Here is a 113,387-nt window from a genome sequence, read left to right as displayed (position 1 = left end):
CTCAAGTATGCCTTTGGTGAAATAATACTTGTTGTGATAGGTATCTTGATTGCACTTCAAATCAATAATTGGAATGAAAACCGTAAGAACAGGCTACTCGAACAACAACTTCTCAAGGCATTGCTAATCGAATTCGAAACTAATTTGGTCAACTTGGATCAAGTAATAGGGTTCAACGATTCCAATATAAAAAATAGCATTAGTCTAGGTCAATATACGGGACCATCACTTCCTGAGTTCAATGAAAAGGAATTATCCGAACTAATGGTGGGCATCTTTAAAATTGAACCCAGATTTATGCCCTCACAGGGTACAGTTATGGAAGTGATTAATTCGGGCAAACTTTCAGTATTGTCTGATGCAAAACTACGCAAAGCTTTATCAGATTGGCAGTCTACTTTGGAAAGTGTCAAACGGCAGGAAGATTATGTAGTGGAAAGAAGAGATCTGGGGCATGAATTCTTTTTAAAACAGGGGAATTTTAGAAGGCACCTCAATATCATAAACGACCCCTTGCTGGATGCCAAACCAAGTCGTTTTAAAAATAATGACTTTACATTTCTTGAAAATGAGGAATTTGAAAGCCAACTATATTTATTCATTGTGGCATCGGAAAGTTTAAAGCAGTCTTTTTATTTGCCCTTAAGATCCAAAATCACTGATATCATCAAAGAGATAGAATCCCAGATTGACTAATTGGCCATTCTTAAAGTTCAAATAAACAATTGGTATTCTCTTCAACACAACTATTCAAAAAGTTTTAGACTTCCCTTGGGTAGAACTGTATTATTTTTCTTAAACTACTTCAGGTGATGTATGTACTAAACTTTAAAATTTTCTATTTTTTCTTTTTGTAGTTCCGTCCGTACCACAATAAAATTCCGGTTACTGGCAAGCTTGCAGTCAGTAAACTAACTAAGAATGCAATAATTTTCCCAGCAATTCCTCCAATTGCTCCTATGTGAATATCGTAATTCATCCGCTGAATTTTGTCTGCTACTTTTGCATCTTTATATTTTCCATAAATAGCTGTTGTTTCTATTTCTTGTAGAGTATTTTGGTCAAAAAAACGATAGTCAGAATCATAATATACTCCTTTACTATTAGAAACTTCTACGTAAATACTTTCTTCTGCTGTTTTTGGATAATGTAATTCAAAACTTTCTGCTTCCGGGTTTTCTTTTAATAGTTTTACAATCAAAAGATCCATTGGAATTATGTCTTCATTTGTTATTTTTTCACTTATGTTTTCTGGAATGACAAAAGCAGGAACTTTTTCTCCGCCCGTAGATTTGTAAACTACATATTTAAGCCAATTGTAAGACATCATTGACCCTGTAAAAGCTAATATTAGTGCGAGTGAACAAATGTAAAAGCCAACCACAGTGTGCAAATCAAAATTTTTACGTTTCCAACGTGTTGTTTTTTTCCAATCAAATTTTAGGCGTTGCTTAAGGTTTTTACGTTTTTTTGGTAACCATAGTATAAACCCTGAAATGATGATTACTATGAAAATCAAAATAGAAACTCCAACAACTTGTTCTCCAATTGATTTGGGTAACCAAAGTCGCATATGACCTTTTAGAATAAATGCAAAAAATCCTGACAGATGATTATCAACTTGAATCACTTCGCCAGAATATGGATTTAAGAAAACACTTTGATAGAATTCTGGTTCAGCATCATAGAAAATTACTTCAATTGCATCGTTTTCTTTTTTAAATAGAGTTCCGTGAACTGTGTTGTTTGGAAATATCTCTTTTGCTAATTCCTTTGCTTTTGTTGGTGTTAATATTGATTGATCTTGTGGTGTAACTTTTTTATAGTCATCATAAAGACTTTCAATTTCATCTTTAAACGCCCAACAACAACCGGTTATGGACACGATAAAAACAACTAAACCGGTTAATAAACCTAAATACTTATGTAATTGAAATATGAATTTCTTAGCTGACATTATTTTTAGTTTAAAAAAGAGCAACCTTAATAAAAAGTTGCTCTTTCTTACTTGACTAATTAAAATTGATATGAAATTTTCGCCAATAAGGCTCTTGGCATTTGTGGATTTATGGTAGTCCAACCTTTGTAATATTCCTTGTTAAAAGCATTGTTTAACTTTAAACCAATTCTGTATTTATCAGCTTGGTAAAAAACAGAAGCATTTGCAATGGTATAACTCGGTAGTATAAATTCGCCGGTCGATACGTAGTTTATAGCAAAACGTTCACTTGCTCCATTAAATCCTAACCCAATTCCAAAACCATCTAAAGTTCCATCTTGAAATTCATAATTTGCCCAAAAATTGTAAAGCGTTTCTGGTCCAGCCTCAAGAGGTCTTCTGTTCAGAATTTCAGTGTTATCGGATTCAGTGGTTTCGCTATCATTATTACTAAAACCAGCTCTAATATTTAGTCCTTTGAATGGGTTGGCGTTGATTTCAATTTCAAAGCCTTTACTCACTACTTCGCCACCTTGAATTTTATTGAAAGGAGATGAAGGGTCAGTAATTACCCGGTCTTTCACTTTAATATCATAGTAACTAATCGTTGTATTTAAGCGATTATTAAAAAGATTTGTTTTAATACCAAATTCTAATTGGTTTGCTTGTTCTGGGTCAAAAGTTTGTAACGTTTGTGGACCTTCCTCGGGATTACCTACCAATTGAGGTGCTACATTGGTAAATCCATTTTGGTAGTTTCCAAATACAGAAAGCTTATCTTTTATTGGTTGATATAATAAGCCAAATTTTGGTGATAAAGTGGTTTGGTCATAATCATCATCAAGATTTGCTAAATCGCCTTCATTGTCAAAATGGTCTAATCGTAAACCTATCATTGCAGAAAAGTTATCCGTAAAATTGATAACGTCAGAAGCGTATAAACTGTAAATGTGATATTTCGACTTTACATTACTAACGCCTTGTGAGGCTAAAGCAGCATCAACTCCTGAAGTTGAAAGCGGATATAAGTCATCTTCCACATCTGGTGTAAAAGGATTGTCCCCATTTGAACCACCATTTGGAGTTACATTACCATAAAAAGCATATCCTGTACTGTTATTAGTTTGTGTTTCATTAAAATAATCAACACCAATGACCATTCTATTTCGTACTGAAGCAATTTTGAAATCTCCGATAAAGTTCTGTTGAATGTCCGTTGTCTGGGTATTTGCATTCTGCTTATTGATAAAACGAGAATACGTATTGCCCTCTAAAATCCCAAAATCAAATAAGTATGAATAATATCCTTTTGTAGAAGTTGTACTTTTGGAAAGTAGCGTTTGCGATTGCCAAGTATCCGATAATTTGTAATCCATTTCAATTCTGTAATTCTGCGTAGGATTTTGTAATGTTAAATCGTTACTTGTAAACGACAACTTGTTATTGTAGTTAAGTTCATCAAGATTTGATGCTACAGTTGGTGCACTTCTATTTAGGAATAAGAAAGTTGGATTTGTTTGTTCTGCTTGGGTAATTTCTCCGTAAAAAGAGAAAGAAAGTCTGTTGTTTACTTTGTAGGATAATGATGGTGCAATGAAAAATGACTTTCTAAAACCAGCGTCCTGAAAACTTTGCTCTTTAGTGTAAGCTGTATTTAATCTAAAATATAAATTGTCCTCTTTGCTTAATGCAGTATTGAAATCGCCAACAATTTGATTTAGACCATAAGTTCCAGAAGTAAAGGACAATTCGCCACCGGTACCGACGTAAGGTTTTTTTGTAACAACATTGATAAGTCCACCATAAGAACTTACTGCATTTCCGAACAAAGTTGCAGAAGGTCCTTTTAGTACTTCAATACGTTCAATGTTAGCAGGATTTATGGTTCCATTCGTCAAACCTGGAAGGCCATTGACCAATTGTGGTTGAACAGAAAATCCACGAAGCGAATAATAACCAGCGCCATCGCCACCACGACCTGTTGAAGTCCAAAGTTGTTCAACACCTGTTGCATTTTTTAACGCATCGTCAAAATTTGTAACTACTTGTGATTTTAGAATTTCGTTGGTTATTGTGCTATATACCTGTGTATTTTCAATATCTTTTAACGGAAGCTTAGAAACATAGGCGGTTTTCTTTCTTGAAAATTTGTTACGACGTTCTCCATTTACAATAACCTCGCTCAAAATTTCATTTCCCTCGTAAAGGGTAATTGTCTCTAAATTTGTGTTTTGATTATCTGAAACTGAAAGTTGTATTTCTCTTGTTTTAAAACCCAAATAGGAAATTAAAAGCGTGTAATCGCCATTTTCCAAATTTGAAATTTGAAATTCTCCATTTTCGTCGGTTTGAGTGCCTTTTGTTGTATTCTTCAAAAAAACATTGACACCGAAAAGGGGTGTTTGATTGTTATCTTTTACAGTTCCTGATACTGTACCGTTTTGAGCTAAAGCTAAGTTTGTTAGCAGAAATAAGGTTAAGATTGGTAATGGATTTTTCATTAATTTTTATTTAGACGTAATATAAATAGTAAATTTGGGCAAAAGTATATTTGTCATTTGATACAGCCAAATTATTTATAATAAATCTAAATAATAATTTTTAAGAATCTGATTTTCTGTTATTAGTAGAGTTCTTTTTTATTTCGAAGAGGATGAAGTCTTTTATTTGGTAAGACGGATTAAGAAATGAATTAATCTTGTATAATAATGGGAATCTGATTGATGAACTAATTTCTGTAGTCAGCAAACTCTATTAGGGGAAGGACCAGGATAATAATAGCCATGAATCATTTTTTCAACATTCCAACAACATAAAACAAAGTTCAAATAAGCGTTATAAGAGTTGATAGAAATTGATACGGATTAATTATTTATGATTAATTTTGAAGTCTACGAAGTCAGATTATTAGAAAAAGTTTGTGATTCGGTTAGCAGCTGAAGCATAAGCAAGGATAAACTCAATAAAAATAAGGGTTTGCAGGAATGGTTCGAATCCCTCAGCGCCCACCAAGTAAAAACCTTCGATTTTTCGAAGGTTTTTTTTTAGACCTGACCAAAAATTCTCCTATTTCTTCAAACTGCTTTTGCGAACTATGGTTTCTTCAAAACCTAAAGCACTGGTTTATTCCTTACATTTACTGTAAAAGATTTGCTAGAGGTGTGGTCTACAGAAAAAGAATGCTCTCCGAAACGCCAAGACATCAAGGATTTTAAATGACAGACCAACAATATGACGTTATTATCGTAGGAGGAGGTTTGGCCGGGTTGACCAGTGCCATTCACTTGGCAAAACATCAGTTTCGGGTACTGATTATCGAAAAAGACAGTTTTCCCAAGCACAAGGTCTGCGGGGAGTATATTTCAAATGAAGTTTTGCCCTATCTAAACTATCTTGGTTTTGATCCCTTTCAATTCGGTGCCCAGCGCATTACCGACTTTGAGCTTACTACACACAACAATAAAGTGATTAAGGCAAAATTACCGTTGGGCGGATTCGGTATCAGTAGGTACGAAATGGATTATCAGTTATATCTACTAGCGGTTCAGCATGGTGTTTCGGTGGTCCAAGACACAGTGGTCGATGTCGTTTTTACGGGTGATGGATTTCAAGTGCAAACCAAAAAGGGCAAAAGGGTAACCTCCAAAATCACCTTGGGCACCTTTGGCAAGCGGTCCAATCTGGATGTAAAGTTCCAACGTGCGTTCATCCAGAAAAAATCTCCATATTTGGCCGTGAAAACCCATGTATCAGGAGATTTTCCGAACAATAAGGTGGCGCTGCATAACTTTAAGGGAGGCTATTGTGGTGTTTCCAAGGTGGAAAGGAATCACATCAACCTTTGTTATATCACAAGTTACGAAGCTTTCAAAACGTACAAGGATATCGATGACTTCCAACATAAGGTCTTATTTCAAAACAAGACGCTCAAGGAGGTTTTTCAACGTTCAACCCCTGAGTTTGAACAACCCCTGACCATCAGCCAAATTTCCTTTGCGACCAAAAACCCCATCGAAAACCATATGATCATGTGCGGTGATTCGGCAGGTATGATTCATCCGCTATGCGGCAACGGCATGGCCATGGCCATCCGGAGTGCACAATTGGCATCTGATCTTATTATTCCCTATCTTCAAAAGAAAATTGCAACAAGGTCCGCATTGGAGCGAGCGTATGCCAAGGCATGGAAAAGAACATTCCGTTTTAGGTTAAAAGTTGGGCATTTCATTGCCTATTTGTTCAGACAGGATTGGCTCGCACCAAAAATACTCTTAGTTTTAAGAGCCGTACCTTTTTTGCTCCCGTCAATCATTAGGATGACACACGGAAAACCGATGAAAACTCAATGAGCCTGTTTGTAGATACCACTTCGAGGAGCAATGACACAGAATTAATGGACGATTTTTCCATGAAGGGCGAATTGCTCCGTGATACCTTGGATAAGCTCGGCTCCATAAATAAATGGTTGGGCGGCAATCGAGTAACCTTGAATGGTCTTCGCCAACTATTGGAACATCAACCCAAGGACAAGGTGTACACCATTGTTGACATAGGATGCGGTCATGGAGATATTTTGAGGTTGATAGGGGATTATGGGCGAAAACACGACTTTTCCTTCCAGCTTATCGGGATTGATGCCAACCAAGATGCGATTGATTATGCGGTCGAATTATCAGCGGCTTATGATGAACTGTCGTTTAAGAAGCTGGATGTTTTTTCCGAAGAGTTCCAAGCCATGGAGTACGATGTTGTGCTCTCCACCCTCTTTCTGCACCATTTGGATGAGACGGAAATTCGATCGCTGTTGCAGCTGATGTCCACCAAGGCTAAATTAGGGGTGGTCGTTAACGACCTGCATCGACATCGATTGGCGTATGGCTTGTTCAAATTATTGGGAACGGTAATATCGAACCACATGATCGTGCAGGACGGGTTGACGTCCGTTTTGCGGGCCTTCAAGCGCAAGGAAATCGAACAGATATCAAATCAACTCAATCTAAACTCACAAATTAGTTGGAAATGGGCTTTCCGCTACCAATGGCTAATTAAACCCTAAATGGCAGTAAAAATAACATCCGTTGCAAAGCAACTACCAAAATACAGCAGGGAAACCAAGGATATTTTACCATACGTAGAACTTTGGCTCGAAGGACAGGAGGAGCGTTTTAAACGGAAAGTCCTTAAGATCTTTGAGAACGCCGCGGTGGATAAGCGCTATTCCATTATGGCGCCCGAAGAGGTTTTTTTAAAGACCTCGTTCGAAGAAAAAAACGACATTTACCTGCGAGAATCCATAAAATTGGCAGAAAAGAGCTTGTTGAAGGCGTTGGACAAGGCCCATTTAAAGCCAACGGATTTAGACTACATCATCACGGTGAGCTGCACAGGCATTATGATTCCCTCTTTGGATGCCTATTTGATCAATCGTTTAAAACTGAAACAGGATATTGTTCGGCTACCAGTGACCGAAATGGGATGTGCTGCGGGAATTTCTGGGATTTTGTACGCCAAGAATTTTTTAAAGGCCAATCCCAACAAGCGGGCCGCAGTAATTGCTGTGGAATCCCCAACAGCGACCTTTCAATTGGATGATTATTCGATGGCCAATATTGTAAGCGCGGCCATCTTTGGTGATGGATGTGCCAGTGTCATTCTGTCCTCCCATGAAAATGAGGAAGGGCCAAAAATTAAGGATGAAGGGATGTACCATTTTTATGATGCAGAGCATATGATGGGATTTAAACTTCGGAACACGGGTCTACAAATGGTTTTGGACCCATCCGTTCCACAGACCATTACGGATCATTTCCCAAAGATCATTCATCCTTTTTTGGAACAAAACGGACTGACCATTGAACATATTGATCATTTGGTGTTTCACCCCGGGGGAAAAAAGATAGTCCAAACCGTAGAAGATCTGTTCGGTGCCTTGGGCAAAAATATCGATGACACCAAAGAGGTTTTGAGATTGTACGGAAATATGAGCAGCGCTACGGTGCTGTATGTATTGGAACGATTTATGGATAGAAAACTGCCCAAAGGGGACAAGGGCATCATGCTGAGTTTTGGACCTGGGTTTTCTGCGCAACGAATTTTATTGGAGTGGTAAGATGAAAGAATTTACAGATACAAATTATTGGGCTTTAATCCTTGGAGGCAGTAGCGGACTGGGTTTGGCAACGGCAAAGAAATTAGCCCAACACGGCATGAACATCTGCATTGTGTACCGTAGCCCCCGAATGCAGGAAGAAGCCATTCAAAAGGAATTTGAAACAATAGTGCAGGAAGGTGTTCAATTCAAAGCCTTTAACACGGATGCCTTCAATCCACAGAAAAGGGAGGCCTTGATCCAAGATTTAAAAACGGTTTTGGGGGCTCAACAAAAAATTCGTGTGATGGTGCACAGTGTGGCCAAGGGCAACCTCAAACCCATGGTGTCAAAAGGGGAACCGGAGCTTAAGCACGATGATTTTACCTTGACCATCCAAGCGATGGGGATAAGTTTGTACGATTGGACCAAATCGATTTTTGAGGCTGATTTGTTTGCCACTGACGCCCGAATCATCAGTTTTACCAGCGAAGGCAATTCCAAAGCCTGGCGTAGCTATGCGGCCGTTTCGGCAGCCAAGGTTACCCTCGAGGCCATTAGTAGAAATATGGCGTTGGAGTTTGCACACTTCGGTATCAAGGTCAACTGTATTCAAGCAGGGGTCACGGACACCACTTCCTTGCGCATGATCCCTGGGAGCGAACAAATCATAAAACATACCTTAAAACGAAATCCGAATAAACGGTTGACCACTCCTGAAGATGTGGCCAATGCGGTGTATTTATTAACGAAAGACGAAGCTGCTTGGATCACGGGGACGGTAATTCCTGTGGATGGTGGCGAACATTTGGTGTAACATGGAGACAGCGGAAATCCTTGCATTATTGCCCTATCAATCCCCATTTTTGTTTGTGGACGGGATTACGGCCATTTCTGAACATCACATTATAGGTCACTATACCTTTAAAAAGGATGAATTCTTCTATAAAGGCCATTTTAAGAACAACCCCATTACCCCAGGAGTGATTCTTACGGAGTGTACGGCCCAAATAGGTCTGGTTTGTTTGGGAGTGCATTTGATTAAGGATGAATTGGGCAATGAACAAAAACCACAAATTGCCTTGACCTCCCATCAAATGGATTTTTATTTGCCCGTCTTGCCTGGAGAAAAGGTTGTTGTACACTCGGAAAAGGAGGTGTTTCGATTCAACAAGCTAAAATGTAAGGTAAAAATGCTGAACGAGAAGGAGGAGCTGGTGGCGAGAGGAATAATTTCAGGAATGTTGAAGGTGAAATAAGTTTGACTGTTTGGGTAAACCGTCAAAAAAAAGTACTGTTGTCACACTGAGCTTGTCGAAGTGTACAATTTTGATATGAAATTTTATTATGTGTACATATTACTTTGTTCCGATAACTCATACTATACTGGTATGACGAATGATTTAGACCGTAGATTAAATCAACACAATGAGGGTCATAAAAACCTTAACTATACCAGTTCGCGGTTGCCTGTGGAACTTAAATGGCTCTTGCAATGCACCAATCCGTCAGAAGCTATTAAAATTGAAAAGCAAATCAAAGGCTGGTCCCGAAGAAAGAAGAAAGCATTGATTGATGGAAATTGGACTGATTTGGTGGAGTTTTCAAAGAATTATAAAGAACACGGAAACAAAATTAAATAAGGTCGTTCATCGTGGAGATTTTGTGACTAAAATGATAGTTACTCTCGCTGAGCTTGTCGATGTGTATCATGAATAGAAAATGTTAGGTTCAAAGGTGTAGTCTTCGACAGGCTCAGACTGACAAAACAAACTTTAATTGTAAAGAGTGCGATCTTATAAATGGCATCTTTTTGATGAAGTATGGATAATCGAATAACCAAATGGCAAACTGTGCTTTTCGAAGTCCAATCAATTAAAAAAAATGAAAAATAGAGTCGTCATCACAGGAATGGGAGTAGTTGCACCAAACGGTGTTGGTATTCCACAGTTCACGGAAGCGATTAAAAATGGAACTTCCGGTATCTCATTCCATCCACAATTAAAAGAACTCAACTTTTCTTGCCAAATTGGAGGCATCCCACATATCACTGAGGAATCGAAATCCGATTATTTTACGGAGTTGCAGCTAAGGGGCTTTAATAGTTCTGGTATTTTATATGGTTGCATTGCAGGTGTGGATGCATGGAAAGATGCTGGATTGGAGGTTCACCCAGAAAGCGAACTGGATTATGACTCTGGGCTCATTTTCGGAACGGGAACATCGGGTGTGGATAAATTTAGGGAGGCCATCTACCAATTGGATGAAGGAAATGTAAGACGATTGGGCAGTACCGTGGTGTTGCAGACCATGGGCAGTGGCGTTAGTGCGTATCTGGGAGGTATGCTCGGGTTGGGAAATCAGGTCACTACCAACTCGTCGGCGTGTACTACTGGAACCGAAGCAGTTTTAATGGGATACGACCGTATTGCCCACGGAAGGGCTAAGCGCATGCTGGTGGGCAGTTGCAGCGACCATGGCCCTTACGTTTGGGGAGGTTTTGATGCCATGCGGGTGATGACCTACAAGCATAATGATGAACCGGAAAAAGGTTCCAGGCCTATGAGTGGCTCGGCATCCGGTTTTGTGCCCGGAAGCGGGGCAGGGGCACTGGTGTTGGAATCTCTGGAATCTGCAATGGAACGTGGTGCAACGATTTATGCTGAAGTTCTGGGGGGTGAGGTCAACTCAGGAGGGCAACGCCAAGGTGGTACCTTAACGGCACCCAATGCAGAAGCTGTGCAACGCTGCATAAAAAACGCCCTTGCTCATTCGGAGGTAAAACCAAATGAGGTGGATGCTATCAACGGGCATCTTACCGCCACTGCGAAAGACCCTTTGGAAATTGAAAACTGGACCAAGGCATTGGGTAGAAAGGGTGAGGATTTTCCCTTTATCAATACGACCAAATCATTGATTGGGCATTGCTTGGCCGCTGCAGGTTCCATTGAATGTGTAGCCAGTATTGTTCAAATTAAGGAACAGTTTATAGCGCCTAATATCAATTGCGAGGACCTCCACGATGATATCAAGGGAATGATTGCTACTGCCAAGGTGCCGACCAAATCCATGAATCACAAAGTTGAGGTGGTGGCCAAGGCCAGTTTTGGTTTTGGCGATGTGAATGCCTGTGTTTTATTTAAGCGATTTATACCTTAACTTACCGATTAAAAAGCTATGGATAGAGAACAACTCATCACCAAATTAAAGCCCATCATTGAGCCATATGTCCAAGATGCGGAAGCTTTCAAGAACTTGTCCGAGGATACAGATTTTGTGAATGATCTTAAAATCAACTCGGCCAATTTAGTGGACATTATCTTGGATATTGAGGACGAATTTGATATCCGGTTGGAAAACGAGGATATGGAACAAATGCTGGATGTAAAGTCGGCCATGAACATTGTCACCTCCAAAATAGGGAAGTAATGGTGGGCAACGACCTCGTTGATTTAAATGAAGCTGGGCGCACTTCCAACTGGCAACGTCCTCGATACATGGACAAAATCTTTACCTCAAACGAACAGGGATACATTAAGGATGCCGAAAATTCCTTTCGAATGGTCTGGAGGTTATGGAGCATGAAAGAGGCTGCCTATAAACTATATACCCAAATATATCCCAGCCGATTCTACAATCCTTTGGGGTTCGAATGCGAGGTCACCGATCAGTCGGGATGGGTTAAATTCAAGGACTTTCTATGTTATGTTGAAACCAAGGAGACACTCCAATACATTCTCTCCGAAGCGAGGTTGAATCCACAAAGCTTAGGGTCTACCATCATAAAATTCAGATGTACGGGGCAAAGGGAGCAAAGTGAAGAACTAAAGGCAAGGCTCCTTCATGGTGTTGATGATTCCTATCAACTAAAAAGGAACAAAATGGGAGTTCCGTCATTGACCAATGGGGAACAACTACTTTCTGTAAGCCTTACCCATCATGGAAGTTATGGGGCTTTTGTTATCGACCATTGTTTCAGAAATGGCAATGAAAGCATAGGAAATGAGGCTGTCTAAAAGCAGTTTACCTGTCAGTTCGAGCGCCCGCCTGCGGCAGGCAGGCAGTCAAGGATTTAAGATGTATGTATTGATAATCAAAATCTTACACTGCAATCTGCCAAACAAAGTTCAAATATTACCGCTTTTTAGATAGCCTCATTAGTCTTTAAATTGAAATGGATTCCCCGATATCAGGCAGCATCAGTTTTTTGCCCTTCTTGTCGAAATGTTCCACGGCCTTGGTTTTGTCAATTTTGATGGGGGGAAAGGTATCGTAGTGACATCCGATAATTTGATTACATTGGATAAAATCACTGGCAATGGCTGCATCTTCGTATCCCATGGTAAAATTATCGCCAATGGGTAAAATAGCGATGTTCAGTTTGGGACAGGTCATGGGTATCAATTCCATATCCTTGGTCAAGGCCGTATCGCCCGCATGGTAGATACAATGGGAGTCATCATAGAGCACAAAACCGCCAGGATTTCCACCGTTGCTTCCGTCGGGCAGCATGCTCGAATGGATAGCGCTTACATATTTTGCCGTTCCAAAATCGAAGGTATACTTTCCGCCATGGTTCATTCCATGTCCGTCAATCCCCTTTTCGGCGAACCAGCTGACCACTTCAAAGTTGGAAACCAACTTCGCCTTTGGGTTGTTCTTTGCAATGGTCTCCACATCGAGTACATGGTCTTGGTGCCCATGGGTCACAAAAATATAATCGACCTTTAAGCTGTTGATGTCAATTTCCTTGGCCATTTCGTTGCCAGAGATAAAGGGGTCGAACAGAATTGTTTTCCCGTTCATTTCAATTAAAAAGGAAGCATGGCCCAAATAGGTGATTTTCATATGATTTTATTTTTAGATATTGTTTGATGTGTTTAAGCCTCAAAAATTTTAACGATTTGCCTAAAGTTAGGAATAACGCGTCTCAATTTCAATGCAAAATGAAACAGATTGCTACTCTTGAAGAATTTTTTGGCTCCCTAATTTGGATTGCAGAAAAAGGGTTTAACTTTGCAGCATGATTGCGACAATTTGCAGAAAAGCCCATTTTAACGCTGCCCATAGGCTCCACAATCCCAAGTGGAGCAAGGAAAAGAACATAGAAGTGTTCGGGAAATGCAACAGCCCAAACTTTCACGGTCATAATTTTGACCTTGAGGTACGAATTAAGGGTGAAGTGGACCCCGATACTGGTTTTGTTATGGATTTGGCCGACCTTGGTACTTTGATCAAGGAGGAGGTAGAGGAGCGTTTTGATCACAAAAACTTGAACGAGGATTGCCCAGAGTTTGAAAATTTGCTCCCGACCACGGAATATTTCGTTAAAGTAATCTACGATATTCTAAAACCGAAGCTTAAAAAGGGGCAATTGTTGCATATTACCCTGCATGAGACATCAAAGAACTCTGCAGAGTATGGAGATTGGGATTAATTTCCGATATTGCAGCCCGATTTTAACGGGATATTAGCTCAGTTGGTTTAGAGCGCTGCCTTGACAGGGCAGAGGTCACTGGTTCGAATCCAGTATATCCCACTTTTCTTTTCTATAGCAAATCCAATACTCGCTCCAAAGCCATTCCCCTAGAACCTTTTATCAAAACGGCTCCTTTTTCCAAAGGATTTCTTTGGAGATACTTTTTTAGATCATCAAAAGAAGGGAATGTGGGCAGCGACGTTTCGGTGGCATGAAAATTTTCGCCCACCAAATACGCTTGATCAAACTGGAATTTCTCTACCATATCCGCAATCGTCTGATGTTCTTCCTTCGCGGTATTGCCCAATTCGAACATGTCCCCCAAAATAAGGGCTTTTTTGTCCGCGGCCATCAATACAAAATTCTCCAAAGCAGCTTTCATGCTTGTGGGATTGGCGTTATAGGCATCCAACACGATATCATAACCGTTTTTGGATAGTATTTGGGAGCGATTGTTTTGAGGGGAATAGTGCTCCAGGGCCTGTTTGATAGCTTCCATGGGAACATTGAAATATTTTCCCATCAGAATGGCGGCACAGCAATTGGTAAAATTATACGTGCCGATGAGTTGGGTCTGTATGGGCATGCCCTCTACTTGGATGGATACGTAGGGGTTTGCGCCCAGATATTGAATGTTGTAATAGGTGGGGTCGCTTGTACTGAAACCAATTTTTTTGGTGTAGTGTTGTAGTTTTTCTTTCTGGATGGGGTCGTCGGCATTGAGAAAAATGAATTTATTGTCGGCCATTAAATGGTCGTAAAGCTCGCTTTTTCCCCGAATCACCCCTTCTACGCCGCCAAAACCTTCAAGATGGGCCTTGCCAAAATTGGTGATATACCCAAAATCGGGCTGTGCGATACTACTCAACAACTCGATTTCTCCTTGGTGATTGGCCCCCATTTCCACAATGGCGATTTCGGTGTCGTTTTGAATGGAAAGCAAGGTCAATGGAACCCCAATGTGATTGTTGAGGTTGCCTTTGGTGGCAACAGTTCTGTATTTTTTGGAGAGCACGGCATTGATAAGCTCCTTGGTAGTGGTCTTTCCATTACTGCCCGTCAAAGATAAAATCTTCGCCTTGGACTGTTTTCTGTGGAATTGGGCCAGTTGCTGCAATGTGTTCAATACATCATCAAAAACGATGCATCGGTCACCAGCGAAGGATTCCTCATCAATGATAGCGTAAGCGGCTCCCTTTTTAAGAGCTTCCTGCGCAAAGGCATTACCGTTAAAATTTGGGCCCTTTAAGGCAAAAAACAGACAGTTTTCGGTGATTTTCCGTGTGTCCGTACAAATTGTGGGATGCTCCAAAAATAGAGCGTGCAACTCTTCCAATGTCATAAATCGAAGATAAAAAAAAGCCCCGACCTTTTGGGCCGGGGCTTTTAAAATGATCTGATAATTTATCTTGCCTTCTTGTGGCGTACTGTCTTGTTGGATCTTGATTTTGATCCCACTCTTGACATAGCGCATCTAAAGCCAATATCGTCGGTTGCCATATACTGTGGCAAATATCTACGTTGTGCAGGATCTAACCAGTAGGCCCTGTCTCTCCAAGAACCACCTTTGTACACGCGAACCTCGTTGTTGATCAGTGAAGTCCTGTAGTTGGATTCATCATATTGACGAACCAATTCACCATCTTCGTTACGTTCTACCTTGTGTTTAGGGGCATCGTACATTCTTTGGTTGTCGTCCTCATCCGCAAAACGGCTAAAGAATCTGGAGGAACCTGGGTCACCATCCCTAAATCCACGGTTATCGCTCTTATCGAAATTGGTTCTCAAATAAGTTTCCTCCTCAGTTACCGGTACTTCCTTGATTTCTCCGGGAAGATTGATGGCTACAATTTTTCCGTTGGGCAGCGTGTCATACACAATTTTGTCTTCCAAGATTTCTACTTTTCCATCTTCACCGATTGCCTTTTTCATGAAGACGTTACCGCGGTAATAGTTGAAATCGCTGATTTCGTCATCCACAATAGGACGATAGACGTCGGCCACCCACTCGTTTACGTTTCCGGCCATGTCGTACAATCCAAAATCGTTGGGCTTGTATGATTTTACTTGCGCAGTAATGTCGGCGCCGTCATCGGACCATCCTGCAATACCGCCGTAATCTCCTTTTCCTTGTTTGAAGTTGGCCAATTGGTCTCCACGACCTACGCGTTGTCCATTACGGGTGTAGTCACCTTCCCAAGGATATTTTTTTCTACCTCTATAGTTGTTGTATTCCCTTGTTCCAACAAGTGCTTGTGCGGCATATTCCCATTCCGTTTCCGTAGGAAGTCTATATTCTGGCATAATCACACCGCTGCTTCTTTTGGCAAAGGTGTTGATGGAATCTCTTTTTTGTTTTCCTTGCAAGGAATCAATTTGACCACCATAAACAGATTCTGGATTATTCAGGTAAGCCTCTGTACTGAAGGTGCCATTGATTTCGCCGTTCAATACTTTGTATTTGGCATCTTCGGCAAGGTATCCCTCCCTTTCCAACATCACCTCGTTTACCCTATCGGTTCTCCATTCGGCATATTGGGTCGCTTGAACCCAGTTTACGCCCACCACAGGATATTCTGCATAGGCAGGGTGCCTTAGGTAGTTGTTGGTCATGGTTTCGTTAAAGCCCAATCGGTTTCTCCATACCAAAGTGTCAGGAAGAGCTCCTTCATAAATATTGGCATATGTTGGATTGTCGGGAGGATAGACTTCTTTCAAATAATCCAAGTACTCCAAATACATTACGTTGGTTACCTCGGTTTCGTCCATATAAAAAGATTGGACGTGCTGTTGCGTTGGTGTATTGTTCCAATCATGCATTACATCATCTTGGACTTTACCTTTGGTGAACGTTCCACCCTCTACAAATACGGTCCCTGGAGGCGTTTCTTGCTCCTTGAAGTCAGAATTGTATTGAAATCCGCCTTCTTTGGCATTGATTTTCCATCCAGTGGCTCTGGAAACATTCTTGGATGAAGAAGAGTTTTTACAACTGGAAAAACCTCCCATTACAACGGCGCAAGAAAGTACAACTTTGATTAAGTGTTTTTTCATAATTTGGGCTTAAGTACTTTAAAACCTGTGCTTTTCAATTCAGGTAATTTAGTCTTGTTTTGATTTTTTTAAACCTTCGATGGCATTAGAACGATGTTTTCACCATTATATTTTGTGCTCATCAAATATTTCTGGCCATGCCTCATTTCTGAACATGCCACATCTTTGTAACGGTGTTTGGTGCCAATTAGTATAGTCGCCATAGCTTTTATCCGACTTATCCATTGTTCTACCATTATTTATAAGGTAACAATTACTTAAGTTTTAAAAAATGTACGCTTGATTACAAGAATTTGTGGAATTGAACGTTTACATAACAATATATCCAATTCGATTGTTTTGGACCATGAACTTTACTAAACGCTAAATACTTACAATGAAGAAGTTACTTTTATTGGTAGTGTTGCTTGCCAGTGCCCCCTGGATAAACGCTCAACAAGAAAGAGCAATCACCACAGCTGTTCCCTTTTTGACCATTGCGGCCGATGCAAGGGCCTCTGGTATGGGAGATATGGGTGTTGCCACTTCTTTCGATGTGTATTCCCAACAATGGAACCCTGCCAAATATGCATTTGCTGACCGTAAAATGGGAATCGGGGCCAGTTATACCCCGTATTTGGAAAGTATCGTGAACGATGTTTCCTTGTTGAACGCCAACTTTTACAACAAATTGAATGATCGAAGCGCATTTGCCTTTGGCTTGCGCTATTTTGGTTTGGGTGAAATCGAACTACGACAAACCTTTGACCAAACAGCGACCATTGTTAAGCCCAACGAATTTGCGTTGGACGGTTCTTACGCCCTAAAATTGAGCCAATCCTTTTCCATGGCCGTCGCAGGACGTTTTATCAGTTCTAACTTAAGGTTTCAGGACGGTACGCAAGACTCTCAAGCTGCCAATTCTTTTGCGGTTGACGTGGCCGGTTTTTACCGTTCCCCAGAAATCGCATATCAAAACTTTGATGGCCGTTGGAGAGCAGGTTTCAATATTTCCAATTTGGGTGGTTCCATCCAATACGATGAGGGCGGACAGGAGAACTTTTTGCCCACCAACCTTAAATTTGGAGGCGGATTCGATTTTATTTTCGATCAAGACAATATATTGGCCATCAACACGGAGTTTAACAAACTATTGGTGCCAACGCCAAGGGATTTCAATGGTGACGGACAAATTACCGTTGAGGACAATGATGAATACCAACAAATCGGATTCTTTAGTGGAATCTTTGAGTCGTTTGGGGACGCTCCCGGAGGATTCAGCGAAGAATTGAAGGAAGTAACATGGGCGCTGGGAGCTGAGTACCGCTTTAGGGAAGCTTTTATGTTGCGCAGTGGTTATTTTAACGAGAGCGAGGAAAAAGGTTCAAGAAAATTCTTTACGCTTGGGGCTGGATTTAAGTACAAAACAGCCCAAATCGACCTTTCCTATCTCTTCTCCACCTCACAAGTTAGAAACCCATTGGAAAACACCTTGCGATTCTCGCTTAGGTTCGATATCGGTGAGGAGTTTTACAACGACTAAAAGCATAGCAAAATACATAACACAAAAAAACCTGTCCTCGGACAGGTTTTCTTATTTTTGGAATACACGCGACAGTACATGAAAAAAAAGAAAATTGCTTTTGATCTGCTCATCTTCGATACGCTATCAGACTTGTCACAAAACGATCAAAAATTGTTAAAGGATGCCATAACGGCTCGCTCCGACGCCTACGCACCCTATTCCAAATTCAAGGTAGGCGCGGCAGTACTTTTGGAAAATGGCGAAGTCGTTATAGGCAACAATCAGGAAAATGCTTCCTATCCATCGGGCCTTTGTGCAGAAAGGGTAGCGGTTTTTCAGGCAGGTGCCAGATATCCAGGAGTTCCAATCACTGCAATAGCAATCAGTACCTTGCCCTCGATGAAAGCCGATGCGATTCCGGCTGCGCCTTGTGGCAACTGTAGGCAATCCATTGTCGAATATGAGCAGAGGCAACAGTCGCCCATATCCCTCATTATGGGATCGGAAAAAGGCCCCATTTACAAATGTAGCTCCATGGGCGATATACTGCCCTTGGTCTTCGATGGCTCATTTTTGAATGATTCTTAATTCAAATCTTTTTCCAAAACAGATATATATGTATTTTTGCTGTCCCCGACCACAGGGGAAATTCATTTAATACTACTGTAGATGAAAAAAATCACCAAAGAAGTTTACCTTAAATGGTATGAGGACATGTTTTTCTGGAGGAAATTCGAGGATAAACTTGCCGCTGTGTATATTCAACAAAAAGTAAGAGGGTTTCTTCACCTGTACAATGGTCAGGAAGCCGTTTTGGCAGGTGCGCTTCATGCCATGGACCTTGAAAAGGACCGTATGATCACTGCTTATCGAAACCACGTCCAGCCGATAGGTATGGGAGTGGACCCAAGAAAAGTTATGGCGGAACTGTATGGAAAAGTAACAGGTACTTCCAAAGGAATGGGAGGTTCCATGCACATATTCTCCAAAGAACACCGCTTTTATGGTGGACACGGTATCGTAGGGGGACAAATCCCTCTAGGAGCCGGTTTGGCGTTTGCCGACAAATATTTTAAAAGGGATTCTGTAACCCTTTGTTATATGGGTGATGGTGCTGTAAGACAGGGTTCGCTGCACGAAGCCTTTAACTTGGCCATGTTGTGGCAATTGCCCGTAGTTTTTGTGTGTGAGAACAATGGTTATGCCATGGGAACTTCAGTGGCGCGTACATCACACTCCACCGATATCTGGAAATTGGGTCTTGGTTATGAGATGCCATGCGGCCCTGTGGATGGAATGGATCCTGCCATCGTAGCGAAAGAAATGGACAAAGCCATTGAACGTGCCAGAACAGGGGGCGGTCCAACCTTCTTGGAGATGAAAACCTACAGGTATCGCGGTCACTCCATGTCGGATGCGCAGCATTACAGAACAAAAGAAGAAGTAGAAGAGTATAAAAAGATAGACCCAATCACTCAGGTAAAAGACGTCATCCTTGAGAAAGGTTATGCCACCGAAGACGACCTTAAGAAGATTGACAAGAAGGTGAAGGATTTGGTGAAGGAGTGCGAGAAATTTGCCGAAGAGTCGGACTTTCCTCCATTGGAGCAATTGTACGACACGGTTTACGAGCAAGAGGACTATCCATTTTTACAACATAAATTATAATTAGATGGCAGAAGTAATCAACATGCCTAGATTGAGCGATACCATGGAAGAAGGAACCGTGGCGAAATGGCTCAAGAACGTAGGGGACAAAGTCGAAGAAGGGGATATTTTGGCCGAAATCGAAACCGATAAGGCCACTATGGAATTTGAATCTTTCCATCAAGGAACGTTACTCCATATCGGAATACAGGAAGGAGAAGGAGCCCCGGTTGATTCACTTTTGGCCATTATTGGAGAAGAAGGAGAAGATATCTCCGGTCTGTTGAACGGTAGTGCAGAGGGTGGTTCAAGCGCATCCGAAGAAGAAAAGGATGACGAGCCCGAAGCAGAGGAGAGTTCAGCTAACGACGATAGCAACGAGGCCGCCGAGATTCCTGATGGAGTTGAAATCGTGACCATGCCCCGTTTGAGCGACACCATGGAAGAAGGAACCGTGGCCAGCTGGTTGAAAAATGTAGGGGACAAAGTCGAAGAAGGCGATATTTTGGCCGAAATCGAAACGGATAAGGCGACCATGGAGTTCGAATCGTTCTACGCAGGAACTTTGTTGCACATTGGAATTCAAGAGGGCGAAGGAGCTCCGGTCGATTCACTTTTGGCCATAATTGGCCCAGAAGGAACCGATGTGGATGCCGTGCTGAAAGCTCAATCATCCGGTGGTGCCAAGAGCAAACCTAAAAAAGAGGCTTCCAAGGAAGAAGAAACATCAACATCCGAAGATACTTCCCAAAAAGAAGCAACGACAACTACCGCACAGGACCGTCAGCGCATATTTGCCTCACCTTTGGCCAAAAAGATTGCCGATGAGAAAGGCATCAACCTGGCCGATGTAAAAGGTACGGGCGATAATGGTAGAATTGTCAAAAAAGACATTGAAAACTTCAAGCCTTCGGCACAGCCAGCTGCACCAACTGCATCCGATAAAGCTGCAGAAGCTGCTGCACCGGTAGCTCCAGTGAACTTGCCTGTGGGAGAGGAAAGTGTGGAAGAAGTGAAAAACTCCACCATGCGCAAGGTGATAGCCAAGCGTTTGGGCGAGTCCAAATTTACTGCGCCACATTACTATCTTACCATCGAGGTGGATATGGACAATGCAAAAGCATCCCGTGCGCAAATCAATAATTTGCCCGACACCAAGGTGTCGTTCAACGATATGGTGTTGAAAGCATGCGCTATGGCCCTTAAAAAGCACCCTCAAGTAAACACGACTTGGAATGGCGACACTACCATTTACAAGCATCATGTGCACATGGGCGTAGCCGTAGCCGTGGATGAAGGTTTGGTGGTTCCCGTGATCAAGTTTGCGGACCAGATGACCTTGAGCCAATTGGGAAGTTCCGTAAAAGATTTGGCAGGTAGGGCGAGAAGCAAAAAAATCAAGCCAGAAGAAATGGAAGGAAGTACCTTCACGGTTTCTAACTTAGGTATGTTTGGCATTCAGGAGTTTACTTCCATTATCAATCAGCCTAACTCGGCCATTCTATCTGTCGGAGCCATTGTAGAGAAACCCGTTGTGAAAAATGGGGAAATCGTCGTGGGAAGTACCATGAAAGTTACTTTGGCTTGTGACCACAGAACCGTTGATGGTGCTACTGGAGCCCAGTTCCTTCAAACGTTGAGGGCATACTTGGAAAATCCAGTGACCATGTTGGCATAGACATTCCATAACTTACACATAGAAAGCATCCTTTTCGGGATGCTTTTTTTATCTTTAGAACATTCAAAAAACAACAGGAATGAAACTATTGTATTCTATTTTTGCCGCACTTATTATGGTAAGTTGCGGTTCTGGTCAAATGACCCAAACCCCTTTTGCTCCAACTACTGCTGACCGAATTGGTGAAATGATGAACTACTTGGCAAGCGACGACCTTAAGGGTAGGGAAGCGGGAAGCGAAGGCATTGAAATGGCAGCTGTTTATATCGAAAACTACTTCAAGTCGTATGGGCTTACCCCTTATTTTGAAAGTTACAGGGACACCCTTTCCAATTTTCAAAAGCCATCTTATAATCTAGTGGGTATGATAGAGGGTAACGATCCGGAGCTAAAAGATGAATTTATTTTGATTGGCGCGCACTATGACCATATTGGAGTTGTAAATCCCGAAAATGGTGACCCCATTGCCAATGGGGCCAATGACAATGCTTCGGGAACCATTAGTGTTTTGGAAATGGCCCGTTATTTTGGGACACAGCAAACCAATAAGCGCAGCCTTATTTTTGCCTTGTTCAGTGCCGAAGAAAAAGGCTTGTTGGGATCAAAGCATTTGGCCAAGAAGCTCAAAGAAGAGGGGTTGAATCTCTACACCATGCTCAATTTTGAAATGACAGGGGTACCCATGCAGGACAAAGATTATTTAATGTACATCACAGGATATGAAATGTCCAATTTGGCAGAGGTCAGTAACACCTATGCCGGAGAAAATCTAGTAGGTTTCCTGCCCACTGCAAAGGAGTTCAATCTGTATCAGCGGTCGGATAATTTTCCGTTTCATCAAGAGTTTGGTGTGCCTTCGCATACCTTCTGCACGTTTGATTTCACCAATTTCGCGTATTACCACAAACCTGGGGATGAAGCGGGGTTAATGGATTTTGAACACATGTCTACTGTGGTGAACAAAACCATTCCGGTCATAGAAAAAATAGCCAACGCAGCCAATCAAGAAATTAAGTTAAACTAAGTTTAAAGTATCACATCGAGCTTCTGGCGGATGTATGGGCAGACAGGTAAGGTGTGAAGGTTTTTACAGATTCCCGATTTCTCGGGAATCATAAATGCAATAACATATGGCCAATATCATAATAACAGGAACGAGTAGGGGAATAGGATTTGAACTGGTTAAGCTTTTTGCGCGGGAAGGACATCAAGTGTTGGCCTTGTCCCGTAATGAAGCACCGGTAAAGAAGCTCAATTTGCCCAATGTGGACTCCTTTCCCTTTGATTTGGGCAATCCAAAGGACTATCAAAAGCTATTGGGCTTTTTGGAAGATTGGCATGTGGTGGACGTACTAATTAATAATGCAGGCAGCTTGCTGAACAAGCCATTTTCTGAAACGACTACGGAAGAATTTGAAAGGGTTTACAAAGTAAATGTCTTTGGTGTGGCCGAAATGACAAGAGCCGTTTTGCCTATGATGGGTCAGCAAGGGCATGTGGTAACGGTGAGCTCCATGGGTGGCGTGCAGGGCAGCATGAAGTTTCCGGGACTATCCGCATACAGTTCCAGCAAAGGGGCCGTGATTACGCTAACCGAACTGTTGGCCGAGGAGTACAAAGAAACCGGACCCAGTTTTAATGTGTTGGCCTTGGGCGCGGTACAGACCGAAATGTTGGAGGAAGCCTTTCCAGGGTACAAAGCCCCCGTCACCGCCTTAGAGATGGCGACCTACATCAAGGATTTTGCATTGACAGGGCAAAAACTCTACAACGGCAAGTTGTTGCAGGTAAGCAATAGTACGCCGTAGGGATTGATTACTGTGCTTTTCAACAGACGGGCACCCAGAATTCATTTTCCAAAATGAATTCTTTAAATGAAACGGGTTTAGGTAAATCACCTTTAGATTTAATCTCAAACCTTCCTTTTTCCTTGTTCCATTTCATCATAACCGACATAAAATCTAATTCTGAATAAACATCGTACGCATTTTTAAGTAGGATTAGCGTTTCGGTTAGTTCATCCAATGATTTGATACGATTTGATGAAGCCTTCCCGAGAACATTTTGTTCGATGTATTTTTTGTCGTTTGGGTTGATGCTGTCATAGTTTTTGTTCAATAAATGCATTAAGGTTTTGCCATCATTGATTTTAGCCACTATATGCTTTAGATTTTGAATGAATTTCGGAGCGATGGCGTTTTTTTCCTTCCCTATATTGTATTCTGAATAATTATAAGTAATCAAGGAATTTTCCTCTGGTTTTAAAATCCCAAAGGGAATAAGTTTTAATGTGAATTTGGTGTCAGTTCCAAATCTCGGTATCTCCACATCCAAGAAAAAAAGAGCATACTTGGGTTTTATGAGTGCTTGGCTTTTGGAAAAAACACGAATATCAAAACTATCAGGAAGGATTACGGCCAAATCTTTGTTGGATGAGATTGACTTTCGCCAGTCACAAGAGGATTCTTCTTTTTGGAGGAAGGTGTATCCTCCATGGATGTCCCGGTAAGCCCCAACAGTTGAGCTGCAGGTACATCCGCAAGTAGGGTAGCTGCCCCATATTTTTAAGTATCCGTTTTTGGAGTCATCAATCTTGTTAAAATCAAGTTTTTCACCATTGTCGGTGTCATCAAGTAAGGCTTGACAATCTTTAACCCGTTCCCACAATTGATGGGATAACGATTTGCCCTGAGCGGATACCCAAGTAAAACCTAAGACCATAAGGCTGCATATCAAGAACCTCATTTTTCTTATTTTCTTCCAATCCTCCCTATCATCTTTCATAAGCTTTTTTTGATTGCTCAGTTTGTTTTGCTTAAAAAGTTCCTTCCTTTTCAAGTACAACCAAAAAATCCTCGCATACTTTTCGGTAGGGGGTGCATCAGTGTCAAGATTTTGGCAAAACTCCTCCTGTTTTTTGGTCAGTGGTGTCAAAGTGCCATCGTAAAGGGCATTCATCCATGCACCGAACTCATTTAATATTTCGTATTCTTCGGGTGTTAAAACCGGTCGCATAAAAGAGCACTCAATTTTTAACTTTCTGAAGGCCATATGATCTTTTACAGTATTCATAGGTGTACATTTTTTAAGATTTGGGTTAAAACGTTCTAAAGATGTTAAATTTGGGGCAAAGTTTAGGTGACCAATTGACGGATGCCCGTTTTCAATTGACGAATGATGGAAATGACCCTTCAAAAATATCTTCCAGAGCTTGCGGTGGCTCCTTGTTTTGAATTGATCAAAACCCATGGGGTGCATTTGAAAATTGTGAATCATCGCGTTACACGACATGGGGATTACCGCAGATTGCCCAACGGACTGCACCTGATTACCGTCAACGCTTCGCTCAACAAATATCGATTCTTGATTACGCTCGTCCACGAAATCGCGCATTTGGTGGCCTTCGAAAGCTATGGTCGTCGAATAAAACCGCACGGAATGGAGTGGAAGCGTACCTTTCAGCATTTAATGGTGCCTTTCATACGGCCGGAGGTATTTCCGTCACAATTGTTGCCCATCATAGCGAACCATTTTAAAAACCCAAAGGCGAGCAGTAGCACGGATGCGAGGTTGTCCATCGCGTTAAAAGCGTTTGACGAGGAAGAGCGGGAACATCAGTATGTGTACGAGTTGCCCGCAGGAAGTGTTTTTAGGTTGTATAATGGCAGGTTGTTCAAAAAAGGAAACAAGAAAGTAAAGCGATACGAATGCGTGGAATTGTCCACTGGCAGAGTATATTTGTTTCAGCCTAATGCCGAAGTGGAGTTGGTTGAATAAACCATCCGTAATGAAAAATCAAAATGGATTCCTGCCTGCGCAGGAATGGAAGAACATATACAAATGAACAAGAATTATTATGCCATATTGATGGCCGGGGGAGTGGGTTCCCGGTTTTGGCCCGTGAGTACATCCGCCAACCCTAAGCAGTTTCACGATATGTTGGGAACGGGAAAAACCTTGATCCAAAAGACCTTTGATCGTTTGAACCGATTTATTCCAACAGAAAACATTTTAATCCTCACCAATGAACGCTACAACGATTTGGTATTGGAGCAATTGCCTATGGTGAAACAGGATCAAGTGGTGTTGGAACCTGCCATGCGCAATACCGCACCCTGTATCTTGTATGCTTCACTCAAGATTCAGAAAATGAATCCTAATGCCGTTATCATCGTGGCGCCCAGTGACCATTGGATTGAGGATGAGGCGGCTTTTGAAAATGACGTGATTGCCTGCTTTGATAAATGCCAACAGGAAAAAGCGCTATGCACCTTGGGCATACAGCCAACCTTCCCCAATACCGGCTTTGGCTACATCGAATTTGAAAAAGGAAGTGACGACAACCTGAAAAAGGTGTCTCAGTTCCGTGAAAAACCAGATTATGAAACTGCAAAGGAATTCTTGGCGCAAGGAAACTTTTTGTGGAATGCCGGAATTTTTATGTGGAGCGTGGAAACCATCGTGAATGCTTTCAAGAAATATCAGCGCGATCAATATGCATTGTTTGAAAAAGGCATTTCTGCCTACAACACAGCAAAGGAGACGACCTTTATTCAAGAAAACTATGCCAAGGCAGAAAACATCTCCATTGATTACGCTATCTTGGAACAATCCAAATCTATTTACACTTTGCCCGCCACCTTCGATTGGAACGATCTGGGGACTTGGGGCGCATTGTATGATAAATTGGATAAGGATCCAAATGAGAATGCAGTCGTGAATGCCAAAACGCTGTTGGAAAATGCCAAGGGGAATATGATTCGTACGCCTAAGGATAAAGTGGTCGTGGTGGATGGTCTGGAAGATTATATCATTGTGGATAAAGAAGATGTACTTTTGATTTATCCAAAGGATAAACAACAGGATATAAAAAAGGTTTTGAACCAAGTAAAGGATTCGTTTGGGGACCAGTTTGCATAATACATGAGTGAAGATCAAAAACAAGTGGACACCTCTCCTGGTCAGGATAGCGGGGATGAGGTGAAAAAGGATTTTAAGGGACTGTTGGGGAGTGTACGCAAGTTCCTCTCCGATTTATTGGAAATTCGCTCCAATACGGATGCGGCAGCCACCAAGGAATCCATTATAGCGGATATCCCTTTTAAAGGGCATACCTCTTGGATTTTGGTGTGTTCGATATTTATTGCATCCATCGGGTTGAATGCCAACTCTACCGCAGTGGTAATTGGAGCAATGCTTATCTCCCCTTTGATGGGTCCCATTTTGGGGATGGGCATGTCGTTGGCCATCAATGACATCGATACGTTGCGACGATCGCTTAAAAACTTCACGGTCATGGTCACCTTGAGTGTCATTACCGCATTTTTGTTTTTCTACCTTTTTCCTTTAAGGGATGAATCTTCGGAGTTGCTCGCCCGTACCAAGCCAGATATCCGGGATGTGCTCATCGCATTTTTCGGTGGACTTGCCCTGGTGATTGCACGTGCCAAAAAAGGGACCATCGCCAGTGTTATTTTCGGTGTGGCCATCGCTACGGCCCTGATGCCACCGCTCTGTACGGTCGGTTTTGGACTGGCCATTGGGAAGCCATGGTATGCTGCAGGGGCGATGTACCTGTTTATCATCAACACCATATTTATAGGTTTGGCCACTTTTTTGGTCATCAAGTTTTTGCGATTTCCCATGGTGCGCTATGCCAATTCGCAGCGAAGAAGACTCATCGCACGTTTGGCCTCCATTACCGGTATTTTGGTGATGATTCCCGCTGGGTTCACTTTCTATAATGTGTTCCAAGAATCCCTTTTTATGAAACAGGCCCAAAGTTTTTTGCAGGAAACCGTGGAAATCTATCAATTTGAGGGTGCTGGAAGATATGTGGACAATCTGACCAAATTGGAATATGTGGATGATGGAACTTCGTTGATCGAAGTGGTATTTATGGGGGATGAGGCCGTTCCAGAGAATGTCGTCAATACTTGGCGCACACAAAAAAACCAGTACAATAGGCTCAAAGATGCGGAGTTGCACATTATTCAAGGGGGGAAGGACGATTCTGAGGAGAAGTTCAATTATGTGAGCGAACTGTACGAAAAGAACAAGGCCGAACTCTTGAACAAGGATGAACAGATCAGGTTATTGGAGGAAGAATTGGCCAGCTTGACCAAGAACACGGGCAAACAGATTCCATTTCAGAATATTAGCGCGGAGGCCAAGGCCAACTATCAAAATATTGAGTCCTTGGGATTTTCCTACCAACTACGTACCGATTTCAAAAAGGTGGATACCATTCCGGTTTTTGAAGTGGATTGGAAGAACGGCGTTAGTGCTTCCGAAAAGCAGGCCGACACTAAAAAGATGTTAGCTTGGCTAAAACTTCGTTTGCAGGATAGCACCTTGGTCATCAAAGAGGCCAACTGATTTGTTTTGATACCTTCAAACTAGTTACGCTCTTCAATGTACATCTGCCGTACCTTTTTAAACAGCTCGGAAGAGTAAACGAAGTTGGTCACGGCCTCATTATCCGTCTTGAAAATTTCCTTGTTCGTGCCTTCCCATTCCTTAAGGCCATTTTTTAGGAAAATAATCTTTTCCCCGATCTCCATCACAGAGTTCATATCGTGGGTATTGATCACGGTAGTGATGTCGTATTCTTGGGTGATTTCTTGGATAAGGTTATCAATCAGCATGGCAGTTTTGGGGTCAAGTCCAGAATTGGGCTCATCGCAGAACAGATATTTGGGGTTCATTACAATGGCACGGGCTATGGCCACCCTTTTTTGCATTCCTCCGGAAATTTCCGCAGGATATCGTTTATGGGCATCAACCAAATTGACCCGTTTGAGCACAAAATCCACACGATCTTGTTTTTCGGACTGTGATTGATTGGTGAACATATCCAAAGGGAACATCACGTTGCCCTCCACCGTCATGGAATCAAAAAGGGCACTGCCTTGGAAAACCATGCCCATTTCTTGCCTCAAATTTCTTCGTTCCTTTATGGAAAGTTCGGAATAGCAATTGCCGTTGTAGTAAATATTGCCTTCATCGGGCTCAAAAAGGCCAAGCAGACATTTGATAAAAACAGTTTTACCCGATCCACTCTGTCCAATGATCAAGTTGGTCTTCCCTTTTTCGAACTCTGTGGAAATACCTTTTAATACGTGGTTGTCCCCGAAGGATTTGTGTATGTTTTCTACCTGTATCATTAGCCCAGCAACAATTGCGTTAGTACATAATTCGCTATAATGATCACCACACTGGTCCATACGAAGGAGGTGGTACTGGCTTTTCCAACCTCAAGTGCACCACCTGTCATGTAAAATCCGTGGTATGAGGGTACCGTTGCGATCACAAAGGCAAACACGACCGATTTGATGAATGCATAGGTCACGTGGTACGAATCAAAATCCATTTGTAGTCCTTGTATAAAATCCCCACTTGGCGCAAAACCACCAAATACTGCGGCGACCCATCCGCCCAAAATACCCACAAACATGGAAATAGCAACCGCGAAGGGGTACATCATCGTGGCGATAATCTTTGGAAAAACAAGGTAGTTCAGTGAGTTGATGCCCATAACCTCTAGGGCGTCAATCTGTTCGGTAACCCGCATGGTTCCAATACTAGAGGTGATGTAGGAGCCCACTTTACCGGCCATGATGATGGAGGTAAAGGTCGGGGCAAATTCCAGAATAACCGATTGCCTGGTCGCAAATCCTATCAAACTTTTTGGAAGTAGGGGATTGTTCAGGTTGAGTGCGGTCTGTATGGTAACAACACCTCCAATAAAAAAGGAGATGAAGATGATGATGCCCATGGCCCCAAAAATCAACTCATCAATTTCCTTGAGGATCAAGGTCTTCATGATGCCCCACTTGGTAGGTTTTTTAAATACTTCCCAAACCATGATGAAGTATTTTCCAATCGCTGCTAGGTATTTCATGCGTTTAATGGACTTGAGGTGATAAAAATAAGAATATTGTGGAGCATTTAACCTTCATTTAAATTTTTAAACGGCAGAAATCAATAGTTTTGTCCTTATTTGAATAAATCCTTTTATGAGAACGACCAACCTTATCCTTTCTGTTTTGGCTTTGAGCATGATCAGTCTAACCTATGGCCAACGAAGAAAAAATGCTGCCCCTGAACCGCTACCTGCTCCAATTGCACACCAGCCTAAATTGGTGGTCGGTATTGTGGTGGACCAAATGCGCTACGATTATCTTACCCGTTTTTGGAATCAATATGGGGAGGGCGGTTTTAAACGATTGGTAAACGAAGGTTTCAATTGTAAAAACAACCATTTTAACTATGCGCCTACCAGCACGGGGCCAGGACATACCTCTGTTTACACGGGAACGACCCCTGCGGTACACGGTATTATCGGTAATGATTGGTTCGACAAGGAATTGGGAAAAGACGTCTACTGTGCAGGCGATGATGCCTATGAATCTGTGGGTACTACTTCGGATTTGGGAAAAATGTCGCCGCACCGAATGTTGACTACCACCATTACCGATCAATTGCGGTTACATACCCAAATGCGTGGGAAGGTGATAGGTGTTGCCTTGAAGGATAGAGGGGCCATACTTCCTGCAGGACATACCGCCAATGCGGCCTATTGGTTTGAAGGAGGTGAAACCGGAAATTGGATCACCAGTTCCTATTATATGGATGAATTGCCACAATGGGTAGCCGATTTTAACGCTTCCGATAAGGTTGAGGCATACAAAAAGCCTTGGACTACCCTAAAACCGATTGAAACTTATGTTGAAAGTGGACTGGATGCCAACAATTATGAAGGATTGCAGAAGGGTGAAACCAGTAATGCCTTTCCACATGATTTACCAGCCATTTGGGACCAAAACGGTCAGTTCGATTTGATCAGGAGAAGCCCCTATGGAAATAGCATCACGGCCGATTTTGCCTTGGCCGCTTTGGAAGGAGAGGATTTGGGAGCGGATACCATAACCGATTTCTTGGCCATCAGTTTTTCAAGCACGGATTACGTAGGTCACTTTTTTGGAGTGAATTCCAAAGAAATCGAGGATACCTACATTAGACTAGACCAAGATTTGGAAAGAATTTTATCCACTTTGGACGAAAAAGTGGGCAAAGGTGAATACACCGTTTTTCTGACCGCCGATCACGCGGCGATTCACGTACCCTCTTTTTTGATGGATGCAAAGATTCCCGCCGGATATTTGGATATGGGTGGCATGCGCGAAAAGTTCAATACATTTCTTCAATACACTTATGGGACCACCGATGTGGTGAGAGATCTATCCAATTATCAATTGTTTTTGGACCATACCATTCTGGCCAATTTGGATATCGATCTGGATGATGCCCAAGAGGCCATCGCCAAAGAACTACTTTCTTATGAGGGAATTGCCCAGGTATATACAGGGCATCAAATGTGGGAGAATGAGTATACCAAGGGGATTCCATACATTTTGCAAAATGGGTATAACCAAAAACGTTCCGGGGATGTTCTCTTGGTGCCCAATGTAGGCTTTATCTCTTACAGCCGAACAGGTTCCACCCATGGTTCTCCACAGATTTATGATACCCATGTCCCCCTTTTATTATATGGGAAAGGCATTCAACAGGGAAGTACGGTAAACCGCACGGAGATTTCCGATATAGCCCCTACCATTGCCACTTTATTGGGAATCGCTTTCCCAAATGGTACAACCGGGCAACCTATTGGCGAGGTGTTGAAATTTGACTAAAAACGGTAAAGCAATCCATTATTTTCTATCCACGATCAATTTTTTGACAATTCTTTCGCCCATTTCATCATAATAGATGAGGAAGTAGATGCCATTGGCAAGTGACTGGATATTTAGTTGATTCGTGTTAAACTTACGCAATACAAGTCTTTTGTTGACATCATAAATTTCGACCAAGAATTGATATTTGTCCCACTTTTCAATATAAATGAAATCATTTGCAGGGTTGGGGTAAATGTATAGGTAGTCTTTAGCGTTTCCTGCTGATACAGATGTTTCAGGTTTTGTTGGGGTAACCTCAATCAAGCCATCACAATTTTCGTCCACATCATTGTCGAAGATTTCTTCTGCATTTGGATTGATATTGGCGTTGTTGTCATCACAATCCTCTACGTTGTTGAAACCATCCCCATCGAGGTCATCATCAGGTGTCGCGGGGTTACAATCATCATCGATGCCGTTGTAGGGAATCTCCGCTACGCTTGGATTGATGTCTGGGTTTTCATCGTCACAGTCGTCCACATTATTGAAACCATCCCCATCAAGGTCATCATCTGGGGTGGCGGGATTACAGTCGTCGTCGATTCCGTTGTAAGGTATCTCGTCTGAGTTGGGGTTGACATCAGCATTTTCATCGTCACAGTCGTCCACGTTGTTGAACCCGTCCCCATCAAGGTCATCATCCAAAGTGGCGGGGTCGCAATCATCGTCAAGGCCGTTGTAAGGAACCTCTTCAGCGTTGGGATTAACGTTGGCAATGTTGTCATCACAATCCTCTACGTTATTGAAACCATCCCCATCGAGGTCATCATCAGGTGTCGCAGGGTTACAATCATCGTCGATTCCGTTGTAGGGAATCTCTTCCGCATTGGGATGAACGCTTGCATTGTTGTCGTCACAGTCATCCATGTTGTTGAAACCATCCCCATCGAGGTCATCATCTGGAGTGGCAGGATTGCAATCGTCATCGATTCCGTTATAAGGAATCTCATTGAGTCCTGGATTGACATTAGCATTGTTATCATTACAGTCCTCGGCAATGTTGAACCCGTCCCCGTCAAAATCGTCATCCAAAGTGGCGGGGTCGCAATCATCGTCAAGACCGTTGTAAGGAATCTCTTCAGCGTCGGGATTAACGTTGGCATTGTTGTCATCACAGTCCTGCGCATTGTCGAAACCGTCCCCGTCGAGGTCATCATCCAAAGTGGCCGGGTCGCAATCATCGTCAATGCCGTTGTAGGGAATCTCCGCTACGCTTGGATTGATGTATGGGTTTTCATCGTCACAGTCGTCCATGTTGTTGAAACCATCTCCATCGAGGTCATCATCGGGGGTCACGGGGTTACAATCGTCGTCGATGCCATTGTAGGGTATCTCGTCGGCATTTGGATTGATATTGGCATTGTTGTCATCACAATCCTCCACGTTGTTGAATCCGTCTCCATCCAAATCATCATCAGGTGTCGTAGGGTTACAATCGTCGTCGATTCCGTTGTAGGGGATTTCCGATACACTTGGATTGATGTCTGGGTTTTCATCATCACAGTCGTCCACGTTGTTGAACCCATCTCCATCCAGGTCATCATCAGGTGTTGCAGGATTACAGTCATCGTCGATGCCATTGTATGGAATCTCGTCTGAACCGGGGTTGATGTCAGCATTTTCATCGTCACAGTCATCCATGTTGTTGAAACCGTCACCATCCAAATCGTTATCTGGTGTGGCTGGATTACAGTCGTCGTCGATGCCGTTGTAAGGAATCTCGATTGCATTGGGGTTGATGCTAGTATCATTATCGTTGCAATCATCAACTAGGTTAAATCCATCCGCATCCAAATCGTCATCCAAAGTGGTGGGGTCGCAATCGTCATCGATGCCATTGTATGGAATCTCTTCGGCATTTGGATTGATATTGGAATTGTTGTCATCGCAATCCTCCACGTTGTTGAATCCGTCTCCATCCAAATCATCATCGGAGGTCGCGGGGTCGCAATCATCATCGATGCCGTTGTATGGAATCTCGTCGGCATTTGGACTGATATCGGCATTGTTGTCATCGCAGTCATCTACGTTATTGAAACCATCCCCATCGAGGTCATCATCAGGTGTCGCAGGGTTACAATCGTCGTCGATTCCGTTGTAAGGTATCTCGTCTGAGTTGGGGTTGACATCAGCATTTTCATCGTCACAGTCGTCCACGTTGTTGAAACCGTCCCCATCGAGATCATCATCGGGAGTGGCAGGGTCGCAATCATCGTCAAGGCCGTTGTAAGGAACTTCTTCCGCGTTGGGATTAACGTTGGAATTGTTGTCATCGCAGTCATCTACGTTATTGAAACCATCCCCATCAAGGTCATCATCGGGAGTCGCGGGGTCACAATCATCATCGATACCGTTGTATGGAATCTCGTCTGAACCGGGGTTGATGTCTGCGTTTTCATCGTCACAGTCATCCATGTTGTTGAAACCATCTCCATCGAGGTCATCATCTGGTGTTGCAGGATTACAGTCATCGTCGATGCCATTGTATGGAATCTCGTTGGTGTTAGGGTTGATGTTGGCATTAAAATCATCACAGTCCAAATTGGACAGGACACCATCACCATCAAAGTCGATAACACCAAACCCATAATGTAAGCTGAGGTATTCCATAAGGCTAGTAGCCACTGCATCAACAAAAAGAGCACTGCTTTCAGCATCAAAGCGCACATCTTGATTGATTTCAATCTGTATGCCATCAATATTTCCGGAATTTAATCGTGACCCATGTATCCATACATTATACCCACCATTAAAATAAGGTTCACCTTCTTTCGGAAAGGGGTCTGCAGCACTTGGTACGGTGGGGAAGCCTTTATCATGAAACAAATTTCCTAAACTTAGTCCTCCCCTTATGAGCTGTACATGGGTCATTTCACCGACTTTCTCATAAACCAAGGTTTTGATACTGTTGCGGTTCATAAAGGTAGTAGTGTTCAAAACCTCGTCCGCTTGACGAAGTTCATGCCCGGTTAGGGTATAACCTAGTTCAACCCTTTCAATATCGTGGGCATGTCCATGGATGTCGATAAAAAGACCTCTGCCAAAGTCTTGGATAATCTTGTTCTTGGCATCTGCAATGTATGCGTGGTAATTGTCAAAAGCTTCTTGAATGATAGGGTTGTTGTCGTTGTCATCCTCATTCTTATTGCGGTTGGCATCAAACTTTATTCGAGCTAATCGATTGATGACCACAAAAGGGTAATGCCCTGTTTTGTTAAAGTAGGCTTGAGCCATTGCCCTTCCCATTTCTTGGGTGTCAGTGTCGTTGCCATATACACAATTGGGACAAGATCTATCTGGAATTTCATCCGGTTTTAAATCACCGTCATGAGGGATGGAAAGAATTACTGGATGATTTCCATAAATATATTCTATATAATTGTTACCATTTGGGAAATAACTCTGTCCCGGTATTTGCGCATGGGAATACCAGTTTACACCGATAAGCGCTAAAGCGAACGGTAAGACCTTTGTAATGTGATGAAACCATTTCATAGCATAACCTTTTTTTAGAACTATATAGGTGTTCTATGTATTGAACAACTACTTTTTTGGGTTATGCTGAATACTGATTTAAAGATACAATGGTTTGAATATAAAATGTGCAGTGAATTGACGGATGGGCCTTTTGAATTGACGGATGAGCCCTAAAATGGGGTCGTGTAGTTGGATTTAATGACCACTGTAAAAATATTCGATGGATTTAATAGGCAATTGACTACGAATAAATAAGTTAGGGTGTTGGTTGACTATTGGATTTTGGAGCAAATTCCTTTCCAACGATATGTTCTGATGAATTTGCCTTCTTTTTTGGAAACATATTTTTCCTGTCCCTGGATTAAGGCCTTTAAAAAACCCCATATCGCTTGGAGGTATAACTTGGGACTTTTGGCCTGCCATGCCATTTTTAAGACTGCAATTTTGGTCAGTAAAAGCCCGTATCCCATCCGATACATCGCCTCTCCTTTGGATTGATAGTTTTTGCTGCTATACCCATGGCCCGTGGGTCGAAGATGTTTCACCTTGAGTTCGGGCAGGGTTACGGTATCAAAATCATGGAATCGGGCCAAAAGTGTATCGACTGTGTCCCATCCTACCCCTGGACATAAACCACCAATCTTTTGGAAACAGGCTTTGTGATACAGTTTAATGGGGCCTCGGATATGGTTTTTGTTGGCAATGTCCTCATACTTCCATTGGTCCCCATTTTGAACGAACAATAATCCCGAACACATCCCTAGTTTCCAATTAGCCTGAAACTGGTTCACCATGTTGTCAAAATAGTTGGGAGGAAGTACGATATCGGCATCAAACTTGCCAATGAGGTCATAGGCCGAAACGTGTTTCAATCCAAAGTTAAAGGTATCCACCACCTTTTTACCCGGAATGTGCTCATCCGTCGATTTGCGTTGAACGACTTTTATCCATTCGTGCTTTTTGGCATAGTCCTGTGCAATGGCAAAGGTTGCATCGGAAGAATTATCGTCCACCACAATTAATTCATTGGGCAGATAGGTCTGATTCACAAAGGAATCGAGGCACTCCTCCAAGAAAGCTGCTTCGTTGTGGGCCGGGATGATAATACTGATGCGCATGGGCTAAAATCTGAAAAGCTTAACGGGAACTCACCAATTAGGTTGTGCTTCGCTCGGCGTACACAATATAATATCGATTGGTAAAATAGCGGAGTAGGGGACGAAAGCCCAACTTTTTCGTGGGATTGGTCCATTTTGCGGAATCCTTGATCGTCCAACCCGCTTTTTCCAAAAGCCAATCAAACTGCCAATCTTCAAATTCATGGTAATGACGGTCCCACGGGTCTGTTTTACTGCGATAGGCAGGGGAAAACCATAAACGCATCGGAATACTGGCGACCAATTTGTTGGCTTTTATTTCTTTCAAAATATTGAAGGGAGCGACCAAATGCTCAAAAATTTCAAAGGCGGTTACCACATCCGCATCCGAATTCGCGGCTTTTTTAAAATCGATATCCAAATCCTCACCTTTGGTGTTGGTTACTTGATATCCGTTGGATTTCATGATTTCTGAAAAGGGGTTCTCAACCCCTAAATCCAAAATGGTTTCGGAAGGGTCGATGTGCTTTTTCAAAAAGGCTAAAGTATGTCTGTAGCGCTTATTGGGAAAGTTGTTTTCGTACATGGGCTAAAATTCCAAAAAACAAATAACAAATCCCAACTAAGTTTGCGTTTAGTGCGATGCTGTTAAGGCAATTTGGTTCAGTTTAAGCACTTGAAGCGGGATTTCAATACCTGTATACAATCGCATTTACGTTCATGCCAGCCCCAACGCTCGCAAAGATGACCACGTCTCCTTTTTCTACATGATGGTTCGGAAGTTTGTCTTTCAACACCAGGTCAAATAGTGTAGGAACCGTGGCTACGGAACTGTTTCCCAAATCCTGTATGCTCATGGGCATCACGTTTTCGGGTATTTCCTTACCATATATTTTGTAGAACCTTTTAATAATGGCCTCATCCATTTTTTCGTTGGCTTGATGGATAAAAATTTTCTTTACCTCATCGATACTTACTCCGCTGTCATCCAAACAAGCTGCCATGGCCTTGGGCACGTTAATACAGGCAAATTCGTAAATTTTCCTGCCTTGCATTTTGATGTACCGCGTGTCCGCACAGGCCTCTGGACTATTGGATTTGTCGAAATACAGATAATAGGCTTCTTCGTTGGCGTAAGTAACGGATGCGTGTGACAGGATTTCGCCGTGTGGCGGATTGGCCTCTACGATGGCAGCACCGGCGCCATCAGAAAAAATCATACTATCCCTGTCATGATGGTCCACGACCCTCGAAAGGGTTTCTCCTCCAATGACCAAACATTTTTTGGCCATGCCACTTTTAATGAAAGCATTGGCCTGAATCAGCCCCTCTATCCAACCGGGACAGCCAAAAATAAGGTCGTAGGCTACGCATTTAGGGTTTTGTATGCGCAATAAGTGTTTCACCCTTGTGGCCAAACTGGGCAAGGTGTCTCCTTGTATTTTACCATGGGTAAGGTCGCCAAAGTTGTGTGCGAAGATAATGTAGTCCAACTCCTCCTTATCCACTCCAGCGTTGGAAATAGCTTCCTCAGCGGCCAAGTAGCCAAGGTCGGATGTTTTTAGTTCGGGTTTGGCATACCTACGGTTGGCGATTCCGGTGATGGCTTGAAATTTTTCGATGATTACATTGTTCTGTTGCTCAAATGCAGTTCCATCCGTCTCCATGAATTGATGCTGCAAGAAATCTTCATTCTTGGTCACGATGGACGGGATATAACTTCCAATGCCTGTAATACCGATTTTCATGAGTTGTTGAGGTTTTAATGAATACAAGTTAATGTATGCTACAATCAATTACTATGCATGCATAGTATATTTTACAATATCCAAAAGATAACCCATATCTCGCTGGATACGAAAAAAGCCTTGGTCTATTTTTAAGATCAAGGCTTTTTATCAAGGTTTATAATGGTTTTTACGCTTCTACGTAATCTTCAATGGGTGCACAAGTGCACATTAAATTACGATCCCCAAACGCTTCATCTGTCCTTCTGATGCTCGGCCAAAATTTGTTTTCGGCCACATAAGGCAGCGGGAAAGCGGCCTTTTCGCGACTATAAGGATGGCTCCAAGAGTCGCTGGTCAGCATGGCGAGGGTATGCGGAGCGTTTTTGAGTACGTTGTCCGTCTCGTTGGCAGAAACTTCGTCAATTTCCGCTCGGATGGACAAGAGTGCATCACAAAAACGATCCAATTCGGCCAAACTTTCGCTTTCGGTCGGTTCTATCATCATGGTTCCGGCCACTGGGAAAGAAACCGTAGGAGCATGGAAACCATAATCGATAAGCCGTTTGGCGATATCCGTTACTTCGATGCCATTCGCTTTAAAAGGTCTACAGTCGATGATCATTTCGTGCCCCGCACGTCCGCGCTCACCCGTATAGAGCACATCAAACTTACCTTTTAGGCGGTCTTTGATGTAATTGGCATTCAAAATTGCGGCTTCTGTTGCTTTGGTAAGTCCTTCACTACCCAACATTTTGATATAGCCATATGAAATCAGGCATACCAAGGAACTTCCCCAAGGTGCTGCGGATATGGCTGTAATCGCTTTTTCTCCTCCTGTTTTGATCATAGGGTTGGTAGGCAAAAAGGGCTTTAACTGCTCGGCCACACAAATAGGACCTACGCCTGGGCCACCACCTCCGTGAGGAATGGCAAAGGTTTTGTGCAGGTTAAGGTGACATACATCGGCCCCAATGGTCGCTGGATTGGTGAGTCCAACCTGAGCATTCATGTTGGCGCCGTCCATATAGACTTGTCCACCATTGTCGTGGATGAGTTTGGTGATTTGCCTAATGGATGACTCAAAAACACCATGAGTGGACGGGTATGTAACCATCAAAGCAGCAAGATTATCGGCATATTTGTTGGCTTTTTCTTTCAGATCCGCCATGTCGATGTTTCCTTTCTCATCGGTTTTGGTTACCACCACTTGCATACCTGCCATTACAGCCGACGCTGGATTGGTTCCGTGGGCCGATGATGGGATCAAACAAATGTTTCGATGCCCTTCCCCTCGGGATTCATGATAAGCACGTATCACCATAAGTCCCGCATATTCGCCCTGTGCCCCTGAGTTGGGTTGCAGGGAAGTAGCCGCAAAACCAGTGATGACATTCAACTGTTCTTCCAATGATGTAAGCACTTCCTGATAGCCTTGGGCCTGATCAATCGGCGCAAAGGGATGAATATTGCCCCATTCTGGCCAACTTAATGGCAACATTTCGGAAGCAGCGTTCAGCTTCATGGTACAACTGCCCAAAGAAATCATGGAGTGGTTCAACGCCAAATCCTTTCGCTCCAATTTTTTGATGTAGCGCATCAACTCTGTTTCCGAATGATAGGAATTAAAGACTTCATGCTGCATAAATGGAGCCTGTCTTTGCAGAGATTGGGGTATCGATTTTTCGGAAGAAGTGTTATCGATTTGTGCGTGGAAATCTTTGCTTGATTCATTGCCGTTTGGTGTAGCCTCTTTATAACTCGAAAAAACCTTGATTAATTTTAGCATATCATCATTTGAGATAGCTTCATTAAAGGAGATGGACACATGATTATGGTCAATGTAGTTTAAATTGATCTCGACATGTTCCGCAATTTTTCTGAGTTTATCAACATTATCCATCTTAACTTTCAAAGTGTCAAAAAAGCCAGTATTAAGCTGATTAAGGCCCAAATGTTTTAAAACCTTATCGAAGGCCCTTGCCTTTTGGTGAACACTATTGGCAATATATTTTAAACCTTCCGGTCCATGGAATACAGCGTACATTCCAGCCATGACGGCCAAGAGTACCTGAGCAGTACAAATGTTGGAGGTTGCCTTGTCCCTTTTAATGTGCTGCTCCCTTGTTTGGAGCGCCATCCTTAGGGCTGGGTTGCCATCGGTGTCCTTTGTAATTCCGATGATCCTACCGGGAATATTTCGCTTATAGGCTTCTTTAGTGGCGAAGAAGGCTGCGTGTGGTCCACCATATCCCAATGGGATTCCGAAACGTTGTGTGGTCCCCACTACGGCATCCACCCCCCATTCCCCTGGAGGAGTGAGCATCACCAAACTCAGGATATCTGCGGCAACGGCCACTTTAATGTCCTTGGCTTTGGCTTTCTCCACGAAAGATGCATAGTCATTTACCTGACCGTGCTTCCCGGGATATTGCAAGAGCGCAGCGTAAAAATCAGATGAAAAATCGAACGCTTCGTGGTCTCCAATAACCAATTCAATGCCCAAAGGAATCGCACGTGTTTCCAATAAACTCAGGGTTTGGGGAAGTATCTCTTCAGAAACGAAGAATTTTACGGCACCATCCTTTTTCTGTTGGCGGCTACGAAGTTCGAACAACATGCTCATCGCTTCGGCAGCTGCGGTACTTTCGTCCAAAAGCGAAGCATTAGCAATTTCCATACCTGTCAGGTCGGCGACCATGGTCTGGAAGTTCAGGAGGGCCTCCAATCTACCTTGGGCAATCTCGGCCTGGTATGGCGTATAGGCGGTATACCATCCTGGATTTTCCAGAATATTTCTTTTGATGACCGAAGGTGTTAGCGACTCATGATACCCTAGACCAATGTAGCTTTTAAAAACCTTGTTCTTTTTGGCCAACGCATGCAGATGGTTCAGGAACTCGTGTTCGCTGATACCCTGGGGAAGGTCCAATGGTTTTTTAAGTTTGATGTCATCGGGAATGGTCTCGTAAATGAGCTGTTCCATACTTTCCACCCCAATGGTTTCGAGCATGTGGGGCAAGTCTCTTTCTGTGATGCCAATGTGCCTGGCAGCAAAAACCTCTGTGTTCATGTTCAATCCAATAAAGTGCACAAAATTAGGGATTAATTCGATGAAAATGGTCAATTTTGATGGTGGATGGCGCAAAGTTGTTAACCACCAATTAACCTAGGGCCAACGGATTGGGATTTTACCGCATGAGAACCTTAAAAGCACTGTTTGATTTTTATTTGGATGCCAGTATTCACGTGGCTATAGCGGTGATTTCCTTGACTGGTGTTACCTTTTATTTGTTGGACAGTTCGCTGGACTTACATTTGTTGGGATTCATTTTTTGCAGTGTGATCGTTTGCTATAATTTTATCAAGTACGGAGTAGAGGCCTATAAATACCTTATTGTGTCCAATGCTTATCACAGGATTATCCAAATCTTCAGTTTTGTGAGTTTTGTATTTGCCCTTTATTTTTTGTTCCATTTGGATAGTAACATTTGGTGGGCTACGGCCGTTTTGGGTGTCTTGTCCGCCCTTTACGCAGTACCTCTTTTGCCAAGGGCCAAGAATTTACGGAACTTGGCCGGACTAAAAATCTACATCGTGGCTTTTGTATGGGCAGGTTTCTCTGTTTTGTTGCCTGTTCTAGATGCCAATGTACCGTTGGACTGGGATTTCTCGGTCACCTTCATTCAAAGAATGATATTGGTTTTGGTATTGATTCTGCCTTTTGAAATCCGAGATCTGCAATGGGATGATCGCAGTTTGAGAACCTTGCCCCAGGTTTTGGGCGAGCGAGCCACACGACGTTTGGGAATGGGCTTTACGCTTATCTTCTTTTTGCTTACCTTTTTGAAGGATACGCTGCATCCTTTGGAGGCGGAGCTGCAATCCGTGATCTGCGTAATACTTTTGGTGATGTTGGCTTCGCATCAGCGGATGAAATCCAAGTACTTTGTAATGTTTTGGGTGGAAGCCATCCCTATTTTTTGGTTTTGCCTGTTTTGGTGGGCAGAGCGCTTTGTGGCCTAAATTTTTTCTTCGAGGTCCCTTTTCATTTTCTTTTTGTCCTCGTCAGATAGCATGGTAAGTCCGGCCTTATCGCACAATGAGGTAAGTTCACTGTTCTTTTTGGAATATAATTGGCAGGTTTTGCAATAGAGCAAATGCACGCGCAGTTTAATGATATCCCACCAACTTGCCTCTTTATATTGGGATTTGTCACAAATACTAGATGCCTCTTTACACGAAATCTTCATACCTAAAACCAGTTTTCATTTAAACAACCCATAAGTGCCGTTCTCGCCCTATGGATCATCACCCAGAGGTTGGACGGATTTATGTCCAGTTCATTACACACATCTTCGGTACTCATCCCTTGGATTGTTTTCAATTTGAAGACCAATGCCTGTTTTTGGGGCAGTTTGGTGATACAATCCTGTATGGCCAGTCCCAGTTCCTCATTCTCAAGGATATTGTCGCCATCCTTGCTAAAAGGGTCGGCTACTTGCTGCTCCAACCAATCGCCTTCGGCATCCGAATCGGAGCTGTAGTTGATGCGTACCTCGGCCTTGCCCTTTTTTGAATTTATCTTTCGGTAATGATCGATTACTTTTCGCTTAAGGATGGAAACCAACCAAGTGCGTTCCGCAGCGTCCCCTTTGAAGTTTTTGGCCGAGTTCAAACCTGCAAAAAAGGTTTCCTGTACCAAATCCTTTGCGATTTCTGCATCGCTTACGCGAGAAACCGCATAGTTGAACAGGTAATCTGCATATTGATCTACCCAATTGTCCGGTTGAAGTTTATGTTTGGCCATTATCGTATAGAGTTACCAAATGTAATGGTTTTTGGACACCTATTCTACGTTTGGCCCCTTTTAGACGTATAAAAGTAATCAGTCTAACAGCGAAGTAAAGGTTTAACATAGGTTTTTGATTTGTCCGCTACAAAAACTTCACAATTTGGCTATGATTTCCTTGATGTCCTTGGAGTTCAATGGCTTGATCAAATAATCGGAGATTTCCTCGAACCGTTTGGCCTTTTTAATGTCCTTGGGGTCCATGGAAGAGGAAACCATATACACCTTGATGGACTTTTTTAAACTGGGAAGCAGCTCCGCAAACTCCTCCATGAACTGAAAACCGTCCATAACAGGCATGTTGATGTCGAGAAAAATGATATCCGGTAGCTTATCTTCTTCATTCTGATGCACAACAATGTATTCCAACGCTTCTGCACCATCGGCAAAGGTACTCGTGGATTGGACTGCCGGAATGCTTCTCAGCGTTACTTTGATCGTAAATTGATAGATATCATCATCATCGACCACAAAGACATTGACTGGTTTCATAATCATCAACAGTTATAGATTAATAAAAAAAGAAGTGCCTTTGCCTTCTTCGCTCTTGGCCCAAATTTTACCGCCCATGGCATCCACTTGGGCCTTTGTTATAAATAACCCAACACCTTTGGCATCATCATTTCTGTGGAAAACCTTGCTGAACCCGAACAATTTGTGCCCGTTCTTTTTAAGGTTGATTCCCGAACCGTTGTCCCTAAATTCCAGTTGCACCGTTCCATCGTTCATCTTGGATTGAACAACTATTTCGGGAGCGCGGTCTTTTGCCTTGTATTTTAAGGAATTACTGATCAGGTTGATGAAAATACTTTCCAAGTAGACCTTGTTGTACATCACGGTGGGTGCTTCGGAAAAATCAGAGGTAATAACCGCTTCGGTCTTTAAAATCTCGGCCGCGAGCATTTCTTTTGTCCGTTCCAGGGTTTTATCAAAATGACATTTTTCAAGGGCTTGTTGCGAACTTTTTTTAATGAGCAAGGACTCCACAAGGGTGTCCAAGGTCCATGTGAGATGGTTGGTCACCGATTCTATTTTTTCGATGATCATCTCCTTGGTTTCGGAATCGCTTTCCGTTTTGTAAATGTCGAGCAGCGCACTAAGGTTGCTGACGGGCGACCTCAAATTGTGCGATGTGATTTGATTGAACTCTTCCAACTGCCGATTTTGTGCTTTTAGTCGCTTGGCCGATTCCTTTAGACTCTTATTGGTTTCCAAAATTCGGTGAGCGGCCTGTTTTTGAACCGTAATATCTCGGAGCGCAATGGATACCAGAAGTCCTTCGGAGGTTTCCAGAGGGCTTAGGGTAACTTGGACTGGGATTTGAAAACCTGATTTGTTGTGTACGAAAAAATCGAGATCGGCAGGAAGCCCGGTATGTTTGGGGGCTTTAAAGAAGTTTACGGCATAGTATTCCATGGTATCCCAAAGTCGGTTGGGAACGAGAATGGTGACATGCTTGTCAATAAGTTCCGATGATTTGTAGCCGAACATTTTTTCTGCCTGCTTGTTGATCAATTGGATAATACCGTTTCGATCTACAATGACCATGGTGTCCGGGGCAGAGTCCAATAACCCCCTAAACTTGATTTCCGACATGCGCTGTTCGGTAATATCTTGGGTGGTTCCGATCATTTTAATGACCTCACCTTGCGGATTCATGATAAGTTCACCAATCAGCTCTACGGTCCGTATACTGCCATCTTTGTGTACAATACGGTGCATGAATTTTCGAAACCGTTTCTCGGCGATAAACTCTTGGGCATTTTCCCGAAACTCTTTCCGGTCATCGGGGTGTATCGCTTCGATAACGCGCTCAAAATGGATAGGAGTCCCTATTTCTAACCCAAAAATACGATAAAGGTTGTCGGACCACAGGATATTGTCGGCCACGATATCCCATTCCCAATAACCAATTTGAGCCAGTTGTTCCGCTAAATTGAGTTGTTGGATTTTTTTGGTAAGCTCTATCTTGGTCTGTTTTCTTTCTGTAATATCTTGAAGAAAACCGAATAGTTTTACACAAACCCCATTTTCCATTTTTGGTTGCCCAACATTACGAACATACTTGATGTTGCCTTTGGCGGTTACCACCTCCATGTCCAAATCATAAGGCTCTCCCTTTGCGATGGCATTTTGCATGGCATCACGGGCCAAATCCCTGTAGTGCCCTTCATTAAAAAAGGAGGCAAGGTTATCCAAGGACGGGACAAAGTCGTCGGGAACTTCGGTGATGTCGCGGGTAACATCGCTCCAATAAATTTGATTGGTGGCGACGTTCAGCTCATAGATACCGATTTTGGCTAGTTTGATGGTTTCCGCAAACAAACTGTCTGTTCCAAAATCCTCAATGTCCCAATTTTTCATATACTTCGGGGTTGGTTATAACAAAGCAAGCCTTGATTATTTATGGGAACTTTCAAGCTTTATGGGTCAGGTAATGCAATTTTCTTAAAAAGATACTAAATTTCCCTCACTTTCCTAATGGTAATTCCAAATTGTGGTCCTATACCTTTTCATTTGGCTAGCAATCCTGCCCGCTCCAACAAGGCATCAATGCTTGGTTCGGCTCCCCTAAATTTTACATAAAGTTCCATCGGGTTTTCGGTTCCTCCTTTGGAAAGCACGAACTCCTTGAACTTATGGGCAACCGTTTTATTGAAAATCCCATTTTCCTTAAAGTAGGCAAAAGCGTCCGCATCCAATACCTCTGCCCACTTGTAACTGTAGTAGCCGGATGAATACCCACCTTGAAAAATATGGGCGAATGATGTGCTCATGCACGTTTCCGGTGTTTTTGGGAACAAATCGGTGCTTTCGAACGCGGCATCTTCAAAGGCTTTTACATCTGTTATGTTTGATGGGTCGCCGCCATGCCAAGCCATGTCCAGCAATCCAAAGCTCAATTGGCGAACAGTGGCCATCCCTTCTTGGAATGTGGCGGATTCCTTTATTTTCTCCACCAGTTCCATAGGAATCAATTCACCGGTTTCGTAGTGATGGGCAAACAGTTCCAAGGCTTCTTTTTCGTAGCACCAATTTTCCATCACCTGACTTGGCAACTCCACAAAGTCCCAGTACACAGACGTTCCGGATAGGCTAGGGTAGGTGGTGTTGGCCAACATGCCGTGTAGCGCATGTCCGAATTCATGGAATAGCGTGGTGACTTCGTTAAAGGTAAGCAATGATGGTTTTGAGCTGGTAGGCTTGGTAAAATTACAGACATTGGAAATATGTGGCCTGTTGTTTTTACCATCAAAAATGTATTGTGGTTTGTAACTGGTCATCCAAGCGCCACCTCGTTTTCCAGGCCTCGGGTGGAAATCGGCATAAAACAGTGAGATAAAGTTTCCATTTTCGTACACTTCAAAGGTTTTTACTTCTTGGTGATACTTGTCCACATGGTCTACTTCCTTGAAGGTGAGTCCAAAGAGATTTTCCGCAACCTTGAAAACCCCGTTGATTACATTTTCGAGCTTGAAATAGGGTTTTAGCTTTTCATCGTCCAAATTGAAGAGTTTTTGCTTCAATTTTTCGGAATAGTAGGCACTGTCCCATTTTTCCAAACGGTCGATATGGTCCAACTCCTTGGCAAAGGCTTCCAGTTCGGCAAACTCACGTTCTGCGGCAGGTTTGGCTTTTTCCAAAAGTTCGTTGAGAAATTCCTGTACTTTTTCGGGGGTTTCCGCCATACGCTCTTCAAGCACAAAGTGGGCATGGGTGGTATAGCCCAATAAATTGGCTCTTTCGTGGCGTAGGTTCACGATTCGCTTTACATTCTCCTGATTGTCCAGCTCGTCGCCGTGAAACCCTTTGCTTCCGAAGGCCATGGACAGTTTCTTTCGCAACTCCCTGTTTTTGGCATATTTCATAAAAGGGATATAGCTTGGGTAGTCCAAAGTGATCAGCCAACCCTCTTTGCCCTTGGATTCTGCAAGTTGGGCAGCCGCTTCCTTGGTGCCATCGGGAAGGCCGTCCACATCCTTTTCATCCGTAAGCAACATTTCGTATTTGTTGGTCTCCGCCAAAACATTTTCACCAAAGGTGAGTTTCAGTTTGGCAAGCTCCGTATCGATTTCCCGAAGGCGTTTTTTGTTCTCTTCGGTTAAATTGGCCCCGTTCCGGCTAAAATTCTTGTACTTCTTCTCAAGGAGGGTCCGTTGCTCTGTGGTCAGGTCCAACGAATCACGTTGCTCATAAACCGTTTTGATGCGTGCAAAAAGACCTTCGTTCAAGGTAATGTCATTGCTGAATTCGGATAGCCATGGCGATACCTCTTGCGCTATTTTCTGGATTTCTTCGTTGGTCTCTGCCGAGTTTAGGTTAAAAAAGATACTAGAAATACGGTCGAGTTGATATCCAGCAAAATCCAAAGCTTCCAAAGTATTTTCAAAAGAGGGGGCTTCTGGATTGGCTACAATGGCATAGATTTCTTTTTTGGCATCTTCGATGGCTTGAAGAAAGGCCGGTTTAAAATGTTCGTTCTTTATTTTGGAAAATGGTGCCTCATCAAAAGGCTCCAATAATGGATTGTTCATAGTTGTTGTTCTACTCTTTGTTCTTTAAATAGGTTACGGCCCAATCGCTTATCAAAAATCCAAATCCGATGATGGAGGATAATCCTGCAACGGTCAGGGCAGCGAAGCTTTTTGCTTTGGCGCCGCTTGTCATTTTGTTCATGGCGGCCATGGCTTCATCGGAATACTCGTTCAAATCCACAAAACCATTGCCGTTCAGGTCATATTTTTGGGCATAACTGGAAATAAATTGCCAGCGTATTTCCACATAGATCAATATGGCTGCATATAGGAAGAAAACCAAAAGACCACTTTTCCAAAGTCCTTTGATATAGGGGTTGCTTACTTTTTTTAGCGTGAAGCCAAAAAAGGCTACGGCACAAATCCCTACCAAAATGCCAATTTGGTTGAAGTTCATGAGCTATGGGTTGCTACTTAGTATTTTTTCTGTACCTCTTCGGCACCTTTGATTACTTTCTCCTTGAGTCCCTCTTTGTAAGCGATAATGTTTTCCATAATCTGGCTGTTGGAGCTTCCTATGATCTGTGCGGCGAGGATTCCAGCGTTTTTTGCACCGTTCAAAGCTACTGTGGCCACTGGAACTCCACCGGGCATTTGTAGGATGGATAACACGGAATCCCAGCCATCTATGGAATTACTGCTTTTTACGGGAACGCCTATAACCGGCAATGGCGATAGGGATGCTACCATTCCGGGCAAGTGAGCAGCCCCTCCGGCACCGGCAATAATGGCCGAATAGCCATTGGTGTGTGCGCTTTTGCTAAAACTGAACAGTTTTTCGGGGGTCCGGTGGGCAGATACGATGTCTACATCCACTTGTACTCCCAATTCCTTCAATATATCGATGGCGTCTTGCATAACGGGAAGGTCGCTTGTGCTTCCCATGATTACGGCTACTTTGCTCATATCCTATTTGCTTATCACTTTTATGGTTTCCTTTACTTGCTGTGCCACTTCCCTGGCCCTGGCCATATTTTCGTCCACGATGGTCACGTGGCCCATTTTGCGGAAAGGGCGGGTTTGTTTTTTACCGTAAATGTGCGGGGTTACTCCATCCATTTCCAATATTTTTTCGATGTTTTCGTAGACCACATCGCCGGTATGGCCTTCAGCTCCCACCAAATTAACCATAATTCCGGCGACTTTACTGTCCGTTTTTCCTAGTGGCAAGCCTAAAATGGCCCTGATGTGCTGTTCAAATTGGTTGGTGTAGCCTGCTTCAATACTGTAATGGCCACTGTTGTGCGGTCTTGGGGCCGATTCGTTCACCAAAATTTGGTCGTCTTGGGTCTGGAACATTTCTACGGCCAATAGGCCAACGTGTTTCATGTGCTCCGAAACTTTTAATGCAATTTCCCTAGCTTTTTGGGCCACTTCGTCATCAATCCTTGCGGGACAGATTACGTACTCCACCTGATTGGCTTCTGGGTGAAACTCCATTTCCACCACAGGGTACGTTACGACCTCACCTTTGGTGTTTCGCGCCACGATAACGGCCAATTCGTTTTTAAAGTCGATCATTTGCTCGGCAATGCACTCCACATTGGGGAGGTCTTTTAGATCTTCCATGGTTCGAACAACCTTAACCCCTTGGCCATCATAGCCAAATTGGGCACTTTTCCATACAAAGGGCAAGGAAAGCCCTCCGTTCAGGATGCTGTCCTCAATTTCGGAGGTGTAGGCAAATCGGGTGAAAGGTGCCGTTGGGATACCGTGGTCCGTATAAAACAATTTTTGTACGGCCTTATTCTGTATGGTTCTCAAGGTTTTAGTGGGGGGATAGACCTTGATTCCCTCGTGTTCCAATTTTTCAAGAGCGTTTACGTTGACGTTTTCAATTTCGATGGTCAGCACGTCTACATCCTTCCCAAAGGCATAAACGGCATCAAAATCCATCAAACTGCCCTGTACAAATTCATTGCAGGCTATTTTACAGGGTGCTTCGGCCGAGGCATCCATAACTTTGGTCTGTACGTCCCATTTCCGGGTTTCGTAGAGCATCATTTTGCCCAATTGTCCGCCACCTAAAATTCCCAGTTTAAAGTCAGAAGAGAAAAATTGCATCGATCTGTATATTGAATGTGGGCAAAAATACATGAAATCCACGAGGGTATAAAAGATGTAGGGGCTTAGGAGTGCTAAAAATAGTATCTTTGCCAACCTGACCATAACTTGAGAACATTGATCAAACTCCACGACAAGTATTTTAAGCCGTATTTAAAGGAAGAACAAATCCTTGCTGCCATTGATAAAATGGCCAAGGAGATTGCGGCCGATTACAAGGATGAAACACCCTTGTTTGTGGGTGTGCTCAATGGTGCCTTTATGTTTGTGTCCGATTTTTTGAAGGCCTATCAACACCCATGCGAAGTTTCCTTTGTGCGGTTGAGTTCCTATCAGGGACTTACCTCAACGGGCATTGTGGAAACGCTGTTGGATGTGCCCGATGAACTGGAAGGAAAGAGTGTCATTATTTTGGAAGATGTGGTGGATACGGGACGAACCTTGAAACAGTTGGTTCATCTCTTTTCCAACAAGAATGTAAAGGAGTTCAAAATCGGGACCCTTTTTTATAAATCGGATATTTACAACGGGGAATACGCCATCGATTATGTGGGTCTGGAAATCCCCGATCACTTTATAGTGGGATATGGACTGGATTACAATGAACTGGGCCGTAACCTTAGAGAAGTTTACCAATTAAATCAAACAGATATGATCAACCTAGTGCTTTTTGGAAAGCCAGGAGCAGGAAAAGGAACCCAAGCAGGTTTCCTTAAGGAAAAGTACAATCTAAAACACATTTCCACGGGGGATGTGTTCCGTTTCAATATTAAAAATGGGACCGAACTCGGTACCTTGGCAAAATCCTATATCGATAAAGGAGAATTGGTGCCAGATGAGGTGACCATCGATATGCTCAAGGACGAGGTGGAGAAAAACCCGGATGCGGCAGGTTTTATTTTTGATGGCTTCCCGCGAACTGCGGCCCAGGCACAGGCGTTGGACAATTTCTTGGAGTCCAAGGACATGAAAGTAAACGCAACCATTGCCCTGGAAGCAGAGGATGATATTTTGGTGGAACGTTTATTGGAACGTGGCAAGAGCAGCGGACGCTCCGATGATCAGGACGAGAGCAAGATCCGCAACCGTTTTGATGAATACAATGAAAAAACGGCACCGCTCAAAGCCTACTACGAAGCACAGGGAAAATTCCACTCCGTAAATGGAATAGGGGATATCCAAGATATTACCGAACGTTTGAGCAAGGTAATCGACTCCCTGTAGTTGATTTCCACAACGATTTTTTAGTTTAGCATATGACCGAAGGAAATTTTGTCGATTATGTAAAGGTGCACATTGCTTCCGGCAACGGAGGGAAGGGTTCTGCACATTTACGTCGCGAAAAATATGTGGCCAAAGGAGGCCCGGATGGAGGTGATGGTGGTCGAGGAGGTCATGTCATAATCAAAGGGAACAAAAACTTGTGGACCTTGGTCCATTTTAAGTTCCAAAAACATTTTAAGGCCGGTCACGGAGAGCATGGCAGCAAAAGCCGAAGCACTGGGGCCGATGGTGAGGATGTGTACTTGGAAGTGCCGTTGGGTACCGTGGTACGCGATACCGAAACTAACGAAATCCTTTTTGAGATTACCGAGGACGGTGAGGAGAAGGTGGTGCTCGAAGGCGGTATGGGCGGATTGGGAAACTGGCATTTTAAGAGTGCCACCAATCAAACCCCGAGATACGCACAGCCCGGAATCAAAGGGCAGGAAGGTCACCTCACTTTGGAATTGAAGGTGTTGGCCGATGTAGGTCTGGTGGGCTTTCCCAACGCTGGAAAATCCACGTTACTTTCTGTAATGACCTCTGCCAAGCCAAAAATTGCCAATTACGAATTTACTACTCTAAAGCCCAACTTGGGCATTGTGGAATATCGGGACTTCCAAAGTTTTGTAATGGCCGATATTCCCGGAATCATCGAAGGGGCGGCCGAAGGCAAAGGCCTTGGACACTATTTTCTGCGGCATATTGAGCGCAATGCCACTTTGTTGTTCTTGATTCCGGCCGATAGCAAGGACATCAGCCAGGAATACAACATCCTATTGGACGAGCTTAGACGGTACAATCCTGAATTGCTGGACAAGGAACGTTTGGTGGCCGTATCCAAGTGCGATATGTTGGACCAAGAACTCATCGAGGAAATGGACGCCGATATGAAGGACGATTTTAAGGATGTTCCCTACATGTTCATCTCTTCCGTTAGCGGTTTGGGGATTCAGCAGCTCAAGGATAGACTTTGGAAGCTGTTGAACGAATAATGTCGGTTCTTCGGGTACTTCATCAATTTATTGATTAATTTTAGGAGAATCCAAAAGTCCTAAGATGCGAACTGTTCTACCCATAATGTTGGTGCTTTTATTGGCATCCTGTAGCTCTGTCAGGGTGAATTATGATTACGATAAAACCATCGATTTTTCAGGATACACGACCTACAATTACTACCCGGATATGAAATCGGGCCTAAGTCAGTTGGACGAAAGACGATTGCTACGAGCCTTGGATTCCACTTTAAAATCGCGAGGATATCGTTTGGCCGAAGAGCCCGAGCTGTTCGTTAATATCATTAGCGATGAATACAGGGGCGCTCCCAACAACAATGTTGGTGTGGGCATTGGCGGTACGGGACGAAACGTAGGTGGGGGTATTTCTGTTGGATTGCCTCTGGGCGGGTCCAATTGGAAACGCAGCATTCAGTTTGACTTGGTGGATGCCCAGCGTGATGCCCTTATTTGGCAAGCGACTTCCGAAAGCGGGCTCCGCGACAATGCATCGCCCAGTGTTCGTGAAGAACAGCTACGAGAGGTAGTGAAGAAGGTGTTTTCCAAGTTTCCTCCAAAAGTGAAATAGAACAAAATCAGCTATTTACGATTTTTTTAAGACCCATTTACAGGGTTTTTACCGTTCGGTGGGTCAAAATGACCACTTGTCATAAATCACTTCTACAAACAAGGGTGGTCCATTACTTTAGCATCATCAAAACATCTTAAAACCGAACAATCATGATAGCACTGGCCAAATTGATCATAACACTTTTAGTTAGTATCATTTTATAATCCGCGAGGAAATCGCATCAAAACATCACTATGAAAAAGTTTACAACACATCAGAAAGTAGTCTTGATCATTGGAATCGTAGGCGTTGTCACTGCCTTTATCGGCAAGGTAAATGGTTGGGAATACATGGAGTTTTTCCCCATTTTCTACGCAAGCACGAGTATGATTTGGATTTCATTCATTTCCAACAAAAAATCGTGCCGCAAAGCTTTGAAAAGCAAGGAGGCACAAAACTCCTAACTACTCCGCACCAATCTAGTTTAATGTATATTTGAGCCATTCGTGCTCTAAAGGATGGAATTAAGTTCGCGCAAACGCAATATTGCATTTTGGACCCTACAATTATTGGGATGGGGGTTTATTAATGCCATTTCAATTTTGGTTCCTCACAACCTTAGTTGGGAACTGACCGTTTTTTCGGTCGTTGTGGGTATTTTTATCGGAGTATTCAGCACCTCTATACTACGATGGTATCTCAAAAAAAATGTCCATTTTGATTCTTTTGGAGGGAAGGAAGTCCTCAAAATCATAGTATCCATTTTGTTGGCCGCTTTATTATTTGGGCTATTGAATTTCTTGTCAGGATACCTCTACTTTAAGTTTGGTCCGGAACTCACAGAAACCGAACTGAAGATGTTCGAAGGATATGATAAGATTTTGATCCAAGTGTTGAACTCTTTGTTTTTGGTAGGAGCTTGGACCATAACTTACTTGGTCATCAAATTGCTCTTAAAACTGAATCAGAACCGAATAGAGCGTTTGGAGCTGAACACCACCCTGAAACAGGCGCAACTAAATACGCTAAAAGGACAAATCAACCCCCATTTTATGTTCAATAGCCTCAACAATATCCGTGGCTTGATGCTCGAGGATGTGGACCGCTCTCGGGAAATGCTGACCAAACTCTCCGAAATCCTTCGGTATTCGTTGACGAAGAACAACGTCAACGACATCCCTGTTCGGGAGGAGGTGGAAGTAGTGGACAATTATATCGACCTGTCCAAAATCCAGTTTGAGGACCGTTTGGAGTTTGTAAAACAGATTGAAGAGAACACCCTGGACCTACGGATTCCTCCAATGATCATTCAATTGTTGATCGAAAACGCCGCCAAACACGGTATTTCCAATCTAAAGCATGGCGGACGGATTGTTTTGTCTATTTTTAGAACGGATGAACAGCTACATATTGAAGTGCGGAACACGGGAAAACTTCAGATGACCCAAGATTCCACCCAATTGGGCTTGAAGAATATTGAACAACGATTAAAATTATTGTATGCCGATCAGGCATCCTTTACCTTGAAAGAAATCTCCGATGAGGTTGTGGCAGAAATCAAAATCCCCATGGAATGAACATTAGGGCAGTCATAGTTGAAGACTCCAGGTTGGCCCGGAACGAGCTAAAGGAACTCATCAAACTACATGATGATTTGGAGCTCGTTGGGGAGGCGGCGAATGTGGACGACGGGGTGGAGCTCATAGAGAAAGAATCTCCTGACCTCCTTTTTCTGGATATCAATATGCCCGAAAAAAATGGCTTTGACCTTTTGGAATTATTGGATGAGGTGCCCATTACCATATTTACTACCGCTTACGATGAGTATGCCATTAAATCCTTTGAGTACAATGCGTTGGATTACTTGCTGAAACCCGTGAGCAACAAACGTTTTGACATGGCCTTGGAAAAGGTGCGTGAAAAATTGTCTTCCAAAACCACGGAATCGACCACGGCTAAAAGGCTCGCTGCAAACAGTCAGATTTTCATCAAAGATGGAGAGTCGTGCTGGTTGGTGAAGATTGGCGATATTTCGATGTTCGAAATCGTTGGGAACTATACGCGGGTGTTTTTTGAGGACAAAAAGCCCATGCTCTACAAATCGCTCAACCAGGTGGAGGAAAAACTACCGGAGGATGCTTTTTTTAGGGCGAATCGGCAACAGATTGTCAACACAGACTATATCGAAAATGTGGTGCCATGGTTCAACGGCAAGTTGAAACTCACCATGAAAAATGGGGAAGAGGTAGAGGTTTCCCGCAGGCAATCCTACATTTTTAAGGATAAAATGAGTTTGTAAAAAAAAGAGGCTGTCTAAAAAGTAGTGAAATATGTCATTCTGAATTTATTTCAGAATCTCATCGTTCTGGTAAACAAATCATTATGAGAACCTGAAACCTGCCTTTGCCGGCAGGCAGGCAAGTTCAGGTTGACAAAAATCAACTTTTTAAACAGCCTCTTTCAAAGCGTTTATGCCCTCAACAGATCTTTGTACCTATCCTTATATCCTACCAATACCAAGATATTGAGAATCAACAGTCCCAAAGCGGGTCCAATGTTGCCGATATCCAGAGTGGCATGAAAAAGCACGGCATTTACGGATACACTCATCAGCACCAAGGCCATTAAGGCGCCATACTTGTTGAAAATGAGCGCAAGTCCCGCTAAAATTTCCACAATGGCCACCAATTGGATGGTGTAGGTGGAGGATAGCCCCCCAAAATAGTTCATCGCCGGTTCGGACATTTCACCTCCCGCGGGAATAAAATTGAGAAATTTGTTCAATCCGAATATGAGGACAAAAAGCCCCAAGAGGATACGGATTCCCAAAAACACTTTAGAGTTCATAGGGTTAATGATTTATTGGTTACCATATAAAAGTACCTAAAAAACAAATAGCTATGATTTTCTTGGTCAAGTTATTTTATTGAAAATGAGTGGGTTTAGAGTGTTTTAGAAGTCCGCCATCAATCGGGATATGGGGTTGCTGTTAGAATAGCTACCTGTTCCAATGCCAAGAAGGTGGCTAAATAGCCAAAATCCTTTGAATTGCCAATCGGTTTTGGGGGTACTCGTTCTTCGATATTACTGCGGACATCTTTTGGGGCGACACCTTTATTTCCGCTTTTTGGGAGTTTGGTGGTGACGTAGGTGCGTTTAACCTCCCATATTTTCCCAAAATCGGGAATAGACCTACTAATGCGAATGAATTTTTTGTAAGCAAAAAAGTAGTATGTTTAGTACAAATAAGTAGGGATATAAGGAATTGTCTTTGTATTCAATAGTTGTACGCAAGCTGAAAACCGATATGGAAATGACAATTGACAAAATTGGAAAAGAATATTTCTCGAAAAAAGAAAGTGATATAATTGATTTCCAGTGGACAGACAATTTCGGATTGAAAATAACGATTTCGACTTGGGAAAATGCGGAAAAACAAATCGGAATTGAATATGAATTCAGCGGATTTAACGGATTTCGATATTTGGACGAAGGTGATTTTTTAGGTTATTGGGATTTACCTGATTTTAAAAACGGATTTCACCTGTTTAGAATAATTAAAGGCGGTTGGAAATCTGGAGAAATTACCCAAAGCGGAATATTGGACGTTAGTAGAGCAGTTGACCAATTGAATGAATTTTTCATAGCGACAACAAATGGCTGTTTGACTGTTTTAGCTTATGAAAAACCGACAATAACTGAAATTGAATTATTAAATGAATAAAAGCCAGCGAACAACAATGTGTAACCGCAATTACGGATGATTCGACTACGTCCGAATCCACTCGGAATTGCTAACGTCTCTGCCAAACCGAAAATTAACGCATATAAACCCGTAACTGACGGTTATACGAGGCCGTTGATGGCAATATCCCTTCGGGAACGCAAAACCACGCACGACCTGCGCTCCCCTTTTGCTGATCGCCATCAACGGGCCTTGTACATTCCACCTCATGACCCATGAAAGTTTTTTCTATCTTTAACTAGGGCTACAGGCAAAAGCCAAAGCCATCAACTGCACTTATACCGAATGAGGCGTAACGATGGCTCCCCGTGAGGCACGCCTCACTCGCCATAAACAAGGCCGGTTAGCATAAATATGAAATTAAGACTGTGTTTTTTATTGTTATTAGGACTTTCATTAAATTCTTGTTTATTTGAAGATAACTCAAAACAGGAATTTCCAAAATTTGATTTTAATTCAGTCGAAAAAATTGAAATAAAAAAAATGTTTGACTATCAATTTAAAAGGATAATTGACGAAAGAAAGAAGCTAAATAATTTTACTTCTTTTTTTACTGACTCAACTAACTATTTTAAAAATGAAAAATATAAATATGGCGGTAAAAGAGCTCTTTATCACTTAGAATTTTACAATAAAAAAGACACTCTTCAATTAACTATATATCCAAAAATTAACAATACCAAAACAGAAATTGGATTTTTTGGAAAAACAATATCTAATTATAAAGAAAATGGAATGGGGCAAAAATTTCATCGGTTTTTTATATCGAAAAAAATATTAGACTTAATCGAAAACGAAAATTAAATACTTATGCTAACACCGTGTATAGCTCATTGCGGCGGAATTTCATTACTGAAATTCCTTGCGTATTTATTAACTTTGGGTTACGGCGGAAAATCCTCGCGGATTTATCCGCAACGAAACCATAGCCACAAACGTTGATGGCAATATCCCTTCAGGAACGCAAAACCACGCACGCAGTGCGCCCCCCCTTTTGCTGATTGCGATTGGGTATAGCTTGGAAAAATTACCAATTTTTGGTAATTTCGGGTAAAAATGTGAGTTATGAGTAAAAACACATCCATATCCCTTGGAAATTATTTTGACCAATTTGTAAGTAACCAAGTTTCAGCCGGAAGGTATAAAAACGTAAGTGAAGTAATCAGGGCCGGACTTCGACTATTAGAGCATGAAGAAAGTAAAGCTCTTGCTTTGAGAAATGCGATACAGGAAGGAATTGACAGCGGAATTGCTCATGATTTTGACCCAGAAAAACATCTTCAGGAATTAAAGGCCAGGCGTAAAAAGAATGGCTAAATATGAACTGACCCATAAAGCAGTTGAGGATTTAACCCGAATTTGGGAATACACAACTGAAAAGTGGTCTGAGCAACAAGCAGATAGATATTATAACCTACTATTGGACAGTTGCCAAGACATTGCAAACAATCCTGGGTTGGGAAAAAACTACGATGATATAACCAAAGACTTATTCGGGCTTAAAACAAGCCGACATATCATTTTTTATCGAAAACGAATTAACCAACCGATTGAGATTACGAGAATTTTACACGGACAAATGGATTTGAAAAACAGAATAACTGAATAGAAATACCACATCTAACAATGTATCCCATGAAAGGCCCTAAGGGTCCTTACTTTACAACGATTTTAGTAGTCCGCCATCAATCGGGATATTGGTTCCCGTAATAAAGGCGGCCTGTTCCGATGCCAAGAAAGTCACCAAATAGCCATATTCCTTTGGGTCGCCAATCCGTTTTACGGGTACTTGCTCTTCCATGTTGGAGCGGACTTCATCCGGGGAAACACCCATTTTTTCCGCTTTTTTGGAGTTTAGTTGGGCAATGCGGTCCGTGTCAAAATAACCTGTTAGGGTGCTGTTTACCGTAATGCCGTCTTTGGCCACATCGTAGGCCAAACTCTTGGCCCAGGTGACCACGGCAGCTCTAATGGTATTGGAAAGCGCCAAGTAGTTCAGCGGTTCCTTTACCGATATGGATGCTATGTTGATAATACGCCCCCAGTGTTGCTCCTGCATGTGTTTTAGGGCCAGCTCCGTAGTGTACACCACCGACTTGAACAATAAATCGAAGGCATTTTGATAATCATCCACTTTCTTTTCGAGCGCACCGCCGCCTTCGGGCCCCTGCGTATTGTTGACCAAAATATCCACGGTATTGGTCTCGAAATACCTTGCTATTTTGGTTTTGTAGGCTTCAAAATCGGTAAAATCCACCGAAAGGAATTGGTGTTGTTGTCCTTGAGAGCTGTCCATTTCCTCAATGAGCTCCTGCATTCGCCCTTCGCTACGCGCCATCAGGGTCACACTCGCGCCACTGGCAGCCAGTTGTTTTGCTATGGCCGCACCAATCCCTTTGCTGCTTCCGCCAACAAGGGCCTTTTTTCCTTGGAGTGAAATATTCATCGGTACTGTTCTCTTACGGGACTAAAAATATCCATTAGTTTACAGGGTGTCAACGCCTTTCCGCTATGGGGTGCATTGGATGGGATAATGACCACATCACCCGGGTGGTACCTGCCTGTTTTTCCATTCAAGGTAAACTCAAAAGTGCCCTCCACTACGTGCATGATCTGTTCGTGGTCGTGCTGATGTTCGGGCACCTCCGCATTTTGGTCCACATCCCAAAACACCCAGCTCATCCGTTCGCCATGCACTAATTTTCCGTGGTATCCGGGCATGATTTCCCTTGGTTCAATTTCTGATAGGTTCATTGATTTCTGATTTTAGGACCAATATAAAGATTAATAGGCAGCCTCCCTATTTGCAATGGCATCGGCAATGGTTATTTTTGCGGTTCAAAACACAAAAGATGCAGGTACATTTTATTGGAATGGGGGAGGTCAATATGTTTAATTTGGCCGTGGCCCTGCATAAAAATGGAACAGTGGTAACGGGCAGCGACGAGGTTTTTGACGAATCCCTAAAGACCATGATGGAGGAACAGGGATTATTGTCCAAAGGTGCGGGTTGGTTTTCGGATAGTATCCATACCAACTTGGATGCCGTAGTGATAGGTTCCAAGGTACAGGTGGACAACCCAGAAATGGTTAAGGCGCAAGAACTGGGCTTGCCCTTATTCTCTTTTCCTGATTTTCTTTACGAACAGGCCAAATACAAAACGCGGGTGGTGATTGCCGGTTCTCAACATCATGGCACCGTCACCCAAATGATCCTGCATGCATTGGAATATAATGATGTGGCGGCGGATTATGTGACCGAAACTTCCAGCGGTATACATCTTACCAAAGAGAATGATTTTATCCTGATCGAGGCAAATAATCAGGCATCGTCTTCCTTGGATGCCACGCCCCAATTCCAAAAATACATTCCGAACATAGCCTTATTGAGCGATATCGCTACCTCAGAAGCGGTTGATTCAGCGCAATTTGCCCATTTTGTGGATAGTGTGGTAAAAGGGGGGAGTATTACTTACAACGATGAGGATGTGATGGTAAAGGAACTGGTCGAAGCTTCGGAGAATCCCATTCGTAAATTTCCCTACGCCACTCCCGCCTATCAAGAGGAAGATGGTGAAATCTTTCTGGAAACGCCCGATGGTGAGTTGCCCCTGGAAATTTCTGGATCTGATAATCTTAGAAGCATGGCAGGTGCCAAATGGATTTGCCAACAGATGGGGGTGGATGAGGTCGAGTTTTATGAGGCGATGTCCACTTTCCAATAACCATCAGACTCCAAACTGTCGCAGATGGTGGTCCAGGTGCTTGTATTGCATTTGTCCCCACTGTTCTGCCGTAAAGGAACCGAACGCAGGGTGTGGATCCCATTCTTTTTTATCCTTTTCTTGGTGAAAATCACGGATAAGACCAAGCAAAATCTCCTTTTCTGCAGCGAAATCCTTGTCATCTTCCACCTTAAAGCTTTTGGCGGTCGGCAGATTTTGTTTCCACGGCTTATCGTTGTACAGGCTTTTCTTGAAAAATTTGCCCATTACCTTCAGCATCAGGCTGGGTTTGTTCTTCGGATTGTGCCTTCCCAATCCTATTTTTAAGGGATACTGGCAATGGTGCAGCATTTGGCCCACTTGCATTTTTCCCCACTGCCGTTCCGAAGATTCCGATAGTTGGTCGATTCGCGATAAAATTTCTTCGTAGGCTTCCGAGTTGAAAATCGATTTCATATCCAAGGATTTATATTGAAATTTACATAAAATTATTCTCCTATCTTTAGACCATGCAAGAAAAACTAGCTTCCTTTTCCATAAAAAACTGGGCCGACGACGACAGGCCTCGGGAGAAACTGGTGCAGAAAGGGAGTTTTGTACTTTCCGATGCCGAACTGATCGCCATTTTGATCGGTTCCGGTAGTAGGGATGAGAGTGCAGTGGAACTTTCCAAACGTATTTTGGCCTCGGTGGACAATAATTTGAACGAGCTGGGCAAACTTTCCGTCAACCAATTGATGCGTTTTAAGGGCATTGGTGAAGCCAAGGCCGTAAGTATTGCGGCAGCCTTGGAAGTCGGAAGACGCAGACGACTGGAGGATACCTCAAAAATTGTCAAGATACAGAGCAGCCATGATGTTTTTGAATTGCTATACCCATTGATCGGCGAGCTTCCGCACGAAGAGTTCTGGATTGTATATCTCAACAACTCCAACAAGGTCATCCATAAATCACAATTGAGCAAAGGGGGCATTACAGGAACTTTGGTCGATGTGCGATTGGTGCTGAAACAAGCCTTGGAGCTTGGCGCAGTTGGAATCATTTTGGCGCACAACCATCCTTCGGGAACCTTAAAGCCCAGTGTGGCCGATAAAAAAATCACACAAAAACTAAAAACAGCTTCCGAAGCTTTGGATATTCAAGTGTTGGACCATCTCATCTTGGCCCAAAATGAATACCTCAGTTTTGCGGATAAAGGAATTTTGTAGCCCATGTTGTTGATATTCACCCATAAGGTAACCAATCGTTTGACCTATACGGCCAAGCACCTCTTCGAGCGGATTTTGGGAGTGGAAATGGGATTTACCACAAAGGTGGAGGACTTCATCAAGCACAATGGTCCAAAAATGACCTATTCCAAGCAACCGCTACAGAACGAATTTTTTATCCGAAGCAATGATCTGTTGTTTGAACAAGGCATCAACGATTTGGAAATCAAGGTGTCTGACTGGGACGGGATTCCTTGTTTTTTTGCTTCTGGAGAGAAAAGTACCGTCCCTTTTGATATTTTTTCGGCCAGCTTTTTCCTTTTGAGCCGGTATGAGGAATATTTGCCCCATGTGAAGGATAGTGTGGGCCGGTTTCCCGTAAAGGAGAGCATCGCCTACCAGCACGATTTTTTGGAACTTCCCGTGGTCGACCTTTGGGCGTATAAGCTTTTGGAAGCGCTTCAAGAGCGTTTTCCCGATCTGGAGACCAAGGAGAAGTCGTACAGTTTTACCTCCATTATCAATGTGACCACATCGCATGCCTATGCCATGCGCGGTATTTCGCGAACATTGGGCGGTTTTTTGTTGGATCTGGGCAATTTTCGGTTTCGGGAGATTTGGGAACGCTTTTCCGTGTTGCTGCGGATCAAAAAAGACCCTTACGATAATTTCTTTGATCTGGTGGAAATCCATAAGAAATTCCCCATCAAAACCATGTTCTTCTTTCAATTTGCCAAGCATTCGGCGCATGACAAGAACGTTGCCACCACCAATAACAGGTTTCGCTACCTGATCAAATCCATTGCCGACTATAGTATCGTATCGCTGAGCACTTCCTTTGTGTCCACATCCGACAAGAATGTACTTTCGGGAAGAGAAAAAGCAATTGGGCAACTTGATCAATAGGCCCATAAGCTATGCACGGCTTCGTTATAACAAGGTAAATGTTCCTGCGACCTACCGCAATTTGGTGGAAACCGAATTTACCGATGATTTTTCCATGGGATATACCCACGAAATCGGGTTTAGGGCAGGTACCTGTACCCCATTTTATTTTTATGACATCAATACCGAGGTGCGACAACCGATAAAAATCCATCCCTTTGCCATGCACGATTATGCACTGGTCAAATACAAGACCAAAGAAGAGGTTTTTGAGAAAATGGACCGGGTGTATCGTTTGGTAAAACAGGTGAAGGGAGATTTTGTTTTGGTTTTTTCCAACGAACTGTTGGGAGGAAAACAACCTTTGGATTGGATGCAACTGTATCAATCCATGTTAAAGCGTTACTATGTTTGAGCACCCCATCACCGATATCTTTTTTGACTTGGACCATACCCTTTGGGATTTTGAGAAAAACTCTGCACTTACCTTTGCCAAAATTTTGGGGGACAATAAGGTAGATATTGATTTGGATGGATTTTTGGAAGTGTATGCTCCCATCAACTTACAAATGTGGGCACTCTACCGCAATAATGGAATCAGCAAATCCGAGCTGAGGTACCAGCGGTTGAAGCAGACGTTTGATGCCCTACGTGTTCAAGTTTCGGACGAGGTCATCCATGTGTTGGCGCACGATTATATTGCGCATTTGTCCTCCTATACCCATTTACTGCCCAATACGGTTCAAACCTTGGATTATCTTTTTCCCAAATACAAATTGCACATCATTACCAATGGTTTTCAAGAAGTGCAGGAAAAAAAGTTAAAGGGAAGTCAAATCCATCATTATTTTCAAAAAATTGTCGATTCCGAGATGGCGGGCGTCAAAAAGCCAGACCCCTATATTTTTGAACTGGCCTTAGAAATGGCAGAGGTCAACCCCAAAAATTCTTTGATGATCGGGGACAACCTGGAAGCGGATATTTTGGGAGCAAAGGCCATGGGGATGCAGGTATTGCACTATAATTTTCACAAAGAGCCCGATCATGGTGAATCCATCATCATTAACGATTTGATTGAAATAAAAAGCATTTTATAGAGTTATATTTAAGTGGTTAACCGCATTATTTGACACTAGAAAATGCATTCAGCTATGAAAAGATTGCTCTATGGCGTAGTTCTGCTCGCGGGTTTCCTTTGCGTACCAACTTCTTGTACCGAGGAACAGGACTTCAGTCAAATCGATGATTTGTCCATTACCCCTGTCTTGGCATCAGGACTCTTTTATCTGGAATCCGATGAGGCCACCATTAATTCGGGAAGTTCCGGAGGCCCTTTTTATACGCGGGAAGTCACTTTTGAAGCTTTCAGCCAAGACTACGTGGCAGAGCGTTTACTGGAGGGAACCATCACTTATGAGATGGAAAATACCACCAGCAAGCCCGTTCGGGTATTGATCGAGTTTTTGAATGCAGGCGGAACTGTTTTGGATATGGAAGTACTCGATATATCGGCAGAACCTTCAGGTTTGGTTACAAGGGATGTGTTCTATGGACCAGGGGGGAAGAGTTTGGATATTCTCGTCAACACAGAGCGCTTACGAATTTCTGCGCTTAATTTGGGTGACACCTCCAGTACTTCCCCAGTGGATGACCCCAAAATCATATTAAGATCAGGGGCCGAATTTTTATTTGAGTTAAAATGAGAATAGTGTCCCGAATACTTTTTTTTGTACTGCTGTGCAACCTCATGGCTACAGCTCAGAACAAGCAACTACTCTACGATTTTAACGAAATTCCGCAGTCCTTGATGGTAAATCCCGGGGTGAAGACATCCCAAAAATGGCATGCGGGCCTTCCTGTGTTGTCAGGTCTAGCTTTTCAAGCAGCCACAAGCGGCGTTACCGTCAACGATTTATTCGCCAACGATGGGGTAGACTTTACCACCAAGGTCAGGGAACGCCTCTTGGATGTGATGAGCGACAGGGACGATTTTAGTTCCACCAGTCAAATAGAGGGCATTACCGTAGGTTTTAGGGGGCGCAATAGACCGGATACCTACTATTCCTTTGGAATGTACGGGGAAATGGACATCATTTCCTATTGGCCCAAGGATTTGGCCATCTTGGCGTTCGAGGGCAACGGAGGGAACAATATTGGACGAAGTTTTGATCTTGGAGATTTGAATCTTAGGGGAGAAATGGTCAATGTGTTCCATTTTGGTATCAACAAAAAAATAGACAACAGCCTCACGATAGGAGGAAGGGCCAAAATCTATTCCAGTATCTTCCAGTTTCAATCCATTCGTAACTCCGGTTCCTTTGTTACCAGACCTGGACAGAACAATGTTTACGAAAGTGCTATCAGTGCCGACATGCAGTTGCAAACAGCCGGTATAAGAGGTTTTTATGATATTGCAGAAGAAGATACCGGAACCACACAACGGGATGTAACCAGTCTGTTTACCGAAAGGGTGCTTTTTGGTGGCAATTTGGGGTTGGGACTCGATTTTGGCTTCAGTTACAATCTGAATCCACAGACCACCATTACCGGAAGTATCTTGGATGTCGGATTTATTAGCAACACCAAGGATGTTTGGAACTATACCCTGAGCGGCAACACGACTACCGAGGGAATCACTGTCTTTCTTCCAGAAGATATCGACGATGTGAACAATGATCTTTGGCAAGAACTTCTGGACGAGATCGAGGAGGCCTTGCCTTATGGAGAGAATGATTCGGGCTATATCTCTTGGAGACCCGTAAAGGTTTATGGGTCAGTCCGCTACGATTTTGGCGAGGGCGGACGTAGTTCGGTATTCGACAATTGCGGATGTGGCGTTAATGTTGGGGGCGGAAGCAATAGAGATTATTACAGGAATAGCGTAGGCGGACAGTTGTTTATGATCAAACGGCCCAAGGGGATACAAGCCGCCCTAACTGGGTTTTATCAACGGCGATTTGGCAGGGTACTTTCTTTGAAAACTACCTACACCATCGATAAATATACCTTTACCAACCTTGGTTTGGGTGCCAATCTACAGCTAGGTCCTGTCAACTTTTATGTCTTGGCGGACAATCTATTGAGCTATTCCAATATTGCCGATAGCCACTATGCTTCTTTACAGTTCGGATTTAATATTATATCTTGGAACAATAATTGAGTATAGTTCTGTATGAAATCGAAAGTCACATACATTTTATGGTTAGCCTTGATGTTCGGAGGTGCGGTAAATGCACAGCTGAATGATTACAAATACATTATTGTTCCCAAAAAATTTGAGGAGTTCAGGTCCGAAAATCAATATCAGACCAGCACCCTGATCAAGTATTATTTTGAGGAAAATGGTTTTAACGCCATCTATGATGATGAAATGCCTGCGGATTTGGCTGCGGATAAGTGCTTGGGCCTAACAGCGGATTTGATTGATGAATCCACCATGTTCTCCACAAAACTGTCCATAGCACTTGTGGATTGTAAAAACCAAGAAGTGTTCCGATCGATGGAAGCAAAAAACCGTATAAAGGAGTACAAGGAGGCGTACCGGGATGCCATCCAGAATACCTTTGTCTCATTTACAGGATTGAACTATGCCTATGAGCCCAAAGAAGAAGTTGAGGAGCCCGCAACCATAGTGGTAAGTTTTCGGGATGATGTAAAATCGGTGAAAGAGGAATCCACGGAACACGTATTGGAACAAAAGGCAACTACTGAAGAGCAGGTGTACAAGAGCATCGAACCAAAACCTACCGACATCGTCAGGGAAACAAGCCCCAGTATAGCCGAAGAACATGTTGATCTTCCAGAAGGCATGCTATATGCACAGCCCATAGCAAATGGATATCAGCTGGTGGACAGTACGCCCAAAGTGGTGCTCCGACTGGAATCCACTTCAATGGACAACGTGTTCATCACAACCTATCAGGGTAACAATGCCGTAGTTTTTGAAAAGGACGGGAAGTGGTTGATGGAGTATTCCGAAAATGGGCAAAAGGTCCAGAAAGAACTGCAGATCAAATTTTAAAGATCGTACTTGTCCTTCCACCTCTTTTTTAGGAAATCCCGCATGGCATTTTCCCTTGGATTATTACCTGGCCTGTAAAACGTAGTACCCGAAATCTCATCGGGCAGAAACTCGAAGTCCACAAAATTATTTTCATGGTTGTGCGCATAATCGTAGCCTTTGCCATAACCCAAGTCCTTCATTAATTTGGTCGGGGCATTTCGGATCGCCATGGGCACTGAAAGATCGCCGGTCTGTCGAACGGTCTGTTGTGCCTCGTTGATGGCCATGTAACTGGCATTGCTCTTTGGGGAACTTGCCAAATAGGTCGCACACTGGCTCAGAATAATCCGCGCTTCGGGAAAACCGATGGTGGTAACGGACTGGAACGTGGTGTTGGCCAATACCAAGGCCGTAGGGTTGGCGTTCCCAATGTCTTCCGAAGCCAAAATGATCATCCTTCTGGCAATGAATTTCACATCCTCGCCACCCTCTATCATTCTGGCCAACCAATATACCGCCGCATTGGGGTCACTGCCCCGGATACTTTTGATAAAGGCTGAGATGATATCATAATGCTGTTCGCCGGTTTTATCGTAGAGCACCGTGTTCTTTTGAACTTTGCTCAACACCAGATCATTGGTGATACTGATCTTGGCTCCACTTTCTGAATTGATCAAAAGCTCGAAAATATTGAGCAATTTTCGGCCATCTCCGCCCGAAAGTCGCAATAGGGCTTCTGTTTCCTTGAGTTCAATCTGTTTTTTGGAAAGTTGGACATCTGTTTGGATAGCCCGCTCCAAAAGGGCCACCAGATCCTCTTTCCCAAACGGATTCAGGGTGTACACCTGACATCTCGACAAAAGTGCCGGGATGACTTCAAAACTTGGGTTCTCCGTAGTGGCACCAATAAGGGTTACCCATCCCTTTTCCACGGCGCCCAGCAAAGAATCTTGTTGGGATTTGCTGAACCGATGGATTTCATCAATAAAAAGAATGGGATTTTTTGAGGTGAACAGGCCGCCACTCTGCTTTGCTTTCTCGATGACCTCGCGTACATCCTTTACTCCGCTGCTAATAGCGCTCAAAGTGTAAAATGGACGTTGGCTCTCGGAGGCAATAATGTTGGCCAAGGTGGTTTTGCCCGTTCCCGGTGGCCCCCAAAAAATAAGTGAGGGGATAATACCGTTCTTGATTTGGTTGGTAAGCGCACCTTCCTTGCCCACTAGATGTTGTTGACTGATGTAGTCCTCCAAGGTTTTGGGACGTATGCGTTCTGCCAAAGGTTCGTTCATACCTCAAAAATAGTATAAATTTGATGGTATCATGTGCTTGTTTTATAAAGGATTTTACGGCGGTACCTGACAAATTGTAACAGTGTAAGGATATGGCCGGATGTTTGATTTAGGGTGGTTATGGATTCAGATTCATTTAAATTTTCCAATGCGGTAGTGCTGGCGCCACTGGTGGCCATTCTCTCTATTTGGGCCGTGTTCTGGGCCGAGGTCCAAATGGGCATCAACCTGAACGATTATGGGATTTATCCCAGGAGACTGTCTGGTCTTAGAGGGGTATTTTTTAGTCCGTTTATCCACAGCTCTATCGAACATCTGTATAACAATACCATTCCGTTGGCGGTATTGACCGCTTTTCTGTTTTATTTTTATCAGAGCGCGGCCCTAAGGGTGCTTTTATTCGGTACCTTGCTCTCAGGTTTGCTCACTTGGTTCATTGCCCGTCCATCTTACCATATCGGTGCCAGCGGGGTTATCTATCTTTTGGCCAGTTTTATTTTTTTTAAGGGCATTTTGGCCAAAAATTATAGGCTCGTGGCATTGTCCTTAGTAGTTGTCTTTATTTACGGGAGTATGATCTGGTATATTTTTCCGGTAAAAGATGGCATTTCGTGGGAAGGACATTTGTCGGGATTTGTGACTGGGCTCGTGTTTGCCTTGGTGACCAAGGTCAGGGTTCCTGAAGTGCGCAAATATGCTTGGGAACACGATGATTATAATGAAGCCGACGACCCTTTTCTACAACATTTTGACGAGCACGGTAATTTTATTGAAACCAAACCCGAAGAGACCGAACAAAACATTGAAATCAAATACCATTACAAGGCTTCGGATGAGGATTAATCGCACATTCGAAATTAAAATATTAGGGAGAATGATGGACTTTTGTAACCTTCTTCGAGACGTTGGTTGTTGTTGAATCCTTCATGAGGACTCTTTATACTCGTGCAGTATTACCTAGATTATTATTTGTCGATTTAATTGCGATACTTTTTATTTATCGTACCAAGAGGTTTTATGTACGGCAAGTGGACCATTGTTGGTGGTGTTTACGAGAATTGTCTCATCGTTTGTATTGGTGATCAACTCGATGCTCTTAACGTTTCCTTCCATAAAAAGCCCTGAATTCTGATGAGGTACGCTGATGTAGCCATCGGTACCGTTTGAAAGTAAGATTACACCCGATAGGGCGTCCAATCGTGGCGTTTCCACCTCTGTTTCGTAAATGTTTCCTACGGCGACGATATCCTCGTAACCATCGTTATTTAGGTCTGCCACTGCACAATTCAAAATAGGAATGGTTTGACCTGAAATGGGGAGCCGTTGTTTTTCAAAAACAAGATTGCCTTTGTTGATTAACACTATGGATTGGAGCTCGGTTGCACTGCTTTCATACGAAGAGCTTAATTTTTCACCATAAATATCCACCAGGCTGGCATTGGCAAATTCGGAATATGTTTCAAATTTTTCTTTGATAAACGGCATTTGCTGGGAAGAACATTCTCTTCCACGAACAGGTACGTAGGTTCCCTTATATTTTTTGCTCAGCACTATGTCGGTGGTTCCATTTTCATCAAAATCTGTAGCATACACCTTGAACGGTTTTTCTTTGGATGCTTTAAACTTGATGTTGAGGCCAACATTTCCTACTACATAATCCGGAAGGTTATCGTTGTTGACATCGGTTTCTGTTACGGAGAACCACCATCCTTTTTCACTGAGCATTGCATCTTCTTCTGCCATATTTGAAAAGGTGCCTTGTTGGTTAACGAAAACACCGATGCCGGTCCATTCACCCACTGCTATGAAATCGGGCCACCCATCGTTATTTACATCTGTGGTCTGAATATCATTGACTATACCAAAGTCTTGGAATTCAGGTGCCACCTCTTGGGTGACATCCACCAATTCACCATCTCTATTTTCAAATAGCACTGAAGCTTGTGGTATAGGATATTGTTTGGGAACCACTCGGTTTCCAACTAGAATATCGTTGTCTCCATCTTTGTCGAAGTCGATAATGCTCACGGACTTTCCATTCTTAGGAAATGCAGAGAGTGATTCGCTTTGCAGTTTAGAGAATTGCCCCTGTCCGTCGTTTATGTAGATTCTATCCGTGTGATACGAAGAATACTCGGCGAATTCATTTCCGCCACTTACCACAAAAAGATCTAAATCGGTGTCACCATCAAAATCAAAAAAGATGGACTCCATATCCTCATGGTGTGCATCCTTTTGAAGTGCGGGTGAGTTTATATTGACAAATCCCTTGCTTGACTGAATATAAAGTTGTCCAGGCTGTCCTGCAGCGCCTCCTACATGGATGTCCTCCAGCCCATCTCCGTTAATGTCACCTTTGGTGATAAAGGGACCCTGATTGGATTGTTTGTAAGGGAGTAGTACTTCGGTTTCAAAATCGTCGTATACATTCTCATTATGGGTAAAGTTCAGCCCCAATGCTTCGGTATCAAGTTCAATAAAGTAGGTCTCGTTCTCTTGTTTGGTTGAAACAGGAAGGGTGGCGTCCCTTTCATTAAAAGTAATGGTAGAGTTTGCTGGGACATTGAATTTTTGTTGCATTTTTCCCGATTTCCAATACACGGTTACGGTATCTACAGAAGTATTGTTGGCCAGTCCAAAAAATGCTTTAGGTTCTTGGGCAGAACGGTAGCCGCGAACTCGTTTTACTTCTACCATTTGTGAGTCGCTGCCACTGCTTACCGTTACCTTGGCAAATTCTTCGGAGGAATTTCCATTGGTGATTACTTTTAAGTAATTCCCAAGTCCACTCTCTATGGATAGGTTTTGATAAACAAATGCGGTTTCATCCATATTATTGACAATGATATCTAGGTCACCATCATTGTCCAAATCCCCGGAAGCAGCACCATTACTAAATGAAAAATCTCCTAACCCCCAAGCGGTTGCTACATTATCGTAAACCAGTTTTGATTTCCGCTTGTAAAGTATGTTGGGTAATTTTTCAGAAGGCATTGATTCATAAAGCTGTTGCTTTACTTCCAACGGAACATTTCGTCCATATCGTTGTTTTGCTTCAAAAACCTTTCTTTGTAAATCGTTGTCAAGTGCATACCTACGATATCCATTGGTCACATGTATTTCTTTGTGTCCGTCGAGGTCAAAATCATTCATTAATACGGACCAACTCCAATCTGTATTGGCAACTCCGGAAAGTTGGGAAATATTACTGAATTTAGTGTCTCCCATGTTTTTTTGAAGGGAGTTGTACATATACTGATAATGATAGCCAGCCTTGTTGACCAAGAATTCAAATCTTTTGGTATTCATGGAGGCCATTAATGTTTTGGACCGGACATGATCGTTAGCGGCCATGTCTAGCACAAAAATATCTTGAAGTCCATCGTTGTCCAGATCGGCTATATCCATACCCATACCATAAAATGATATTTGATTGGTAGCTTCCTTGATTTGATCGGTGAAGGTTCCGTCGTGATTATTGATATAAAGTGCATCTGGTAGATAGTAGTCACTTGCCATATAGATGTCCATCCAGCCATCTTCGTTAATGTCGGCAACGGCAAGGCCTAATCCAAATATGGGTTTTGCAAGTCCTGCAGATTTGGTAATGTCGGTAAAAGTACCGTCATCATTTCGGTACAAATGGGAGGAATTAAAATAGGCAGTTTCCTCATCGGAGTTAACATATTGGTTGAAGCTAATGGGGTCCATGCCATAGAGTTCATTCTCATTCATTACCAAGCAATCCAGGTCACCGTCTTTATCCATATCAAAAAAGACAGATTGGGTACTGATGCCCATGTCGGCAAGTCCGTATTGCTCGGCTTTTTCCTCAAAGGTTCCATCTTGATTGTTAATAAACAACAAATTTTTTCGCTTGTCCCGTGTGTTGGGTCCTCCTTGTGAGATATAGATGTCCATCCAACCATCGTTATTGATATCGGCAAAAGTGACACCGTTGGACCATATTTTGCCATTGTTAATTTGGGCCGTGTCCGAAACATCCTCAAATGTGAGGTCACCTTTGTTAAAATAGAGTGAATTGTTTACTTGATTTCCGCAGAAAAAGACGTCCAAAAAGCCATCGTTGTTAAGGTCCTCCATACCAACTCCTGCCCCGTTGTAAAAATAATCGTAATCGAATAGGTTGTTAAGGCTGCCAACGTCGTGGGTTATGGTGTTGGCAAAGGTAATATGGCTATTTCTGGGTTCAACTTTTCTAAATACTGGACTATTCTTTTCTACAGAATTACTCGAGCGGGACGCACTACTGTTTTTCTCTTGATTATCACAACTTATTATAAATAGACTCAAAAGAATGGGTATTATCCGTCTCAACATAATTAACATAATTTTATGTTAAATAAACGTAAAATTTACTTTAAAGCCAAAAAAGCTATGCTAAGATTTTAGAAAGATGTTAGATACGTATAAATATTGATTTTTCTTCAGGACTTGATAATCTACCATTAGAGTTATTAAAAAAATGGTAAAGGAGGATTTGTAACATTTTTATAATGAATCGGATTCATTGAAGCCTTACTTGGCTTAAAAATCTAAAGAACCTAGAAATATACTTGTAAAAAGGTCAAGTGATAGGATTGAATTAATTGAGGTCGAGTTCTATGAACGTCTTTGTCGAACCACTTCGTAAAGAAACACACCACAGGCCACAGACACGTTCAAGGAGCCTATTTTGCCCATGAGGGGGAGTTTTGCTTGGTGGTCGATGATCTGTAGGGTAGAAGGGGAGATGCCTTTGTCTTCTGAGCCCATAATAATGGCTGTAGGTTGGTTAAAGTCCACACCGTAAATATGGTCCGCTGCCTTTTCCGTGGCGCCGGTTACCACAATGCCCGAGGACTGTAAATAGAAAACGGCATCCTTTAAATGGTCCACTTTGGCAATGGGTACGTTAAAGGCAGCTCCAGCCGAAGTTTTGACGGTATCGTCCGTTATCGGCGCGGCTCCGTTTTTAGGGATAATGATGCCATGCACGCCACAACACTCGGCGGTTCGGATAATGGCACCAAAATTACGTACATCGGAAACTTGATCCAACAGCAGAAAGAAAGGTAACTTTTCTTTGGAAAGCACTTGTTCCACCAACGCCTCGAAATCGTAAAACTGTACTGGCGATATTTGCGCCACCACTCCTTGGTGATTATGATTACGGGTAAGGCGGTTCAACTTTTCTACAGGTACATAAGATAGGCTCAAACCATTTTTTCGTACTGTGGATTCGAGCTCCTTGAAGAGTTCGCCCTTTAAACCTTTTTGTACAAAGATTTTATTGATGGATTGGTTGGCCTCTATCGCTTCCAACACGGCACGAATGCCATAAATTGTTTCTGTTCTTTCCAATTGCATAAAAATAAAAAACCCACTGACCAAAGGTAGCGGGTTTTTCGTTATTTGGGTGTTTGTTACGAATTTAAAACTTCGATTATCTTGGTCAAATCCTCAATGGAGCGGACTTTGATTTTGTTTTCTTTCAAATAAGCCTTGATTTTTTCCTTGTCTTCACCATCAAGGACCTTTAAAATCTTTCTGTTGGAAGTTTCTATTTCATCTATTCTGTTGCCTCCTTCTTTTTCGATATAGTATTCGGTGAACTGTGAAAATTTATTTGGCGTAGCCATTACAAAGGAATTCGCCGCTGGAGCTCCTTCCGTATATTTCACTTTGGTTCTTTCGTACAAGTTGTACTTTTCACCATCGATGAGCTCCAACAAATAGCCGTTCATCGTATTTTTATTCTTGTCGATGAATGTTTTGAAGCTAAGTTTTTTACCATCTTCCAAGACGGCCAAGGATTTGTCCCTGCTCAAACTGCCAACTCCGGTATCAGTAATGGAAGACTTTATCTCAATTTCACCGTTGTAAGCATTGTAGCGATAGTAAAATTGGCCAACTTCCTTGCCCTTGTCAAATAACGTGGTGGGTTGAAATGTATCCGAGGTATAAGGAGAACCTTGGAAATCATCCACGTTCAATTTGGTATTCTTTTCGTCCATCATAGAACCAGTAATGTACCCTATGGCAGCCGTACTGGCTCCTCCAGGACCTCCTTTTCCAGCAACCACGGGGGATTGACCGGCAAATTGCGCTACAGCTAAAGAGCTGGTTATCAATGATATTGAAAGTGTTAGTGCCTTAATTGATTTCATGCGTATATTTTTTGTTTGTCTTGTCAAAATAAGGAAAACGAAGCAAAACTATGTTAAGTAGATTATAAATTTTGTGCTATACCCAAGGTATGTTTACCAGAATAACATCTGGCTAAAAAATGAACAAAAAGTTAGTTTTATTTTAAAAATAAACCCCTATGCACAGCATAGGGGTTTGTAAACTTATTATTCTTTCCAAAATATTTTTTGAAAATGAATTTAATGTTAAATCTTGGTCAAAGTGGCAGTCATTACAGCTGGTCCACCGCCACATGCGCTACCTTCATTTTCAATAAAGACTACTGTAAAGCTAGAATCATCCGCGATGTCATAGGTGCCACTGTCAACATCATCACCAATTGGTCCCAATGTAATGTTGACACCTGAACAGGATAGACCTGTTCCTTGTCCAGCCAAAGCTATGGTTTCTCCACAAATCATCTCAAAAGTGAATGACTCTGGGCCATTGCCTATAGCCAAACCTTCCAAGTAGGTAGCCTCAAAGACCCTTTGAGTACTTGTTGACCCTACTGATAGAGTTACTACCTGGTCATTCCATACAGGAGTTCCACCAATAGGACTATCAGGTGTTACAGTCAGATTGTATTCGCCTACGAAAAGGTCTGCTGCAACGGGACAGATAACAGTTGGAGTATACAGGAAGGGTGAACTAAAGAACGAACCTGTTAACGTACCTGTATTGTCTGCAAACGAATATCTTCTGCCATCTGAAAGCACAAGTTCAAATCTTACGGTGAACTGATCGCCACCAGTAATGTCTGCATCGGTTCTATTTACGAATGCTAGCATATCAGATAACGCAATGGAATAGCTGAATCTGGGCAAACCAAAGGGTCCGTTGGTAAATTCCGAAGAGGCTACCGTTCCATACAAAGCTTCATCTACATCCGTTCCTGGGCCAATTGATTCTGTGTTGTCCCTGAATCCGACATAAACTTCCACTTGGTCAACTAACGCACCATTTTCCTGATCTTGTATTTCAAGTTCTACAGAAAAACCAGCGGAAGCGTCTCCGATAGGAAGTTCATTTGAAATTAGGTTTGCTGTTCTCAGTACAGCACCTCTTTCTGTTCCTGCGACCACTTGGTCGACGGGCTGATCACTATCCTCGCAAGATGTTGCCAATAATCCGGCTCCTGCGAATAGTATAGTTATATATTTAAACCAATTTTTCATATTGTCTGTTTTAATTTTTTTAGTTAGCAGGTGGGAATGTTGGACTTGCTGGGTTCGTATCCCAGAAAACCTGCTGTGTCAGCGTTTGTTTCTGTGTCAGCGAAGGGTTGGTCACCACCTCGTTCTGAGGATAAAGGAAGCTTCTTGGGAAAGCTCCCGGGTCCAACTCCCAGTTAGGTAGAACGGTAGTGGGGTAGCCTGTTTTCCTGTAATAGTTATAGGCCTCCGTAGCTCCACCGTACAAAGTAACAAAGTACTGCTCGGCAAAGATGTTCTCCTTGTCATCACCAGTTGCTGCATTGAAATCGGCAACAATACCATCGATATAGGCATCCACTTCAGCTTCGGTCGGTGCAACGGAAAGGTCCGCATTGGCATCCAAAGACCCGAAGGACTGTACCTTGGCAATGGATTTTTCCAGACCACTTCTTAAGAACTGGGCCCTAGTGGCATCGTTCGCTGCCATATCAGCTCTCCAGAAATCAACGTAAGAGGAAAGGATGATGGGCTCTATACCGGCACCGGCACCTCCTCTTCCAAGACCAACAGTGCCGAAGCTACTGTCATCAAACCTACCAGCGGCTGGATAAACACCAACGGCAGTCCTAAAGAAGTTGTCCGGAGGAGTACCCTCATCGTTACCATGTGATCTTCCCCAGTATCCATTTGGAACACTACAATAGGTGAAACCACCATCTTGGTAGTGCTGAGGCGGAACTGCCAAAGAACAAGCCAAGGTCTCTTCGTTGGCGGGAGCATCAGCACCCGGTGTGGCATCGGTCTGTCTATAGAAATAATAACGGATCCGTGGGTCGTCATTGTTCAACATGAGCTCCATCAACCAGTTGGACTGATAGATGTTCGCACCGGATGGCGTGTAATCCGCAGCATAGTCAGGGTGACGTGTGTCCGGTTGCAATTCACTGCTCCCATATTGGAACTCAAAATCGTCATCTGCGGAGGAGATGAAATTGCCGCCTGCGATTACCGTGTTGAAGTTGGCCGTGTCGCCAGTGGTCACATAAGCTTTTAATCTTAGAGTATTTACCAATTTCAACCACTTGGAAGTATCACCTCCGTAAAAGAAATCGGTCGCACCCAAGGTCAATGGACCTCCTGACAAGAGACCTTGTGCCTCGTTCAATAGTGAAAGCGCTTCTGCATACACAGTAGCACCGTCATCCAAGGTCGGTGCAGGGAACTCATCCGGATTTGAAGCTTGGCTAAGCGCAGTTTCACCGAGATAATCTACCAACAACATCAACATGTGTGCCTGTAGCGTTTTTGATACTCCTAAATGAAAAGAGTAATCGGTATCACTTTCCGCATCGATAGCCTCTAGGGTATTGATGTTGGTAAACATGCCCACTTGTACACCGGTACCAGGATCATTAGTCCCACTACTGTAGGTTCTGGACCACACCGCGTTAAAGGTGTCCCCGGGATAGTTGTTGAAATAATCCCTACCGAACATATAGTCGATACGGGTCAGTTCCGCTCCCAAATCGCTCATTACATCCATATTGGAGGCATAGGCCAACTGTATGGAGTTCAACAAGAGGTTGGGATCTGCCTGATCGGCAGCCAGATCGTTTGGACTTACTCTTAAGTCCAGATCGGTCGTCTCGCAGGCGGTGAATGTGAGGCCCGCGAACAAAACCATTGAAATATGTTTTAAATAATTTTTCATAATGCTATATCATTAACAATTTTTATTAGAACGATGCCCTTACACTGAATCCATACCTACGTTGCGATGGTCCGTTCATGAAGTCAAAACCACGACCGTTTCCGATACCGATACCGGCAACGTTGGGATCAAGTTCGCTCCGTCAGGAGTGTTGTAGGCATCATACCATAAATTGAATCCCTGTGCTGTTAGTGTCAACGCGCCAAAAGGTGTTTTGTCCAAGAACTTCTTAGGGAAGGAGTAGGACAATGACACTTCCTGCAAACGGATTACGGATGCATCATAGATCTTTAATTCAGCAGGACCAAACAACAGGTTACTGAAGTAATACGTAGAGTTGTTGATCTGCAGGTTGTTAGGTTCTCCTGTCGACTGGCTTACACCTGGCAATACGTAGGTGTTCTCCCTGTTCTGGGTCTCCGTAATCAAACCACGGCCCAATAGGGTGGCGATGGTGCTCGACATGATGTCCCCACCTTTCACGTGCTGGATCTGGAAACCGAGGCTCCAGTTCTTGTAGGAAAGGTTGTTGAAGAAGTTCATGGTGTAATCGGGAATAGCATCCCCGATAATCGGCACATTGCCATCGTTGTCCTGCTCTGTAATCACGTAGTTACCTCCGTTGTTGACCAAGAAGTTGCCATTCTCGTCACGAGCTACTGCAGTACCCACAATGGTACCCAAGGACTCTCCTTCAATGGCAGCGTTTGCACCTACGAACAGTGCGGTACTACCAGCGTAAAAGATGATATCCTCTTCCTGCTCCTCAACGACTTCCTCGTTGGCAAAGAAGTTCACCCTTGTATTCCAGTTGAAGCCATCCTGACCACCTCTAAAGATATCTATGCCCAAATCGGCCTCGATACCTTTGTTACTGATCTGTCCAATGTTGGACTGGGTCAAGGTAAATCCTGTGGATGGTGGAAGCGGTTGGCTAACGATCAAATCATCCGTCCTTCTGTCATAGTAAGTGAAATCAAAAGAAACTCTGTTCTGCCAGAAACGTGATTCCAAACCTACCTCGAACTCTTTCAAAAGCTCTGGTTTTAGGTCAGGGTTCGCCCTAAAGTTGTCCACTTGGTTGTTGGTGATCTCGCCGCCTTCGCCATACACTTGTGTGTTCTGCTCTACCACGCTCACTGTTGGGTAGCCTGTTGGGAAGTTCGCGGAAGTCGCGTAACCCGCTCTCAACTTCAAGTAGTTCAGACCGTTTTCGGACTGTAGTCCACTAAACGCAGCAGTTGGCAAGAAGGATACACTCACACCTGGATAGGTCAAGCTTCTGTTTTCGGTTGCCAAGTTGGATACCCAGTCAGTCCTAGTGTTCAAGTTCAAGAACAGCATGTTATCGTAATCAAATGAAACCTGACCCAAAAGTCCCACAATGTTTCTCTTTTGTGAGAACTGAATAGGCAATTGGTTTTCGTAGTTGAAATGTCTCTTGATTCCGTACACGATTTGTCCCGTACTGGCAACACCTTGCTGATCGAAGAAATCGGAACGGGCGTTGGCACCGGCGATAAAGGTCATACCGATCTTTTCGGAAAGGTCGTAGTTACCGTTAAGAGCCACATAGTGGTCCCAAATCGTATTGTTGTTGTCGTACGTGTTCAAGAATCCGAATATCGCTTGGGTAAATTCAACCCCACCTCGGTTGGAGGAGTTTACGTTCCTCTCGTTGTAGTAGTCAAGACCGGTTCTCCAGGTCAACCCTAGGTTCTCGTTGATCTCGTAGTTCAATGAAGCATTGAAGTTGAACCTGTTGGTCAAGTTGTTATAGGTAACGTTCTTGGCCGTCCACCTTGGGTTGATGATATCATTACCGTTACGATAGTAGATACTGGAACCATCTTCGGGCTGCTCAAAGGGCAATCCCATAAGATCCACACTCAAAGGTGTGAACAATACGTTACCGAATACGGAAAGTCCCAAGGAACCGTTACCCCTACTCGCAGCGATCGGTGGCGTTTTTACGTCACTTCTTGCATAGTTGGCGGTAGCCTGAACACTAAACTTGTTGGAAAGCTTGGACTGTCCCCCAACGGAGAAATTGAAACGATTTAGGGAGTTGCCAGGTGTAAACCCTTCTTCGTCCAAATAACCGATGTTGGCATTGAACGTTGTATTGCCATCCTCTGAAGCTCCTGCAATGTTCACGGAAGTGTTCAAAGTTCTACCTGGAGCCATAAACTCTTCCACAGAGTTATATGGTCTCCAATCATACCTTTGATTAGCGAATTGCTGCGCCAAGGCACTTGTACCTGTATTGGGTCCATCAGGGTTCAAGAAAGCTGAAGACGCGTAAGGGTGCAACAATGTACCCTGGTCATCGATGGCCGCTTGGTTGCCCCAACCGGAAACGCCATCACGCTCGAAACTAGGTCCCCAGTTACTGAAGAACCATCCGAAGGATTGGTCAAAACCGTTACCAAATTTTTGTTGGTAATCAGGTAATGACGCAAATTCGTTGGTAAACATGGATTGGCTTACGGTAATTTCGGTCTTCTTTGGACCTACTTGACCGGCACCTGCCTTGGTAGTGATCAAGATCACACCGTTTCGTCCCAACGTACCATACAATGTGGTAGCAGCAAGACCTTTCAACACTTCCACATTGGCGATGTTGTTAGGGTCGAGATCCAAGAAACGGGAAGGAGCGGGGTTACCGTCCAAAAAGTTTCCAGGAGAGTTGGTGTCGTTACTAAAAGGTACACCGTCAACAATGAAGAGCGCTTGGTTACTTCCACTAAAGGAACTAAAACCCCTAATGGTAACGTTGGTACCAGAACCGGATGTACCACCTCCAGAGGTAATCTGTACACCTGCGGCCTTACCGTTAAGAACCCTGGCAACATCACCCTCGGAGCGGTTCTCTATCTGGTCGGCACCTACGGAGGTCACCGAATAACCCAGTGCCTTTTTCTCCCGTTTGATACCTTGGGCAGTAACAACCACCTCTTCTAGGGCTTGGGTGTCTTCCACCATTTGGACATTGATTACGTTCCCGGAACCTACAGGTCTCGAGGCAGGTCTCTGCCCGATATAGGTAAAGAGTAACGTCTGTCCTTCCCTTGCGCTGATGGCATAGTTACCATCAAAATCAGTTTGGGTACCAGTGCTGGTCCCTTCAACGACAATGTTGACCCCAGGAAGCGGCAGCCCATCGGCGTCCGTAACCGTACCTGTAATCGTCTTGTCTTGTGCATAGGATATATGCACAACAAACGCCAATAATAGCGTTAACAATCCATTAAGTTTTGTTCTCATTGTTAAATTATTTGAATTAGCTAGTTGCTAAAATCATAATTTCATGTTAATAATCCAAACTAATTTTATAAAATCTTTAAGAAGCCACCCTTAAATGAAATAACCGCAAAAACTGTAATATTCATTAACAACTATATAATTTAAAGGGGGTAGAATTGTTTTAAATGAAATTTGAACGTATAAGCCAGTCCTTTGCCAGGGGTGTTGATTTTTCTTACATTAATTTGGACGGTTTTGGATTATAATGCGTGTTGAAGGCCTTAGCTGTTAGAGTAATGTTAAGGTGTCTTATTGTTCGATGAAACCCTGTTGAGATCATACCTTAATATATATACTTGAAAATTTGAGCTTAGATGAAGAATTGGTCGTAACGACAATCAATGTGCGAGGCAGTTTTTCACTTTTAAATACTCCGTCCAATTGACCTTGGTTCCATGGGTTGCCAAGTTTTTTTACGGGATGTTGAAATTTAATGGCTACGGATTTGAATTATTGGGAAATATCACTACATTTGCAGCCCTCAAAATGAGGGTTATTTAGTTTTTTAAAAGAAATTTAATGCCAACAATTTCACAATTAGTACGAAAAGGAAGGGCCACAATTACCAAGAAGAGTAAATCGGCTGCTTTGGATTCGTGTCCTCAACGAAGAGGGGTTTGTACGCGTGTTTACACTACTACGCCAAAGAAACCGAACTCTGCAATGCGTAAAGTTGCAAGGGTAAGGTTGACCAATGGTAAAGAGGTGAACGCATATATCCCTGGTGAAGGTCACAACCTCCAAGAGCACTCGATAGTATTGGTTAGAGGCGGAAGAGTAAAGGATTTGCCTGGTGTGCGATATCATATCGTTCGCGGTGCATTGGATACCGCAGGTGTTGCGGGAAGAACGCAACGACGATCTAAGTATGGTGCAAAGCGTCCTAAAAATTAATCATTTTTAAGAAGAAGCGATGAGAAAAAAGCAGGCAAAAAAGAGACCTTTATTACCAGACCCAAAATTTAACGATCAACTTGTGACACGTTTTGTGAACATGATGATGTGGGACGGTAAAAAATCTATTGCGTTCAAGATTTTCTACGATGCAATTGATATCGTAGACGAAAAAAATACTGACGAAGAAAAATCCGGATTGGAGCTTTGGAAAGATGCACTTTCCAATGTAATGCCACACGTAGAGGTGCGAAGTAGAAGAGTGGGTGGTGCTACCTTCCAAATCCCGATGCAAATTCGTCCGGATAGAAAAATTTCTACTGCCATGAAGTGGTTGATCAGTTACTCCAGAAAGCGTAACGAAAAATCCATGGCGCAGAAATTGGCAGCTGAAATTTTGGCGGCCGCCAAAGAAGAAGGTGCAGCTGTGAAGAAAAGAGTGGATACACACAAAATGGCCGAGGCCAATAAAGCATTCTCACACTTTAGATTCTAAACAATACAATGGGAAGAGATTTAAAATATACAAGGAATATAGGTATTGCAGCTCACATTGATGCTGGAAAGACTACTACTACTGAGCGTATTCTTTTCTATACAGGTGTGAGTCATAAGATCGGGGAGGTGCACGATGGTGCAGCGACCATGGACTGGATGGAGCAAGAGCAAGAGCGTGGTATTACCATTACTTCTGCTGCTACCACCTGTACTTGGAAGTTCCCCATGGAGAATGCGCAGCCTTTGCCTGATACAAAAGATTATCACTTTAATATTATCGATACTCCCGGGCACGTTGACTTTACGGTTGAGGTAAACCGTTCCCTTCGTGTGTTGGACGGATTGGTGTTCTTGTTCAGTGCTGTTGACGGTGTTGAGCCACAATCCGAGACCAACTGGAGATTGGCCGATAATTATAAAGTACCACGTATCGGTTTCGTGAACAAAATGGACCGTCAAGGAGCCAACTTCTTGGCTGTTTGTAAGCAGGTTCGTGAAATGTTGGGTTCCAATGCGGTGCCAATCGTATTGCCAATTGGTGACGAAGCAGATTTTAAAGGTATTGTGGATTTGGCCAAGAACAGAGCTGTTGTTTGGCACGAGGATAACTTCGGTTCTACATTCGATGTTGTGGATATTCCAGCAGAAATGCAGGACGAGGTTAGGGAGTATAGAGCTGCTTTGATCGAGGCTGTTGCGGAATATGACGAGCAATTGATGGAGAAATTCTTCGAGGACGAAGATTCCATCACTGAAGAAGAAGTGCATGCCGCACTACGTGCTGCTGTAATGGACAGGGCCATCATCCCTATGGTTTGTGGTTCTTCCTTTAAAAATAAAGGAGTTCAGTTCTTGTTGGACGCTGTATGTAGATACCTTCCTTCTCCATTGGATAAGGATGATATCATCGGTGTGAACCCTGATACTGAAAAAGAAGAAAGAAGAAAACCAGATCCTAAAGAACCATTTTCCGCTTTGGCATTTAAGATTGCTACTGATCCTTTCGTAGGGCGTTTGGCATTCTTTAGAGCTTACTCAGGTCGTTTGGACGCTGGTTCCTACATTTTGAACAACCGTTCAGGTAACAAAGAGCGTATTTCACGTATCTATCAAATGCACTCCAATAAGCAAAATGCCATCGATTTTATCGAAGCTGGAGATATTGGTGCTGCTGTTGGATTTAAGGATATCAAGACTGGGGATACCCTATCGGACGAAAAGCATCCAATTGTTTTGGAAAGTATGCAGTTCCCCGATCCAGTAATCGGTATTGCGGTTGAGCCAAAAACAAAGGCTGATGTTGATAAGTTAGGTATGGCTTTGGCTAAATTGGCCGAAGAAGATCCGACTTTCCAAGTAAAAACAGATGAAGCTTCCGGTCAGACAATCATTTCCGGTATGGGTGAGTTGCACTTGGATATTATCTGTGATCGTTTGAAACGTGAGTTCAAGGTAGAGGTAAACCAAGGTCAACCTCAGGTAGAGTACAAAGAAGCTATTACGGCTTCTGCTGACCACAGGGAGACTTACAAGAAACAAACAGGTGGTAGAGGTAAATTTGCGGACATCGTATTCACCTTGGAGCCTGCTGAAGAAGGTAAGACTGGTCTTGAATTTGTGAACGAAATCAAAGGTGGTAACATTCCTAAGGAATTTGTTCCATCTGTAGAAAAAGGATTCAAGGAGGCTATGAAAAATGGTCCTTTGGCCGGCTTCGAAATGGATGCCATGAAAGTTACCCTTAAAGATGGTTCCTTCCACGCGGTGGATTCCGACCAACTTTCGTTTGAGCTTGCAGCCAAGCTTGGTTACAAAGCAGCTGCCAAGAAAGCAAAAGCGGTAATTTTGGAGCCTATCATGAAGTTGGAAGTGCTTACCCCTGAAGAAAACATGGGTGACATTGTTGGTGACTTGAACCGAAGAAGAGGTCAGGTAAACAGTATGTCCGACAGGGCAGGGGCTAAAGTTGTTAAAGCTGAAGTACCACTTTCTGAAATGTTTGGATACGTAACCTCCTTGAGGACATTGTCTTCAGGTAGAGCTACATCAACCATGGAGTTTTCGCACTATGCAGAAACACCTACCAACATTGCAGAGGAAGTAATCAAATCAGCTAAAGGAGTAACCGCTTAATTTTTCAGCAAGATGAGTCAAAAAATTAGAATAAAATTGAAATCTTACGATCACAATTTGGTGGACAAATCTGCTGAAAAGATCGTAAAAACAGTAAAGACTACGGGTGCTGTGGTAACTGGACCGATTCCGTTGCCAACCCGAAAGAAGATATTTACGGTTTTGCGTTCACCCCACGTGAACAAAAAGGCTAGGGAGCAGTTCCAATTGAGCTCTTACAAGAGGTTGTTGGACATTTACAGCTCTTCATCAAAAACCATCGACGCCCTTATGAAGCTTGAGCTTCCCAGTGGTGTGGAGGTTGAGATCAAAGTCTGATAATACCTTTTCCACTATAGGTGGGAATCACATGTCCCGAACGACGGTTCGGGAAAAACGGAGAAAGAAAAGAATCTGGGTCAGAGCAGAATTGTTTTCTTGACCCAATTTTTTTGCCAAGAAATTGGCTAGAGTTATAAAAAGTAAATAATTGTTAATTAATTAAATATGTCTGGGTTAATAGGTAAGAAAATCGGTATGACCAGCATTTTCGACGAGAATGGAAAGAACGTTCCATGTACCGTATTGGAAGCTGGGCCATGCGTGGTTACCCAAGTCAGAACCGAAGAGGTAGACGGGTACAAAGCCCTTCAACTAGGTTTCGATGACAAGGCAGAAAAACGTGCTAACAAGGCCGAAACAGGCCACTACAAAAAAGCAGGTACTTCTCCTAAAAAGAAAGTCGTTGAGTTCCAAGGGTTTGAAGGTGAATACAAATTAGGGGATACCGTAGGTGTTGATTTGTTTGTAGAAGGAGAGTTTGTTGATGTAGTTGGTACATCAAAAGGTAAAGGATTCCAGGGTGTTGTAAAACGTCATGGTTTCGGTGGAGTTGGACAAGCAACCCACGGTCAGCACAACAGATTGAGGGCCCCTGGTTCCATCGGTGCGGCTTCTTACCCATCCAAAGTAGTTAAAGGTCTTCGTATGGCCGGAAGAATGGGTGGTGAAAGAGTGACAGTTCAAAACTTGAAAGTATTGAAAGTGGTTCCTGAGAAAAATCTTTTGGTAGTAAAAGGATGTGTTCCAGGTCACAAGAATGCTTACGTAACAATTCAAAGGTGGCAATAATGAAGGTAGCAGTTTTAGATATCACAGGAAAAGAAACAGGTAGGAAAGTAGAGCTTTCTGACGATGTTTTTGCGATAGAGCCTAATGAGCACGCTATCTATTTGGATGTAAAGCAATACTTGGCCCACCAAAGGCAAGGAACGCACAAGGCCAAAGAAAGAGCGGAGATCGCTGGTAGTACCAGAAAAATCAAAAAACAAAAAGGTACAGGTACCGCAAGGGCCGGTAGTATCAAATCCCCTGTATTTAGAGGGGGAGGTAGAATTTTTGGTCCAAGACCAAAGGACTACACCCAAAAGTTGAACAAGAACATGAAGCGATTGGCCAGAAAATCGGCCTTGAGCTTGAAGTCCAAAGAGCAATCTTTGGTGGTTGTGGAAGACTTCAATTTTGAAGCGCCAAAAACCAAGGACTTCGTTAAATTCTTGTCTTCCTTGGGAATAGAAAATAAAAAGTCTCTTATTGTGTTGGGCGGTACAAATAATAACGTATATTTGTCGTCGCGCAATTTGGACCGCTCCGAAGTCGTAACTGGTTCAGAATTAAACACTTACAAAATTGTTAATGCAACAAGTTTGGTGTTGACCGAAAGCGCTTTGGAAGGAATTGAATCGAACCTAAAGAAATAGAACAATCATGAGTGTGTTGATAAAACCGATAATTACGGAAAAAATGACCGCTGACAGCGAGCTTTTCAATCGCTATGGTTTCTATGTAAACCCTAGTGCCAACAAGCTTGAAATCAAAGAAGCGGTAGAGGCTACTTATGGTGTTTCTGTGGAAAAGGTAAGAACCATGAACTATGGGCCAAACCGTAAGAGTCGTTATACAAAAACCGGTATTCAGCATGGTAAAACGAATGCTTTGAAAAAAGCGATCGTTGATGTAGCTGAAGGTGATATTATTGATTTTTACAGTAATCTATAAAGACGAGAAATGTCAGTTAGAAAATTAAAACCGATAACCCCTGGTCAGCGTTTTAGAGTAGTAAACGGATTTGACGCGATTACTACTGATAAGCCGGAGAAAAGCTTGCTTGCTCCGATAAAAAAGACGGGTGGTAGGAACAGTCAAGGAAAAATGACCATGCGCCATAAGGGTGGTGGTCACAAAAGAAGATATCGAATCATCGATTTCAAAAGGGACAAGCAAGGTGTAGAGGCCACTGTGGTTTCCATTCAGTATGATCCCAACAGAACTGCATTTATCGCCTTGGTAGAGTACAAGGATGGTGAAAAAAGATATGTGGTTGCCCAAAACGGATTGCAGGTAGGCCAGACCATTCAGTCTGGAACTGGATCTGCTCCTGAAATTGGAAATGCGCTTCCGTTGAGCGAAATTCCTTTGGGTACCATTGTGTCCTGTATCGAATTGAGACCGGGTCAAGGAGCTATCATGGCTCGTAGTGCCGGTACTTTTGCCCAGTTGATGGCGAAAGACGGAAAGTTTGTGACCATGAAATTGCCTTCTGGTGAATCCAGAATGGTGTTGGCTACATGCTTGGCGACCATTGGTGCGGTATCCAACTCAGACCATCAATTGCTTGTTAGCGGTAAAGCTGGTAGAAGCAGATGGTTGGGTAGAAGACCAAGAACCAGACCAGTAGCAATGAACCCTGTTGATCACCCAATGGGAGGTGGTGAAGGTAGAGCTTCCGGAGGTCACCCAAGATCTAGAAACGGTATTCCTGCAAAAGGATTCAGAACCCGTTCTAGAACCAAGGACACCAATAAGTATATCGTAGAACGTAGAAAGAAATAAAAGAAAAGTAAATGGCACGTTCGTTAAAAAAAGGACCATACGTTCATTATAGCTTGGAGAAAAAAGTCCAGGCCAATATAGAATCAGGTAAGAAATCAGTTATCAAAACGTGGTCTAGAGCCTCTATGATAACGCCAGACTTTGTTGGGCAGACCATCGCGGTGCATAACGGTAGACAATTTGTCCCTGTTTTTGTTACTGAAAACATGGTGGGTCACAAACTTGGGGAATTTTCACCTACAAGATCTTTCAGGGGTCATGCAGGAGCTAAAAACAAAGGTAAAAAGTAAGTAAGCTATGGGAGTTCGTAAAAGAGAAATGGCCGAAAGGTTAAAAGAAGAGAAAAAGCAACTTGCTATTGCAAAGCTTAACAATTGCCCAACCTCTCCAAGAAAGATGCGTTTGGTCGCTGACTTGGTAAGAGGTAAGCAGGTTGAGTTGGCTTTGGCTACCCTAAGATTTAACCCAAAGGAAGCTTCTAGAAAATTGGAAAAACTTTTGCTTTCTGCAATTGCCAATTGGGAAGCCAAAAATGAGGGTGCTGATATCGAAGCTGCCGATCTTTACATCAAGGAAATCCGTGTTGATGGAGGAACTATGTTGAAAAGACTAAGACCAGCTCCACAAGGTAGGGCACATAGAATCAGAAAGCGTTCCAATCATGTTACTATGATTTTGGAGGCCAATAACAACGTTCAAAGCTAGAAGAATAATATGGGACAGAAGACCAATCCAATAGGAAATCGCTTAGGAATTATCAGAGGATGGGAATCCAACTGGTACGGAGGAAATGATTATGGCGATAAACTGGCTGAAGACGATAAGATCAGAAAGTACCTTTATGCACGTTTGGCCAAAGCCAGTGTATCTAGGGTGATTATAGAAAGAACCTTGAAATTGATTACCATTACCATTACCACCGCAAGGCCAGGTATCATTATTGGTAAGGGAGGACAAGAGGTTGATAAGCTTAAGGAAGAGCTTAAGAAAATCACCAACAAAGAGGTCCAAATCAATATTCACGAGATCAAGAGACCTGAGCTTGATGCCAATTTGGTTGCTGCGAGTGTAGCAAGACAGATTGAGAGCAGGATTTCATACAGAAGAGCCATTAAAATGGCCATTGCAGCAGCAATGCGTATGAATGCCGAAGGTATCAAGATTCAGATTTCCGGACGTTTGAACGGTGCTGAAATGGCACGTTCCGAATCTTACAAAGAAGGAAGGATTCCATTGTCCACTTTCCGTGCCGATGTAGATTATGCATTGCACGAGGCTCACACTACCTACGGAAGATTGGGTGTTAAGGTGTGGATCATGAAAGGAGAGGTTTACGGAAAAAGAGAACTTTCCCCATTGGTAGGATTGAGCAAGAGTCAAGGAAAAGGCGGCAAGGAGAACAAGAAACCTCGTCGTAGAAAGTAATTAAGATAAAGTAAGGTAAGATGTTACAGCCAAAAAGAACAAAATTTCGTAAGGCCCAGAAAGGGCGTATGAAGGGAATTTCCCAAAGAGGCCACCAACTTTCCAATGGAATGTTCGGTATCAAGTCCTTGGATTCTCACTTCATTACTTCCCGTCAAATCGAGGCTGCACGTATCGCTGCGACAAGATACATGAAGAGACAAGGTCAGTTGTGGATCAAAATATTCCCGGACAAGCCTATCACCAAAAAGCCTCTTGAGGTACGTATGGGTAAAGGTAAAGGAGCTCCGGAATATTGGGTGGCCGTGGTTAAACCTGGTCGTATCATGTTCGAAATTGCCGGTGTGCCCATGGACGTTGCACAAGAAGCCTTGAGGCTTGCAGCGCAAAAGTTACCGGTAAAGACCAAGTTTGTCGTAGCAAGGGATTATTCCGCCTAATTTTTAATTGAGAAGAAAGATGAGACAATCAGAAATAAAAGAACTTTCAATTGAAGAGCTAAAGGAGCGATTGGCAGAGTTCAAAAAACAACATGCCGATCTTAAAATGGCGCACGCTGTTACACCTTTGGAAAATCCTTTACAGATCAGAAAGACTAGAAGGACGGTAGCAAGACTTGCAACTGAATTAACTAAAAGGGAATTACAATAATCGGTTCTGCCTTATGGAAAACAGAAATTTAAGAAAAGAAAGAATAGGCGTTGTTACCAGCAACAAAATGGAGAAATCGATAGTGGTTTCTGAGGTAAAACGAATGAAGCACCCTATGTACGGGAAGTTCGTTTTGAAGACCAAAAAATATGTTGCGCACGACGAAAAGAACGATTGCAACGAAGGTGATACCGTCAAAATAATGGAAACACGACCATTGAGCAAAACAAAATGCTGGAGGTTGGTAGAAATCCTAGAAAGAGCTAAATAATTATGGTACAGCAAGAATCAAGATTAAGGGTTGCGGACAATACCGGTGCAAAAGAAGTTTTGACCATCCGCGTACTAGGAGGAACTAAAAGAAGATACGCTTCCGTAGGTGACAAAATTGTTGTTACCGTAAAAGAGGCTACTCCAAACGGTACTGTAAAAAAAGGTTCAGTTTCTACGGCGGTTGTTGTAAGGACCAAGAAAGAAGTAAGAAGACCTGATGGTTCTTACATCCGTTTCGACGATAACGCATGCGTGTTGTTGAACCCAACCGGGGAGATGAGAGGAACCCGTGTGTTTGGCCCTGTTGCGAGAGAGTTGAGGGACAGACAATTCATGAAGATTGTTTCATTGGCGCCTGAAGTGCTATAACAGAAATATCAGAAAGATGAAGTTGAAAATAAAAACAGGGGATACGGTAAGAGTCATTGCGGGAGACCACAAAGGCAGCGAAGGTAAAGTACTTCGTGTAGACCGTGAAAAGAACAAAGCTATCGTGGAAGGCGTCAACGAGGTGTCCAAACACGAAAAGCCAAGTGCGAACAATCCTCAAGGAGGCATAACAAAAAAGGAAGCTCCGATGCACATTTCCAATCTTTCCTTGATCGACCCAAAATCTGGTGAGGCAACTCGCGTAGGGTACGAAGTAAGGGACGGAAAGAAAGTGCGTGTTTCCAAAAAATCCAATGAAGTAATTTAGTCATGAGTTACATTCCAAGATTAAAGCAAGAATATAAAGAGCGTGTGATCAAGGCGCTGACCGAAGAATTTGGTTACAAGAACGTAATGCAGGTTCCTAAGTTGCAAAAGATTGTGGTAAGCCGAGGTGTCGGTGCTGCTGTGTCCGATAAAAAACTTATCGACCATGCCGTTGACGAGTTGACCAACATAACAGGTCAGAAAGCGGTAGCTACCCTTTCCAAAAAAGACGTCGCCACGTTCAAATTGAGAAAAGGAATGCCAATTGGTGCAAAAGTGACCCTTAGGGGAGAACGTATGTACGAGTTTTTGGATAGATTGATCACAACTGCCCTTCCAAGGGTACGTGATTTCTCCGGAGTGAAAGCCACTGGTTTTGATGGTAGAGGTAACTACAATTTGGGTGTTACCGAACAAATCATCTTCCCTGAGATCAATATCGACAGAATCAACAGGATCAACGGAATGGACATTACGTTCGTTACCACAGCTGAGACTGATAAAGAAGCAAAATCATTGTTAACCGAACTGGGAATACCCTTTAAAAAGAACTAGTATGGCCAAGGAATCAATGAAAGCCCGCGAAAGAAAAAGGGCTAAAATGGTAGAAAAATACGCCGAGAAAAGAAAGGCGCTAAAGGAAGCGGGAGATTATGAGGCTTTGCAAAAGTTGCCAAAGAATGCTTCTCCTGTGCGCATGAGGAACCGTTGCAAATTGACCGGTAGACCTCGTGGATACATGAGAACTTTTGGTATATCCAGGGTAATGTTCAGGGAAATGGCCAACAAAGGCTTGATTCCCGGTGTTAAGAAGGCAAGTTGGTAATTTAGATAAAGAAAAGAAATGCTTACAGATCCAATTTCAGATTATTTGACCAGATTGAGAAATGCCAATAAGGCAGGTCATAGGGTTGTAAATATCCCAGGTTCCAATCTTAAGAGACAGATTACCAAAATATTGTTCGATCAAGGCTATATTTTGAGCTACAAGTTCGAGGAAAACGAAGTACAGGGCAATATCAAAATCGCCTTGAAGTACGATAAATTTACCAAGGAGCCTATCATTAAAAAATTGCAGCGGGTAAGTAAGCCCGGTCTGCGAAAGTATTCAAGCTCTAACGATTTGCCTAGGGTATTGAACGGATTGGGCATCGCCATCGTTTCCACTTCCCACGGAGTTATGACGAGCAAGCAGGCCCAGCAAGAGAACGTAGGTGGCGAGGTATTGTGCTACGTATATTAATTGAGAAAAGAGAAGAAAAATGTCTAGAATAGGTAACAGTCCAGTTAAAATTCCTGAGGGAGTCACTGTAGAAGTGAAGGATTCCTTGGTTACTGTAAAAGGTAAATTGGGAGAGCTTACACAAGAGTTTTCAGGAATTGACGTAAAAGTCGAGGACGGAAGTGTTGTTTTGGAAAGACCTTCCGATGATAACAATCACAAAGCAAAGCATGGGTTATACCGCGCTCTTATCAATAATATGGTAGAAGGTGTGACCAATGGTTGGACCAAGGAATTGGAATTGGTTGGAGTTGGTTACAGAGCCAGCAACCAAGGACAGAAATTGGATTTGGCCCTAGGATTTTCTCATAACATCGTTTTGGACATCGCTCCAGAAGTGAAAATTGAGACCATCTCCGAAAAAGGGAAAAACCCTATCGTAAAACTAACGTCTCATGACAAACAATTGGTGGGCCAAGTTGCTGCCAAAATCAGATCCTTCCGTAAGCCAGAGCCTTACAAAGGAAAAGGTGTGAAGTTTGTTGGTGAGCAATTAAGAAGAAAAGCAGGTAAATCAGCTTAATAATTAAGACTATGGGATTATCTAAGACTGAAAGGAAATTACGCATCCGAAGAAGAATACGCAAAGTATCCTTCGGAACTGAAGCAAGACCAAGGTTGTCTGTTTTCAGGAGCAATAAAGAAATATACGCCCAGTTGATTGACGACAATAAAGGTGTAACTTTGGCGGCGGCTTCGTCCAGGGACAAAGATGTCGATTCCAAAGGGACCAAGTCCGAAATCGCGACAAACGTGGGCAAGGCCATAGCCGAAAAGGCCCTTAAGCTTGGTGTTGACGCCGTTGCTTTTGATAGGGGAGGAAACCTATATCACGGAAGAGTAAAATCATTGGCTGAAGGAGCTAGGGAAGCCGGACTAAAATTTTAAGAAACTATGTACCAGAATTACAAGAACGTAGAGATAGTTAAGCCAGGTGGACTGGAGTTGAAAGACCGTTTGGTTGGAGTGCAAAGGGTTACCAAGGTAACAAAAGGAGGTAGAGCCTTTGGTTTTTCAGCAATAGTTGTGGTAGGTGACGAGAACGGAGTAGTTGGACATGGTCTGGGTAAATCCAAAGAAGTTGCTACGGCTATCGCCAAAGCCATCGAGGATGCCAAAAAGAACTTGGTTCGCATTCCATTGAACAAGGCTACCCTGCCTCACGAGCAAAAAGGAAAGTTCGGTGGTGCACGGGTATACATTAAGCCTGCATCCCATGGTACCGGGGTTATCGCCGGTGGTGCCGTAAGGGCCGTATTGGAAGCCGTGGGTGTTCAGGATGTATTGTCCAAGTCCCAAGGTTCTTCTAACCCGCACAATGTGGTAAAAGCTACTTTTGACGCCTTGTTGCAATTGAGAAGTGCCGATACTGTGGCAAAACAAAGAGGAGTTTCTTTGGAAAAAGTCTTTAAAGGATAAATAGAGGATATTATGTCAAAGATAAAAGTAAAGCAAGTAAAGAGCGGTATCAAAAAACCACAGGACCAAAAAAGGACCTTGGAAGCTCTTGGATTGAAAAAAATCGGACAGGTAGTTGAGCACGAAGCGACTCCCAGTATCCTTGGAATGGTAAATAAGGTAAAACACTTGGTTTCCACAGAGGAAGCTTAAAATATAAAGGCACATGGATTTGAATAATCTTAAACCAGCGGATGGCGCTGTGCACAAAGAAGGAAAACGTGTAGGACGAGGAGAAGGTTCCGGTAAAGGAGGAACTGCTACCCGTGGGCACAAAGGAGCCAAGTCTAGATCTGGATATTCCAAAAAGATTGGTTTCGAAGGTGGTCAGATGCCATTGCAAAGACGTGTACCCAAATTCGGTTTCAATAACAGGAACAGAAAAGAGTACACAGGAGTCAATTTGGGCAAACTACAGGAATTGGTGGACAAAGGAGCCGTGAAAAACGAGGTTACCTTGCAAACACTAATGGACAACGGTTTGGCCCACAAAAACGATTTGGTAAAGATATTGGGCGATGGCGAATTGAAAGCCTCCCTAAAAGTATCCGTACATAAATTTACCGCTTCCGCCAAAGCTGCCATCGAGTCAGCAGGAGGTGAGGCGATAAGTTTATAAGACATTGCAGCATGAAGAAATTTATTGAGACCATATCAAATATCTGGAAGATTGATGAACTGAGACAACGTATCATCGTAACCTTGGGGCTGTTGTTGGTATACCGATTCGGTGCCCAAGTAGTCCTTCCCGGTATTGATACCGCCCAGTTGGCGGAATTATCCTCGAACACTGAAAATGGTATCTTGGGTATTCTGAATGCTTTTACAGGGGGAGCCTTTGCAAATGCTTCGGTATTCGCTTTGGGTATTATGCCCTACATCTCCGCCTCCATTGTGGTGCAGTTGATGGGAATTGCGATTCCTTATCTTCAAAAACTCCAAAAGGAAGGGGAAAGTGGAAGAAAAACCATCAATCAGATTACCCGTTGGTTGACCATCGGTATCTGTATTGTTCAAGCGCCCGCTTATTTGTACGGTCTTGGTGCCCTAGGTGTGCCTGACAGTGCATTTGTTTTGGGCAAAGGTTTGGATTTTATCGTTCCAGCAGTTATCATATTGGTAACAGGATGTGTGTTTGCCATGTGGTTGGGTGAAAAAATCACCGATAAGGGAATCGGTAACGGTATCTCCCTTTTGATTATGGTGGGTATCATCGCAACATTGCCACAGGCATTTACTCAGGAATTTGTTTCTAGAACGACCAATAATACAGGTGGAATCATGTTCATGTTGATCGAGGTCATCATTTGGTTCTTGGTCATCTTGGCCAGTGTGTATTTGACAATGGCGGTGAGACAGATTCCAGTGCAGTACGCTAGAAGAACAGCCTCTGGCGGATACGAAAAGAACGTAATGGGAGCACGACAGTACATTCCGCTAAAACTGAATGCATCTGGAGTAATGCCCATCATCTTTGCACAAGCGATTATGTTTGCACCAAGTTTAATAGGTAGAACATTTAATGATACCGCTGCCGGACAGTGGATGGAAGTACAGTTTGCTGATATCTTTGGACTGGCGTACAATATCCTTTTCGCGGTATTGATCATCATATTCACCTACTTCTACACAGCGATTACCGTGCCTACCAATAAAATGGCCGATGATTTGAAAAGAAGTGGAGGATTTATTCCAGGTATCCGCCCAGGAAAGGAAACTGGCAACTACTTGGATAAAATCATGTCGCTCATCACCTTGCCCGGTTCCATCTTTTTGGCGCTGTTGGCCGTATTGCCGGCTGTTGTGGTAAAACTGATGGACGTACAGGCCGGATGGGCATTGTTTTATGGAGGTACATCACTGTTGATTATGGTCGGTGTAGCTATAGATACAGTACAGCAAGTTAATTCGTATTTGTTGAACAGGCATTATGACGGATTGATGAAAACCGGAAAGAACAGAAAAGTAGCATAATTTATGGCAAAGCAGCCAGCAATAGAACAAGACGGGACTATTATTGAAGCATTGTCCAATGCAATGTTCAGGGTAGAATTGGAAAACGGACACGTGGTAACAGCACACATCTCCGGAAAAATGAGAATGCACTACATAAAGTTGCTTCCAGGAGACAAAGTGAAGTTGGAAATGAGTCCATACGATTTAACAAAAGCAAGAATTACGTATAGATACTAGTTACATGAAAGTAAGAGCATCAATAAAGAAGAGAAGTGCCGACTGCAAGATTGTTCGCAGAAAGGGCAGATTGTATGTAATCAACAAAAAGAATCCTAGATTTAAACAAAGACAAGGGTAATTATGGCAAGAATTGCAGGGGTAGATATACCTAAACAAAAGCGTGGCGTTATTGCGCTGACCTACATCTTCGGAATAGGAAAAAGCAGGGCGCAAGAAATTTTGGCAGCAGCCCAAGTAAGCGAAGATACCAAGGTTTCTGACTGGACCGATGATGAAATCGGAAAGATCAGGGAAGCCGTTGGAGCTTACACGATTGAAGGGGAGCTTCGCTCAGAAACCTCAATGAACATCAAGCGATTGATGGATATCGGTTGTTACCGTGGAATTCGCCACAGATCTGGATTGCCGTTAAGAGGTCAGCGTACCAAGAATAACTCTAGGACCAGAAAAGGAAAAAGAAAAACAGTTGCCAACAAGAAAAAAGCAACTAAATAATAAGAACATAGTCATTAGTATTTAGACGTTAGAAGAATCTGTTTGAAATGTAAAAGTCTAGGATTCCAATAACTAAGAGCTAACACTAGAAACTAAAAAATATGGCAAAAGCAAGTAAAACTACAACCAAGAAGCGCAAAGTAGTAGTAGATGCTACCGGAGAGGCGCATGTAGTTGCATCTTTCAACAACATCATTATCTCCCTTACCAATAAGAAGGGTGATGTAATTTCATGGTCTTCCGCTGGAAAAATGGGATTCCGAGGCTCTAAAAAGAACACTCCCTACGCTGCCCAGGTAGCTGCAGAGGATTGTGCCAAAGTTGCTCACGAAGCAGGACTGAGAAAAGTAAAGGTGTACGTTAAAGGACCAGGTAACGGTAGGGAATCCGCAATCCGTTCCATCCACAACTCAGGAATCGAGGTAACAGAGATCATCGATGTGACCCCACTTCCACACAACGGTTGTAGACCACCAAAACGAAGAAGAGTTTAATTATCACAAATAGTTTTAATGGCCCCAAAAGGGTCTTCACCCGAAGGTGCAGTTAGATTATCGAAGGATAAGCCTTAATTCATAATCGCACTTTCAAATTAACAGAAGATGGCAAGATACACAGGACCAAAAACAAAAATCGCTAGAAAATTTGGAGAAGCGATTTTCGGAGACGACAAGTCATTCGAAAAGAAAAATTACCCTCCAGGACAACACGGTAACAACAGACGCCGTGGTAAAAAATCGGAATACGCTATCCAGTTGATGGAGAAGCAAAAAGCAAAATACACCTATGGTATTTTGGAAAAGCAATTCCGTAACCTTTTCGCAGAAGCAAAGAGAAAAGAAGGTGTAACCGGTGAGGTTTTGCTTCAATTGTGCGAATCCCGTTTGGACAACGTAGTATTTAGAATGGGAATTTCCCCATCCCGAAGAGGAGCGCGCCAATTGGTATCGCATCGTCACATTACCGTAAACGGAGAGGTAGTTAACATTCCTTCCTACTCCCTTAGGGCCGGCGATGTTGTTGGCGTTAGGGAAAAATCAAAATCCGTACAAGCCATTGTAGATTCTTTAGCTAACAACAGCAGTGTTTACGAATGGATTACATGGAACTCTGAAAAGAAAGAAGGTACTTTTGTTGCCGTTCCAGAAAGACTTCAGATCCCTGAGAATATCAAGGAGCAGCTGATCGTCGAATTATACTCTAAATAAGAATTCAACATTAATCCAATTATGGCATTACTTAATTTTCAGAAGCCCGATAAAGTTATAATGATCGATTCAACAGATTTCGAAGGGAAATTTGAATTCCGCCCTTTGGAGCCTGGTTATGGATTAACAGTTGGGAATGCGCTGAGAAGGGTTTTGCTTTCCTCCTTGGAAGGTTTTGCCATCACTTCTGTGCGCATAGATGGAGTTGAACATGAATTTTCAGTGATATCTGGCGTTGTAGAAGACGTAACAGAAATCATTTTGAACCTTAAACAAGTAAGGTTTAAAAGACAAATTGATGATGTTGAAAGCGAGACTGTATCAATTTCCGTTAGCGGAAAAGAACAAATGACCGCTGGTGATTTCCAGAAGTTCATTTCGGGATACCAAGTGTTGAACCCAGATTTGGTAATCTGCAACATGGACCCCAAGGTGAACATCAACATGGAAATCGTTATCGAAAAAGGTCGTGGCTATGTTCCAGCGGAAGAAAACAAGAAATCCAATGCACCTTTGGGCAGCATTGCTGTAGATTCTGTTTACACTCCCGTTAAGAACGTAAAGTACAGCATCGAAAACTACAGGGTGGAGCAAAAGACCGACTACGAAAAATTGGTCTTCGAAATCATCACCGATGGTTCCATTCATCCAAAGGATGCCTTGACAGAGGCCGCCAAAGTTTTGATTCACCACTTTATGTTGTTCTCCGATGAGCGTATCACCCTTGAGGCTGATGAAATCGCTCAAACAGAGACCTACGATGAGGAATCCTTGCACATGCGTCAGTTGTTGAAGACCAAATTGGTGGATATGGACTTGTCCGTAAGGGCACTGAACTGTTTGAAAGCCGCCGAAGTGGATACTTTGGGAGATTTGGTTTCCTTCAACAAAAACGATTTGATGAAGTTCAGGAACTTCGGTAAAAAATCATTGACCGAGTTGGAAGAATTGGTCATCAACAAAGGCCTACAATTTGGTATGGACCTTTCCAAATACAAATTAGATAAAGATTAATAATCATATTTTGCTCTCCTGCACAACAGGATTTGGTAGCAAGATGATAACTTAGAAAGATGAGACACGGAAAGAAGTTTAATCACTTAGGAAGAACAGCTGCCCACAGAAAGGCAATGTTGGCCAATATGGGATGTTCCCTAATTGAGCATAAAAGAATCAACACCACGGTTGCAAAGGCCAAGGCGTTAAAACAGTTCATAGAGCCCTTGATCACCAAGGCAAAGACCGAGAACAACCAGACTACCGAGAAGGGTACGCACAACAGAAGGGTTGTTTTTAGTAACTTGCGAAGCAAAGAGGCCGTAACGGAATTGTTCAGCACTGTTGCCGAAAAAGTCGGGGACAGACCGGGAGGTTACACAAGAATCATTAAATTGGGTAACCGTTTGGGAGATAACGCTGATATGGCGATGATCGAGTTGGTAGATTTCAACGAGCTTTACAACGCAGGTAAGCCCAAGAAAAAATCCACCAGAAGAAGCAGAAGAGGCGGAGGAGCCAAAAAAGCGGAAGCTCCGGCACCAGCGGCTGAAACCAAAACTGACGATTCTGAAGAATAAGAAGAATGTTATTAACTATTGTATTTTAGGAAAAAGGATAAGTGAGAACTTATCCTTTTTTTATGTTTTTTTGCCATAACAGAAACTAGAGCACGACATGAAGTATCACACAAAGAAAAAAGCGTTGATTTTGTTGGCGGATGGAACCATTTTTTATGGGAAAGCCGTAGGAGGAAGAGAAGGAACCGCAGTCGGGGAGGTATGTTTCAATACCGGAATGACAGGTTACCAAGAGATTTTTACTGACCCATCCTATTATGGACAGTTGATGGTGACCACCAATGCGCATATCGGTAATTATGGCGCCCATTTGGATGAAGTGGAATCCGATTCCGTCAAGATTGCCGGCCTTATCTGTAAAAATTTCAGCTATGAATACTCAAGGCCCAGCGCCGATATGAGCCTGCTCGAATTTTTGGACAAAAACAACCTATTGGCCATCTCCGATGTGGATACCCGTGCTTTGGTAAGCTACATCAGGGACAATGGGGCCATGAACGCTTTGATCTCCACCAGAGTGGATGAGATCGATGCTTTGAAGGAAGAGTTGAAGCAGGTGCCCAGTATGGAAGGTTTGGAGCTCTCATCCAAAGTATCCACCAAAGAGCCCTATTTCTATGGTGACGAAAACGCAGATATCAAGATATCCGCCTTGGATATCGGAATCAAAAAGAATATTCTGAGAAATCTGGCCAAACGCGGAGCCTATATTAAAGTGTTCCCATACAATACTTCCTATAGTGAAATGAAGGAGTTTGACCCAGATGGTTATTTTATATCCAACGGACCTGGTGACCCAGAACCGTTAACCGATGCAGTGGCTGCGACCAAGGAAATGATAGCGTCGGACAAACCGTTGTTCGGAATTTGTTTGGGACATCAAGTTTTGGCCTTGGCTAATGGAGTTTCCACCTACAAAATGCACAACGGGCATAGGGGAATCAATCACCCCATCCTCAATTTGATTACGGGAAAAGGAGAAATCACCTCCCAAAACCATGGATTTGCCGTAAATAGGGAAGAGACCGAGGCACATGCCGAATTGGAAATCACCCACACCCATTTGAACGATCAAACAGTGGCGGGAATCAAAATGAAGAACAAGGATGTGTTTTCAGTGCAATATCACCCAGAAGCAAGTCCGGGTCCACACGATGCAGACTATTTGTTCGACCAGTTCTTTGATTTGATCAAGGCTAGAAAAAACTAAGAGTTTGTTCAGTAATTTGTGATTGGAATTGTTACAGGCCATTTTTTGATGCAGTTTGAGGCACAATTTTTAAGCATAGCCGTGGTTACGGTTCAAAAATGTAACAAAAAAATGCGCAAAAAAGGTCGTAAGAAAACAATTGACAAATTTCTTAACAAGCTCTAAAACGTTATAGTTTTGTTTTTAAGCAATTAAGTGCGTTTTGTGAGCCATATCTTGAAGTAAAAAACGCGACCTTTTGTATCTTAGCCCAATAATCACAACTAAAACATTGATTTAAAATGAGCATCATTATCAACATTCATGCAAGACAGATATTGGATTCCAGGGGAAATCCAACCGTAGAAGTAGATGTAACAACCGAAAATGGAATAGTGGGAAGGGCCGCGGTACCTTCTGGAGCCTCTACTGGAGAGCATGAAGCCGTTGAGTTACGTGATGGTGGCGCTTCCTTTATGGGTAAAGGTGTTGGCAAAGCAGTCAACAACGTCAATACAATCATAGCCGAAGAATTGATCGGAACATCGGTATTTGAGCAAAACTATATCGATCAGACCATGATCGAGTTGGATGGTACGCCAAACAAATCAAAATTGGGGGCCAATGCCATTTTGGGCGTTTCCTTGGCCGTGGCCAAAGCCGCCGCCAATGAGTTGGGTATGCCTTTGTATAGATATGTGGGCGGCGTAAGTGCCAATACACTTCCCGTTCCCATGATGAACATTATCAATGGTGGCTCCCACTCGGATGCACCCATTGCGTTCCAAGAATTTATGGTGATGCCAGTAAAGGCAAAAGATTTCAGCCATGCCATGCAAATGGGGACCGAAATCTTCCATAACCTCAAAAAAGTATTGCACGACCGTGGTTTGAGCACTGCAGTAGGAGATGAAGGTGGTTTTGCACCAACCTTGGAAGGTGGTACCGAGGATGCCTTGGATACCATTGCCAAAGCAGTGGAGAAAGCTGGCTATAAATTAGGGGATGATGTAATGATTGCATTGGATTGTGCCTCTGCAGAATTTTATGTGGACGGCGCTTATGATTATACCAAATTCGAAGGCAGTAAAGGAGTGGTAAGGACCTCGGCCGAACAAGCCCAATATCTTGCCGAGCTATGTGAAAAATATCCGATCATTTCCATTGAAGATGGAATGGACGAAAATGATTGGGAAGGATGGAAAATGTTGACCGATAAAATCGGTGATAAAGTTCAGTTGGTAGGGGATGACTTGTTCGTGACCAATGTAGAGCGTTTGTCCCGTGGAATCGAAAACGGTATTGCAAATTCCATTTTGATCAAAGTAAACCAAATTGGAACGTTGACCGAAACCATCGCCGCTGTGAACATGGCGAAGAATGCAGGTTATACCTCTGTAATGTCGCACCGATCTGGAGAAACTGAGGACAACACTATCGCCGATTTGGCCGTAGCATTGAACACTGGACAGATAAAAACCGGTTCCGCTTCAAGGAGCGACCGTATGGCCAAGTACAACCAATTGCTCAGAATTGAGGAAGAGTTGGGAGATATTGCCTACTACCCTCAGGAAAAAGCTTTTAAGGTGAAATAAGCATAACGATTATTTAGCATATAAAAAGCCTTTTCCATTTGGGAAAGGCTTTTTTTTGTTTCAATAACAAACTTTGGTTAAATTAAGGGTTCACTAATCTACGATTCAAATTCTCCCGCATGAATAACTTTCTTTTTGTCGCCGCCGAAAACGATGCTTTGGACAACTGCAAAGCAGGTGGCATGGGCGACGTGGTTCGCGATGTACCGAGGCAAATCTCTGAACGGGGCGATAAGGTACACGTTGTAGTACCAGCCTACTCCCGATTGCATCATGGGGGATTGCCCAGGACCACGTTGAATTTTACCTTACGTGGTTTGACCTACACCGCCGAACTGTACGAGGTGAAGCCCAAAAAGGAATTCCCCAATATATTTCATTACGTATTGCATCATCCAGAGATCGAGGCAGGTGATATCGCGCACATCTATCATAACGACCCGGAAGAGCCATTCTATACGGACGCCATCAAATACTTTATATTTTGTACTGCCGTGGCTGAAGCTATCAAACAGGGCGCTTTTGGAGAAGTGGATATTGTTCACTTGCACGATTGGCATGCAAGCTTATTGTTGTTTTTGAGGGAATATCATCCAGAATATACCAATTTAAAGGACATCAGGATTGTGTATAGCATCCACAACCTCGCCATTCAGGGTATCCGTCCGTTCGATGGTAACTATTCCTCCGTAAGGAATTGGTTCCCCAATGTGCCTTTGGACTATCAAAAGTTGATGGACCACAGGTATCAGGATTGTATCAACCTTATGGCCGTGGGCATCCGCTTTGCCGATGCCGTTCACACCGTATCGCCATCATACAAAGAGGATGTTCTGAAACCGAGTTCCCCGCCAGAGTTTATCGGGGGAGAGGCCTTGGAAAAGGATTTACAGAAAGCGGACGAGGAAGGCCGTTTGTTCGGTATTTTAAATGGCTGCAACTACAAGAACATCAATAAGGAAAAGAAAGGCAATATTTATCGGAACACGGTAAAGGCACTTTTTATGTGGTTGCAGGAAGAGTCCAAAAAGTACAAAGCGGATTTCTTGGCCCATACTGGTGAAAAGATTATGGCCTTTGTGGACGAACGCCCCAAATTTATTGCTTCCAGTGTTGCACGATTGACGGAGCAGAAGTTTTACTTTTTTATGCGATCGCCAGAGGCCTTTGTGGAAATTTTGAAGCGACTCGAAAAAGTGGATGGCATATTTATGTTATTGGGTACGGGCGCACCGGAGTATGAGGAGCTCTTCAGGAAACTGAGCTACGAGCATAAGAATTTTATCTTTACCAATGGCCAATCCGAAAAATTGATCGATTCGATGTATTTGGAATCCGATCTTTACTTTATGCCCAGCTTGTTTGAGCCCTGTGGCATTAGTCAAATGTTGGCCATGAGAAATGGAAACCCTTGTTTGGTACACCATACGGGAGGATTAAAGGATACCGTGGAGCACATGAAAACAGGTTTTAGTTTTGATGGTGACACGTATGATGAGAAAATTACCAACATGCTGGAGACCTTCGACGTGGCCTTGGATGTTTTTGCCAACGATAAGCCAACTTGGAAAAAAATACAGGCCGCAGCACGAAGAAAAAGGTTTACTTGGCAGAAGTCCGTGGACGAATATTACAAGTTGCTCTACCAACTGGATTAGCAATTGGCGAACCACTTCTTTTTGAGTGTTAAGAAGAACACAAATACCTATCGGGAATTGTTAATGGTCGTGCTTTTTCGTAATTTTAACATTCTATTTTTACTAATCTATTAAAATATAAAATGTCGGATAAAGCTATACTCGAATATGGGGGAAAAAGGTATGAATTCCCCGTTATTAAAGGTACTGAAGATGAATTGGCCATAGATATCAAAACCTTGAGGGCCGAAACAGGAATGGTGACGATTGATCCCGGTTATAAGAACACGGGTTCTTGCGAAAGTGCCATTACCTTTCTGAACGGAGAGAAGGGAGTTTTGAGGTATCGCGGATATTCCATTGAAGACTTAGCGGAAAAGGCCGACTTTTTGGAAGTAGCATATCTTTTGATATTTGGGGAACTGCCAAATAAGGAGCAGCTCGAAAAATTCCATAGTGACATCAAGGAGGAGTCCCAAGTGGACGAAGAAATGAAAAAGATATTGGATGGCTTTCCAAAATCGGCGCATCCTATGGGCGTACTTTCTTCCTTGACCAGTGCTTTGGTAGCCTTCAACCCATCCTCTGTGGATGTGTCTTCAGAATCTGCCATGTACAATTCCATTGTACGCATTCTGGCCAAATTTCCAGTATTGGTGGCTTGGACAATGCGTAAGAAAAAGGGACTTCCATTGGATTATGGGGATGATAACCTTGGGTACGTGGAGAATATCCACAAGATGATGTTCAAAAGACCAAATCAAGAATACAAACGCGACCCGATTGCCATCAATGCATTGGATAAATTGCTGATTCTTCATGCAGACCACGAACAAAACTGTTCTACTTCCACAGTGCGAATCGTAGGTTCTTCGCATGCAGGACTTTTTGCATCCCTTTCAGCGGGTATCTCTGCACTTTGGGGGCCACTTCATGGTGGAGCGAACCAAGCAGTGCTTGAAATGTTGGAAGCCATTGAAGCAGATGGTGGCGACACCAAAAAATATATGGCCAAGGCCAAGGATAAGGATGATCCATTCCGTTTGATGGGCTTTGGACACCGGGTATACAAGAACTTTGACCCAAGGGCCAAGATCATTAAAAGGTCCGCAGACGAAGTGTTGGGCAATCTAGGTATCCAAGATCCGATTTTGGACATCGCCAAAGGATTGGAAAAAGAAGCATTGGAAGACAGCTATTTTGTAGATAGAAAGTTATATCCCAACGTGGATTTCTACTCTGGAATCATTTATCGTGCCTTGGGAATTCCCACAGAAATGTTCACCGTAATGTTCGCTTTGGGAAGACTGCCAGGTTGGATCGCACAATGGAGGGAAATGCGCTTGCGCAAGGAACCCATTGGAAGACCAAGACAGGTCTACATTGGGGAGAACCTTAGAAGTTTTGTTCCATTGGAAAAAAGGTAAGACTTGGGACGAATAAAATGAAAAGGGGCAGTTTGCCCCTTTTTTTGGCTCAAACTTATAGCTTGCCTATCATATTTTGGTTGAGGTGCTTGTCTCTTTCCAAGCACATGCGCATAATTTCATAATGGTAGTGTTTCTGGATAGGTGAAACATCTTCATCCATAACCGCACTTTTGGCATTTTGGAAAGTTTTATGGATAAAATCATGGGCATCCACCGTGCTCAGGTTTTTAAGGGTGGAATCCAAGGAGGCCCCATATTTTTTAGCGGATTGACTTACCTTCTTGTAATCCCATGCCACATGTTGATCGGTCAATTGATGCGTGTACAGGCCAAAACCCTCTGGAAGGTCTTCTTCTGTAATGCAATCATCATATTTTACGGAGTAAACCGATTCGATGGGAGCTTTTGGGCCAGTTTTGGAGATAAAATTAAAATGCTCCATATTTGAAATGGCATTAATGCTGCCCATTACAATAAACACACTCGCCAACAAAACAAATGTAAGTACTAATTTTTTCATAAGTAGGAAAAATCTTATTTCAAAAGTAGTAATTAAAAGATATCATCAAACTGATATTTGTCAGTTTTTTGATAAACAAGCGTATTTTAACTATTTGGATAACACGAATTTCCCTTAAGATTACATTCCCTTGTTTTACGTTTAAAAAGGTTAATAAATCAATGTATTTTCTGTAATGTAGCAATGGTAAAATTGTTGTAAAACACTAGATTTGCCACAGAATTGTTAGGGATATCATCCCAAATCGCAAATGTCGATAGTTTCGACTTTAAAAGACCCCAATATGTTGGATTTGAACATAGTAGATGAAACCAGTAGATTAAAGGCCGTAATCTTGGGCACAGCTGAGAGCAATGGCCCCGTGCCCACTATTGAGGAAGCTTACGACCCTAAATCCATTGAGCACATCAAGGCAGGTACCTACCCAAAAGAGGCCGATATGATCAAGGAAATGGATGCCTTTGCAAACGTATTCCAAAAGTATGGGGTAAAGGTGTACCGTCCAGAGGTGCTACAAGACTGCAATCAGATATTTACCCGTGATATTGCCTTTGTTATCGAGGATAAATTGTTACATGCCAATATTTTGCCTGATAGGGAAAGGGAATTCGAGGCCATTCATGAGGTTTTGGATATGATAGCACCGGAGAAAATCGTACGTCCCCCCGAGGAGGTTCATATTGAAGGTGGCGATGTTATGCCATGGAACGACCATATTTTTATCGGGACATACACTCAACCTGATTACGCCAGCTATATTACAGCCCGGACCAATCAAGCAGCGGTAGAGTTTATCCGTGAAATGTTTCCGCACAAAACGGTAAAATCCTTTGAGCTTCGTAAATCCAATACCGACCCCAGGGAAAATGCACTCCATCTGGACTGTTGTTTTCAACCTGTGGGTACCAACAAGGCCATTCTTCATAAAAATGGTTTCTTGGTAGAGGAAGAATATCAGTATTTGGTCGATTACTTCGGTCCTGAAAACATTTTTGAAATCGATAAGGAAGAAATGTATCAAATGTTCAGCAATGTGTTTTCCATTTCACCCGAAGTGGTAGTATCCGAAAAAAGCTTTACAAGGCTTAACAACTGGCTCCGTGACCAAGGATTTACCGTAGAGGAAATACCCTATGCCGAAATTGCCAAACAAGAAGGCTTGCTGCGTTGCAGTACTATGCCATTGATCAGAGCATAAATCTTAACCCAATTTTCTGCTGCCACAGGAATCATCAAAAAAAGTCAACGTCTTGAAAAAACAGATTACCAATACCATTTTAATGGTACGCCCCGTGAATTTTAGAATGAACGAGCAGACTGCCGTAAATAACTATTTTCAGGAGGATCCCCATTTAAAGAATGCCGAAATCAACAAAAAGGCACAGGATGAATTCGACCAATTTGTAAAGGTTCTTCGGGAGCATGGTGTACATGTGATTACCATTAGCGACAATTTGGAGCGGGATACCCCTGATTCCATTTTCCCGAACAACTGGGTGTCGTTTCATCAAAACGGGACCGTATGCGTGTACCCTATGTTTGCAGAGAACCGAAGGAAGGAGCGTCGGGAGGACATATTTGAATTGCTGGAGGACAACGGTTTCCAAATCGATAATATTATGGACTACACGGCCGCCGAAGACGAAGGTGTATTCTTGGAAGGCACCGGAAGCATTTTAATGGACCGGGTGCACCAAAAGGCCTACTGTGCCCTTTCCGAACGTGCCAATGAGGACCTTTTTATCGAGTTCTGCGAGGATTTTGATTGCTTTCCTGTCATCTTTCACGCCAACCAAACTGTGGAGGATAAGCGTTTGCCCATTTACCACACCAATGTGATGATGGCCATGGCGGAAACCTTTGCGATAATCTGTTTGGATTCCATCGATGACAAAAAGGAACGAAAGAATGTGGTGGATCACCTCAAAATGGACGGTAAGGAAGTCATTAGGATTACGGAGGATCAAATGTGCCACTTTGCGGGCAATATGTTGCAGGTAATCGGTGCCAACGACCAACGTTTTATGGTGATGAGCACCCAAGCGTACAACAGTTTATCGGATGCGCAGATCAAAACCATTGAAAAGCATTGCGGCATTATCCACAGTCCTTTGGATACTATCGAAACCTGTGGAGGTGGTAGTGCTCGATGTATGATGGCGGAGGTGTTTTTGCCTAAGGCGTAAGTTAAGTCATGCTGAACTTGTTTCAGTATCCCATTACTTTATACGCCTTGGCTACCGCAGGCAGGAATTGCATAAATTTCCCGAGATACTTTTTGGTCATTTCGAACGGATGTGAGAAATCTGAGAATTAATGAGATTTCTCAATCGATGCTGTGCATCTCATTTCGAAATGACGTTCAATCACCCTGAAACCCTGCGTGTGAAGGTTTTTTAGCTGTCAGGTAGAGTTTTCCAAATAGAGTTTGGAATGTATCGAGACCTTTGCCTGTTTTCAAAAATCGATTCTCGATACAGCTCGCCATGGCTCGCCACTCGAATTGACGATTTTTGGCGAATTTAATCTCAACTATCTAGTTTCATTTAGTAAGCTCAATTGATCCTTGGTTCCTTAATCTAATCGAAATGGATCGCATGGCTTCAGCTACATCCTGTATCTCCCTTCTGGAGAATGTATCCACTTCTAAAAAGAACAACATAAACATCCCCAGCTCCAAAATTTGGGATAGCTGTTCTGGACTACCGTAATTATCTATAATCCAATCACTAAAAGTTTCATCTTTGTCCATATCAGGACAAAGAAAGGTGTTTTGAGGAAGTGGGTGCATGTCATATTTGACAACAATAGGGGTAACAGGTATAAGTTTAAGGGAGAATTATCAAAACCAATATCATTTCCTTTATTTTATCAACCAAGCCTTGAATATTCCTTTAGCGGAAATCTGCGGTTTGGAAACCAATAGTGTATAAAAAACAATCAGAATTAGAGTTGGGAATGCAGAAAATTGGCGGTATCGGTTAAGCCTTGTTTTCTGAGCATATCGAGTACCTGATACTCATCCAAATCTGGATTTCTGCGGTAGAGGACCATTTCTTGAAATGCTTTTATGGCCTCTTCGGGATTGAGGTCAATAATATCTGTTAAGAAATCGTCTGCAGTTTTGGCTGTTAACCCAAAAGAAGAAAGATAGTCTTTAGGGAAATCCTTTATATTGTTCGTTACTATAATATTTGCATTGGTTTTGATCGCCGCAGCCAAAACATGGCAATCTTTTGGATCGGGTAAATTTAAGCCAGGAATCAATCCGGAGTAATTGTTGACCAATGCATCCGGAAAAGCCAAATTTGCCTTTTCCACTCTTTTCTTTGCTTCGTTTGGTGAGACCCCTTTACGCTCCATCACTCTTGCCCATTCATCAAAAATGTGTTCGCTCCACTTTGGGGTGTATAGGTCATAGTGGGCGAACCAAAAAAGTAAGTCACGAATTTCGATTGGATAAATCACATTCGTGTCCAATACACAGATGAAACGTACGCTATGAATCATACAATCCTGTTTCTTCGTCAGATTTCATAATGTCGATAATGTGTTTTTTCTGGGCCGCTTTCATTTTCCTTTTATATTTTAACACATCTTCGAACTTGACCCTTCGATGTTTACCGATTTTAACAAACTCTATTTCTCCGCTTTCCAATAACTTGACAAAGTGAGGTCTGGAACAACCTAATATCTCAGCGGCTTTTTGAGTGGTTACCTCGGTTGCAATAGGTACTAGGGAAAATGGTTTTCCTTTACTCATTGCCTCAAGAATATCACCCAATAGCTTTAATGCGCTCAAAGGAATCTTAATACGATCCTGGGTTTCCTCAATCTCAATTTCGGGATTGTTAGATTTTAGTTGCTTGATTATCGATGCCAAAGCATCATAGGATTTGAGTGCAACTTTTTGCTCATCCTTTGAGGGTTTATTGATGTTTTGAAAGGTTTCCATGACGCTTTATAGTTTTCTACTCTACAAAACAAACGAAATAAACGAAATAAACGTAATTAAAAAATGTTAAAGTTGATTAAAATGTATTGAACCGGACACAAATAAGGCCTTTAACCAGGTTTAACAGGTGTAAACTCATTTTAATTACCTTAAAGATAATTGGATGGATAGGGTTTCTACTCTTCCTCCGCCGTAAACCCACGTATGGCTTGGTTGGGCTCCATAATGGTATAGCCTTCCCAAAACTTGGGATCGTAGCGGGGCATATAGGTGGCACGAACGGTCTTGTCCTCGGTAAAGTTGTTAAAGTCGTTTTGGGCAATCTCGTTTTGGTTGAACACCACCAATTCCCACTTGGAAGTGATGTTCATCCGAAAGTCAATGTTCAGTTTGAGTTCGTTCTGTTTGCGGCGCCCCTTTACGTGCTTGTTTTTTTCTACGACTTTTAGGGGCCGGTCCACACCAAAATATTTACCATCGGCCAATTCCATAAACTGGAGATCGTACCGGCCATTGGGCAATTTGGCAAAGCGCATGGTTCCCTTGTACACGTTTTCCCGATAGGTAATACCCAACAATCTAAAGTTGCGCAGGCGTTGGGTATTTGTAAAATCCATTCGAATCACGGCAAAATCCTCAATGTTGATGAAGAGGCGACCTTTAAAATCGGCACTGCTCCGTCTGGGCCAAAAATCCACCACGTAAACCCCTGCATCGCCCATTTCGGCATAACCGGAAAGTTTAAAATCGTAACGTCGAGTCTTGTCCACAAGGTCCAATTTGGTGTCCTCTTGGAAATAGAGTTGCCCTAGAAGCTCCTTGAACTGCCAGCGTTGACTATCCACGAGCCCCGAAACACTGTCTTTTTCCATTTGGGCCTTTACCTTTTTCATTTGGTCGATGCGTTCATCGTCCATGGTATCCAAAATGGAATCCACTTGGATTTTTTCACTAAAAATGCCCGACTTTATTTTGAGATAGGACCCCTGTTTTACGTTTTGAACAAAGATGTCCTCCATGTGTTCGGCCAGATCCTCGAAAGAGCCTACCTCTCGTTTATCGTACAAATCGGCGGCTTTGATGATGTCAACTTTGTAGTCCGTATTGTGTTTGTAGAGGTCGCCAAAACTCTCGGTATAGTGCGAAGCATTTTTGGGTATGCTGTGCGATATGCTATCCATCAATTCCTTGTTCAGCTCTTTTATGGAAGATTTTTCAAACCCAAAATCGACTTTCTCCATGTTGGCCAATTCAGCCTTGCGAAGAAAAAATCGCTGTTTTACGGGAGTTTTGTTTACATTTTTAGGGATGTTTTCAATCATCTTTTCAATGATATCATCCACTTCCAGTTCCTTGTCAAAAACATAAACCCCGCTAAGCTCAATGGCTTTGGGGTCAAGCTGAAGCAAAGTGTCCTGCAACTTTTCCAAGGTGAATCCCTTTTTGCCGTATCCCATGGAAGTGATGTAAATGGAATCGAGCGTAGCTTCTTCCAAAACAAAACTAAAACGGCCTTCCTCGTTGGTGATTACACCGAGTTGCTCACCATATTGCACCGTAGCGTAGGGAATTCCTTTTTGGGTCTTGGCATCGATCAAACGGGAACTTATGGTCTGTGCGGAAAGCGGGACACCTAGCAATACAACTATACATCTGATGAAAAATGACTTTGAAATTGACATGTTTGCTCTTTGGGTTTCAATGATAAGACACCTTTTTGGGGGCAAAAGGTTGCCTACGGTTAGACGAACTTGGACCAATTTTGTGACAAAGTGCGAAGAAAAAAGCATTTCCCGATTGGGCTTAATAGTATTTTAACAGCATTGGAGTCGGGAGTTAGAGGGCCATTGTCATTTCGAACGTTCGTCAGCGACAAGTAGGCAGGCGAGAAATCTCATGCCAAGAAATGATGACCAACAAATGAAAACATCTTGACTGCGCTCGATGTGACAGCTGTTGACATATTCAATAAAAAAAGAAATCTTACACTTTTGCAATATTCTTGATCATGTTCCCGAAAATAAAGAGGTGGAACGGCAATACGGAATACCAGTACAATCTGCCCCATAACCCTCTAGGACGAAAGGTGGCGGTTTGATACAGCTTGCCATCGGCAATCTTGAACTCCAACCAAGCTTCTCCAGGCGTTTTCATTTCGGCGAAAAGTAGCAACCGTTTTGATTTTTTATCGGCCAATAACACCCGCCAAAAATCCAATGCGTCACCGGGGAAAATTCGGTCTGGATGGGTGCGTCCCCTTCTCAGTCCGGGACCGCCCACCAATTTGTCCAAAAACCCACGGAACTTCCAGAGCCAGTTGCCATAATACCAACCCGTTTCCCCGCCAATGCGCCAAATGTTTTCCAAAACGGCCTGCTCATCCTTGATGGGAACCGACTTCTTGTCTTGCAAGACCCCATATTTGGGTACTTGGATATATTTTTCGAGGTCTTCCTGAATCTGTCCGCTGGCAATGCTATCCTTCCAACTGCTAATGACAAGGTTTTGCTCTATTTTTTTGAAGGCCATATCAATGGCTTCTTCGTAACTGTGGGTTTCCAGGCCCAGCATTTGCTGCAAACGATTATCCTCGGCAACGACTTCCATCTTCATGCTATCCACAAGGTTAACGGCCAATTTGTAGGAGGTAGAGGTCACAAAATACAGCCAATAGGACGATAACTTCGGGGTCATTACGGGAACGGTAAAAATCCAATTTTTAAAGCCCCGAACTTTGGCATATCCGTGAAGCATATCTTTATATGTAATCACATCTGGCCCACCAATATCAAAGGATTGCCCGTAAGTATCCTGATTGCCCAAAACGCCTGTGAGAAATTGTATAACATCCCGAATGGCAATCGGTTGTGTTTTGGTGAGCACCCATTTGGGGGTTATCATTACTGGTAGTTTTTCGCAGAGATCACGGATAATCTCGAAGGATGAACTCCCTGACCCAACTATGATGCCTGCTCGAAGCACGGTCAATTCAAAATCACCTTTATAGAGAATCTCCTCGACGTTTTTACGCGAGCTCAAGTGCTTCGAAAGTTCTTTGTCGTTGACAATGCCGCTCAGGTAAATCACCTGTTTGCATTGCGTACCTTCCAATAAGGTATTGAAGTTTTTCGCCGCTTGGGCCTCTTTTTTATCAAAATCTGATACGGAGGAGGTCATGGAATGTATCAGATAGTAGGCGGCATCAATGTTCTTTGGGATGTTTTGGTTTGCCGGGTCTTCCAAAAAATCAATTTCAACAACCTCTATTTGGGAACGCACCTTGGCATCTACCGAAAGCCGTTTTTCATCGCGTACGGCACAAATGACCTCGTGCCCCATATCCAAAAGCTTGGGCAATAGCCGCATTCCGATATAGCCATTGGCCCCGGTCAACAATATTCTCATAAATCTTCGATATTGGTGGGTAGGTTGTCCGCTCGGTAGTCCAGTAGTTTTTTAAAGAATTTTTGAACGGCTTTGGTATCAGACCGCACTTTGATGAAGTATTGGTCCATGTAAATAGAGTAAATGGCCATGTCGCCTTTATATACGTTCAATTTGTAATAGGGGATGATGAGCCCGTAGGTTTCCAAGCGCGATCGAAACCGCACAATGATGCCATTGGGACGTAGCTCAACGTTGCAAGAGTTGGTATTGCTGTCCAAAATGAGCAGATTGTAGATATCCAGACTTGCTTCGGTAATGAACAATTTTGGGGAACCGATACCGCCCATGGCAAAGCGCTCCCTTATAGGAATGGGCTTGCCAACGGCTTCGTCTATTTTTTTGGTGATTTTCTTATCGTTGTAGGATACGTTCAATAGCATATTTAAAGATTTTGACCGAACCTGATCAGGTTACCGTCGTTGTCTAGCACCGAAAACTCGCGTACGCCCCAAGGTTTGTCCTCCAATGGTCCGTTGGGATGGATTACTTCGGCTTCTTGCAGTTCTTTGTAAAGCGAATCAACATTCCTAACGTAGATGTAACAACTGGTATTTTCGGGAAAGATTTTGTCGTCACATTTCCAAAAATGGATTTCTACTTGATCACGACCTATCACGGCATAGTTTTCATCCACCCAGCCTGATTTGTCGAACCCCATTTTTTCCTTGTAAAAAGCAACGGTTTTTGGAATGTCCAACGAAGCCAAAACCGGAGCTGCTCGATGCAAATGTTCCATAGCATGTTTTTTTAAAAATACAATTTTTAAATAGGCAACGCCAATCCAAATAGCATGAAAAGCCCAAAAAATACGTAGTTTTGCGCCCTGAAAAGCCTATGAGATGAGTTTGCAGAACGATTTGACCCAAAAAGTGATCGAGGCGGTAAAACAACTATATCAAGTTGAGCTGCCCACGGTGGAATTTCAACCAACCCGAAAGGATTTTGAGGGGGATATTACAGTGGTGGTGTTTCCTATGTTACGGCACGTAAAAGGTAATCCGGTTCAAATTGGGACCGAAATCGGGAAATATTTGGAAGCCAATGTGGATGAAGTGTCCAAATGCAATGTGGTGCAGGGCTTTTTGAACATTGTAATCGAGGATAGCTACTATCTTGATTTTTTCAATTCAATTTCCAACGAAACAGATTTTGGCTACGTAAAATCACAATCTGATGATGCGGTGATGGTGGAATATTCGTCACCCAACACCAATAAACCATTGCACTTAGGGCATATCCGAAACAATTTATTGGGCTATTCGGTAGCCGAAATATTAAAGGCCTCGGGTAAGAAAGTATACAAGACCCAGATCATCAACGATCGAGGCATCCATATCTGCAAGAGTATGTTGGCCTGGCAGAAGTTTGGCGATGGCGAAACACCGGAATCTTCGGGTCTTAAGGGCGACCATTTGGTGGGAAAATATTATGTGGCTTTTGATAAGGCCTACAAAGAGGAAATAGCTCAACTTGTCGATGCTGGGACACCAAAGGAGCAGGCCGAAAAAGAAGCCCCCATTTTGTTGGAGGCACAGGAAATGCTCCGAAAATGGGAAGCGGGCGATGAGAGCGTAGTTTCCCTTTGGAAAAAAATGAACGGTTGGGTGTACGATGGTTTTGCCACTACCTACAAAAATTTGGGTGTTGATTTTGATACGCTCTATTACGAAAGCGATACCTATTTATTGGGTCGTGATGTGGTAAAAGATGGCCTGGAACGAGGTGTTTTCTTTAAAAAGGAGGATGGCAGTGTTTGGATAGACCTCACCGATGAAGGTTTGGACGAGAAAATTGTACTACGTTCCGATGGTACCGCAGTGTACATGACACAGGATATTGGTACCGCGATTCAGCGGGTGACCGATTTCCCTGACATCAATGGTATGGTGTACACCGTGGGCAATGAGCAAGATTACCATTTTAAGGTGTTGTTCCTAATCTTAAAAAAGCTAGGGTATTCGTGGGCGGAGCAATTGTACCACTTGAGTTATGGTATGGTAGATTTGCCCAGCGGTAAGATGAAGAGTAGGGAAGGTACCGTAGTGGATGCGGACGACCTCATAAAAAATATGGAGGATACTGCGGAATCCATTTCCCAAGAACTGGGCAAGTTGGACGGATATTCCGAAACGGAGAAAAAAGAGTTATACCGAACCATAGGTTTGGGTGCCCTTAAATACTACATCTTAAAGGTGGATCCCAAAAAACGGATTCTTTTCAACCCTGAAGAATCGGTGGATTTCCAAGGGAATACCGGCCCGTTTATTCAGTATACATACGCCAGAATTCAATCTATTTTGCGCAAAGCAGAAGGTGTCGGGTCGAGCGCGGTCGAGACCTCAATGGACTTGCACGAAAAGGAAAAGGAACTATTGAAACAGCTGCAATTGTTCCCTGAAACGGTGCAGCTGGCCGCTGAAAATTTTAGTCCAGCTTTGATTGCCAATTTCACGTATGATTTGGTGAAAGAGTTCAACTCGTTTTACCAGCAGGTTTCCATTTTGGGCGAAACGGACGAGCAGAAGAAGAATTTCCGGGTTCAGCTCTCCAAAAAAGTAGGGGAGGTGATTCAATCCGCGTTCCGATTATTGGGGATTGACGTTCCCGAAAGAATGTAAAAAAATGGCCATGTTTTGCATGGCCATTTCTTCTAAGTTTAAGTAAAATGATATCGGATTAAGCCTTTTCGTTGGCAATCACCGCCAAATTATAAACTACAAGACCAAACCCAATTTTGTTAATGGCATCTCCGATGTTGTAGATAACATCCATGGATAGTCCATTGAAAATCCCATCGTACCATCCTGGAGTACCTGCCATGTAACCAATCGGATAAATGGCCCAACCTACCAATACGAACCAGCACAGTGTTCTGTGGGCGGAAAGTACGGCTCCACCAGCTTCTCTTGCCAATTTGTTGGCGCCTCCCAGCCAAATTTCATAAACGATTACAAAGTAAGCGATACCGGAAATAAGACCCCAAATCTGTGCTTGGTCACGGTAAACGGTCTCTCCTAGGTAACCTGTAA

At 43.0% G+C, this 113,387-nt stretch carries 121 protein-coding genes and 1 tRNA gene (2 of these 122 only partly in view); 81 read left to right on the top strand and 41 right to left on the bottom strand.

Translation table 11 applies throughout. The annotated features are described in order from the left end of the window. A protein-coding gene (locus ABNE31_RS17105; RefSeq protein WP_349351905.1) for a DUF6090 family protein crosses the window boundary here: on the top strand, positions 1–696 show its 3' portion. 63 nt of this gene lie to the left of the window's left edge; the window shows 696 of its 759 coding nt (coding positions 64–759); its start codon lies off the left edge, out of view; its stop codon occupies positions 694–696. A gap of 142 nt (positions 697–838) precedes the next feature. Here ABNE31_RS17105 and ABNE31_RS17100 read toward each other — a convergent pair whose 3' ends face one another. Together ABNE31_RS17100 and ABNE31_RS17095 are read right to left on the bottom strand one after the other, a co-directional pair. Next, positions 839–1,957 carry a PepSY-associated TM helix domain-containing protein gene (locus tag ABNE31_RS17100; protein WP_349351904.1) on the bottom strand — a complete coding sequence of 373 codons (1,119 nt, stop codon included), beginning with the start codon at positions 1,955–1,957 and terminating at the stop codon, positions 839–841. Positions 1,958–2,016: 59 nt separating this feature from the next. Further along, entirely contained in the window at positions 2,017–4,440 is a 2,424-nt protein-coding gene (locus tag ABNE31_RS17095; RefSeq protein WP_349351903.1) for a TonB-dependent receptor, read from the bottom strand. A gap of 714 nt (positions 4,441–5,154) precedes the next feature. Here ABNE31_RS17095 and ABNE31_RS17090 point away from each other — a divergent pair. From ABNE31_RS17090 to ABNE31_RS17050, 9 genes are all read left to right on the top strand, one after another. Further along, entirely contained in the window at positions 5,155–6,288 is a 1,134-nt protein-coding gene (locus ABNE31_RS17090; RefSeq protein ID WP_293289305.1) for an NAD(P)/FAD-dependent oxidoreductase, read from the top strand. Then, complete coding sequence (locus ABNE31_RS17085; RefSeq protein ID WP_293289304.1) at positions 6,285–6,995, top strand: methyltransferase domain-containing protein; 711 nt, start codon at positions 6,285–6,287, stop codon at positions 6,993–6,995. The genes ABNE31_RS17090 and ABNE31_RS17085 overlap by 4 nt, the downstream gene beginning before the upstream one ends. Beyond that, on the top strand, positions 6,996–8,048 hold the full coding sequence (locus tag ABNE31_RS17080) for a type III polyketide synthase (RefSeq protein WP_293289302.1): 1,053 nt from the start codon (positions 6,996–6,998) through the stop codon (positions 8,046–8,048). A gap of 1 nt (position 8,049) precedes the next feature. Next, complete coding sequence (locus ABNE31_RS17075; RefSeq protein WP_293289300.1) at positions 8,050–8,844, top strand: SDR family oxidoreductase; 795 nt, start codon at positions 8,050–8,052, stop codon at positions 8,842–8,844. Position 8,845: 1 nt separating this feature from the next. Continuing rightward, positions 8,846–9,286 carry a hydroxymyristoyl-ACP dehydratase gene (locus ABNE31_RS17070; RefSeq protein WP_293289298.1) on the top strand — a complete coding sequence of 147 codons (441 nt, stop codon included), beginning with the start codon at positions 8,846–8,848 and terminating at the stop codon, positions 9,284–9,286. A gap of 75 nt (positions 9,287–9,361) precedes the next feature. Next, on the top strand, positions 9,362–9,670 hold the full coding sequence (locus ABNE31_RS17065) for a GIY-YIG nuclease family protein (RefSeq protein WP_293289296.1): 309 nt from the start codon (positions 9,362–9,364) through the stop codon (positions 9,668–9,670). A gap of 241 nt (positions 9,671–9,911) precedes the next feature. After that, the gene (locus ABNE31_RS17060; RefSeq protein ID WP_349351902.1) at positions 9,912–11,186 is read left to right on the top strand and encodes a beta-ketoacyl-[acyl-carrier-protein] synthase family protein; all 1,275 of its coding nucleotides are present in this window, start codon (positions 9,912–9,914) and stop codon (positions 11,184–11,186) included. 18 nt (positions 11,187–11,204) lie between these two features. Further along, entirely contained in the window at positions 11,205–11,456 is a 252-nt protein-coding gene (locus tag ABNE31_RS17055; protein WP_293289654.1) for a phosphopantetheine-binding protein, read from the top strand. After that, positions 11,456–12,043 carry a 4'-phosphopantetheinyl transferase superfamily protein gene (locus ABNE31_RS17050; RefSeq protein ID WP_293289655.1) on the top strand — a complete coding sequence of 196 codons (588 nt, stop codon included), beginning with the start codon at positions 11,456–11,458 and terminating at the stop codon, positions 12,041–12,043. Before ABNE31_RS17055 ends, ABNE31_RS17050 begins: the two co-directional genes overlap by 1 nt. 148 nt (positions 12,044–12,191) lie before the next feature. On the opposite strand, the gene ABNE31_RS17045 is transcribed toward ABNE31_RS17050, so the two are convergent. After that, positions 12,192–12,875, bottom strand: a complete 684-nt coding sequence (locus ABNE31_RS17045; RefSeq protein ID WP_293282688.1) for a metal-dependent hydrolase — start codon at positions 12,873–12,875, stop codon at positions 12,192–12,194. Between the two features lie 175 nt (positions 12,876–13,050). Between ABNE31_RS17045 and ABNE31_RS17040 the strand changes: the two genes are divergently transcribed. Together ABNE31_RS17040 and ABNE31_RS17035 are read left to right on the top strand one after the other, a co-directional pair. Then, entirely contained in the window at positions 13,051–13,464 is a 414-nt protein-coding gene (locus ABNE31_RS17040; protein WP_349351901.1) for a 6-carboxytetrahydropterin synthase, read from the top strand. A 27-nt stretch (positions 13,465–13,491) separates the two neighbouring features. Then, positions 13,492–13,566, top strand: a tRNA-Val gene (locus ABNE31_RS17035). 10 nt (positions 13,567–13,576) lie between these two features. Here ABNE31_RS17035 and murF read toward each other — a convergent pair. Together murF and gldJ are read right to left on the bottom strand one after the other, a co-directional pair. Next, positions 13,577–14,848, bottom strand: coding sequence for a UDP-N-acetylmuramoyl-tripeptide--D-alanyl-D-alanine ligase (murF, locus tag ABNE31_RS17030; protein ID WP_293289675.1), 1,272 nt, complete (start codon positions 14,846–14,848; stop codon positions 13,577–13,579). A gap of 62 nt (positions 14,849–14,910) precedes the next feature. Then, positions 14,911–16,560: a gliding motility lipoprotein GldJ gene (gene gldJ / locus ABNE31_RS17025; RefSeq protein WP_293282694.1), complete on the bottom strand. Its 1,650-nt coding sequence runs from the start codon at positions 16,558–16,560 to the stop codon at positions 14,911–14,913. Between the two features lie 376 nt (positions 16,561–16,936). Between gldJ and porV the strand changes: the two genes are divergently transcribed. The 6 genes from porV (at position 16,937) to ABNE31_RS16995 (ending at position 23,197) form a co-directional block, all read left to right on the top strand. Next, positions 16,937–18,082, top strand: coding sequence for a type IX secretion system outer membrane channel protein PorV (gene porV, locus ABNE31_RS17020; protein WP_293289657.1), 1,146 nt, complete (start codon positions 16,937–16,939; stop codon positions 18,080–18,082). Between the two features lie 78 nt (positions 18,083–18,160). Beyond that, complete coding sequence (cdd, locus tag ABNE31_RS17015; RefSeq protein ID WP_293289658.1) at positions 18,161–18,652, top strand: cytidine deaminase; 492 nt, start codon at positions 18,161–18,163, stop codon at positions 18,650–18,652. 81 nt (positions 18,653–18,733) lie between these two features. After that, on the top strand, positions 18,734–19,732 hold the full coding sequence (gene pdhA / locus ABNE31_RS17010; RefSeq protein ID WP_127140643.1) for a pyruvate dehydrogenase (acetyl-transferring) E1 component subunit alpha: 999 nt from the start codon (positions 18,734–18,736) through the stop codon (positions 19,730–19,732). Between the two features lie 4 nt (positions 19,733–19,736). After that, the gene (locus tag ABNE31_RS17005) at positions 19,737–21,389 is read left to right on the top strand and encodes a pyruvate dehydrogenase complex dihydrolipoamide acetyltransferase (RefSeq protein WP_293289659.1); all 1,653 of its coding nucleotides are present in this window, start codon (positions 19,737–19,739) and stop codon (positions 21,387–21,389) included. 79 nt (positions 21,390–21,468) lie between these two features. Continuing rightward, positions 21,469–22,413, top strand: coding sequence for a M28 family peptidase (locus ABNE31_RS17000; RefSeq protein WP_293289660.1), 945 nt, complete (start codon positions 21,469–21,471; stop codon positions 22,411–22,413). Positions 22,414–22,519: 106 nt separating this feature from the next. After that, positions 22,520–23,197: an SDR family oxidoreductase gene (locus ABNE31_RS16995; RefSeq protein ID WP_293289661.1), complete on the top strand. Its 678-nt coding sequence runs from the start codon at positions 22,520–22,522 to the stop codon at positions 23,195–23,197. 19 nt (positions 23,198–23,216) lie between these two features. On the opposite strand, the gene maoP is transcribed toward ABNE31_RS16995, so the two are convergent. Next, positions 23,217–24,461, bottom strand: a complete 1,245-nt coding sequence (gene maoP, locus ABNE31_RS16990) for a DUF413 domain-containing protein (RefSeq protein ID WP_293289662.1) — start codon at positions 24,459–24,461, stop codon at positions 23,217–23,219. Between the two features lie 105 nt (positions 24,462–24,566). On the opposite strand from maoP, the gene ABNE31_RS16985 reads away from it, so the two are divergent. The 3 genes from ABNE31_RS16985 to ABNE31_RS16975 all read left to right on the top strand — a co-directional run bounded on the left by ABNE31_RS16985 (position 24,567) and on the right by ABNE31_RS16975 (position 27,767). Further along, positions 24,567–25,166, top strand: coding sequence for a SprT-like domain-containing protein (locus ABNE31_RS16985; RefSeq protein ID WP_293289663.1), 600 nt, complete (start codon positions 24,567–24,569; stop codon positions 25,164–25,166). A 63-nt stretch (positions 25,167–25,229) separates the two neighbouring features. Next, a complete protein-coding gene (locus ABNE31_RS16980) occupies positions 25,230–26,309 on the top strand; it encodes a mannose-1-phosphate guanylyltransferase (RefSeq protein WP_293289665.1) in 1,080 nt (359 codons plus the stop codon). A gap of 3 nt (positions 26,310–26,312) precedes the next feature. Beyond that, entirely contained in the window at positions 26,313–27,767 is a 1,455-nt protein-coding gene (locus ABNE31_RS16975; RefSeq protein WP_293289667.1) for a DUF389 domain-containing protein, read from the top strand. Between the two features lie 20 nt (positions 27,768–27,787). Here the strand turns inward: ABNE31_RS16975 and ABNE31_RS16970 are convergent, their stop codons facing one another. Beyond that, positions 27,788–28,555 carry an ATP-binding cassette domain-containing protein gene (locus tag ABNE31_RS16970; protein ID WP_179384527.1) on the bottom strand — a complete coding sequence of 256 codons (768 nt, stop codon included), beginning with the start codon at positions 28,553–28,555 and terminating at the stop codon, positions 27,788–27,790. Then, a complete protein-coding gene (locus ABNE31_RS16965) occupies positions 28,555–29,292 on the bottom strand; it encodes an ABC transporter permease (RefSeq protein ID WP_293289669.1) in 738 nt (245 codons plus the stop codon). The genes ABNE31_RS16970 and ABNE31_RS16965 overlap by 1 nt, the downstream gene beginning before the upstream one ends. Positions 29,293–29,407: 115 nt before the next feature. Between ABNE31_RS16965 and pafA the strand changes: the two genes are divergently transcribed. Continuing rightward, positions 29,408–31,084, top strand: coding sequence for an alkaline phosphatase PafA (gene pafA, locus ABNE31_RS16960; protein ID WP_293289671.1), 1,677 nt, complete (start codon positions 29,408–29,410; stop codon positions 31,082–31,084). A gap of 18 nt (positions 31,085–31,102) precedes the next feature. On the opposite strand, the gene ABNE31_RS16955 is transcribed toward pafA, so the two are convergent. From ABNE31_RS16955 to gcvP, 5 genes are all read right to left on the bottom strand, one after another. Continuing rightward, a complete protein-coding gene (locus tag ABNE31_RS16955; protein WP_349351900.1) occupies positions 31,103–34,621 on the bottom strand; it encodes a MopE-related protein in 3,519 nt (1,172 codons plus the stop codon). A 254-nt stretch (positions 34,622–34,875) separates the two neighbouring features. Next, complete coding sequence (locus ABNE31_RS16950) at positions 34,876–35,721, bottom strand: glycosyltransferase (protein WP_293289704.1); 846 nt, start codon at positions 35,719–35,721, stop codon at positions 34,876–34,878. Positions 35,722–35,758: 37 nt separating this feature from the next. Further along, positions 35,759–36,286 (bottom strand): methyltransferase, encoded by a 528-nt coding sequence (locus ABNE31_RS16945; protein WP_293289702.1) that lies wholly within the window; start codon positions 36,284–36,286, stop codon positions 35,759–35,761. A gap of 103 nt (positions 36,287–36,389) precedes the next feature. Further along, on the bottom strand, positions 36,390–37,448 hold the full coding sequence (locus ABNE31_RS16940) for a ketoacyl-ACP synthase III (protein ID WP_293289700.1): 1,059 nt from the start codon (positions 37,446–37,448) through the stop codon (positions 36,390–36,392). A gap of 169 nt (positions 37,449–37,617) precedes the next feature. Further along, positions 37,618–40,500, bottom strand: a complete 2,883-nt coding sequence (gene gcvP / locus ABNE31_RS16935; RefSeq protein ID WP_293289698.1) for an aminomethyl-transferring glycine dehydrogenase — start codon at positions 40,498–40,500, stop codon at positions 37,618–37,620. A gap of 125 nt (positions 40,501–40,625) precedes the next feature. Here gcvP and ABNE31_RS16930 point away from each other — a divergent pair, with 125 nt between their 5' ends. Continuing rightward, positions 40,626–41,453 (top strand): hypothetical protein, encoded by an 828-nt coding sequence (locus tag ABNE31_RS16930; protein WP_293289696.1) that lies wholly within the window; start codon positions 40,626–40,628, stop codon positions 41,451–41,453. On the opposite strand, the gene ABNE31_RS16925 is transcribed toward ABNE31_RS16930, so the two are convergent. The 8 genes from ABNE31_RS16925 to ABNE31_RS16890 all read right to left on the bottom strand — a co-directional run bounded on the left by ABNE31_RS16925 (position 41,450) and on the right by ABNE31_RS16890 (position 48,878). Next, positions 41,450–41,680: a hypothetical protein gene (locus ABNE31_RS16925; RefSeq protein WP_293289694.1), complete on the bottom strand. Its 231-nt coding sequence runs from the start codon at positions 41,678–41,680 to the stop codon at positions 41,450–41,452. The genes ABNE31_RS16930 and ABNE31_RS16925 overlap by 4 nt on opposite strands. 2 nt (positions 41,681–41,682) lie before the next feature. After that, positions 41,683–42,237, bottom strand: coding sequence for a sigma-70 family RNA polymerase sigma factor (locus ABNE31_RS16920; RefSeq protein WP_179384516.1), 555 nt, complete (start codon positions 42,235–42,237; stop codon positions 41,683–41,685). 138 nt (positions 42,238–42,375) lie between these two features. Beyond that, complete coding sequence (locus ABNE31_RS16915) at positions 42,376–42,771, bottom strand: response regulator (protein WP_293289692.1); 396 nt, start codon at positions 42,769–42,771, stop codon at positions 42,376–42,378. 12 nt (positions 42,772–42,783) lie between these two features. Continuing rightward, positions 42,784–44,643 carry a PAS domain S-box protein gene (locus ABNE31_RS16910; protein ID WP_293289690.1) on the bottom strand — a complete coding sequence of 620 codons (1,860 nt, stop codon included), beginning with the start codon at positions 44,641–44,643 and terminating at the stop codon, positions 42,784–42,786. A 149-nt stretch (positions 44,644–44,792) separates the two neighbouring features. After that, positions 44,793–46,814, bottom strand: coding sequence for a M3 family metallopeptidase (locus ABNE31_RS16905; RefSeq protein ID WP_349351899.1), 2,022 nt, complete (start codon positions 46,812–46,814; stop codon positions 44,793–44,795). Between the two features lie 10 nt (positions 46,815–46,824). Beyond that, a complete protein-coding gene (locus ABNE31_RS16900; protein ID WP_179384512.1) occupies positions 46,825–47,211 on the bottom strand; it encodes a hypothetical protein in 387 nt (128 codons plus the stop codon). A gap of 17 nt (positions 47,212–47,228) precedes the next feature. Further along, positions 47,229–47,720, bottom strand: coding sequence for a 5-(carboxyamino)imidazole ribonucleotide mutase (purE, locus tag ABNE31_RS16895; RefSeq protein ID WP_179384511.1), 492 nt, complete (start codon positions 47,718–47,720; stop codon positions 47,229–47,231). 3 nt (positions 47,721–47,723) lie between these two features. Then, complete coding sequence (locus ABNE31_RS16890; protein WP_293282745.1) at positions 47,724–48,878, bottom strand: 5-(carboxyamino)imidazole ribonucleotide synthase; 1,155 nt, start codon at positions 48,876–48,878, stop codon at positions 47,724–47,726. Positions 48,879–48,995: 117 nt separating this feature from the next. On the opposite strand from ABNE31_RS16890, the gene ABNE31_RS16885 reads away from it, so the two are divergent. The 6 genes from ABNE31_RS16885 to ABNE31_RS16860 all read left to right on the top strand — a co-directional run bounded on the left by ABNE31_RS16885 (position 48,996) and on the right by ABNE31_RS16860 (position 54,006). Continuing rightward, entirely contained in the window at positions 48,996–50,102 is a 1,107-nt protein-coding gene (locus tag ABNE31_RS16885; RefSeq protein ID WP_179384584.1) for an adenylate kinase, read from the top strand. 32 nt (positions 50,103–50,134) lie between these two features. Further along, positions 50,135–51,136, top strand: coding sequence for a GTPase ObgE (gene obgE / locus ABNE31_RS16880; protein ID WP_179384509.1), 1,002 nt, complete (start codon positions 50,135–50,137; stop codon positions 51,134–51,136). Between the two features lie 64 nt (positions 51,137–51,200). Then, the gene (locus tag ABNE31_RS16875) at positions 51,201–51,725 is read left to right on the top strand and encodes a DUF4136 domain-containing protein (protein ID WP_293289685.1); all 525 of its coding nucleotides are present in this window, start codon (positions 51,201–51,203) and stop codon (positions 51,723–51,725) included. A gap of 236 nt (positions 51,726–51,961) precedes the next feature. Then, complete coding sequence (locus ABNE31_RS16870) at positions 51,962–52,171, top strand: hypothetical protein (RefSeq protein WP_293282750.1); 210 nt, start codon at positions 51,962–51,964, stop codon at positions 52,169–52,171. 54 nt (positions 52,172–52,225) lie between these two features. Then, complete coding sequence (locus tag ABNE31_RS16865) at positions 52,226–53,284, top strand: histidine kinase (RefSeq protein WP_293289683.1); 1,059 nt, start codon at positions 52,226–52,228, stop codon at positions 53,282–53,284. Then, positions 53,281–54,006 carry a LytTR family DNA-binding domain-containing protein gene (locus ABNE31_RS16860; protein ID WP_293289681.1) on the top strand — a complete coding sequence of 242 codons (726 nt, stop codon included), beginning with the start codon at positions 53,281–53,283 and terminating at the stop codon, positions 54,004–54,006. The genes ABNE31_RS16865 and ABNE31_RS16860 overlap by 4 nt, the downstream gene beginning before the upstream one ends. Before the next feature lie 170 nt (positions 54,007–54,176). Here the strand turns inward: ABNE31_RS16860 and ABNE31_RS16855 are convergent, their stop codons facing one another. Beyond that, on the bottom strand, positions 54,177–54,554 hold the full coding sequence (locus ABNE31_RS16855) for a DoxX family membrane protein (protein ID WP_293289679.1): 378 nt from the start codon (positions 54,552–54,554) through the stop codon (positions 54,177–54,179). A 460-nt stretch (positions 54,555–55,014) separates the two neighbouring features. Here ABNE31_RS16855 and ABNE31_RS16850 point away from each other — a divergent pair, with 460 nt between their 5' ends. From ABNE31_RS16850 to ABNE31_RS16835, 4 genes are all read left to right on the top strand, one after another. Further along, positions 55,015–55,431: a hypothetical protein gene (locus ABNE31_RS16850; RefSeq protein ID WP_349351898.1), complete on the top strand. Its 417-nt coding sequence runs from the start codon at positions 55,015–55,017 to the stop codon at positions 55,429–55,431. 375 nt (positions 55,432–55,806) lie between these two features. Next, entirely contained in the window at positions 55,807–56,256 is a 450-nt protein-coding gene (locus ABNE31_RS16845; protein WP_293282758.1) for a hypothetical protein, read from the top strand. Positions 56,257–56,517: 261 nt separating this feature from the next. Continuing rightward, positions 56,518–56,769 (top strand): type II toxin-antitoxin system ParD family antitoxin, encoded by a 252-nt coding sequence (locus ABNE31_RS16840; protein WP_293282760.1) that lies wholly within the window; start codon positions 56,518–56,520, stop codon positions 56,767–56,769. Beyond that, complete coding sequence (locus ABNE31_RS16835; protein ID WP_293289766.1) at positions 56,762–57,061, top strand: type II toxin-antitoxin system RelE/ParE family toxin; 300 nt, start codon at positions 56,762–56,764, stop codon at positions 57,059–57,061. The genes ABNE31_RS16840 and ABNE31_RS16835 overlap by 8 nt, the downstream gene beginning before the upstream one ends. A 51-nt stretch (positions 57,062–57,112) precedes the next feature. Here the strand turns inward: ABNE31_RS16835 and ABNE31_RS16830 are convergent, their stop codons facing one another. Next, the gene (locus ABNE31_RS16830) at positions 57,113–57,898 is read right to left on the bottom strand and encodes an SDR family oxidoreductase (protein ID WP_293289768.1); all 786 of its coding nucleotides are present in this window, start codon (positions 57,896–57,898) and stop codon (positions 57,113–57,115) included. Continuing rightward, positions 57,895–58,206: a cupin domain-containing protein gene (locus ABNE31_RS16825; protein WP_293289770.1), complete on the bottom strand. Its 312-nt coding sequence runs from the start codon at positions 58,204–58,206 to the stop codon at positions 57,895–57,897. The genes ABNE31_RS16830 and ABNE31_RS16825 overlap by 4 nt, the downstream gene beginning before the upstream one ends. A gap of 98 nt (positions 58,207–58,304) precedes the next feature. Between ABNE31_RS16825 and ABNE31_RS16820 the strand changes: the two genes are divergently transcribed. Next, positions 58,305–59,177, top strand: coding sequence for a Mur ligase domain-containing protein (locus ABNE31_RS16820; RefSeq protein WP_293289772.1), 873 nt, complete (start codon positions 58,305–58,307; stop codon positions 59,175–59,177). Positions 59,178–59,180: 3 nt separating this feature from the next. On the opposite strand, the gene ABNE31_RS16815 is transcribed toward ABNE31_RS16820, so the two are convergent. Next, positions 59,181–59,633, bottom strand: coding sequence for a DUF1569 domain-containing protein (locus ABNE31_RS16815; RefSeq protein WP_293289774.1), 453 nt, complete (start codon positions 59,631–59,633; stop codon positions 59,181–59,183). Positions 59,634–59,686: 53 nt separating this feature from the next. Between ABNE31_RS16815 and radC the strand changes: the two genes are divergently transcribed. From radC to ABNE31_RS16780, 7 genes are read left to right on the top strand one after another with little or no spacing between them, the layout of a single operon-like run. Continuing rightward, on the top strand, positions 59,687–60,385 hold the full coding sequence (gene radC / locus ABNE31_RS16810; RefSeq protein WP_293289776.1) for a DNA repair protein RadC: 699 nt from the start codon (positions 59,687–59,689) through the stop codon (positions 60,383–60,385). 3 nt (positions 60,386–60,388) lie between these two features. Next, positions 60,389–61,291: a hypothetical protein gene (locus tag ABNE31_RS16805; RefSeq protein ID WP_349351897.1), complete on the top strand. Its 903-nt coding sequence runs from the start codon at positions 60,389–60,391 to the stop codon at positions 61,289–61,291. Beyond that, positions 61,245–61,685 carry a hypothetical protein gene (locus ABNE31_RS16800; RefSeq protein WP_349351896.1) on the top strand — a complete coding sequence of 147 codons (441 nt, stop codon included), beginning with the start codon at positions 61,245–61,247 and terminating at the stop codon, positions 61,683–61,685. The genes ABNE31_RS16805 and ABNE31_RS16800 overlap by 47 nt, the downstream gene beginning before the upstream one ends. After that, positions 61,678–62,367, top strand: coding sequence for a YjjG family noncanonical pyrimidine nucleotidase (locus tag ABNE31_RS16795; RefSeq protein ID WP_293289780.1), 690 nt, complete (start codon positions 61,678–61,680; stop codon positions 62,365–62,367). Before ABNE31_RS16800 ends, ABNE31_RS16795 begins: the two co-directional genes overlap by 8 nt. 54 nt (positions 62,368–62,421) lie before the next feature. Continuing rightward, entirely contained in the window at positions 62,422–62,973 is a 552-nt protein-coding gene (locus ABNE31_RS16790) for a hypothetical protein (RefSeq protein WP_293289782.1), read from the top strand. Next, entirely contained in the window at positions 62,970–64,430 is a 1,461-nt protein-coding gene (locus tag ABNE31_RS16785; protein ID WP_293289784.1) for a DUF5723 family protein, read from the top strand. The genes ABNE31_RS16790 and ABNE31_RS16785 overlap by 4 nt, the downstream gene beginning before the upstream one ends. 12 nt (positions 64,431–64,442) lie before the next feature. Next, positions 64,443–65,291 (top strand): hypothetical protein, encoded by an 849-nt coding sequence (locus tag ABNE31_RS16780; protein ID WP_293289786.1) that lies wholly within the window; start codon positions 64,443–64,445, stop codon positions 65,289–65,291. Here the strand turns inward: ABNE31_RS16780 and ABNE31_RS16775 are convergent. Beyond that, entirely contained in the window at positions 65,288–66,565 is a 1,278-nt protein-coding gene (locus ABNE31_RS16775; RefSeq protein ID WP_179384489.1) for a replication-associated recombination protein A, read from the bottom strand. The genes ABNE31_RS16780 and ABNE31_RS16775 overlap by 4 nt on opposite strands. Before the next feature lie 120 nt (positions 66,566–66,685). Between ABNE31_RS16775 and ABNE31_RS16770 the strand changes: the two genes are divergently transcribed. Further along, positions 66,686–67,408, top strand: coding sequence for a rhomboid family intramembrane serine protease (locus tag ABNE31_RS16770; protein WP_293289789.1), 723 nt, complete (start codon positions 66,686–66,688; stop codon positions 67,406–67,408). A gap of 150 nt (positions 67,409–67,558) precedes the next feature. On the opposite strand, the gene ABNE31_RS16765 is transcribed toward ABNE31_RS16770, so the two are convergent. The 6 genes from ABNE31_RS16765 to ABNE31_RS16740 all read right to left on the bottom strand — a co-directional run bounded on the left by ABNE31_RS16765 (position 67,559) and on the right by ABNE31_RS16740 (position 78,889). Further along, positions 67,559–70,906, bottom strand: coding sequence for a VCBS repeat-containing protein (locus tag ABNE31_RS16765; protein ID WP_293289791.1), 3,348 nt, complete (start codon positions 70,904–70,906; stop codon positions 67,559–67,561). A 282-nt stretch (positions 70,907–71,188) separates the two neighbouring features. Beyond that, positions 71,189–71,935, bottom strand: coding sequence for a 23S rRNA (guanosine(2251)-2'-O)-methyltransferase RlmB (rlmB, locus tag ABNE31_RS16760; protein ID WP_293289793.1), 747 nt, complete (start codon positions 71,933–71,935; stop codon positions 71,189–71,191). Between the two features lie 56 nt (positions 71,936–71,991). After that, positions 71,992–72,735, bottom strand: a complete 744-nt coding sequence (locus ABNE31_RS16755; RefSeq protein ID WP_293289795.1) for a hypothetical protein — start codon at positions 72,733–72,735, stop codon at positions 71,992–71,994. Positions 72,736–72,960: 225 nt separating this feature from the next. After that, positions 72,961–73,932, bottom strand: a complete 972-nt coding sequence (locus ABNE31_RS16750) for a hypothetical protein (protein WP_293289797.1) — start codon at positions 73,930–73,932, stop codon at positions 72,961–72,963. 19 nt (positions 73,933–73,951) lie between these two features. Further along, positions 73,952–75,622: a SusD/RagB family nutrient-binding outer membrane lipoprotein gene (locus ABNE31_RS16745; protein ID WP_293289799.1), complete on the bottom strand. Its 1,671-nt coding sequence runs from the start codon at positions 75,620–75,622 to the stop codon at positions 73,952–73,954. Between the two features lie 75 nt (positions 75,623–75,697). Further along, complete coding sequence (locus ABNE31_RS16740; RefSeq protein ID WP_349351895.1) at positions 75,698–78,889, bottom strand: SusC/RagA family TonB-linked outer membrane protein; 3,192 nt, start codon at positions 78,887–78,889, stop codon at positions 75,698–75,700. 558 nt (positions 78,890–79,447) lie between these two features. Between ABNE31_RS16740 and rpsL the strand changes: the two genes are divergently transcribed. From rpsL to ABNE31_RS16560, 36 genes are all read left to right on the top strand, one after another. Then, positions 79,448–79,822, top strand: a complete 375-nt coding sequence (gene rpsL / locus ABNE31_RS16735) for a 30S ribosomal protein S12 (RefSeq protein ID WP_014032016.1) — start codon at positions 79,448–79,450, stop codon at positions 79,820–79,822. A gap of 19 nt (positions 79,823–79,841) precedes the next feature. Further along, positions 79,842–80,318 (top strand): 30S ribosomal protein S7, encoded by a 477-nt coding sequence (gene rpsG, locus ABNE31_RS16730; protein WP_293289881.1) that lies wholly within the window; start codon positions 79,842–79,844, stop codon positions 80,316–80,318. Positions 80,319–80,326: 8 nt separating this feature from the next. Next, a complete protein-coding gene (gene fusA / locus ABNE31_RS16725) occupies positions 80,327–82,453 on the top strand; it encodes an elongation factor G (protein ID WP_293289879.1) in 2,127 nt (708 codons plus the stop codon). A 12-nt stretch (positions 82,454–82,465) separates the two neighbouring features. Then, complete coding sequence (gene rpsJ, locus ABNE31_RS16720) at positions 82,466–82,771, top strand: 30S ribosomal protein S10 (RefSeq protein WP_108246808.1); 306 nt, start codon at positions 82,466–82,468, stop codon at positions 82,769–82,771. Positions 82,772–82,939: 168 nt separating this feature from the next. Then, positions 82,940–83,563, top strand: a complete 624-nt coding sequence (gene rplC, locus ABNE31_RS16715; protein ID WP_179384480.1) for a 50S ribosomal protein L3 — start codon at positions 82,940–82,942, stop codon at positions 83,561–83,563. After that, positions 83,563–84,192, top strand: coding sequence for a 50S ribosomal protein L4 (gene rplD / locus ABNE31_RS16710; RefSeq protein ID WP_293282804.1), 630 nt, complete (start codon positions 83,563–83,565; stop codon positions 84,190–84,192). Before rplC ends, rplD begins: the two co-directional genes overlap by 1 nt. A 7-nt stretch (positions 84,193–84,199) precedes the next feature. Then, positions 84,200–84,490: a 50S ribosomal protein L23 gene (rplW, locus tag ABNE31_RS16705; protein ID WP_179384478.1), complete on the top strand. Its 291-nt coding sequence runs from the start codon at positions 84,200–84,202 to the stop codon at positions 84,488–84,490. A gap of 9 nt (positions 84,491–84,499) precedes the next feature. Next, a complete protein-coding gene (gene rplB / locus ABNE31_RS16700) occupies positions 84,500–85,324 on the top strand; it encodes a 50S ribosomal protein L2 (RefSeq protein WP_127140088.1) in 825 nt (274 codons plus the stop codon). A gap of 11 nt (positions 85,325–85,335) precedes the next feature. Then, positions 85,336–85,614 carry a 30S ribosomal protein S19 gene (rpsS, locus tag ABNE31_RS16695; RefSeq protein WP_127140087.1) on the top strand — a complete coding sequence of 93 codons (279 nt, stop codon included), beginning with the start codon at positions 85,336–85,338 and terminating at the stop codon, positions 85,612–85,614. Positions 85,615–85,621: 7 nt separating this feature from the next. Further along, positions 85,622–86,029 carry a 50S ribosomal protein L22 gene (gene rplV, locus ABNE31_RS16690; protein WP_127140086.1) on the top strand — a complete coding sequence of 136 codons (408 nt, stop codon included), beginning with the start codon at positions 85,622–85,624 and terminating at the stop codon, positions 86,027–86,029. Between the two features lie 9 nt (positions 86,030–86,038). Continuing rightward, complete coding sequence (gene rpsC, locus ABNE31_RS16685; protein ID WP_127140085.1) at positions 86,039–86,749, top strand: 30S ribosomal protein S3; 711 nt, start codon at positions 86,039–86,041, stop codon at positions 86,747–86,749. A 20-nt stretch (positions 86,750–86,769) separates the two neighbouring features. Beyond that, entirely contained in the window at positions 86,770–87,189 is a 420-nt protein-coding gene (rplP, locus tag ABNE31_RS16680) for a 50S ribosomal protein L16 (protein WP_127140084.1), read from the top strand. A 19-nt stretch (positions 87,190–87,208) separates the two neighbouring features. Then, the gene (rpmC, locus tag ABNE31_RS16675) at positions 87,209–87,400 is read left to right on the top strand and encodes a 50S ribosomal protein L29 (protein WP_014032004.1); all 192 of its coding nucleotides are present in this window, start codon (positions 87,209–87,211) and stop codon (positions 87,398–87,400) included. Between the two features lie 13 nt (positions 87,401–87,413). Then, complete coding sequence (rpsQ, locus tag ABNE31_RS16670) at positions 87,414–87,671, top strand: 30S ribosomal protein S17 (protein WP_100816200.1); 258 nt, start codon at positions 87,414–87,416, stop codon at positions 87,669–87,671. Positions 87,672–87,673: 2 nt separating this feature from the next. Further along, the gene (gene rplN / locus ABNE31_RS16665; protein WP_127140083.1) at positions 87,674–88,042 is read left to right on the top strand and encodes a 50S ribosomal protein L14; all 369 of its coding nucleotides are present in this window, start codon (positions 87,674–87,676) and stop codon (positions 88,040–88,042) included. 16 nt (positions 88,043–88,058) lie between these two features. Further along, on the top strand, positions 88,059–88,370 hold the full coding sequence (gene rplX, locus ABNE31_RS16660; RefSeq protein WP_218847515.1) for a 50S ribosomal protein L24: 312 nt from the start codon (positions 88,059–88,061) through the stop codon (positions 88,368–88,370). Positions 88,371–88,372: 2 nt separating this feature from the next. Beyond that, positions 88,373–88,924, top strand: coding sequence for a 50S ribosomal protein L5 (gene rplE / locus ABNE31_RS16655; protein ID WP_179384477.1), 552 nt, complete (start codon positions 88,373–88,375; stop codon positions 88,922–88,924). A gap of 1 nt (position 88,925) precedes the next feature. Beyond that, the gene (rpsN, locus tag ABNE31_RS16650; RefSeq protein ID WP_036379829.1) at positions 88,926–89,195 is read left to right on the top strand and encodes a 30S ribosomal protein S14; all 270 of its coding nucleotides are present in this window, start codon (positions 88,926–88,928) and stop codon (positions 89,193–89,195) included. A gap of 18 nt (positions 89,196–89,213) precedes the next feature. Continuing rightward, positions 89,214–89,612, top strand: a complete 399-nt coding sequence (rpsH, locus tag ABNE31_RS16645; RefSeq protein ID WP_127140080.1) for a 30S ribosomal protein S8 — start codon at positions 89,214–89,216, stop codon at positions 89,610–89,612. A 19-nt stretch (positions 89,613–89,631) separates the two neighbouring features. Then, positions 89,632–90,174 (top strand): 50S ribosomal protein L6, encoded by a 543-nt coding sequence (rplF, locus tag ABNE31_RS16640; protein ID WP_127140079.1) that lies wholly within the window; start codon positions 89,632–89,634, stop codon positions 90,172–90,174. A gap of 11 nt (positions 90,175–90,185) precedes the next feature. After that, positions 90,186–90,539 (top strand): 50S ribosomal protein L18, encoded by a 354-nt coding sequence (gene rplR, locus ABNE31_RS16635; protein WP_179384475.1) that lies wholly within the window; start codon positions 90,186–90,188, stop codon positions 90,537–90,539. Positions 90,540–90,545: 6 nt separating this feature from the next. Next, positions 90,546–91,070 carry a 30S ribosomal protein S5 gene (gene rpsE, locus ABNE31_RS16630; protein ID WP_127140077.1) on the top strand — a complete coding sequence of 175 codons (525 nt, stop codon included), beginning with the start codon at positions 90,546–90,548 and terminating at the stop codon, positions 91,068–91,070. A gap of 12 nt (positions 91,071–91,082) precedes the next feature. Next, the gene (gene rpmD / locus ABNE31_RS16625; RefSeq protein WP_179384474.1) at positions 91,083–91,262 is read left to right on the top strand and encodes a 50S ribosomal protein L30; all 180 of its coding nucleotides are present in this window, start codon (positions 91,083–91,085) and stop codon (positions 91,260–91,262) included. A gap of 13 nt (positions 91,263–91,275) precedes the next feature. Then, complete coding sequence (gene rplO / locus ABNE31_RS16620) at positions 91,276–91,728, top strand: 50S ribosomal protein L15 (RefSeq protein WP_127140075.1); 453 nt, start codon at positions 91,276–91,278, stop codon at positions 91,726–91,728. 11 nt (positions 91,729–91,739) lie between these two features. Further along, on the top strand, positions 91,740–93,083 hold the full coding sequence (gene secY / locus ABNE31_RS16615; protein ID WP_349351894.1) for a preprotein translocase subunit SecY: 1,344 nt from the start codon (positions 91,740–91,742) through the stop codon (positions 93,081–93,083). 3 nt (positions 93,084–93,086) lie between these two features. After that, positions 93,087–93,302 carry a translation initiation factor IF-1 gene (gene infA / locus ABNE31_RS16610; RefSeq protein ID WP_014031991.1) on the top strand — a complete coding sequence of 72 codons (216 nt, stop codon included), beginning with the start codon at positions 93,087–93,089 and terminating at the stop codon, positions 93,300–93,302. A 4-nt stretch (positions 93,303–93,306) separates the two neighbouring features. Then, positions 93,307–93,423 (top strand): type B 50S ribosomal protein L36, encoded by a 117-nt coding sequence (gene ykgO, locus ABNE31_RS16605; RefSeq protein ID WP_010519235.1) that lies wholly within the window; start codon positions 93,307–93,309, stop codon positions 93,421–93,423. Positions 93,424–93,425: 2 nt separating this feature from the next. After that, positions 93,426–93,800 (top strand): 30S ribosomal protein S13, encoded by a 375-nt coding sequence (gene rpsM, locus ABNE31_RS16600; protein WP_127140073.1) that lies wholly within the window; start codon positions 93,426–93,428, stop codon positions 93,798–93,800. Between the two features lie 101 nt (positions 93,801–93,901). Next, on the top strand, positions 93,902–94,294 hold the full coding sequence (gene rpsK, locus ABNE31_RS16595; RefSeq protein WP_179384471.1) for a 30S ribosomal protein S11: 393 nt from the start codon (positions 93,902–93,904) through the stop codon (positions 94,292–94,294). Positions 94,295–94,402: 108 nt separating this feature from the next. Continuing rightward, positions 94,403–95,008 carry a 30S ribosomal protein S4 gene (gene rpsD, locus ABNE31_RS16590; protein ID WP_179384470.1) on the top strand — a complete coding sequence of 202 codons (606 nt, stop codon included), beginning with the start codon at positions 94,403–94,405 and terminating at the stop codon, positions 95,006–95,008. Between the two features lie 21 nt (positions 95,009–95,029). Continuing rightward, positions 95,030–96,022 (top strand): DNA-directed RNA polymerase subunit alpha, encoded by a 993-nt coding sequence (locus tag ABNE31_RS16585; protein ID WP_179384469.1) that lies wholly within the window; start codon positions 95,030–95,032, stop codon positions 96,020–96,022. A gap of 59 nt (positions 96,023–96,081) precedes the next feature. Continuing rightward, positions 96,082–96,585 (top strand): 50S ribosomal protein L17, encoded by a 504-nt coding sequence (rplQ, locus tag ABNE31_RS16580; protein WP_127138705.1) that lies wholly within the window; start codon positions 96,082–96,084, stop codon positions 96,583–96,585. A gap of 97 nt (positions 96,586–96,682) precedes the next feature. Then, complete coding sequence (gene carA / locus ABNE31_RS16575; protein ID WP_179384467.1) at positions 96,683–97,795, top strand: glutamine-hydrolyzing carbamoyl-phosphate synthase small subunit; 1,113 nt, start codon at positions 96,683–96,685, stop codon at positions 97,793–97,795. Positions 97,796–98,076: 281 nt separating this feature from the next. Next, positions 98,077–99,369, top strand: a complete 1,293-nt coding sequence (gene eno, locus ABNE31_RS16570; RefSeq protein ID WP_306014505.1) for a phosphopyruvate hydratase — start codon at positions 98,077–98,079, stop codon at positions 99,367–99,369. A 119-nt stretch (positions 99,370–99,488) separates the two neighbouring features. Further along, entirely contained in the window at positions 99,489–101,027 is a 1,539-nt protein-coding gene (locus tag ABNE31_RS16565) for a glycogen/starch synthase (protein ID WP_293290644.1), read from the top strand. A 122-nt stretch (positions 101,028–101,149) separates the two neighbouring features. Then, a complete protein-coding gene (locus tag ABNE31_RS16560; RefSeq protein WP_179384464.1) occupies positions 101,150–102,433 on the top strand; it encodes a citrate synthase in 1,284 nt (427 codons plus the stop codon). 55 nt (positions 102,434–102,488) lie between these two features. On the opposite strand, the gene ABNE31_RS16555 is transcribed toward ABNE31_RS16560, so the two are convergent. Beyond that, entirely contained in the window at positions 102,489–102,956 is a 468-nt protein-coding gene (locus ABNE31_RS16555) for a hypothetical protein (RefSeq protein WP_179384463.1), read from the bottom strand. 283 nt (positions 102,957–103,239) lie between these two features. Here ABNE31_RS16555 and ABNE31_RS16550 point away from each other — a divergent pair, with 283 nt between their 5' ends. Next, the gene (locus ABNE31_RS16550) at positions 103,240–104,154 is read left to right on the top strand and encodes an arginine deiminase family protein (protein WP_349353058.1); all 915 of its coding nucleotides are present in this window, start codon (positions 103,240–103,242) and stop codon (positions 104,152–104,154) included. Positions 104,155–104,260: 106 nt separating this feature from the next. Further along, positions 104,261–105,142, top strand: a complete 882-nt coding sequence (locus ABNE31_RS16545) for an arginine deiminase-related protein (protein ID WP_293290656.1) — start codon at positions 104,261–104,263, stop codon at positions 105,140–105,142. Positions 105,143–105,498: 356 nt separating this feature from the next. On the opposite strand, the gene ABNE31_RS16540 is transcribed toward ABNE31_RS16545, so the two are convergent. The 7 genes from ABNE31_RS16540 to ABNE31_RS16510 form a co-directional block, all read right to left on the bottom strand. Beyond that, positions 105,499–105,708 carry a hypothetical protein gene (locus ABNE31_RS16540; RefSeq protein ID WP_349351893.1) on the bottom strand — a complete coding sequence of 70 codons (210 nt, stop codon included), beginning with the start codon at positions 105,706–105,708 and terminating at the stop codon, positions 105,499–105,501. 194 nt (positions 105,709–105,902) lie between these two features. After that, entirely contained in the window at positions 105,903–106,466 is a 564-nt protein-coding gene (locus ABNE31_RS16535; protein WP_293290650.1) for a PIN domain-containing protein, read from the bottom strand. Next, entirely contained in the window at positions 106,456–106,911 is a 456-nt protein-coding gene (locus tag ABNE31_RS16530) for a helix-turn-helix domain-containing protein (protein ID WP_293290652.1), read from the bottom strand. The genes ABNE31_RS16535 and ABNE31_RS16530 overlap by 11 nt, the downstream gene beginning before the upstream one ends. 176 nt (positions 106,912–107,087) lie before the next feature. After that, positions 107,088–108,593, bottom strand: coding sequence for a carboxypeptidase-like regulatory domain-containing protein (locus ABNE31_RS16525; protein ID WP_349351892.1), 1,506 nt, complete (start codon positions 108,591–108,593; stop codon positions 107,088–107,090). A 301-nt stretch (positions 108,594–108,894) separates the two neighbouring features. Continuing rightward, positions 108,895–110,316 carry an SDR family oxidoreductase gene (locus ABNE31_RS16520; protein ID WP_293287104.1) on the bottom strand — a complete coding sequence of 474 codons (1,422 nt, stop codon included), beginning with the start codon at positions 110,314–110,316 and terminating at the stop codon, positions 108,895–108,897. Next, the gene (locus tag ABNE31_RS16515; RefSeq protein WP_127140058.1) at positions 110,313–110,738 is read right to left on the bottom strand and encodes a hypothetical protein; all 426 of its coding nucleotides are present in this window, start codon (positions 110,736–110,738) and stop codon (positions 110,313–110,315) included. The genes ABNE31_RS16520 and ABNE31_RS16515 overlap by 4 nt, the downstream gene beginning before the upstream one ends. 2 nt (positions 110,739–110,740) lie before the next feature. Further along, positions 110,741–111,094 carry a VOC family protein gene (locus tag ABNE31_RS16510; RefSeq protein ID WP_293287106.1) on the bottom strand — a complete coding sequence of 118 codons (354 nt, stop codon included), beginning with the start codon at positions 111,092–111,094 and terminating at the stop codon, positions 110,741–110,743. A 103-nt stretch (positions 111,095–111,197) separates the two neighbouring features. Here ABNE31_RS16510 and argS point away from each other — a divergent pair, with 103 nt between their 5' ends. Beyond that, on the top strand, positions 111,198–112,976 hold the full coding sequence (argS, locus tag ABNE31_RS16505; protein ID WP_293287108.1) for an arginine--tRNA ligase: 1,779 nt from the start codon (positions 111,198–111,200) through the stop codon (positions 112,974–112,976). A 58-nt stretch (positions 112,977–113,034) separates the two neighbouring features. Here argS and ABNE31_RS16500 read toward each other — a convergent pair whose 3' ends face one another. Further along, positions 113,035–113,387, bottom strand: partial view of a bacteriorhodopsin-like gene (locus tag ABNE31_RS16500; RefSeq protein WP_179384457.1) — the 3' end only. 376 nt of this gene lie beyond the right edge of the window; 353 of the gene's 729 nt are visible here — the last part of the coding sequence; its start codon lies off the right edge, out of view; it ends in the stop codon at positions 113,035–113,037.

The sequence above is a fragment of the Flagellimonas sp. MMG031 genome (assembly GCF_040112705.1).
Classification (GTDB): Bacteria; Bacteroidota; Bacteroidia; order Flavobacteriales; family Flavobacteriaceae; genus Flagellimonas.
This window is presented reverse-complemented; position numbering and strand designations above follow the sequence as displayed.

Bases quoted from the DNA above. Each gene is read 5' to 3' on its own strand.
- ABNE31_RS17100 (WP_349351904.1), bottom strand. From the start codon at position 1,957: ATGTCAGCTAAGAAATTCATATTTCAATTACATAAGTATTTAGGTTTA.
- ABNE31_RS17095 (WP_349351903.1), bottom strand. From the start codon at position 4,440: ATGAAAAATCCATTACCAATCTTAACCTTATTTCTGCTAACAAACTTA.
- ABNE31_RS17090 (WP_293289305.1), top strand. From the start codon at position 5,155: ATGACAGACCAACAATATGACGTTATTATCGTAGGAGGAGGTTTGGCC.
- ABNE31_RS17085 (WP_293289304.1), top strand. From the start codon at position 6,285: ATGAGCCTGTTTGTAGATACCACTTCGAGGAGCAATGACACAGAATTA.
- ABNE31_RS17080 (WP_293289302.1), top strand. From the start codon at position 6,996: ATGGCAGTAAAAATAACATCCGTTGCAAAGCAACTACCAAAATACAGC.
- ABNE31_RS17075 (WP_293289300.1), top strand. From the start codon at position 8,050: ATGAAAGAATTTACAGATACAAATTATTGGGCTTTAATCCTTGGAGGC.
- ABNE31_RS17070 (WP_293289298.1), top strand. From the start codon at position 8,846: ATGGAGACAGCGGAAATCCTTGCATTATTGCCCTATCAATCCCCATTT.
- ABNE31_RS17065 (WP_293289296.1), top strand. From the start codon at position 9,362: ATGAAATTTTATTATGTGTACATATTACTTTGTTCCGATAACTCATAC.
- ABNE31_RS17060 (WP_349351902.1), top strand. From the start codon at position 9,912: ATGAAAAATAGAGTCGTCATCACAGGAATGGGAGTAGTTGCACCAAAC.
- ABNE31_RS17055 (WP_293289654.1), top strand. From the start codon at position 11,205: ATGGATAGAGAACAACTCATCACCAAATTAAAGCCCATCATTGAGCCA.
- ABNE31_RS17050 (WP_293289655.1), top strand. From the start codon at position 11,456: ATGGTGGGCAACGACCTCGTTGATTTAAATGAAGCTGGGCGCACTTCC.
- ABNE31_RS17045 (WP_293282688.1), bottom strand. From the start codon at position 12,875: ATGAAAATCACCTATTTGGGCCATGCTTCCTTTTTAATTGAAATGAAC.
- ABNE31_RS17040 (WP_349351901.1), top strand. From the start codon at position 13,051: ATGATTGCGACAATTTGCAGAAAAGCCCATTTTAACGCTGCCCATAGG.
- murF (WP_293289675.1), bottom strand. From the start codon at position 14,848: ATGACATTGGAAGAGTTGCACGCTCTATTTTTGGAGCATCCCACAATT.
- gldJ (WP_293282694.1), bottom strand. From the start codon at position 16,560: ATGAAAAAACACTTAATCAAAGTTGTACTTTCTTGCGCCGTTGTAATG.
- porV (WP_293289657.1), top strand. From the start codon at position 16,937: ATGAAGAAGTTACTTTTATTGGTAGTGTTGCTTGCCAGTGCCCCCTGG.
- cdd (WP_293289658.1), top strand. From the start codon at position 18,161: ATGAAAAAAAAGAAAATTGCTTTTGATCTGCTCATCTTCGATACGCTA.
- pdhA (WP_127140643.1), top strand. From the start codon at position 18,734: ATGAAAAAAATCACCAAAGAAGTTTACCTTAAATGGTATGAGGACATG.
- ABNE31_RS17005 (WP_293289659.1), top strand. From the start codon at position 19,737: ATGGCAGAAGTAATCAACATGCCTAGATTGAGCGATACCATGGAAGAA.
- ABNE31_RS17000 (WP_293289660.1), top strand. From the start codon at position 21,469: ATGAAACTATTGTATTCTATTTTTGCCGCACTTATTATGGTAAGTTGC.
- ABNE31_RS16995 (WP_293289661.1), top strand. From the start codon at position 22,520: ATGGCCAATATCATAATAACAGGAACGAGTAGGGGAATAGGATTTGAA.
- maoP (WP_293289662.1), bottom strand. From the start codon at position 24,461: ATGAATACTGTAAAAGATCATATGGCCTTCAGAAAGTTAAAAATTGAG.
- ABNE31_RS16985 (WP_293289663.1), top strand. From the start codon at position 24,567: ATGGAAATGACCCTTCAAAAATATCTTCCAGAGCTTGCGGTGGCTCCT.
- ABNE31_RS16980 (WP_293289665.1), top strand. From the start codon at position 25,230: ATGAACAAGAATTATTATGCCATATTGATGGCCGGGGGAGTGGGTTCC.
- ABNE31_RS16975 (WP_293289667.1), top strand. From the start codon at position 26,313: ATGAGTGAAGATCAAAAACAAGTGGACACCTCTCCTGGTCAGGATAGC.
- ABNE31_RS16970 (WP_179384527.1), bottom strand. From the start codon at position 28,555: ATGATACAGGTAGAAAACATACACAAATCCTTCGGGGACAACCACGTA.
- ABNE31_RS16965 (WP_293289669.1), bottom strand. From the start codon at position 29,292: ATGAAATACCTAGCAGCGATTGGAAAATACTTCATCATGGTTTGGGAA.
- pafA (WP_293289671.1), top strand. From the start codon at position 29,408: ATGAGAACGACCAACCTTATCCTTTCTGTTTTGGCTTTGAGCATGATC.
- ABNE31_RS16955 (WP_349351900.1), bottom strand. From the start codon at position 34,621: ATGAAATGGTTTCATCACATTACAAAGGTCTTACCGTTCGCTTTAGCG.
- ABNE31_RS16950 (WP_293289704.1), bottom strand. From the start codon at position 35,721: ATGCGCATCAGTATTATCATCCCGGCCCACAACGAAGCAGCTTTCTTG.
- ABNE31_RS16945 (WP_293289702.1), bottom strand. From the start codon at position 36,286: ATGTACGAAAACAACTTTCCCAATAAGCGCTACAGACATACTTTAGCC.
- ABNE31_RS16940 (WP_293289700.1), bottom strand. From the start codon at position 37,448: ATGAAAATCGGTATTACAGGCATTGGAAGTTATATCCCGTCCATCGTG.
- gcvP (WP_293289698.1), bottom strand. From the start codon at position 40,500: ATGAACACAGAGGTTTTTGCTGCCAGGCACATTGGCATCACAGAAAGA.
- ABNE31_RS16930 (WP_293289696.1), top strand. From the start codon at position 40,626: ATGAGAACCTTAAAAGCACTGTTTGATTTTTATTTGGATGCCAGTATT.
- ABNE31_RS16925 (WP_293289694.1), bottom strand. From the start codon at position 41,680: ATGAAGATTTCGTGTAAAGAGGCATCTAGTATTTGTGACAAATCCCAA.
- ABNE31_RS16920 (WP_179384516.1), bottom strand. From the start codon at position 42,237: ATGGCCAAACATAAACTTCAACCGGACAATTGGGTAGATCAATATGCA.
- ABNE31_RS16915 (WP_293289692.1), bottom strand. From the start codon at position 42,771: ATGAAACCAGTCAATGTCTTTGTGGTCGATGATGATGATATCTATCAA.
- ABNE31_RS16910 (WP_293289690.1), bottom strand. From the start codon at position 44,643: ATGAAAAATTGGGACATTGAGGATTTTGGAACAGACAGTTTGTTTGCG.
- ABNE31_RS16905 (WP_349351899.1), bottom strand. From the start codon at position 46,814: ATGAACAATCCATTATTGGAGCCTTTTGATGAGGCACCATTTTCCAAA.
- ABNE31_RS16900 (WP_179384512.1), bottom strand. From the start codon at position 47,211: ATGAACTTCAACCAAATTGGCATTTTGGTAGGGATTTGTGCCGTAGCC.
- purE (WP_179384511.1), bottom strand. From the start codon at position 47,720: ATGAGCAAAGTAGCCGTAATCATGGGAAGCACAAGCGACCTTCCCGTT.
- ABNE31_RS16890 (WP_293282745.1), bottom strand. From the start codon at position 48,878: ATGCAATTTTTCTCTTCTGACTTTAAACTGGGAATTTTAGGTGGCGGA.
- obgE (WP_179384509.1), top strand. From the start codon at position 50,135: ATGACCGAAGGAAATTTTGTCGATTATGTAAAGGTGCACATTGCTTCC.
- ABNE31_RS16875 (WP_293289685.1), top strand. From the start codon at position 51,201: ATGCGAACTGTTCTACCCATAATGTTGGTGCTTTTATTGGCATCCTGT.
- ABNE31_RS16870 (WP_293282750.1), top strand. From the start codon at position 51,962: ATGAAAAAGTTTACAACACATCAGAAAGTAGTCTTGATCATTGGAATC.
- ABNE31_RS16865 (WP_293289683.1), top strand. From the start codon at position 52,226: ATGGAATTAAGTTCGCGCAAACGCAATATTGCATTTTGGACCCTACAA.
- ABNE31_RS16860 (WP_293289681.1), top strand. From the start codon at position 53,281: ATGAACATTAGGGCAGTCATAGTTGAAGACTCCAGGTTGGCCCGGAAC.
- ABNE31_RS16855 (WP_293289679.1), bottom strand. From the start codon at position 54,554: ATGAACTCTAAAGTGTTTTTGGGAATCCGTATCCTCTTGGGGCTTTTT.
- ABNE31_RS16850 (WP_349351898.1), top strand. From the start codon at position 55,015: ATGGAAATGACAATTGACAAAATTGGAAAAGAATATTTCTCGAAAAAA.
- ABNE31_RS16845 (WP_293282758.1), top strand. From the start codon at position 55,807: ATGAAATTAAGACTGTGTTTTTTATTGTTATTAGGACTTTCATTAAAT.
- ABNE31_RS16840 (WP_293282760.1), top strand. From the start codon at position 56,518: ATGAGTAAAAACACATCCATATCCCTTGGAAATTATTTTGACCAATTT.
- ABNE31_RS16835 (WP_293289766.1), top strand. From the start codon at position 56,762: ATGGCTAAATATGAACTGACCCATAAAGCAGTTGAGGATTTAACCCGA.
- ABNE31_RS16830 (WP_293289768.1), bottom strand. From the start codon at position 57,898: ATGAATATTTCACTCCAAGGAAAAAAGGCCCTTGTTGGCGGAAGCAGC.
- ABNE31_RS16825 (WP_293289770.1), bottom strand. From the start codon at position 58,206: ATGAACCTATCAGAAATTGAACCAAGGGAAATCATGCCCGGATACCAC.
- ABNE31_RS16820 (WP_293289772.1), top strand. From the start codon at position 58,305: ATGCAGGTACATTTTATTGGAATGGGGGAGGTCAATATGTTTAATTTG.
- ABNE31_RS16815 (WP_293289774.1), bottom strand. From the start codon at position 59,633: ATGAAATCGATTTTCAACTCGGAAGCCTACGAAGAAATTTTATCGCGA.
- radC (WP_293289776.1), top strand. From the start codon at position 59,687: ATGCAAGAAAAACTAGCTTCCTTTTCCATAAAAAACTGGGCCGACGAC.
- ABNE31_RS16805 (WP_349351897.1), top strand. From the start codon at position 60,389: ATGTTGTTGATATTCACCCATAAGGTAACCAATCGTTTGACCTATACG.
- ABNE31_RS16800 (WP_349351896.1), top strand. From the start codon at position 61,245: ATGTACTTTCGGGAAGAGAAAAAGCAATTGGGCAACTTGATCAATAGG.
- ABNE31_RS16795 (WP_293289780.1), top strand. From the start codon at position 61,678: ATGTTTGAGCACCCCATCACCGATATCTTTTTTGACTTGGACCATACC.
- ABNE31_RS16790 (WP_293289782.1), top strand. From the start codon at position 62,422: ATGAAAAGATTGCTCTATGGCGTAGTTCTGCTCGCGGGTTTCCTTTGC.
- ABNE31_RS16785 (WP_293289784.1), top strand. From the start codon at position 62,970: ATGAGAATAGTGTCCCGAATACTTTTTTTTGTACTGCTGTGCAACCTC.
- ABNE31_RS16780 (WP_293289786.1), top strand. From the start codon at position 64,443: ATGAAATCGAAAGTCACATACATTTTATGGTTAGCCTTGATGTTCGGA.
- ABNE31_RS16775 (WP_179384489.1), bottom strand. From the start codon at position 66,565: ATGAACGAACCTTTGGCAGAACGCATACGTCCCAAAACCTTGGAGGAC.
- ABNE31_RS16770 (WP_293289789.1), top strand. From the start codon at position 66,686: ATGGATTCAGATTCATTTAAATTTTCCAATGCGGTAGTGCTGGCGCCA.
- ABNE31_RS16765 (WP_293289791.1), bottom strand. From the start codon at position 70,906: ATGTTGAGACGGATAATACCCATTCTTTTGAGTCTATTTATAATAAGT.
- rlmB (WP_293289793.1), bottom strand. From the start codon at position 71,935: ATGCAATTGGAAAGAACAGAAACAATTTATGGCATTCGTGCCGTGTTG.
- ABNE31_RS16755 (WP_293289795.1), bottom strand. From the start codon at position 72,735: ATGAAATCAATTAAGGCACTAACACTTTCAATATCATTGATAACCAGC.
- ABNE31_RS16750 (WP_293289797.1), bottom strand. From the start codon at position 73,932: ATGAAAAATTGGTTTAAATATATAACTATACTATTCGCAGGAGCCGGA.
- ABNE31_RS16745 (WP_293289799.1), bottom strand. From the start codon at position 75,622: ATGAAAAATTATTTAAAACATATTTCAATGGTTTTGTTCGCGGGCCTC.
- ABNE31_RS16740 (WP_349351895.1), bottom strand. From the start codon at position 78,889: ATGAGAACAAAACTTAATGGATTGTTAACGCTATTATTGGCGTTTGTT.
- rpsL (WP_014032016.1), top strand. From the start codon at position 79,448: ATGCCAACAATTTCACAATTAGTACGAAAAGGAAGGGCCACAATTACC.
- rpsG (WP_293289881.1), top strand. From the start codon at position 79,842: ATGAGAAAAAAGCAGGCAAAAAAGAGACCTTTATTACCAGACCCAAAA.
- fusA (WP_293289879.1), top strand. From the start codon at position 80,327: ATGGGAAGAGATTTAAAATATACAAGGAATATAGGTATTGCAGCTCAC.
- rpsJ (WP_108246808.1), top strand. From the start codon at position 82,466: ATGAGTCAAAAAATTAGAATAAAATTGAAATCTTACGATCACAATTTG.
- rplC (WP_179384480.1), top strand. From the start codon at position 82,940: ATGTCTGGGTTAATAGGTAAGAAAATCGGTATGACCAGCATTTTCGAC.
- rplD (WP_293282804.1), top strand. From the start codon at position 83,563: ATGAAGGTAGCAGTTTTAGATATCACAGGAAAAGAAACAGGTAGGAAA.
- rplW (WP_179384478.1), top strand. From the start codon at position 84,200: ATGAGTGTGTTGATAAAACCGATAATTACGGAAAAAATGACCGCTGAC.
- rplB (WP_127140088.1), top strand. From the start codon at position 84,500: ATGTCAGTTAGAAAATTAAAACCGATAACCCCTGGTCAGCGTTTTAGA.
- rpsS (WP_127140087.1), top strand. From the start codon at position 85,336: ATGGCACGTTCGTTAAAAAAAGGACCATACGTTCATTATAGCTTGGAG.
- rplV (WP_127140086.1), top strand. From the start codon at position 85,622: ATGGGAGTTCGTAAAAGAGAAATGGCCGAAAGGTTAAAAGAAGAGAAA.
- rpsC (WP_127140085.1), top strand. From the start codon at position 86,039: ATGGGACAGAAGACCAATCCAATAGGAAATCGCTTAGGAATTATCAGA.
- rplP (WP_127140084.1), top strand. From the start codon at position 86,770: ATGTTACAGCCAAAAAGAACAAAATTTCGTAAGGCCCAGAAAGGGCGT.
- rpmC (WP_014032004.1), top strand. From the start codon at position 87,209: ATGAGACAATCAGAAATAAAAGAACTTTCAATTGAAGAGCTAAAGGAG.
- rpsQ (WP_100816200.1), top strand. From the start codon at position 87,414: ATGGAAAACAGAAATTTAAGAAAAGAAAGAATAGGCGTTGTTACCAGC.
- rplN (WP_127140083.1), top strand. From the start codon at position 87,674: ATGGTACAGCAAGAATCAAGATTAAGGGTTGCGGACAATACCGGTGCA.
- rplX (WP_218847515.1), top strand. From the start codon at position 88,059: ATGAAGTTGAAAATAAAAACAGGGGATACGGTAAGAGTCATTGCGGGA.
- rplE (WP_179384477.1), top strand. From the start codon at position 88,373: ATGAGTTACATTCCAAGATTAAAGCAAGAATATAAAGAGCGTGTGATC.
- rpsN (WP_036379829.1), top strand. From the start codon at position 88,926: ATGGCCAAGGAATCAATGAAAGCCCGCGAAAGAAAAAGGGCTAAAATG.
- rpsH (WP_127140080.1), top strand. From the start codon at position 89,214: ATGCTTACAGATCCAATTTCAGATTATTTGACCAGATTGAGAAATGCC.
- rplF (WP_127140079.1), top strand. From the start codon at position 89,632: ATGTCTAGAATAGGTAACAGTCCAGTTAAAATTCCTGAGGGAGTCACT.
- rplR (WP_179384475.1), top strand. From the start codon at position 90,186: ATGGGATTATCTAAGACTGAAAGGAAATTACGCATCCGAAGAAGAATA.
- rpsE (WP_127140077.1), top strand. From the start codon at position 90,546: ATGTACCAGAATTACAAGAACGTAGAGATAGTTAAGCCAGGTGGACTG.
- rpmD (WP_179384474.1), top strand. From the start codon at position 91,083: ATGTCAAAGATAAAAGTAAAGCAAGTAAAGAGCGGTATCAAAAAACCA.
- rplO (WP_127140075.1), top strand. From the start codon at position 91,276: ATGGATTTGAATAATCTTAAACCAGCGGATGGCGCTGTGCACAAAGAA.
- secY (WP_349351894.1), top strand. From the start codon at position 91,740: ATGAAGAAATTTATTGAGACCATATCAAATATCTGGAAGATTGATGAA.
- infA (WP_014031991.1), top strand. From the start codon at position 93,087: ATGGCAAAGCAGCCAGCAATAGAACAAGACGGGACTATTATTGAAGCA.
- ykgO (WP_010519235.1), top strand. From the start codon at position 93,307: ATGAAAGTAAGAGCATCAATAAAGAAGAGAAGTGCCGACTGCAAGATT.
- rpsM (WP_127140073.1), top strand. From the start codon at position 93,426: ATGGCAAGAATTGCAGGGGTAGATATACCTAAACAAAAGCGTGGCGTT.
- rpsK (WP_179384471.1), top strand. From the start codon at position 93,902: ATGGCAAAAGCAAGTAAAACTACAACCAAGAAGCGCAAAGTAGTAGTA.
- rpsD (WP_179384470.1), top strand. From the start codon at position 94,403: ATGGCAAGATACACAGGACCAAAAACAAAAATCGCTAGAAAATTTGGA.
- ABNE31_RS16585 (WP_179384469.1), top strand. From the start codon at position 95,030: ATGGCATTACTTAATTTTCAGAAGCCCGATAAAGTTATAATGATCGAT.
- rplQ (WP_127138705.1), top strand. From the start codon at position 96,082: ATGAGACACGGAAAGAAGTTTAATCACTTAGGAAGAACAGCTGCCCAC.
- carA (WP_179384467.1), top strand. From the start codon at position 96,683: ATGAAGTATCACACAAAGAAAAAAGCGTTGATTTTGTTGGCGGATGGA.
- eno (WP_306014505.1), top strand. From the start codon at position 98,077: ATGAGCATCATTATCAACATTCATGCAAGACAGATATTGGATTCCAGG.
- ABNE31_RS16565 (WP_293290644.1), top strand. From the start codon at position 99,489: ATGAATAACTTTCTTTTTGTCGCCGCCGAAAACGATGCTTTGGACAAC.
- ABNE31_RS16560 (WP_179384464.1), top strand. From the start codon at position 101,150: ATGTCGGATAAAGCTATACTCGAATATGGGGGAAAAAGGTATGAATTC.
- ABNE31_RS16555 (WP_179384463.1), bottom strand. From the start codon at position 102,956: ATGAAAAAATTAGTACTTACATTTGTTTTGTTGGCGAGTGTGTTTATT.
- ABNE31_RS16550 (WP_349353058.1), top strand. From the start codon at position 103,240: ATGTTGGATTTGAACATAGTAGATGAAACCAGTAGATTAAAGGCCGTA.
- ABNE31_RS16545 (WP_293290656.1), top strand. From the start codon at position 104,261: ATGAACGAGCAGACTGCCGTAAATAACTATTTTCAGGAGGATCCCCAT.
- ABNE31_RS16540 (WP_349351893.1), bottom strand. From the start codon at position 105,708: ATGGACAAAGATGAAACTTTTAGTGATTGGATTATAGATAATTACGGT.
- ABNE31_RS16535 (WP_293290650.1), bottom strand. From the start codon at position 106,466: ATGATTCATAGCGTACGTTTCATCTGTGTATTGGACACGAATGTGATT.
- ABNE31_RS16530 (WP_293290652.1), bottom strand. From the start codon at position 106,911: ATGGAAACCTTTCAAAACATCAATAAACCCTCAAAGGATGAGCAAAAA.
- ABNE31_RS16525 (WP_349351892.1), bottom strand. From the start codon at position 108,593: ATGTCAATTTCAAAGTCATTTTTCATCAGATGTATAGTTGTATTGCTA.
- ABNE31_RS16520 (WP_293287104.1), bottom strand. From the start codon at position 110,316: ATGAGAATATTGTTGACCGGGGCCAATGGCTATATCGGAATGCGGCTA.
- ABNE31_RS16515 (WP_127140058.1), bottom strand. From the start codon at position 110,738: ATGCTATTGAACGTATCCTACAACGATAAGAAAATCACCAAAAAAATA.
- ABNE31_RS16510 (WP_293287106.1), bottom strand. From the start codon at position 111,094: ATGGAACATTTGCATCGAGCAGCTCCGGTTTTGGCTTCGTTGGACATT.
- argS (WP_293287108.1), top strand. From the start codon at position 111,198: ATGAGTTTGCAGAACGATTTGACCCAAAAAGTGATCGAGGCGGTAAAA.